Below are 85,687 nucleotides of genomic sequence, written 5' to 3' on the forward strand. Positions count from 1 at the left end.
CGCGGGTCAGGGTGTCGGCGACGACGAAGGCCACCGGGCGCGCGATGCCCTCGACGCTGTCGGCCGGCGGCAGCCAGAACGCGCCGTCGCGCACGCCGTCGATGCTGTTGAGCTGGAAGTTCAGGTGCGACAGCGAGCTGCGCTTGCCTGCGACGTTGATCAGGTCGTTGCTGCGGCCGAGCAGCCGGAAGCGTGTCGGCGACAGCACCTCCAGCACGTCGGCGAGCAGCACCGGCTCGGGCACGTGGCCGCCGCTGACGATGCTCTCGCCGCCATCGCCGCGCAGGCGCACGCCGTCGTAGGTGAGCCATTCGGCGCCGTCGGTGGTGCGGCGCGTCGCGACCTGGCCGGCCTCGGTGCAGCCGTAGATCTCGACCAGCGGCGCCTGCCACGCAGCCTCGGCGCGCGCCGCCATCTGCGGCGACAGCGGCGCGGTGGCCGACAGCACCAGGTCGAGCGGCGGCAGCGCGACGCCGGCATCGAGCAGCGTCTTCAGGTGGAACGGCGTGGTCACCAGCACGCGCGGCCGCGGCAGCTGCGCCAGCACCGCGGCGATGTCGGCCGGCAGCAGCGGCTTCTCGGCGGCGAACGACGCGCCGCCCAGCATCGCGAGCAGCACGGTCGACTCGAAGCCGTACATGTGGTGCGGCGGCACGGTGCCCAGCAGGCTGACGCCGGCGAGGCTGTCGCGGCCGAGGTGGTGGGCGATGCGCGCGGCCTCGGCGCGGATGTTCTCGACCAGCAGGTCCCAGCGCTTGGCATGGCGCGTCGGCTGGCCGGTGGAGCCGGAGGTCAGCACCTGCGCCACCACGGTGTCGGGCGCGAAGCAGGGCGTGTCGGTGATGGTGTCGGCGCGGCCCGGCGCGATGTCGTCGAAACGCAGCGAAGGCAGCGCGTGCGGCCCGGCGCCGGCTTCGAGCAGGCCGTGCGTGCGCGGGAACAGCCCGAGCAGGCGCTCCACCATGTCCGGCGTGTGGTTCGGCGGCATCAGGTTGAACTGGCCGCGCTGCATCGCCGCGCCGAGCGACAACGCGAAGCGGTAGCGGTCGTTGCAGACGGCGAGCACCGCGTCGCCCTCGGGCAGTGCGCGGGCCAGCGCGGCGACATCGGCGAGGTACTGGCGGCGGCTGATCGGCAGGCCGGCGCGCCAGGCGAGCGGCGCGTCGAGCGGCGCGCCGGCGAGCAGCGGCAGTGTCTGCGGCAACGACGGGCCGGCGCTCATCGCGGCGTGTCGGAAGCGGCTGCGCTCGCGCGGTAGGCGCGCACCGCATCGAGGAAGGCGACGCGTTCGAACTCGGGGTGCAGCCGGTAGCGCAGCAGGTACTCGATGGCGAACATCGCGACCAGCGAGACCGGCGTCAGCACGTTGGCGAACAGCGACCAGGCGGCGAGCGGCGCGAAGCCGAACAGCAGGAAGGAGCTGCCGGCGATCGCGACGAAGTAGAGGGTCCAGGCCAGCGTGACGTGGCGGGTGTAGACCACCATCGTCGGCTGCATCGGATCGTGCAGGCGGCGCGCCAGTTGCGTGATGAAGGGTTCGCGCCCGCCGCGCAGCGTGCGGCCGAACCACCAGGCGAGGCCCAGGTGGATGCCGGCATGCTGGGCCAGGTACAGCCACGAGACCGGCAGCCGCGAGCCGTTCAGCAGCACCGCGACGGCGAGCGCCGCCAGCACCAGCGCGACCAGCCGGTTGCCCGCCTGCCACAGGCCCCACAGCGCGGCGCCGACCATCGGGCCGAGCAAGGTGAGCAGCGCCAGCACCGAGCCGGCGTCGCGGCTGACGAGGTGGTGCGCGAGCAGCGCATACGCCCCGAGGCCGACGGCGGCCAGACCCCAGCGGGCATGCGCATTCATGACGTCACTGCGTGCGATGTGCTGCGATGTGGCCGGCCAGGCTGCGCAGCGACGAGAAGATGCGCAGGTTGTCCTCGTCGCCCGAGCGCAGCTGGAAGCCGTAGCGCTTGGACACGACGAGCGCCAGTTCGAGGATGTCGATCGAATCGAGCCCGAGGCCTTCGCCATACAGCGGTGCATCGGGGTCGATGGCGCCGGGGGCGATCTCCAGGTTGAGGGATTCGACCAGGAGCGTGCCGACTTCCGGCAACAGGGGGGTGTCAGCTGAACTCATGCAGTCTCGGGCTACTTGCTACTCGTGCGGAGGATCCTGTGCAGTGGGGTCCGCACAATCAAAGTGCGCGATTTTAGCGGAGCCCGGGTTGCGGCATCCGTCACAGGCCGTACCATCGCCCGACCCTGGCCACCGTCTGCAGCCCATGCCCGACCGCGTCGATCGCGTTCCGCCCGCACGCTCTTCGCCTGAGTCGGTCGACGGCATGGTGCACCTGCCGCACAGTGCGCTGACCGACTACTACCCCGACGGCGACGCCCAGGCCCGCGAGCGCTTCATCCGCACGGCCTTCGACGACACCGCGGGCGACTACAACCGCCTCGAGCGCATCCTCGGCCTGGGCACCGGCTCGTGGTACCGCCGCCAGGCGCTGCTGCGCGCCGGCCTCGCGCCCGGCATGCAGGTGCTCGACCTCGGCATGGGCACCGGGCTGGTGTCGCACGAGATTCTTCACGTGACGAACGAGCCGCAGCGGCTGATCGGCGTCGACCCGAGCCCGGGGATGATGGCGCAGGCCCACCTGCCGCCGCAGGTGCGCTGCCTGGTGGGCCGGGCCGAGGCGCTCCCCGTGCCGGATGCGAGCGTCGATTTCCTGGTGATGGGCTATGCGCTGCGCCACATCGAGGATTTCTCGGTCGCCTGCGCCGAATTCCGCCGCGTGCTGAAGCCGGGCGGGCGGCTGCTGATCCTCGAGATCACCAAGCCGGCCGGGCGCATCGCCACTGCGCTGCTCAAGCTCTACATGCGCGGCGCGCTGCCGCTGCTGGCGCGCTTCGTCTCGAAGGCCGAGGGCACGCCCCGGCTGTGGCGCTACTACTGGGACACGATCGCCGCCTGCGTGGCACCGGCCGAGGTGCTGGCGACACTGCGCGCGGCCGGCCTGCACGATGCGGGCCGCTATGTGGAACTCGGCATCTTCTCGGAATACGGAGCCCGCGGCTGATGAACCTGCCTTCGCATCAATTGACCATGACGGTGCTGATGACGCCCGACATGGCGAACTTCACCGGCAACGTGCACGGGGGCAGCGTCCTGAAGCTGCTCGACCAGGTGGCCTACGCCTGCGCGAGCCGCTATGCGGGACGCTACGTGGTGACGCTGTCGGTCGACCAGGTCACGTTCAGGCAGCCGATCCACGTCGGCGAGCTGGTGACCTTCCTCGCGTCGGTCAACCACACCGGCAACACCTCGATGGAGATCGGCATCAAGGTCATCACCGAGAACATCCGCACGCAGACGGTGCGGCATGCCAACAGCTGCTTCTTCACGATGGTCGCGATGGACGATGAGCGCCGGCCGGCCACGGTGCCGCCGCTGGTGCCGGTGACGCCCGACGAGATCCGCCGCAGCAAGGCGGCCCAGGTGCGGCGCCAGCTGCGCCAGGAGTTCGAGCAGCGCGCCACGTCGATGAAGCCTTGACGTGTCGGATGCGGAGTGCACAAATGCGCTCCTCATCAACGACGGAGGAGAGCGATGAACCTGACGAAACGGGCTGCGGCCGAATTGATTGGAACGTTCTGGCTGGTGCTGGGCGGGTGCGGGAGCGCGGTGCTGGCCGCCGCCTTCCCGAACGTCGGGATCGGCCTGCTGGGGGTGTCGCTCGCGTTCGGGCTGACGGTGCTGACGATGGCCTTCACGATCGGCCACATCTCCGGCTGCCACCTGAACCCGGCGGTGTCGATCGGCCTGGTGGCCGGCGGCCGCTTCAAGGCGTCGGAGCTGCCGGCCTACATCGCGGCGCAGGTGATCGGCGGCGTGCTGGGTGCCGCGGTGCTGTACCTGATCGCGAGCGGCAAGGCCGGCTTCAGCCTGGCCGGCGGGTTGGCGTCGAACGGCTTCGGCGAGCACTCGCCGGGCGGCTATTCGGTGATGGCGGCCTTCGTCTGCGAGGTCGTGATGACCGGCATGTTCCTCGTGATCATCATGGGGGCGACCGACAAGCGCGCGCCGGCCGGCTTCGCGCCGATCGCGATCGGGCTGGCGCTGACGCTGATCCACCTGATCAGCATCCCGGTGACCAACACCTCGGTGAACCCGGCACGCAGCACCGGGCCGGCGTTGCTCGTCGGCGACTGGGCGCTGGCGCAGCTGTGGCTGTTCTGGGTCGCCCCGATCGGCGGCGCGGTGATCGGCGGCGTGCTGTACCGCTGGCTGGGCGGGTCCGACGACAAGGGCTGACATCGTTCTTTACACGCGGGCGGCCAACCCGCGGCCCGGCCGCGGCGTTGCTCCGGGGTGGCGCCGCGTCCGGCGCCCGGAGATGTCGATGAACCCGAAGCTTGCGCTGACGCGGCTCGCGTTGCTGGCCCTGGTGGGCAGCACCTTGTCCGGCTGCATCGTCTACCCACGGCCGTACTACGACCGGTCTTACGGCCCGCCGCCCGGGCCGCCACCCGGCGCAGTCGTCGTCGTGCCACAGGCGCCACCGGCGCCGCGCTATTCGTACAACGACAACGGCCGCGGCCAGGTCACCAACATCGAGGTGCTGCGGCAGTACGACCGGCCGACCGGCGGCGGGGCAGTGCTGGGCGGCATCGTCGGTGCCGCGGTGATCGGCGCGGTGATGGGCGGACGCGGCGCGGGCGTCGTCGCCGGCGCGGTGGGCGGAGCGATCGTCGGCAACGAGATCGAGCGCAACCAGACGCCGGCCTACGACACGTTCCGCATCACGGTGCGGCTGGACAGCGGCGTGTGGCGGCAGTTCGTCGTCACGCAGCCGAACGGCCTGCGCGTGGGCGACGCGGTGCGCGTCGAAGGCCCCCGGATCTTCCCCGGCTGATCTACAATCCCGGCTCCCACGAGCAGAGCAGCAAGGACCGAGGAAGGCACCATGGTCATGACACCACCGCGGACACCGCGAACTACGCCGGTTTCCACAAAGGTTTAGTCGGCCGCGGCTCGTCACGTCTTTACTCGTCATCTTTCTCGAAGCGCGGCTCACCCCCGCGCTTTTTTGTTTTCAGGAGCTCCTTTCATGATTTCAGTCCAGTTGCCCGACGGTTCCCGACGCGAGTTCCCCGGCCCGGTCACGGTGGCCGAAGTGGCGGCGTCGATCGGCACCGGCCTGGCGAAGGCCGCGCTCGCCGGGCGCGTCGGGCAGGGCGATGCTGCACGCGTGGTCGACACCAGCTACCGCATCGAGGCCGACACGGCGCTCGCGATCGTCACCGACAAGGACCCCGCCGGGCTGGACGTCATCCGCCACTCCACCGCCCACCTGCTGGCTTACGCGGTCAAGGAGTTGTTCCCCGAGGCCCAGGTCACGATCGGCCCGGTGATCGAGAACGGCTTCTTCTACGACTTCTCGTACAAGCGCCCGTTCACGCCGGACGACCTGGCGGCGATCGAGGCCAAGATGACCGAACTCGCGAAGAAGGACGAGCGCGTCGAGCGCCGCGTGCTGCCGCGCGACGAGGCGGTGGCGTACTTCAAGAGCCTGGGCGAGCACTACAAGGCCGAGATCATCGCCAGCATCCCGTCGGATGAAGACGTCTCGCTGTACCGCGAAGGCAAGTTCGAGGACCTGTGCCGCGGGCCGCACGTGCCGAGCACCGGCCGGCTGAAGCACTTCAAGCTGATGAAGGTGGCCGGCGCCTACTGGCGCGGCGACCACCGCAACGAGATGCTGCAGCGCATCTACGGCACGGCCTGGGCCACCAAGGACGAGCTGCAGCAGTACCTGCACATGCTCGAAGAGGCCGAGAAGCGCGACCACCGCAAGATCGGCCGCGAACTCGACCTGTTCCACCTCGATGAACATGCCCCCGGCCTGGTGTTCTGGCATGCCAAGGGCTGGTCGGTGTGGCAGCAGGTGGAGCAGTACATGCGCGCCGTCTACCGCGACAACGGCTACCAGGAAGTGAAGGGGCCGCAGATCCTCGACAAGGGGCTGTGGGAGAAGACCGGCCACTGGGGCAACTACCGCGACAACATGTTCGTGACCGAATCGGAAAAGCGCGACTACGCGCTGAAGCCGATGAACTGCCCCGGCCATGTGCTGATCTTCAACTCGCAGATGCGCAGCTACAAGGACCTGCCGATCCGCTACGGCGAGTTCGGCCAGTGCCACCGCAATGAACCGTCGGGCGCGCTGCACGGCATCATGCGGGTGCGCGGCTTCACGCAGGACGACGGCCACATCTTCTGCACCGAAGACCAGATCCTCGAGGAGTGCGTCGCCTACACAGCGCTGCTGCAGAAGGTCTACCAGGACTTCGGCTTCACCGAGATCATCTACAAGGTCGCGACCCGGCCGGAACACCGCGTCGGCTCCGATGCCTTCTGGGACAAGGCCGAGTACGCGGTGATGGAGAGCCTGCGCCGCTCCGGCTGCGAGTTCATCATCTCCCCGGGCGACGGCGCCTTCTACGGCCCGAAGATCGAGTACACGCTGAAAGACGCGCTGGGCCGGCAGTGGCAGTGCGGCACGATGCAGGTCGACTACAACACCGCCGAGCGCCTGGGCGGCGAGTACGTGACCGACACCAGCGGCCGCGCGCACCCGGTGATGCTGCACCGCGCCATCATCGGCAGCTTCGAGCGTTTCATCGGCATGTTGATCGAACACCATGCCGGCGCGCTGCCGGTCTGGCTCGCGCCGGTGCAGGTCGTGGTGGCCAGCATCACCGAGGCGCACGCCGACTACGCCCGGGAAGTCGCGAAAACACTTCAAAAACAAGGAGTTAGGGCAGAGAGTGATTTGCGCAACGAGAAGATCACGTATAAAATCCGCGAGCATTCCTTGCAAAAGGTCCCGTTCATCCTTGTCGTTGGCGAGAAGGAGAAGGCAATCGGGGCCGTTGCGGTGCGTGCCCGCGGCAACCAGGATCTCGGCGTGATGCCCTTGGACGACTTCGCAAAGAAGCTCGCCAGCGACATCGCCAACCGGGCCTGAAGTAAGGCAACTCCTGTCCGCTGGCGTTCATCGACATCCAAAGTTTGGGCTCCGCTGCCTCGGGGTCCGGTGAAAGGTAAGAACCATCGCTACTTTTGCTGACCGTCGCACTCCCAATGTGGAGCGCAAGCACCGCCTCAATCGTGAAATCATGGCGCCAGAGGTGCGGCTCAACGGTGTGGAGAACGAACCGCTCGGGATCGTCAACATCCAGGAGGCCCTGCGCATGGCGGGCGAACTGGACGTCGATCTGGTCGAAATCGCTGCTCAGGCCGATCCGCCGGTCTGCCGGCTGATGGACTACGGCAAGTTCAAATACCAAGAGCAGAAACGGGCAGCGGAAGCGAAGTCCAAACAGAAGGTCATCGAGATCAAGGAAGTCAAGTTCCGTCCGGGCACGGACGAGGGCGACTACCAGATCAAGATGCGCAACCTGCGCCGCTTCATCGAGGAAGACGGCGACAAGGGCAAGGTCACGCTGCGCTACCGCGGCCGCGAGATCACCCACCAGGACATCGGCATGCGCCTGCTGGAGCGCATTCGCGACGAACTGGCCGATGTGGCCGTCGTCGAGAACATGCCGAAGCTCGAAGGGCGCCAGATGATCATGGTGCTGGGTCCGAAGAAGCGTTGAAGTTTTGAGAGTTCAGCGCGCCGGTCTGGTCACCGGCGCGTTGCAAGAAGCCCCTCCAGGCCAACAAGACCGCAAGCTCTTTGCGGGCGCCTGGTGGAGCAACTAAAAAGGAGCAGTCATGCCCAAAATGAAGACCAAGAAGAGCGCTGCGAAGCGTTTCCGCGTTCGTCCGGGTGGCACCGTCAAGCGGGGCCAGGCGTTCAAGCGCCACATCCTCACGAAGAAGTCCACGAAGAACAAGCGCCACCTGCGTGGCTCTGTCGGCGTGCACGAAACCAACATGGGTCACATGGCTCAGATGCTGCCCTTTGCCGGGCTGTGATCTGCCACTGCTGATCTCACGGTTTCAGAAACACTTCTAGAAGGAGAAATCCATGCCTCGCGTCAAACGTGGTGTAACAGCCCGCGCTCGTCACAAGAAAATTCTCGCACTCGCCAAGGGTTACCGCGGCCGTCGCAAGAATGTATTCCGCATCGCCAAGGAAGCGGTCATGCGCGCTGGGCAATATGCCTATCGCGATCGCCGCACCAAGAAGCGTGTGTTCCGCCAGCTCTGGATCGCGCGTATCAATGCCGCGGCCCGTGGCCTGGGCATCACCTACAGCAAGTTCATGAACGGCATGAAGAAGGCGTCGATCGAGATCGACCGCAAGGTTCTTGCCGACATGGCAGTCAACGATCCTGCCGCTTTCGGCAGCATCGTGGAGAAGGTGAAGGCCCAGCTCGCTTGATGTCGTGATCGTGCCGGTTCGCACACCCGCTGTGCTGCCGGTGCCACGCAAGTCCCCGCAGGCTGCTCGCAGCCGTCGGGGCAAGCTCTCCAAGGCCGACCTCGTGTGCGGCCTTTTTTGTTTCTTGAACCGACCATCCTCCCTCTACCGATGAACGACCTCGATCAACTGGTGCAGGCGGCGCACGCCGATTTCGCGCAGGCGACTGCACCTGCCGATCTGGAGAACGCGAAGGCCCGCTACCTCGGCAAGGCCGGCCGCGTGACCGAGCTGCTGAAGTCGCTGGCCGGTCTCGCGGGCGACGAGAAGAAGTCGCGCGGTGCCGAGATCAACGCCGCAAAGCAGGGCATCGAGGCCGCGCTGAACGCCCGCCGCCAGGCGCTGGCCGATGCCGAACTGCAGGCGCAGCTGAAGGCCGAGTCACTCGACGTGACGCTGCCCGGGCGCAAGCGCGGTGTCGGCAGCGTGCACCCGATCACGCGCACGATGGAGCGCATCGAGGCGATCTTCGGTTCGATGGGTTTCGACGTGGCCGACGGCCCCGAGATCGAGACCGACTGGTACAGCTTCACCGCGCTGAACAACCCCGAGAACCATCCGGCGCGTTCGATGCAGGACACCTTCTACGTCGACATGAAGGACGACGAAGGCCGCTGGCTGAACCTGCGCCCGCACACCTCGCCGATGCAGGTGCGCCATGCCCGCGCGCATGCCGCGAAGTACGCCGGCCAGCCGCACATGCCCGACATCCGCGTGATCGCGCCGGGCCGCACCTTCCGCGTCGACAGCGATGCCACCCACTCGCCGATGTTCCACCAGGTCGAAGGCCTGTGGATCGGCGAGAACGTCAGCTTCAAGGACCTGAAGGCGATGTACCTGGATTTCATCCAGGCCTTCTTCGAGACCAGCGAGCTCGCGCTGCGCTTTCGCCCGAGCTATTTCCCGTTCACCGAGCCGAGCGCCGAGATCGACATCATGTTCGAGCGCGGGCCGCTGAAGGGCCGCTGGCTCGAGGTCTCCGGCTCCGGCCAGGTGCACCCGCAGGTGGTGCGCAACATGGGGCTCGACCCGGAGCGCTACGTCGGCTTCGCCTTCGGTTCGGGCATCGACCGCCTGGCGATGCTGCGCTACGGCGTCAGCGACCTGCGCCTGTTCTTCGACGGCGACCTGCGTTTCCTCAGCCAGTTCAAGTAACCAGCGGAAGACCCATCAATGCAATTCCCCGAGTCGTGGTTGCGTGAGTTCTGCAATCCGCCCCTTGAGACGGCGGCCCTGGCCGAGCTGCTGACGATGTCCGGCATGGAGGTCGAAGAGCTGCGCCCGGTGGCTCCCCCCTTCAGCCGCGTGGTCGTCGGGCGGGTGGTGTCGCTGGAGCGCCATCCGAATGCCGATCGCCTGAACGTCTGCCAAGTCGACGTCGGCAGCGGCACGCTGCTGAGCATCGTCTGCGGTGCGCCGAACGTGGCGGCCGGCCTGAAGGTGCCGTGCGCGCTGGTCGGCGCAGTGCTGCCTCCCGGCGAGGATGGAAAACCCTTCGAGATCAAGCTCGGCCAGCTGCGCGGCGTCGAGAGCCAGGGCATGCTGTGCTCGGCCCGCGAGCTGAAGCTGTCCGAGGACCACGGCGGGCTGCTGATCCTGGCCGAAGACGCGCCGATCGGCGAAGACATCCGCAAGCACCTGTCGCTCGACGACACCTTGTTCACGCTGAAGCTGACGCCGAACCTCGGGCACTGCCTGAGCGTGTTCGGCGTCGCGCGCGAGGTCTCCGCGCTGACCGGCGCGCCGCTGAAGGCGCCGACCATCACGCCGGTGCCGGTGAAGCACCGCGACACGCTGCCGGTCAAGATCGAGGCGCCGGACCTGTGCGGCCGCTTCTCCGGCCGCATCGTGCGCAAGGTCGACACCACCGCGAAGACGCCGGCCTGGATGGTCGACCGCCTGGCGCGCTGCGGCCAGCGTTCGGTGACCGCGCTGGTCGATATCTCGAACTACGTGATGTTCGAGCTGGGCCGGCCGTCGCACATCTTCGACCTCGACAAGATCCACCACGGCCTGACCGTGCGCTGGGGCAAGCCGGGCGAACAACTGAAGCTGCTGAACGGCAACACGATCGAGGTCGACGCCGCCGTCGGCGTGATCGCCGATGCCGAGGCGGTCGAGTCGCTGGCCGGCATCATGGGCGGCGATGCGACCTCGGTGTCCGATGCCACGCGCAACGTGTATGTCGAGGCGGCGTTCTGGTGGCCCGAGGCGGTGTCAGGCCGTTCGCGCCGCTTCAATTTCACGACCGATGCCGGGCACCGCTTCGAGCGCGGCGTCGACCCGGCGCAGACGGTCGAGCACATCGAGCGCATCACGCAGCTGATCCTCGAGATCTGCGGCGGCGAGGCCGGCCCGATGGACGACCAGGCCCTCGCGCTGCCGGCGCGCAAGCCGGTCACGCTACGCGTCGCGCGTGCCGCGAAGGTGATCGGCATGCCGCTGACGCAAGCGCAATGCGTCGGCGTGATGGAGAGGCTCGGCCTGCCGTTCACGCAGGCCGAGGGCACGATCACCGTGACGCCGCCGAGCTGGCGCTTCGACCTGCTGATCGAGGAAGACCTGATCGAGGAAGTGATCCGCGTGCTCGGCTACACGACGCTGCCGTCGACGCCGCCGCTGGCAGCGATCGCGGCCAGCGTGCGCAGCGAATCGAAGCGCGGACCGCATGCCGTGCGCCACCTGCTGGCCGGCCTGGACTACCAGGAGACCATCAACTTCAGCTTCGTCGAAGAACGCTGGGAGCATGAGCTGGCCGGCAATGCCGACCCGATCCGCGTGCTGAACCCGATCGCGAGCCCGCTGTCGGTGATGCGCTCCAGCCTGATCGGCGGGCTGGTCAACGTGCTGCGTTTCAACCTGGCGCGCAAGACCTCGCGCGTGCGGGTGTTCGAATTCGGCCGCGTGTTCCGCCGCGATGCGACGGTCGCCAACGGCGCCGTCAGCGTGGCCGGCGTCGCGCAGCCGCTGCGGGTCGCGGGGCTGGCCTACGGTGGCGTCGATGCGCTGCAGTGGGCAGCGAAGGAGCGCCAGGTCGACTTCTTCGACGTGAAGGGCGACATCGAATCGCTGCTCGCGCCGCTGGCCGTCAGCTTCACCGCCAGCGAGCATCCGGCGCTGCACCCCGGGCGCTCGGCGCGCATCGAGGTCGACGGCCAGGCCATCGGCTTCGTCGGCGAGCTGCACCCGAAGTGGCGCCAGTCGTACGAGTTGCCGCAGGCGCCGGTGGTGTTCGAACTCGACGCGTCGGCCTTGCTGCAGCGCCTGCTGCCGCAGTTCCAGCCGATCCCGAAACAGCAGTCGGCCTGGCGCGACATCGCCGTCATCGCCGGCGAGCAGGTCACGCATGAGGCGCTGATGAGCACGATCGCCGGTGTCGACCCGGGGCTGATCCGCTCGGCGCGGCTGTTCGACATCTACAAGCCGGCGACGCCGTCGGCCGACATGGCCGCCGGCGAGCGCAGCCTGGCGATCCGGCTCGAGCTGCTGGACGACACCGCGACGCTCACCGACGAGCGCATCGAAGCCGGCGTGCACCGGGTGCTGGACAGCCTGAAGGCCCGCCTCGGCGTGCGCCTTCGCGGCTGAGCGGAGGCCGCGATGGACGACCACAACGACGACAAATCCCCCGCCCGCGTGCTGCTGCCGACGCTCGAGACGCCGACGCTGACCAAGGCCGAACTGGCCGAGCTGCTGTTCGAGCGGCTGGGCCTGAACAAGCGCGAATCCAAGGACATGGTCGAGGCTTTTTTCGACATCATCCACGGCACGCTCGTGAAGGGCGAGGACGTGAAGCTGTCGGGATTCGGTAATTTCAACATCCGGCGCAAGGCGCCGCGACCGGGGCGCAACCCCCGAACCGGGGAATCGATACCGATCAAGGCCCGGAACGTTGTAACTTTTCACGCAAGTCACAAACTGAAAGGAGTTGTGCAGGGCGACATACCTGCGGGAGACGACTTCGAGTAAAGTCTTAGCTTTCTCTCTCGAACTCCTTGATTTCAATGGAGAAAGCGCTTCCCGCCATCCCTGCCAAACGCTACTTCACCATTGGTGAGGTGAGTGATTTGTGCGGCGTGAAGCCGTACGTGCTGCGCTATTGGGAACAGGAGTTCACGCAGCTCAAGCCGATGAAGCGCCGGGGCAACCGGCGCTACTACCAGCACCACGAGGTGTTGCTGATCCGGCGCATCCGCGAGCTGCTGTACGAGCAGGGCTTCACGATCAGCGGGGCCCGCAACCGGCTCACCGAGCTGGTCCATTCGCGGTCATCCTCATCATCGTCGCCGGCTCCGATGGCCGACGCCGGACACGATGCGGAGCTCGACGGCGAACTCGACGCAATGGGGTCCGACTCCGAACTGTCGATCGACGGCGAGCCGGAAGACGCGCCCATTCCGCAACCGGTCGTGATCATCGACGAGGTGTCGCTGACGCAGATGCGCGAAGAGCTGATCTCGATCCGCCATCTGCTGGTTGCGTGAGGGCTGGTTGCCTGAGCTGAATCGCCGGTTTTCCACGCTATACTGCGCGGCTTACGTCGGGGTGTAGCGCAGCCTGGTAGCGCACTTGCATGGGGTGCAAGGGGTCGCGAGTTCGAATCCCGCCACCCCGACCATAGAGATCGAAGCCATACCGGTTGGCCCCACCAACCAGCACGAAGAGAAGCCCGTTGAGGTCCAACGTGAGGTCCAGCACCTCAGGTTTGACTTTCGCGGGCTTTGTGCTTTTCAGATCCGTCCACGCGAACGAACACCCGCTGCAGCAGCACGCCGTGTTCCCTGCGCCCCGGTGCACCGCTCAGCCCGAACTGGCGGATCGCGCCGATGACGCTCACCGCTTCGATCAAGCTCGACGTCTCGATCAAGCGGTAGACGCGGTGCTCGCTGTCCTCGACGCCGAAGATCATCTGCACGCCGTCAGGTCGGCTCGCCACGTCGATGGTGTCGAGGGCGTTCATCAGGGCTTCGTCTTCCACGGGATGGTGGCCATCGATGATCAGGCGGCTGCGCATGGTGCATGGGTCGTACTGCTGAGGACGCGGGAGATGTTCGGGCCATGCCACCGCGTCGACCATCGGCGCCTTCCGACCTTCGCGTAGGAACAGATCCCTTTGCAGCGCGAGGTCGATGACATGCGATGACATGCGGCCGCCGCGCGGATAGATTGAGGGTCGCCATGCCCGCCTCCATCCACACGCTGTCGACCAAGCCTCCCGCACATCCCGCTGCGCCGCTCGGCGCGAGCGTGCCCCTGCCACCGAGCAAGACGGTGCTGCTGCTGGTCGACTTCATCAACCCGCTCGAATTTCCGCAGGCCCGCCAGCTCGAAGCAGCGGCCGTCCGTGCGGCAAAAGCTGCCGCAAGCTTGAAGGCCCGGCTCGCCCGCGCCGGCGTGACGACGATCTACGCGAACGACAACTACGGGCATTGGCAGTCCGACTTTCGCGAGCTGCTCGCGCATTGCATCGAATCGGGCGGCGTGGCGGGATGGATGGCGCAGGCATTGGCCCCGTCATCGCGCGATCTGGTGATCCTGAAACCCCGGCACTCCGCGTTCTTCGCCACGCCGCTGGAGTTGCTGCTCGGCCAGATGCGCACCAAGCACCTGGTGATCGCCGGTCTCGCCGCGGACATCTGCGTCCAGCTCACCGCGATGGATGCCAACCTGCGTGGCTTCGAGCTGTGGGTTCCGAGCGACTGCACCGCAGCCGAGACCTCCAGCGGGTGCGCCGCGAGCCTCGGCTACATGAAGCGGGTGCTGAAGGCGCGCACCGCGAAATCCAGCGCAGAGCTGCCGGCCGGCTGGTGAGCCCACCGGCTTCGGGAACACGGCTTGCCGCATCGGGTCGGGCGTCGCAGCCGCGACGCGAGGCCAGGAGAACGCGTTGAAAGCTCTCACGTACCACGGCTCGAACGACGTGCGGATCGGACCTGCACATCTACCGCGGCAAGATCCAACGACCAACCCCGGGCGCGGCGCCATCCTCAACAAGAAGAGCACGCGGCCGGGGGCGGGCCTGATCGGCTACAGCCACCTGTATGGCGGCTATCCCGGCGGGCAGGCCGAGTACGTGCGGGTGCCGCGCGCCAATGTCGGACCGCTGGTCATTCCCGATTCGACGCTGACCGACGAGCAGTTGCTGTTCCCGTCGGACATCCTGCCCACCGGCTACCAGGCGGTGGACCCGGCGGCCTTCATCGTCGACCGCACCAATTTCCGAGGCCTCGCCGCGCCAGGCGATCGCCGCCACGCGCCGCGGCGGCATCGTCAGCGTTCCGGGCGTCTATGCCGGCTTCATCCACGGCTTCCTGTTCGGTGATGCGTTCGAGAAGGGCCTGACCTTCAAGGGCGGCCAGACCCATGCGCAGCGCTTCATGCCGGAGTTGCTCGACCGCATTGCCAAGGGCGAGCTGCGGCCGGACACGATCATCAGGCACCGGATGCCGCTGAGCGAAGCCGCGGCCGGCTACCAGGTCTTCAACGAGAAGCGCGAAGCCTGCCGCAAGGTGGTGCTCTTGCCGGGCTGAGCTGCGCCGACGGCCCAGTCCAGCACGGTGGCGGGTTCGTCGATCGGGGGCTCGTTGTTCGGCAGGCCGGGACAAGGTACGCCGATTGCCCCGGTTGCTCGTCCATGGCACCCAGGGAGAAAAAATGATGCCTGCACTCGCGCGGCTGTTCACGCCGCTGGTCTCGCTCACCTGTCTCGTCGCGGCCGTGCCGTGCTCGCTGGCAGCCGATCCGCCTCCGCCCGACACCACCTACCGACCCTTGCCGACCTTGCCGTTTTCTGCAGTCAAGTCCGCCGACGAGGCGCAGAAGCCGGCGGTGATGCAACGTCAGGCGGCCTTGCTGAACCAGCGCTACGACCTGGCGAATCGCCCGATGCCGGGCGTGATGATGTCCGGCGGCCGCCGTGCGGTGCAGGACGGCGTGCGCGTGCGACTGTCGCCCGGCCAGAGCTGGGATGGCCTGGGCCGCCTGACCCCGGCCGAGTTGCGCGATCGCAATCTGCTGCCCGACGGCTTCAAGCCGCTGCCGCACGTGAAGCAGGCCACCGGTGGCCAGGTGTTCCCGACGCGCCAGATCGACGAGATCGCACGCCTGGAGCAACGCGACCTGCGGCGCTTCGACGTCGACTTCGACCTGCCCGACCACCTGACGCCGGAGTTCCCGTCGCCGATCTTCCTGACCACGCACCCCGAGCTGGGCGATGTCTCGCGCGGCCAGGTGCTGGCGTTGACGAACTACTACGACATCCTGCTGGGCATCGTCACGCCGGTGCAGATGGAAGGCATGCGGCTGCTGCTGACGCCGTTTCCGCAGGAGGAGTTCAACCAGACCGAGGACCGCAAGGTTGCCGCACCCAGCCGCGGCGTGACCTGCATGGACTGCCACGTCAACTTCAACACCAATGCCGCGTTCCACCTGACGCCGGATCTTCGCCCGCAGGCGGCACGCTTCCGGCTCGACAGCACCAGCCTGCGCGGCCTGTTCAACCAGCAGATCCACGGCTCCAAGCGTTCGCTGCGCTCGGTCGAGGACTTCACCGAATTCGAGCAGCGCACCGCCTACTTCAACGGCGACCACGTCAGCGCCGCGCGCAAGGGGGTGAACCTGCCCGACCGCGCGAGCCAGGTCGCGATGATGGCGCAGATGCAGAACATCGTCGACTTCCCGCCGGCGCCCAAGCTCGATCCGGCGGGGCGGCTGGACCCGGCGCACGCGACGCAGAAGGAGTTGGCGGGCGAGAAGCTGTTCACCGGCAAGGCGCGCTGCGCCGAGTGCCATGTGCCGGCCACCGCGTTCATGGACCAGCAGATGCACGACCTGAAGCTGGAGCGCTTCTACCGCACCGGCGTCGCCGCCAACGACCTCGTGCCGGTGCCCGATGGCCCGATCAAGACCTTCACGCTGCGCGGCATCAAGGACACGCCGCCGTATTTGCACGACGGGCGGTTGCTGACGCTGGCGGACACCGTCGAGTTCTTCAACCTGGTGCTGGGGCTGAAGCTGAGCCAGCCCGAGAAGGACGCGCTCGTCAGCTACATGCTGGCGCTGTGACGCTGGCCGACGCCTGAGAAGCGCGTCATTGGCTCGCGGCGGAAGCCGCCGGTGCCGCCACCTCGGCCGCTGCCGGCGCGCTCGCCGACATCGTCGTCGGCGCCCCGTGCTGCTCGTCCATCGCCTTCGCGGTGGCCGCCATGCCGGTCGGCAGCAGCGGCACGATCAGCAGGGCGACGATGTTGATGATCTTGATCAGCGGGTTCACCGCCGGCCCGGCCGTGTCCTTGTACGGGTCGCCGACGGTGTCGCCGGTGACGGCCGCCTTGTGCGCCTCGGAGCCCTTGCCGCCATGGTGGCCGTCCTCGATGTACTTCTTCGCGTTGTCCCAGGCGCCGCCGCCGGTGCACATCGAGATCGCGACGAACAGCCCGGTGACGATGGTGCCCATCAGCAGCCCGCCGAGCGCGGCCGGGCCGAGCAGCATGCCGACCGCGATCGGCACGACCACCGGCAGCAGGCTCGGGATGATCATTTCCTTGATGGCCGCGGTGGTCAGCATGTCGACCGCCTTGCCGTATTCAGGCTTGCCGCTGCCGTCCATGATGCCCTTGATGTCGCGGAACTGGCGGCGCACTTCCTCGACCACCGCGCCGGCGGCACGGCCCACCGCCTCCATCGCCATCGCGCCGAACAGGTACGGGATCAGCCCGCCGATGAACAGCCCGACGATCACGCGCGGCTCCGACAGGTCGAAGCTGACCGTCATGCCGCGCGCCGTCAGCGCATGCGTGTAGTCGGCGAACAGCACCAGCGCCGCCAGGCCGGCCGAGCCGATCGCATAGCCCTTGGTGACGGCCTTGGTCGTGTTGCCGACCGCGTCGAGCGGGTCGGTGACGTCGCGCACGCTGTCGGGCAGCCCGGCCATCTCGGCGATGCCGCCGGCGTTGTCGGTGATCGGCCCGTAGGCGTCGAGCGCGACGATGATGCCGGCCATGCTGAGCATCGCGGTCGCGGCGATCGCGATGCCGTACAGCCCGGCGAGCTGGTACGACGCCAGGATCGCGATGCACACGAAGATCACCGGCCAGGCGGTCGAGCGCATCGACACGCCCAGACCCGCGATGATGTTGGTGCCGTGCCCGGTGGTCGAGGCCTGCGCGACGTGCTGCACCGGCTTGTAGTTGGTGCCGGTGTAGTACTCGGTGATCCACACCATCGCGGCGGTCAGCACCAGGCCGACCACGCAGGCGCCGAACAGCCGCATCTGCGTGCCGGCGCCGAGCGCGTCGTCGGGCATCGCGTAGCGCGTGATGAAGAAGAAGCCGACCAGCGAGATCAGCCCGGCGACGATCAGGCCCTTGTACAGCGCCGGCATCACGTTCTTCATGCCGGGCGTCGCCTTCACGACGCTGCAGCCGATGATCGACGAGATGATCGAGAAGCCGCCCAGCACCAGCGGGTAGATCACCGCCTGCATCGAGGCCTGCGTGACCGTCAGCGCGCCGAGCGCCATCGTCGCGATCAGCGTGACGGCATAGGTCTCGAACAGGTCGGCGGCCATGCCGGCGCAGTCGCCGACGTTGTCGCCCACGTTGTCGGCGATCACCGCCGGGTTGCGCGGGTCGTCCTCGGGGATGCCGGCCTCGACCTTGCCGACCAGGTCGGCGCCGACGTCGGCGCCCTTCGTGAAGATGCCGCCGCCCAGCCGCGCGAAGATCGAGATCAGCGACGCGCCGAACGCGAAGCCGAGCAGCGGCTTCAGCGTGGCCGACAGGTTCTCGGGTGCCACCGAGGCCTGGCCGCTGATCACCATGAAGAACAGCGTGACGCCCAGCAGCCCGAGGCCGACCACCAGCATTCCGGTGATCGCGCCACCCTTGAAGGCGACGTCGAGCGCCGGCGCCATGCCCTGCGTGGCGGCCTGTGCGGTGCGCACGTTGGCCTTCACCGACACGTTCATGCCGATGAAGCCGCAGGCGCCCGACAGCACCGCGCCGAGCACGAAGCCGACGGCGGTGGTGAGGGGCAGGACGATGGCGATCAGGATCGCGAGCACCACGCCCACGATGGCGATGGTCTTGTATTGGCGGGCCAGGTAGGCGGCAGCGCCTTGCTGGATCGCCGCCGCGATCTCCTGCATGCGGGGGTTGCCCGCGTCGCGGCTCAGGATCCAGCTTCGTTGCACGAAGCCATACACCACTGCGGCAATCCCGCAGGCCAGCGCAAAGTACAGCGCCAAGTTCGTGGACATCAGGTCTCCTTCCTCGTTCGTTCGTTGATGATCGGAATCGAGAGTCGTGCCCGACTGCACAGGGGCGCACGAGGCCGCGCGAGCCCTGACGGGTCTGCGGCGCATGCTACGGGATGACCCGCCTTGAAGGCAACGAAACCCGTCATGGTGTTTTCCAGCGGACAGGGGCGCAGCTAAAATCCGGGTTATCCCTCGCGATCCCTGACTCTTATCCAGAGAACCTCATGAGCCTGCACAAAGTCCCCCCCGGCGCCAAGGCGCCCGAGCAGTTCAACGTGATCATCGAGATCCCGATGAACGCCGACCCGATCAAGTACGAGGTCGACAAGGAAAGCGGCGTGCTGTTCGTCGACCGCTTCATGACGACCGCGATGCACTACCCCTGCAACTACGGCTACGTGCCGCAGACGCTGTCCGACGACGGCGACCCGGTCGACGTGCTCGTGATCACGCCGTTCCCGCTGTCGCCCGGCGTGGTCGTCACCTGCCGCCCGATCGGCGTGCTGAAGATGGAAGACGAGGCCGGCGGCGACAGCAAGCTGCTCGCGGTGCCGATCGACAAGGTGCTGCCGATCTACACCCATTGGCAGAAGCCCGAAGACATCAACCAGATGCGCCTGAAGGCGATCCAGCACTTCTTCGAGCACTACAAGGACCTCGAGGCCGGCAAGTGGGTCAAGGTCACCGGCTGGGAAGGCCCGGAATCGGCCAAGGCCGAGATCACCAGCGGGCTGGCCGCGTACAAGAAGGCCGAGGCCGAGAAGGCCTGAGTCACGCGACATCACGGGCCGTCACGAACGGACACCGAGCAGAAGGGGAGCCGCGTGCTCCCCTTTGTCATGGTGGAACCTTGCAGCAGGGCCGCGCTCTACACTGCCCGCTTCGCTTCGATCACCCGCCCCATGCTGAAACGCTTCCTGCCTGTCGTTCTCATCGCCGCTGGTGCCTTGTTGGTGCAGACGGCTTCCGCGCAGGCCCTGCCTGGCGGCATCGCCAAGGTCCAGGTCGTCGAGGGCATCACCGAGTACCGCCTGCCCAACGGCCTGCAGCTGCTGCTGATCCCCGATGATTCCAAGCCGACGACCACGGTCAACATGACCTACCACGTCGGCTCGCGGATGGAGAATTACGGCGAGACCGGCATGGCCCACCTGCTGGAGCACCTGCTGTTCAAGGGCTCGCCGAAGCACCGCACCGTGTGGGCCGAGTTCACCAAGCGCGGGCTGGCCGCCAACGGCAGCACCTGGTTCGATCGCACCAACTACTTCGCGAGCTTCTCGGCCAACGACGAGAACCTGAAGTGGTACCTCGACTGGCAGGCCGATGCGATGGTCAACAGCTTCATCGCGCGCCGCGACCTCGACACCGAGATGACCGTGGTGCGCAACGAGATGGAGATGGGCGAGAACAGCCCCGACCGCATCCTGCTGCAGAAGACCGTCGCCACGATGTACGAGTGGCACAACTACGGCAAGGACACCATCGGCGCGCGCGCCGATGTCGAGAACGTCGACATCCCGCGCCTGCAGGCCTTCTACCGCCAGTACTACCAGCCCGACAACGCGACGCTGATCGTCTCGGGCAAGTTCGAGCCGGCCAAGGTGCTGCGCTGGGTCGGCGACGCCTTCGGCAAGATCCGCAAGCCCACCCGCAAGCTGCCGGTGCAGTACACGCTCGACCCGGCGCAGGATGGCGAGCGCAGCGTCACGCTGCGCCGCTCGGGCGGCACGCCGCAGATCTTCGCGGCCTACCACGTGCCGCCGGCCGCACACCCCGACTACCCGGCGATCGAGGTGCTCGACCTGGTGATGGGCGACACCCCCTCCGGCCGCCTGCACAAGCGCCTGACCGAGAAGCAGCTGGCTGCCAGCACCTTCGGCTTCGCGCAGGCGCTGGCCGAGCCGGGCTTCACGCTGTTCGGCGCGCAGCTGGCGCCGGGCCAGGCGGTCGAGCCGGCGCGCGAGGCGCTGCTCGCCACCGTCGAATCGACCGCCACCGAGCCGATCACCGACGAGGAATTCAAGCGTGCCCAGGGCAAGTGGCTGAAGGCCTGGGAACAGGCCTTCACGAACCCCGAGACGGTCGGCGTCTCGCTCAGCGAATCGGTGGCCCAGGGTGACTGGCGTTTGTTCTTCCTGCTGCGCGACCGCGTGCGCGACCTGAAGCTGGCCGACGTGCAGCGCGTCGCCGACCAGCGCTTCATCGCATCGAACCGCACGCTGGGCATCTACCTGCCGACCGACAAGCCCCAGCGCGCACCGGCGCCTGCCAAGGTCGACGTGGTGGCCGAGCTGAAGGGCTTCCAGCCGCAGCAGGCGCAGGCCAACGCCGAAGCCTTCGACAGCGCGCCGGCCAACATCGACCAGCGCACGCAACGCTTCCAGGTCGGCGGCATCAAGGCGGCGCTGCTGCCCAAGGCCTCGCGCGGCGGCACCGTGCATGCCACGCTGACGCTGCACTTCGGCACCGACAAGAGCCTGTTCGGCCTGAATGACGTGCCCGACATGACGGCCGCGCTGATCGACAAGGGCACCGCGACGCTGACCCGCCAGCAGGTGCAGGACCGGCTCGACGAGCTGAAGACCGAGATGGGCATCAGCGGCGGGCCGGGGCGCGTGAGCGTCGGCCTGCTGTCGCGCCGCGAGACCTTGCCGCAGGCGATCGCGCTGGTCGCCGACCTGCTGCGCAACGCCAGCCTGCCGGCCGACGCGCTCGACGAGCTGAAGCGCCAGACGCTCGCCGCGATCGAGCAGCAGCGCAAGGAGCCCGAGAGCGTGGTCGACAACGCGCTCGGCCGCATCGGCAACCCGTACCCGCGTGGCGACGTGCGCTACGTGCGCAGCTTCGACGAGATGGTGGCGGACGTCGGCGGCCTGAAGCGCGAGCAGCTGCAGGCCTTCCACCAGCGCTTCTACAGCGCGGCGCATGGCGAGTTCGGCGCGGCCGGCGACATGGACGTGCCGGCCGTCAAGGTGGCGCTGCAGGCCGCGTTCGGCAACTGGCAGAACAGCGAGCCGTATGCGCGCGTGCTGCAGCCGCTGGTGCCGATCCCGCCGCAGCGCGTGGTGCTGCCGACGCCCGACAAGCAGAACGCGACGATGCTGGTGCGCCTGGGCGTGCCGCTGCAGGACAGCGATGCCGACTACCCGCCGCTGATGATGGCGAACTACCTGCTCGGCTCGGGCGGCAGCTCGCGCCTGTGGAAGCGCATCCGCGAGAGCGACGGCCTGTCGTACGACGTGCGCAGCCGCGTCAGCTGGAACAACCAGGAGCCGCATTCCGAATGGCAGGCCAGCGCGATCTTCGCGCCGCAGAACCAGCCGAAGGTCGAGGCCGCCTTCAAGGAAGAAGTGGCGCGCGCGCTGAAGGACGGCTTCACTGCGCAGGAGCTGGCCGAGGGCCAGCGCGGGCTGCTGGCCTTCCGCCGGCTGTCGCGCGCGCAGGACGGCAACCTGGCCGGCGCGCTCGCCAGCAACGAGGAACTGGGCCGCACGTTCGCGGTGTCGGCGCGCGTCGACGATGCCTTGTCCAAGCTGACGCTGGAGCAGGTGAACGCCGCGCTGCGCACCTATGTGAAGCCGGACGCCTTCGTCAGCGGCTTCGCGGGCGACTTCAAGCCCTGATCAATCGCTTGATGACACGGGCGCCTGCTTGAACGGCAGGCGCTCGTTCAGTTCATCGAGGTAGCCCTCGACCGCCGAGCCCTCTCGGGCGAGGAAATCGCCGACCGCCTCGGCGAACTGCGGATGCGCGAGCCAATGTGCCGACCAGGTCTGCACCGGCAGCAGGCCGCGGGCCATCTTGTGCTCGCCCTGCGCGCCGCCTTCGAAGCGGCGGAAACCGTGCTCGATGCACCAGGCGAGCGGCTGGTAGTAGCAGGCCTCGAAGTGCAGGCAGGAGATGTGCTCGGTCGCGCCCCAGTAGCGGCCGTACGCAACCCCGCGCGCCGCATCGACGCCGATCAGCGACACCGCGATGCGCTCACCGTCTTTCCACGCGACGAACAGCACCCAGTTCTCGGGCATCGTGCGCGCCATGCGGGCGAAGAAGTCGCGCGTGAGGTAGGGTGTGGAGTGGTGGGCGCGGTAGGTGAGGACGTAGCAGCGGTAGAAGAAGTCCCACAGGTCCTCGTCGATCTCGCGGCCCGCGTGGGTCGTGAAGCTGACGCCGGCCTCGGCGACGCGGCGGCGTTCCTGCTGGATCTTCTTGCGCTTCTCGCGCTGCAGGCTGGCGAGGAAATCGGCGAAGCCGTCATACGGCTGCGGCTCGCGGTTGACCCAGTGGAACTGCACCGTGCTGCGCATCATCCAGCCCATGTCGCGCGCGGCCTGCTGGTCGCGTTCGTCGAGGAACAGCAGGTGGGCGGACGACAGCTTCGCATCGTGCGCGATCTGCATCATCGCGGACAGCAGCGCGCGCCGCGCGCCGTCGTCGCGCGCCATCAGCCGCGGGCCGGGCACCGGCGTGAACGGCACCGCACCCAGCAGCTTCGGGTAGTAGCGCAGGCCGTGGCGCTGGTAGGCGTCGGCCCAGGCCCAATCGAACACGTACTCGCCGTATGAATGGTCCTTCAGGTACAGCGGGCAGGCGGCAGCCAGCGTGCTGCCTTTGCCGGCGCCGTCGTCGATCAGCAGGAACTGCGGCATCCAGCCGGTCTCGGCCACCGCGCTGGCCGACGCGTGCAGCGCCGCGAGGTACTCGTGGCGCATGAACGGCGCGGCCGAGGGCTGCGCATCGAGCAGCGCGTTCCACTGCGCGGCATCGATCTCGCCGGGGTCGCCGACGACCCGGATGACATAATCTTTGGAGCTCTTTTCCGCAGGCATATTCGCTGGTCTATGGCATCAAACACAAGGGTTCGCGTCGCACTGGCGCAGATCAACGCCACGGTCGGCGACCTGGCCGGCAACGCACGCCAGATCATCGACAGCGCGCGGCGTGCGCACGAGCAGGGCGCCAGGGTGGTGCTGACGCCCGAACTGAGCCTGTGCGGCTACCCACCCGAAGACCTGCTGCTGCGGCCGGCGTTCATGCAGGCCTGTGCGCAGGCCCTGGCCGAGTGCGCGGCGGCGTTGGCGCCGCTCGAAGGTCTGCATGTGGTGGTCGGGCATCCGCATCAATGGGGTGAGCACGGCGATGTTAGGTCGAAGTCGATGGCCGTGCAGCAGCGCTTCAATGCGGCCTCGGTGCTGGCCGGGGGACGCGTCATCGCCACCTACTGCAAGCGAGAGCTGCCCAACTACCAGGTGTTCGACGAACGCCGTTATTTCGCGTCGGGGCGCGATGCCGGGCTCGAGGCCGTCGTGTTCGAGGTCGACGGGCTGCGCTTCGGCATTAACATCTGCGAGGACGCCTGGTTCGAGGAACCGGCGCAGCAGGCGAAGGCCGCCGGTGCCGACGTGCTGTGCGTGCTGAACGCGTCGCCGTTCCACCTCGGCAAGCTCGAGGAGCGCGAAGAACGCATGGCCGCGCTGGTGCGCAGCACCGGGATGCCGCTGCTGTACTCGCACCTGAACGGCGGGCAGGACGAGGTGGTGTTCGACGGCGCGTCGTTCGCGCTCGATGCGCAGGGCCTTGTCGCGGCGCGCGCGCCGATGTTCGAGGAGGCGCTGACGCTGGTGGATTTCGACGCCGGCCGGCCCACCGGTCCGATCGCGCCGGTGCCCACGCTGGAAGCGCAGGCCTGGGCCGCACTCGTCACCGGCGTGCGCGACTACGTCGGCAAGAACGGATTCCCCGGCGTGCTGATCGGGCTGAGCGGCGGCATCGATTCGGCGCTGGTGCTGGCGGTCGCGGTCGATGCGCTCGGCGCCGACAAGGTGCGCGCGGTGATGATGCCGTCGCCGTACACCGCCGACATCTCGTGGATCGACGCGCGCGACATGGCCGAGCGGCTGTCGGTGCGCTACGACGAGATCTCGATCGTGCCGATGTTCGAGGCCTTCCGCGCCAGCCTCGCCGCCGAGTTCGCCGGCCGCGCCGAGGATGCGACCGAAGAGAACATCCAGGCGCGCGTGCGCGGCACGCTGCTGATGGCCTTGTCGAACAAGTTCGGCAGCATCGTGCTGACCACCGGCAACAAGAGCGAGATGGCGACCGGCTACTGCACGCTGTACGGCGACATGGCGGGCGGCTTCGCGGTGATCAAGGACGTGGCGAAGACGCTGGTCTACCGGCTCGCGAACTGGAAGAACGCGCAGGGCCGCGAGGTGATCCCCCAGCGCATCATCACGCGACCGCCGTCGGCCGAGCTGCGCCCGGACCAGAAGGATCAGGACAGCCTGCCGCCCTACGAGGTGCTCGACGCGATCCTGCAGCGCTACATGGAAGACGACCAGTCGATCGAGCAGATCGTCGCGGCCGGGTTCGATGCGGCCGACGTCGAGCGGGTCACGCGGCTGATCAAGATCAACGAATACAAGCGCCGCCAGTCGCCGGTGGGCATCCGCGTCACCCACCGCGCGTTCGGGCGCGATTGGCGTTACCCCATCACATCGAGGTTCCGCGCTTAAACTACGTCGATCCCATCCATCCGGAGACCGCCATGAAACAGATCACCGCGATCGTGAAGCCGTTCAAGCTCGAGGAAGTCCGCGAAGCCTTGGCCGATGTCGGCGTGACCGGCCTGACGGTGACCGAGGTCAAGGGCTTCGGCCGCCAGAAGGGGCACACCGAGCTGTACCGGGGTGCCGAGTACGTCGTCGACTTCCTGCCGAAGGTGAAGGTCGAGGTGGTGGTCAAGGATGGCGATGTCGATCGCTGCATCGACGCGATCGTCAAGGCCGCCAAGACCGGCAAGATCGGCGACGGCAAGATCTTCGTGACGGCGGTCGAGCAGGTGGTGCGCATCCGCACCGGCGAGACGGACGAAGCGGCCGTCTGACGCACTCTTGCACCGGAATGGGGCCCGCCGCGAGCGGGCCTTTTTCATGGCGGCGTCAGATCGAGCGGTAATCGTCGGGCTGGTGCGCGCCGCCCGCGAGCGTTGCCAGCTGGGTCAGCAGCGCCTCGGCATCGTCCGAAACGTTCAGCAGTTCGTGCTGCGCCGTCGACAGGAAGCCGGCGTCGATGGTCTTGGCCAGGAAGGCCAGCAGCTCGTCGTAGTAGCCCGCGACATTGAGCAGGCCGATCGGCTGGTCGTGGTAGCCGAGCTGGCGCCAGGTCCAGACCTCGAACAGCTCCTCGAAGGTGCCGATGCCGCCCGGCAGCGCGAGGAACGCGCTGGCGCGCTCGGCCATCATCTTCTTGCGTTCGTGCATCGTGTCGACCACGTGCAGCTCGGTCAGGCCGGGGTGGCCGAGCTCGCGCGACATCAGCGCATGCGGGATCACGCCGACCACCGTGCTGCCGGCCGCCAGCGTGGCATCGGCCACCACGCCCATCAGCCCGGCCCGGCCGCCGCCGTACACCAGGCGCCAGCCGCGCTCGCCGATCAGCGTGCCGACGCGGCGGGCCGCAGCTTCATGGGCCGGGTCAGTGCCGCTGCGCGAGCCGCAGTAGACGCAGACCGAGAAAGGTGTCGTCGGGGAAACGGCGCTCATGGCATGAAGCGGTGCCACAGCGCGGCCAGCCAGATGCAGCCGCACAGCATCAGCGACAGGAACACCGCCGCGCTGGCCAGGTCCTTGGCGCGCTTCGAGAGGTCGTGCAGCTCGAACGAGACCCGGTCGACCACCGCCTCGATGCCGGAATTCAGCAGCTCGACGATCAGCACCAGCAGCACCGAGCCGGCCAGCAGCGCGGTCTCGATCCAGGTGCGGCCGAGCCACAGCGCCGCGGGCAGCAGGAACACGGCAAGCCAGGTCTCCTGGCGGAAGGCGCTTTCGCCGTGGTAGGCCGTTTTCAGGCCTTCGATGGAGTAGCCGGTGGCGCGGATCACGCGTTCCAGACCGGTGCGTCCTTTGTAGGGATTCGTCATGGGCCGCGATTGTGCCCTGAGCCGATGACGGCCCGACGCGCGCTCAGGCCGGGCTGGCGGGTGGCGAGGCGGGTGGAGTGGGTGGAGCGTCGACCAGGCGGGTGCCGCACAGCGCGTCATGCCAGAACTGGCGCTGCGGGTGCAGCAGCGCGAGCAGCGCGTAGGCGACGATGCCGACGCCGAGCGCGGCGAACATCTCCTTGCCGGCCCAGCCGTTCAGGCGGGCGAGCGCCCAGGCCGGCGCGATCCAGATCCAGCTCGCGAAGTAGCGGGCGAGCGCATGCCACTGCGTCAGCGGCCGCCCGTCGGCCGCGACGACCCGGATGCGCCAGGTCTGCATCGGCAGCGTCTGGCCGCGGCGCGACCAGAACCAGGTGAAGTACAGGCCGTAGATGATGAAGGCGATGTAGCGCAGCTCGACGCCATGCTCACGGCCGGTGACGGCGACGAAGATGGCGCCGATCGCGCCGGGGATCAGGCCGATGCCGAACAGGATCAGCCCTTCGTAGACGAAGCAGGCCATGCGGCGCTTCAGGCTGGGCGCGCGCAGCGGCGCTGCGGCCAGCGCCGGTGTGGAACTCATCGCTGCGGCTTGCCGGCGGCCGGGGCCGACGCCGGAACCGAGCGGGTCGCGGCGGCCTGCGGGCCGCGCTTCGGCAGCAAGGTGGCGCTGTCGACGAGCCCGGGGGCCGTGGCGATCTTCGGCAGGCCGGTCTGCTGGTGGGCCGGCGGGGTGGGGCGCTTCGAGATCAGGTTGGTCGTCGCGCCCGGCTGCGCCTGCGCCACCGTAGGCGCCACGGCCTTCGGGCGGGCGGCGTACGCGGTGTTCGGAACGATGCTCGATTTCGCTTCGGAAGCGTCGCCGTCAGGCTCCTTGCCGGCTTTCGGGGCAGGCGCCTTGTGCTCGGCGCGCTCGGCCAGCTGCTTGCGCTGGTCGGGTGGCAGGGCCTTGTAGGCCTCCCACTGCGACTTGCGGTCCTGCGGCGCGACCTGCTGGGCTTCCTTGAAGTTCAGCCGGGCCTCGGCGCGCTCCTTCGGCGTCAGCTTGGCCCACTCGGCCATGCGCGACTGCACGCGCGCCTGCTCGGCCGGCGGCAGCGAGCCGAAACGCTCCGAGATCTCGATCCACTTGCGGCGGCGCGGGGCGTCGATGCTGTTCCAGTCACGCTGCAGTGGGCTCAGCGCGTGCTGTTGCGCCGGTGTCAGCGCCGACCAGGCGGGGCCGGCTCCATTCCCGGCGGGCGTTTGCTGCGACCACGCCAGGCCCGCACAGGCCAGCAGCGCGCCCGCCAGCAGCGGCACGAAGCGGCGGCGCAGCGCGGGTGCGGCGGGGTCCTTGTCGAGGCGTCGAGTCACGAGCGCCTCGTTCAGTCGCGGGGAGTCTTGAGGAATTCCACGAAGCCGGGGTCGCTGTAGGCGTCCGGCGGCACGTCGTCGGACAGCAAGCTGGCGTCGATTTCAGCGGCAGCCGAAATCTGCGTGCTGCTGTGCCAGCGCTGGATCAGGATCAGGCCGGCAGCCAGCACCACCAGCGGCAGCACCGAGGCGATCTTGACGCCCCAGCCGCCCAGCAGCGCGAGCGACGGGCCGGAGCGGGAGACAGCACCCGCCGTCTCGGCGGCCAGCTTCGTGCGGGCACGGGCCAGCGCCTGCTCGCGCGCAAAGCGCAGGCGTTCGGAAATGTCGGGCGAAACTGCCTGAGATTGCTCGGTCAGGCGGGCGGACAGGCGGAGGGCGAAGCGCGTCTGGAGGGCGTCCAGCTCGGCGGCGGAGCGCGGTGGGGTGGGCAGTGCAGTGGTATGGCTGTTCATAGTTCGATTCCCTTCGACTTGAGGGCGTTGGCCAGAGCATGCACGGCACGCGAGCAATGGGTCTTCACGCTTCCTTCCGAGCACCCCATCACGGCGGCCGTCTCGGCGACATCGAGTTCCTCCCAGTAACGCAGCAGAAAGGCTTCCCGTTGACGTGTCGGAAGCTGGGCCACCTGCGCCTCGATGGCTAGCAGGATCTGAGCCCGGGAAACCGAATCGGCAGCGCTTTCAGTGGCGGGGGAGTCGCCCTGAAGCGCCAGAGTTTCCAGCAAATCGAAATCCCCGTCGTCGCTCGCGGATTCGAACTCGGAGAAATTGCGCACCACTGCATTGCGCACCTTCTGGCGCCGGAACCAGTCCATGGTGGCGTTCGACAGGATGCGCTGGAACACCAGCGGCAGTTCCGCGGCCGGGCGGTCGAAGTATTTCTCGGCCAGCCGGATCATCGAATCCTGGACGATGTCGAGCGCCGCATCGTCATCCCGCACGGCATACACCACGCGCTTGAAGGCACGCTTCTCGACGCTCTTGAGGAAATCGGAAAGTTCTTTTTCAGATGCCAAGGGGGATGCGCCTCGGGCCAGCCAGCCTGTCAAAACGGGGCGGATTATCTCACCGTCACCCGGTCAGGCGTCCCTTTCGCAGGAGATCGCTGCAAACCGGTGCCATAATCTCCCGTTGCACAACATTTGGTCTTGACTCAGCTGCCCGACCCCGGGCGCTGCAGTTTTTGATTGCGCAGGTACCACACCCGCCTCACGAGGGCGAGGGAAGGTGCACCGATGGTTTTTCGTCAGAGAAATTCACAAAGGTTCAACATGGACATGTCTGCCGCGGAAATCAAGCGTGCCGCTTCGGCACAACCGCACCCTTCTTCTCCCTCCGTCGAGCCGAACGGCTCCGAAATCCTCGTCCGCTGCCTGCAGGCCGAGAACGTCAAGTTCCTCTGGGGCTACCCCGGCGGCGCCGTCCTCTACATCTACGACGCGCTGTACAAGCAGGACACCATCGAGCACGTGCTGGTCCGCCATGAACAGGCGGCGATCCATGCCGCCGACGGCTATGCCCGCGCCACCGGCAATGTCGGCGTCGCGCTGGTCACGTCGGGCCCGGGCGTCACGAATGCCGTCACCGGCATCGCGACCGCCTACATGGATTCGATCCCGATGGTGATCATCACCGGGCAGGTCCCGACGGCGGCGATCGGCCTCGACGCCTTCCAGGAATGCGACACCGTCGGCATCACCCGCCCGATCGTCAAGCACAACTTCCTCGTGAAAGACGTGCGCGACCTCGCGACGACGCTCAAGAAGGCCTTCCACATCGCCCGCACCGGCCGGCCCGGCCCGGTCGTGGTCGACATCCCGAAGGACGTGTCGCAGAAGACGACCCCGTTTCACTACCCGCAGAGCGTCGAGATGCGCTCGTACAACCCGGTCCGCAAGGGCCATGGCGGGCAGATCCGCAAGGCGGTGCAGCTGCTGCTGGCCGCCAAGCGGCCGTACATCTACACCGGCGGCGGAGTGGTGCTGGGCAATGCGTCGGCCGAGCTGCGCGAGCTGGTCAACCTGCTCGGCTACCCGTGCACCAACACGCTGATGGGACTGGGCGCGTTCCCGGCCAGCGACCCGAAGTTCCTCGGCATGCTCGGCATGCACGGCACCTACGAAGCCAACATGACGATGCAGAACTGCGACGTCCTGCTGGCGGTCGGCGCGCGCTTCGATGACCGCGTGATCGGCAACCCGAAGCACTTCGCGTCCGTCGAGCGCAAGATCGTCCACATCGACATCGACCCCTCGTCGATCTCGAAGCGCGTCAAGGTCGACATCCCGATCGTCGGCGACGTGAAGGACGTGCTGCAGGAGCTGATCGCCCAGATCCGCGAGGCGCAGGCCCGCCCCGACGTGCAGGCGCTGTCGGCCTGGTGGGGCCAGATCAACGAATGGCGCAAGCGCGAGTGCCTGTCGTACAAGAACAGCACCGAGGTCATCAAGCCGCAGGCCGTCGTCGAGAAGCTCTGGGAACTGACGAAGGACCGCGACACCTACATCACCTCCGACGTCGGCCAGCACCAGATGTGGGCCGCGCAGTTCTACCGCTTCGACGAGCCGCGCCGCTGGATCAATTCCGGCGGGCTGGGCACGATGGGCGTCGGGCTGCCGTACGCGATGGGCATCAAGCTCGCGAAGCCCGATGCCGACGTGTTCTGCATCACCGGCGAGGGCTCGATCCAGATGTGCATCCAGGAGCTGTCGACCTGCCTGCAGTACAAGACGCCGGTCAAGATCGTCTCGCTGAACAACCGCTACCTGGGCATGGTGCGGCAGTGGCAGGAGCTCGACTACGGCGGCCGCTACTCGCACAGCTACATGGACGCGCTGCCCAACTTCGTCAAGCTGGCCGAGGCCTACGGCCATGTCGGCCTGCTGGTCGAGAAGCCGTCGGATGTCGAGCCCGCGCTGCGCGAGGCGATCAAGCTGAAGGACCGCACGGTGTTCCTCGACATTCGCACCGATCCGACCGAGAACGTCTGGCCGATGGTCCAGGCCGGCAAGGGCATCAGCGAGATGCGACTGGGGTCCGAAGACCTGTGACGCGCTGAACATCGGCCAGGGCGGCGCGTCACCGCGCGCCGTCGACCGCCGGTGGAATGCACGATCGCCGCTTCGGCAATTCGAGGTTCAACCTTCCATCATCGACACAGCGTGGCCAAGGCCCGTCGGTTACCGCCGCCGGTCTGAAGAGCGCGCTCCAACGACCATGAAACACATCATCGCCTTGCTGCTCGAGAACGAACCGGGCGCGCTGTCGCGCGTCGTCGCGCTGTTCTCGGCCCGCGGATACAACATCGAGAGCCTGACCGTCGCGCCCACCGAGGATGCCTCGCTGTCGCGCATGACCATCGTGACGACCGGCTCCGACGAGGTGATCGAGCAGATCACCAAGCACCTGAACCGGCTCATCGAGGTGGTCAAGGTCGTCGACCTGACCGAAGGCGCCTTCACCGAACGCGAGCTGATGCTCATCAAGGTGCGCGCCGTCGGCAAGGAACGCGAAGAGATGAAGCGCATGGCCGACATCTTCCGCGGCCGCATCATCGACGTCACCGAGAAGAGCTACACCATAGAACTCACCGGCGATGCGTCCAAGCTCGATGCCTTCATCGAAGCGATCGACCGCAGCGCCATCCTCGAAACCGTGCGCACCGGCACCAGCGGGATCGGTCGCGGCGAGCGCATCCTGCGCGTCTGATCGTCTCGATCAATCCACTCACCCCGCAAGACTGACCTGTTTTTTCTGGAGAAGACCATGAAGGTTTATTACGACAAGGATGCTGACCTGAGCCTGGTGAAGGGCAAGAACGTCACGATCATCGGCTACGGCTCGCAGGGCCATGCGCACGCGCAGAACCTGAACGACAGCGGCGTCAAGGTCACCGTCGGCCTGCGCAAGGGCGGGGCCTCGTGGTCCAAGGCCGAGAAGGCGGGCCTGAAGGTCGCCGAGATCGCCGATGCGGTGAAGGCCGCCGACGTCGTCATGATCCTGCTGCCCGACGAGCAGATCGCGTCGGTCTACAAGAACGAGGTCGAGCCGAACATCAAGCAGGGCGCATCGCTTGCGTTCGCGCACGGCTTCAACGTGCACTACGGCCAGGTCGTGCCGCGCGCCGACCTCGACGTGTGGATGGTCGCGCCGAAGGCGCCGGGCCACACCGTGCGCTCGACCTACACCCAGGGTGGCGGCGTGCCGCACCTGATCGCCGTCTATGCCGACAAGACCGGCAAGGCGCGTGACCTGGCGCTGTCGTACGCGGCGGCCAACGGCGGCGGCAAGGCCGGCGTGATCGAGACCAACTTCCGCGAAGAGACCGAGACCGACCTGTTCGGCGAGCAGGCCGTGCTGTGCGGTGGCGCCGTCGAGCTGATCAAGGCCGGGTTCGAGACGCTGACCGAAGCCGGCTACGCGCCGGAGATGGCCTACTTCGAGTGCCTGCACGAACTGAAGCTGATTGTCGACCTGATCTATGAAGGCGGCATCGCCAACATGAACTACTCGATCTCGAACAACGCCGAGTACGGCGAGTACGTGACCGGGCCGAAGATCGTGACGGACGAAACCCGCCAGGCCATGCGCCAGGCGCTGAAGGACATCCAGACCGGCGAGTACGCGAAGAGCTTCATCCTCGAGAACCGCGCCGGTGCCCCGACGCTGCTGTCGCGCCGCCGCCTGACGGCCGAGCACCCGATCGAGGTTGTCGGCGAGCAGCTGCGCGCGATGATGCCGTGGATCAAGAAGAACCGCCTGGTCGACCAGTCGAAGAACTGAGCGGGCCGCCCACGCGGCTCACCGTCGAAAGGGCTGCACGCTGCAACGCGTGCGGCCCTTTTTCACGAGTGGGCTGCGGTATCCTTCACGCGATGAACATTTCCTCTTGGCCGCCGTTGCGGCCTGGCCCATGAGCGACGACGTGCACGACGGCGACCAACCCCTGCCCGACGCCGATGACCTGCCCGTGCGGCGGCGTCGCAAGGGCATCTACATCCTGCCGAACCTGTTCACGCTGGCGGCGCTGTTCGGCGGCTTCTATGCCATCGTGATGGCGATGAACGGGCAGTTCGAGCAATCGGCCATCGGCATCTTCTGCGCGATGGTGCTCGACAGCCTCGATGGCCGCGTGGCCCGCATGACCAACACGCAGACCGCCTTCGGCGAGCAGATGGACAGCCTGTCGGACATGGTGTCGTTCGGCGCGGCACCGGCGCTGATCGTCTACGAATGGGCGCTGAAAGACCTCGGCAAGCCGGGCTGGCTCGCGGCCTTCGTCTACTGCTCGTGCGCGGCGTTGCGCCTCGCGCGCTTCAACACCAACCTGAAGGTGGTCGACAAGCGGTTCTTCCAGGGCCTTCCGAGCCCGGCCGCGGCGGCGCTGGTGATGGGCTTCATCTGGCTGATGAACGACCAGGGTTTCGTGGTCGACGAGGAGGGCGCGTGGCTCATCTGGACGGCGTTCGGCTTCACGCTGTATGCCGGCCTGACGATGGTGACCAACGTGCCGTTCTACAGCTTCAAGGACGTGAGCTTCAAGCGCTCGGTGCCGTTCATCGTGATCGTCGCGATCGCGCTCGGCATCTCGCTGTTCACCTGGCACCCGCCGCTGGTGTTCTTCGGGCTGTTCGTCATCTACGGCGTCTCGGGCTATGGCGTCTACGTCTGGAAGCGGATGAAGGGCAAGCCGGTCAGCGTGATCGCCACGTCGATGGACGAGCCGGACGAAGAAGGCCTGCACCGCTGATCTTGGCCGTGCTACATTCGCGACCCATGACGTTCCGCACCACGATCACGCTAGCGCTATCCCTAGGAGGTCCTCGGGTGCGCTGATCGTTCACGTCCAACGTTTTCGTCTCAACGGCCCGATTGCAACCTGCAGCGGGCCGTTTTGCTTTTTGGAGTGCAGGTTGCGCCACACGACTCTCAAGGGATCGCCATGCTGAAGCAACCGCACACTAAGTACCGCGCATTCAAACCCGTCGCCTTGCCCGACCGCCGCTGGCCGGATGCCGTGCTGGCGCACGCGCCGATCTGGCTCAGCACCGACCTGCGCGACGGCAACCAGGCGCTGATCGAGCCGATGGATGCGCAACGCAAGCTGCGCATGTTCGAGATGCTGCTGCGCATCGGCTTCAAGGAGATCGAGGTCGGCTTCCCGTCGGCTTCGCAGACGGACTTCGATTTCGTGCGGCTGCTGATCGAGCAGGGCCACATCCCCGACGACGTGACGATCCAGGTGCTGACGCCGGCCCGCGAGCCGCTGATCCGCCGCACCTTCGAATCGCTGCAGGGCGCGCGCCGTGCCATCGTCCACCTCTACAACGCGACGGCGCCGGGCATGCGCCGCGTGGTGCTCGGCCTCGACGAGGACGGCGTCGTCGAACTCGCGAGCAGCCATGCGCGGATCTTCAACGAATGCGCCGCGGCCCAGCCGGACATCGACTGGCGCTTCGAGTACTCGCCCGAGACCTTTTCGGACACCGAGTTGCCGTTCGCCAAGCGCGTCGTCGACGCGGTGACCGCCGTGTGGCAGCCCACGCCGCAGCGCAAGTGCATCGTCAACCTGCCCACCACCATCGAGCGCTGCACGCCGAACGTGTTCGCCGACATGATCGAGTGGATGCACCGCCACCTCGAGCGGCGCGAGTCGATCGTGCTGTCGGTGCACCCGCACAACGACCGTGGCACCGGCACCGCGACCGGCGAACTGGCGCTGATGGCCGGTGCCGAGCGCATCGAAGGCTGCCTGTTCGGCAACGGTGAGCGCACCGGCAACGTCGACCTCGTCAACATCGCGCTGAACCTGTACACGCAGGGCATCTCGCCCGGCCTCGACTTCTCCGACATCGACGAGGTGCGCCGCTGCGTCGAGCACTGCAACCAGCTGCCGGTGCACCCGCGGCACCCGTATGCCGGCGACCTGGTCTACACCTCGTTCTCCGGTTCGCACCAGGACGCGATCAAGAAGGCCTTCGCGCAGCGTCAGCCGACCGACCTGTGGGACATGCCCTACCTGCCGATCGACCCGGCCGATCTCGGGCGCAGCTACGACGCGGTGATCCGCGTCAACAGCCAGTCGGGCAAGGGTGGGGTGTCGTACCTGCTCGAGACCGAGTACGGCGTCGAGTTGCCGCGCCGCCTGCAGATCGAGTTCAGCGGCGTGGTCCAGCGCGTCATGGACGACAGCGGCAAGGAACAGACGGCGGCCGACCTGTGGGCCGTCTTCCGGGGCGAGTACGGCATCGACGACGATCCCGCGGCGCGTTCGAACGCGCCCGCGATCACCGCGCTGGCGGATGGCTCGGTTCACTTGCGCGGATCGGTCCGCCTGGGCGACCGTGAACTCGCGCTCGACGCCGATGGCGCGGGGCCGATCGACGCGTTCGTCAACGCGCTGAACCGGCACCTGGCCGCGACGGTGCGGGTGCTCGACTACCACGAGCATGCGATCGCCAGCGGGGCCGATGCGCGCGCGGCCGCGTACCTCGAGCTGCGGGTCGGCGATGCGGTGACGCTGTTCGGTGTCGGCATCGATGCCAACATCGTGTCCGCCTCGCTGAAGGCCATCGTGTCCGGGCTGCAGCGCGCGCTGCGCCGCGGCGAACTGGCGTTCAAGGCCGCCGAGCTCGCCTAAGATCCGACCCAGGATCGACCAGATCACCAGAACTGAGGAGTCACCCATGACCGACAAACTGATCATCTTCGACACCACCTTGCGCGATGGCGAGCAATCGCCCGGCGCCTCGATGACCAAGGACGAGAAACTCCGCATCGCCCGGCAACTCGAGCGCTTGAAGGTCGATGTGATCGAGGCCGGCTTCGCGGCGGCGTCGAATGGCGACTTCGAAGCGGTGAAGGCGATCGCCCATGCGGTGAAGGACAGCACCATCTGCTCGCTGGCGCGCGCGAACGACCGCGACATCGCGCGCGCCGCCGAGGCGCTGAAGGGCGGCAACTCGACGCGCATCCACCTGTTCCTCGCGACCAGTGCGCTGCACATGGAGAAGAAGCTGCGCATGACGCCGGACCAGGTGTTCGAGCAGGCGCGGCTGTCGACGCGCTTTGCGCGCAACCTGAGCGGCGATGTCGAGTTCTCGCCGGAAGACGGCTACCGCTCCGACCCCGACTTCCTGTGCCGCGTGCTCGAGGCGGTGATCGCCGAAGGCGCGACGACGATCAACATCCCCGACACCGTCGGCTATGCGATCCCCGAGCTGTACGGCAACTTCATCCTCGACCTGCGCCAGCGCATTCCGAACGCCGACAAGGCGGTGTGGTCGGTGCATTGCCACAACGACCTCGGCATGGCGGTCGCCAACTCGCTGGCGGGCGTCAAGATCGGCGGCGCGCGGCAGATCGAATGCACCATCAACGGCCTGGGTGAGCGGGCCGGCAACTGCTCGCTCGAAGAGGTCGTGATGGCGGTGAAGACGCGGCGCGACTACTTCAACCTCGACATCGGCATCGATGCGACGCAGATCGTGCCGGCTTCCCGGCTGGTGTCGCAGACGACCGGCTTCGTCGTGCAGCCGAACAAGGCGGTGGTCGGCGCCAATGCCTTCGCGCATGCGTCCGGCATCCACCAGGACGGCGTGCTGAAGGCGCGCGACACCTACGAGATCATGCGCGCCGAAGACGTGGGCTGGGCGGCCAACAAGATCGTGCTGGGCAAGCTGTCAGGGCGCAATGCCTTCAAGCAGCGCCTGCAGGAGCTCGGCATCTCGATGGAGTCCGAGGCCGACATCAATGCCGCGTTCGCGAAGTTCAAGGAACTGGCCGACCGCAAGAGCGACATCTTCGACGAGGACATCCTCGCGCTGGTGATGGACGAGGCGGTGATGGCCGAGAGCGAGCATTACCGGCTGCTCGCGCTGTCGCAGCACTCCGAGATGGGCGAGCGGCCGCACGCCTCGGTCGCCTTCTCGGCCGGCGGCGTCGAGCACCACGCCGAGAGCGACGGCAACGGCCCGGTCGATGCCAGTTTGAAGGCCATCGAATCCAAGCTGCAAAGTGGCGCCGAAATGCTGCTCTATTCGGTCAATGCCATCACCTCGGGAAGCACAGAATCTCAAGGTGAGGTGACGGTTCGACTGCAGCATGGTGGCCGCGTCGTCAACGGAGTCGGGTCTGATCCGGACATCGTGGTGGCTTCGGCCAAGGCCTATCTCGCGGCCATGAACAAGTTGCACAGCAAGAGCGAACGCGTCGCTGCCCAGGGATGAGCTGATCTGATGACTTTGTCACAGACCTGACAAACCCTAAGGTACAGAAGGAGAAAGGGCGCGTAAGTTTTTGATCTTGCGCGCTTTTTTTCTTTCACCTACACTCGCGACAGCGGCTGTCAAGGGGTTGTTGTGGCAAAAATGATGCAAGTTTCGGTATCGGCGATGATTCGCGGTCTGGTCACGTTGATCACTGCAGTTGCACTGCCGTTGGCCGCAGTAGCCGCCGATGGAACCGTCAAACCCACCAAGCGCAAGGTTGCCGCCGGCGCCAAGGCCACCCCGGTCAAGAGCAAGAGCGCGGCCCGCAGCAAGCGGCTTCGCACCGTCGCCTTCGTGCCGGCCCGCCCGTCGTTCGGTCAGATCGCCGGCTTGCACAGCACGCTCGATCCGCTGGAACTGAAGTCCAGCGTGGCCCTGGTGATGGACCAGGACACCAACGAGATCCTGTTCAGCAAGAACCCCGGTGCCGTGCTGCCGATCGCCTCGCTGACCAAGCTGATGACGGCGGTCGTCGTCACCGATGCCCAGCTGCCGCTGGAAGAAACCCTGACGATCACGCAAGACGATGTCGACACCGAGAAGGGCAGCCGCTCGCGCCTGACGGTCGGCACCCAGCTGACGCGTGAAGAGATGCTGCACCTGGCGCTGATGTCGTCCGAGAATCGCGCCGCGCACGCGCTGGGCCGCCACTATCCGGGCGGGCTCGATGCCTTCGTTGCCGCGATGAACCGCAAGGCGATCGAACTCGGCATGGGCGATACCCACTACGTCGAGCCGACGGGCTTGTCCAGCCGCAACCAGTCGAGCGCGCACGACCTGGCCCTGCTCGTGAAAGAGGCGGGCTCGCGTCCGCTGATCAGCGAGCTGTCGACCTCGCCGGAATACCAGGTGATGGTCGGTCGGCGCATGCAGGCCTTCCACACCACCAACGGCCTGGTGCGCAGTCCCGAGTGGGACATCAACGTGCAGAAGACCGGCTACATCTCCGAAGCCGGTCGCTGCCTGGTGATGCAGGCCAAGCTGGCCGGTCGCAAGCTGATCATGGTGTTCCTGGATTCGGCCGGCAAGTATTCGCGGATCGGCGATGCAGAGCGCGTTCGCCGCTGGGTGAACCAACTGGCACCGGTTCCGGCGGTGGTGGCACCGGCCATGGAACCGGCCACCACGGTGGTCCACGAGCTGCCGAAGCTGACGTCCTGAACGCCGCTTTCCTGCACGATGAAAAAAGAGCCCGGTCATCCCGGGCTCTTTGCATTTCAGCTGCGGTGCCCGAGCGCTGACGAGATCTGCGACGCGGTCGCCTTCAGCCGCTCCAGCCAAGCTTCTTCCAGCCGGTCCGCAGGCGCCGAGATCGACAGCCCCGCGACCAGCTTGCCCTGGTCGTCCAGGATGCCGGCGGCCATGCAGCGCACGCCCAGTTCCAGTTCCTCGTCGTCGCGCGCCGTGCCGTATTGCAGCACCTTCGACAGTTCGCGCTCCAGCGTGCTGACCTCGGTGATGCTGTTGCGCGTGTGGCCGGCCAGTCCGGTGCGGGTCGCATAGGCCCGCACGCGTTGCGGATCGTCGTGCGCGAGGAACAGCTTGCCGACCGAGGTCAGGTGCAGCGGTGCCCGCCCGCCGACGGCACGAACCACCTGCATGCCCGAGCGTTCGCTGTAGGTTCGCTCGATATAAACGATTTCATCGCCCTGGCGCATCGACAGATTCACCGGCTGGTGCGTCAGCTTGTGCAGTTCGCGCATCGGGCCGAGCGCGGCATCGCGCACGTCCAGGCGGGCCTTCACCAGGTTTCCCAGCTCCAGCAGGCGCATGCCCAGGCGGTAGCTGCCGGCTTCGGGCCGGTCGACATAGCGGCCGACCGTCAGGTCGTTGAGGATGCGGTGGGCGGTCGACGGATGCAGCCCCGTCTGCTCGCTGATCAGCTTCAGCGAGATCGGATCCTGGTGGGATGCCAGCAGGTCCAGCAGCGAAAACATGCGCTCCAGCACCTGGATCGCCGGGGTCTGGCCCTCTTTGCTTTTCATCGCGGCACTCTCATTCAGTTGTTCGTCATTTTGCATGGCGAAAACTGACTTGACCAGCACCGTGCGCCGGTGCGCGCCTCAGCGCCCCTTCCAATGCGTGCGTGCCGCGATCCACAGCTTGCGGATCGGCGTCAGCGACACGCGCTGGTGCAGCACCTGGAAATCGCCGGCCTCGATCTCCCGCAGCAGGGTGCGGTAGATGTTGGCCATCATCAGCCCGGGCTTCTGCGCGACCCGATCGGTCTCGGGCAGCAGCGCGAAGGCCTCGTCGTAGCAGCGGTGCGCCCGCTCGGCCTGGAAGCGCATCAGCGCGGTGAAGCGTTCGCTGTAGCCCCAGGGCGCCGTGCGTTTCAGCAGCTCATGGGCTTTCACGTCGAACTGCTGCAGTTCGGAGATCGGCAGGTAGATGCGCCCGCGGCGTGCATCGTCGCCCACGTCACGGATGATGTTGGTCAGCTGCATCGCGAGGCCCAGCTTGTGGGCGTACTGCAGCGTCTGGTTGGTGCTGCGGCCGAAGATGCTGGCTGCAACCTCGCCGACGATGCTTGCCACCAGGTGGCAGTAGCGCTGCAGCCCGGGGTAGTCGAGGTAGCGCGATTGCTCCAGATCCATCTGGCAACCGTCGATCACCGCGTTGAGGTGCTCGGCGCGGATGCCGAACTCGGCGGTGTGCGGCATCAGGGCCTGCATCACCGGATGGGCGGCCTGGCCGGCGAAGGCGGTGGCCACCTCCTTGCGCCACCATGCGAGCTTGGTGGCGGCGACGCCCGGGTCCTGCACCTCGTCGACGACATCGTCCACCTCACGGCAGAAGGCGTAAAACGCGGTGATCGCCGCGCGGCGTGGCGGCGGCAGGAACAGGAAGGCGTAGTAGAAACTCGAGCCGCTTTTGGCGGCCTTGTCCTGCACGTATTGCTGGGGCGTCATCGTCGGTCGTGATCAATTCAGCGCGCATTGTCGCTGGGTCCGCTCCAGGCGCTTGTGACGTGTCGAAAGATGCCAGCGACGGTTTGACACCTGGGATTCACCCGAATACATTACTGACCGGTCAGTCAGTTGTACGGTAACCGACGTACCCTAACTGACGTCAGCCCCCGATTCCAATTCTCCCGCCCCGTTCACCGCTTCGAAGAGGATTCCGATGCGATCCACGCTGTTCATTGCCTTGGCCGGTGCGGCCGTCCTGGCTGCCTGCTCCAAGACCGAACCCGCCGCCGAGCCGGTGCGTGCCGTGCGCACCCTGACCGTTGCCAGCGGCGCCGCGGGTGGCACCCGCGAGTACGCGGCCGAAATCAAGGCACGCACCGAATCGAAGCTGGGCTTCCGGGTGGGCGGCAAGATCACGCGCCGCTCGGCCAACGTGGGCGACACCGTCAAGGCCGGCCAGGTGCTGGCGCAGCTCGACCCGCAGGACTTGAAGCTGGCACAGGAGTCGGCGCGCGCAGGGCTCGCCGCGGCGCAGACCAACCTCGAACTCGCGAACGCCGACTACAAGCGCTACAAGGACCTGCGCGACCAGGGCTTCATCAGCTCGGCCGAGCTGGAGCGCCGCGACACCGCGCTGAAGTCTGCCCAGGCGCAGTTCGACCAGGCGCGCGCGCAGGCCGGCGTGCAGGGCAACCAGGCCGCCTACGCGGCGCTGGTGGCCGATGCGAACGGCGTGATCACCGGCGTGGACGCCGAACCCGGCATGGTGGTCGCGGCCGGCACGCCGGTCGTGCGCCTTGCGCAAGACGGCCCGCGCGACGTGGTGTTCTCGGTGCCCGAGGACCATGTCGGCGACCTGCGCGCACTGGCCCGCAAGCCCGGCGCGCTGAAGGTGCGCCTGTGGGGCAGCACCGATGCGGTGTCGGCGTCGATCCGCGAGGTGGCCGCTGCCGCCGATGCCGCGACGCGGACCTTCCAGGTCAAGGCTGACATCGGCGAGCTGCCGGCCCGCCTGGGCCAGACCGCCACCGTGCTGATCGAGTTGCCGCAGCAATCGGGCGTCGTGCGCCTGCCGCTGTCGGCCGTCACCGAGCTGCAGGGCCGCACCTCGGTGTGGCTGGTCGACAAGAACGCCCAGGGCGTGCTCAGCGTCAAGGCGCAAGCGATCCAGGTGGCGGGTGCCGACGGCAACACCGTGGTGGTGGCCAGCGGCCTCGCGCCCGGCCAGGTGGTGGTCACGGCCGGCGTGCACGTGCTGTCGCCCGGCCAGCAGGTGAAGATGTACATCGAGCCGACCGCGCAGAACGGCAACCCGGCTGCAATGGCGCCTGCCAGCGCGGCGTCCCGCTAAGCGCCCGAGGCACCGCATGAGCCCCCAAGACCACCACGACGCCCCGCACGACGACGTGCCGACCTCGCGTTTCAACATCTCCCGCTGGGCGCTGGAGCACCAGCCGCTGACGCGCTACCTGATGGTGGTGCTGATGGTGCTGGGCTTCGCCGCCTACTTCCAGCTCGGCCAGGACGAAGACCCGCCGTTCACCTTCCGCGCGATGGTGGTGCAGGCCTACTGGCCCGGCGCGACGGCGCAGCAGATGGCCGAGCAGGTCACCGACAAGATCGAGAAGACGCTGCAGGAAGCGCCGTACGCCGACAAGATCCGCAGCTACACCAAGCCGGGCGAGTCGCTGACGATCTTCAACATCAAGGACAACTCGCCGCCGAAGGAAGTCAACAACGTCTGGTACCAGACGCGCAAGAAGATCGGCGACATGCGCTCGACGCTGCCGTCCGGCGTGATCGGCCCGGTGTTCAACGACGAGTTCGGCGACGTCTACGGCTCGATCTTCGCGCTGTCGGCCGACGGGTTCACGTATGAAGAACTGCGCCAGCGTGCCGAAGAGGTGCGCCAGAAGCTGCTGAAGCTGCCCGACGTGGCCAAGGTGCAGGTGTTCGGCGCACAGCCGGAGAAGATCTTCATCGAGATCTCGCAGAAGCGCCTCGCGTCGCTGGGGCTGGATTTCAACCAGGTCATCACGCAGATCGGCGCGCAGAACGCGGTCGAAGGCGCCGGCGTGCTGAACGCCGGCAGCGACAACCTGCAGGTGCGCGTGGGCGGCCAGTTCAACTCGGTCGACGAGCTCGCGGCCTTCCCGATCCGCGCCACCAACGCCAGCACCGGCGCGGCCAGCACGCTGCGCCTGTCCGACATCGCGACCATCAAGCGCGACTACGTCGACCCGCCCGCCGTCAAGGTGCGCCACCAGGGCCACGAGGTCATCGCGCTGGGCATCTCGATGAACAAGGGCGGCGACATCATCGAGCTCGGCAAGGTGCTGAGGGGCCGGGTGTCGCAGATCCAGAAGGAGCTGCCGATCGGCATCGAGCTGTCGCAGATCCAGGACCAGCCGTCGGCGGTGACCACTTCGGTGGGCGAGTTCGTGCACGTGCTGATCGAGGCCGTGATCGTGGTGCTGGCCGTCAGCTTCATCAGCCTGGGCCTGCACACCCGGCCGCTGCGCATCGACGTGTGGCCGGGCCTGGTGGTGGGCATCACGATCCCGCTGGTGCTCGCGATCACCTTCGTCACGATGTTCTACTGGGGCGTCGGGCTGCACAAGATCTCGCTGGGCTCGCTGATCATCGCGCTCGGGCTGCTGGTCGACGACGCGATCATTTCGGTCGAAATGATGGTGCGCAAGCTCGAAGAGGGCTACGACAAGATGCGCGCCGCGACCTTCGCCTACGACGTGACCGCGATGCCGATGCTGACCGGCACGCTGATCACCGCGACCGGCTTCCTGCCGATCGGCCTGGCCAAGTCGACGGTGGGCGAGTACACCTTCGCGATCTTCGCGGTGACCACCGCGGCGCTGCTGATCTCGTGGGTGGTGTCGGTCTACTTCGTGCCGTACCTCGGCGCCAAGCTGCTGCACGTGCGCAGCAAGATGCATGGCGGCGAAGAGCACCACGAGTTGTTCGACACGCCGTTCTACGCGCGCTTCCGGCGCGCGGTGAACTGGTGCGTGCAGCACCGCTGGATCACGATCGGCATCACGATCGGCATCTTCGTGCTCGGTCTGATGGGCATGGGCAAGGTGCAGCAGCAGTTCTTCCCCGATTCGAGCCGGCCGGAGATCCTGGTCGACCTGTGGCTGCCCGAAGGCGCCACCATCCAGTCGAGCGAGGCCCTGGCCAAGCGCTTCGAGGCCCGCATGCTGAAGGAGCCGGGCATCGTCGACGTGTCGATCTGGGTCGGCAGCGGCGTGCCGCGCTTCTACCTGCCGCTCGACCAGATCTTTCCGCAGAGCAACGTCAGCCAGGTCATCCTGATCCCGAAGGACCTGGCCACGCGCAACGACCTGCGCCGCAAGCTGCCGACGCTGCTGGCCGACGAGTTCCCCGATGCGCGCGGCCGCGTCAAGCTGCTGCCCAACGGCCCGCCGGTGCCGTACCCGGTGCAGTTCCGCGTGATGGGACCGGATGCGGCGCAGGCCCGCGCCTGGGCCGACAAGGCCAAGGACATCCTGCGCACCAACACCAACATGCGCGGCGTCAACGACAACTGGAACGAGTCGGTCAAGGTGCTGCGCCTGGAAGTCGACCAGGACAAGGCGCGTGCGCTCGGCGTGACGAGCCAGGCCATCGCCACCGCGTCGCGCACCATCCTGTCGGGCAACACCGTCGGGCAGTACCGCGAGGCCGACCGGCTGGTCGACATCGTCGTGCGCCAGCCGCTGGACGAGCGCAATGCCATCACCGACATCGGCAACGCCTACCTGCCGACCGCGAGCGGCCGCTCGATCCCGCTGACGCAGATCGCCAAGATCGGCTTCACCTGGGAGCCCGGCGTGCTGTGGCGCGAGGGCCGCGACTATGCGGTGACGGTGCAGGGCGACGTGGTGCAGGGCATCCAGGGCCCGACCGTGACGATGCAGATCTGGCCCGAACTCGACAAGCTGCAGAAGACCATGCCCGACGGCTACCGCATCGAGATCGCCGGCGAGGTGGAGGAGAGCAGCAAGGGCACCGGCTCGATCGCCGCCGGCGCGCCGCTGATGCTGTTCATCATGTTCACGCTGCTGATGCTGCAGCTGCACAGCGTCAGCCGCTCGATCCTGGTGTTCCTGACGGCGCCGCTGGGCATCGCCGGGGTGTCGGGGGCCTTGCTGCTGCTGAACCGGCCGTTCGGCTTCGTCGCGCTGCTGGGCGTGATCGCGCTGGCCGGCATGATCATGCGCAACTCGGTGATCCTGATCGACCAGATCGAGCAGGACCGCTCGCGCGGCGTGCCGGCCTGGGAGGCGATCGTCGAATCGGCGGTGCGGCGCTTCCGCCCGATCGTGCTGACGGCGGCGGCCGCGGTGCTCGCGATGATTCCGTTGTCGCGCAGCGTGTTCTGGGGGCCGATGGCGGTCGCCATCATGGGCGGGCTGATCGTCGCGACGGCGCTGACGCTGCTGGCTTTGCCGGCGATGTATGCGGCCTGGTTCCGCGTCAAACCGGCGGAAGTCGAAAGAGCGGCCGCAAGCAGCTAAACTACGCGGTTTACCGAATCGCCTAAAAGGGGAAGCTTCGGCTTCCCCTTGCTTTTATTGCAACACCGTGCGCGGGTGGCGAAATTGGTAGACGCACCAGGTTTAGGTCCTGACGCCAGCGATGGTGTGGGGGTTCGAGTCCCCCCCCGCGCACCAGCTAACGAAACCAGAGAGTCCAGACAATCATGGCTGTCACTGTAGAAACCCTCGAGAAACTCGAACGCCGCATCACGCTCACGCTGGCGGCCGACACGATCAACAACGAGGTCGAATCGCGCCTGAAGCGCCTGTCCCGCACGGTCAAGGCCGACGGGTTCCGCCCCGGCAAGGTTCCGATGAGCGTGGTGTCCCAGCGCTACGGCTACTCGGTGCAGTACGAAGTCATGAACGACAAGGTCGGGCAGGCGTTCGCACAGGCCACCGCCGAAGCCAAGCTGCGCGTCGCCGGTGCCCCGCGCATCAGCGAGAAGGAAACCGCGCCCGAAGGCCAGATGGCCTTCGACGCCGTCTTCGAGGTGTACCCCGAGGTCAAGCTCGGCGACCTGTCGGCGGCCGAGGTCGAGCGCGTCAGCACCGAAGTGACCGATGCCGCGATCGACAAGACGCTGGACATCCTGCGCAAGCAGCGCCGCACCTTCACGCAGCGCCCGCAGGGCGAGGCTGCCGCCGAAGGCGACCGCGTGACGATCGACTTCGAAGGCAAGATCGACGGCGTGCCGTTCGACGGCGGCAAGGCCGAGGGTTTCCAGTTCCTGATCGGTGAAGGCCAGATGCTCGAGGCCTTCGAGAAGGCGGTGCGCGGCATGAAGACCGGCGACTCGAAGACCTTCCCGCTGCAGTTCCCCGAGGACTACCAGGGCAAGGACGTCGCCGGCAAGGAAGCCGACTTCCTGGTCACGCTGAACAAGGTCGAGGCGCAGAACCTGCCCGAGGTCAACGACGCGCTGGCCAAGTCGCTGGGCATCAAGGAAGGCACGGTCGACGCGCTGCGCGCCGACATCAAGCGCAACCTCGAGCGCGAGGTCAAGTTCCGCGTGCTGGCCCGCAACAAGTCGTCGGTGATGGACGCGCTGGTCAAGAGCGCCGAGCTCGACCTGCCGACCTCGCTGGTCAACGGCGAAGTCGAGCGCATGACCGAAGGCGCCCGTGCCGACCTGAAGAAGCGTGGCATCAAGGACGCCGACACCGCGCCGATCCCGGCCGAGATCTTCCAGCCGCAGGCCGAGCGCCGCGTGCGCCTGGGCCTGGTCGTCGCCGAACTGGTTCGCTCGAACAACCTGCAGGCCAAGCCCGACCAGTTGCAGGCGCACATCGAAGAGATGGCGCAGAGCTACGAGAAGCCGGCTGAAGTGGTGCGCTGGTACCTGGGCAGCCGCGAGCGCATGGCCGAGGTCGAGGGCGTGGTCATCGAGAACAACGTCACCGACTTCGTGCTGGGCAAGGCGAAGGTCACCGACAAGGTGCTGCCGTTCGACGAACTGATGGCCGGCTGATCTCGTCAGCCGTCATGCGAAGGGCGCCGGGCTGAAAGGCCTGGGCGCCCTTTCTCTTTTCGCCCTTTTCTCTTTTCTTTGAACGCGGACTTGTCGCGACATAATCAAACCCAATCTCCGTGGGACTATCACGAACCTCCTCAAGGACGCAAGGACGATCATGAGCGCGCTGGAAACACAAAGTCTGGGCATGGTGCCCATCGTCATCGAGCAGTCGGGCCGCGGGGAACGGGCCTACGACATCTACAGCCGCCTGCTGCGCGAGCGGGTCATCTTCCTGGTGGGGCCGGTCAATGACCAGACGGCCAACCTGGTCGTGGCGCAGCTGCTGTTCCTCGAAAGCGAGAACCCCGACAAGGACATCTCGCTGTACATCAACTCGCCGGGCGGTTCGGTCAGCGCGGGCATGTCGATCTTCGACACGATGCAGTTCATCAAGCCCGACGTGTCCACGCTGTGCATGGGCATCGCCGCCAGCATGGGCTCGTTCCTGCTGATGGCCGGCGCCAAGGGCAAGCGCTTCGCGCTGCCGAATTCGCGCGTGATGATCCACCAGCCGTCGGGCGGCGCGCAGGGCCAGGCCACCGACATCGAGATCCATGCACGCGAGATCCTGAAGACCCGCGAGCAGCTGAACCGGATCTATGCTGAGCGCACCGGGCAGTCGATCGAGAAGATCCGTGCCGACATGGAGCGCGATTTCTTCCTCGATCCGACCGAAGCCAAGGACTACGGCCTGGTCGACCAGGTGCTGACGCAGCGGACCCCGCCCGCCGCCACCTGAGCTGACAGATCGGTGACCGGCCTCGGGTAAAACCGGGGTTGAAACCGCATGAAACCTTGGAACGGGGCCCATTTGGGCCCCTTTTCCACGGCCTGGGCCCGAATTCTTTTGCTCTATCATTGACTCAGCCTTCCTAACGCACAGCGCATCCATCCATGGCCGACAAAAAAGGCTCCTCCAGCGAGAAAGTCCTGTACTGCTCCTTCTGCGGCAAGAGCCAGCATGAGGTGAAGAAACTGATCGCCGGTCCGTCGGTCTTCATCTGTGACGAGTGCATCGAGCTTTGCAACGACATCATTCGCGATGAAGTGCCGGCCGACACCGCCGAGGCCCGCGCCACCAAGTCCGACCTGCCGGTGCCCAGCGAGATCAAGGCGAGCCTCGATCAATACGTGATCGGGCAAGACACCGCCAAGCGCACGCTGTCGGTGGCCGTGTACAACCACTACAAGCGGCTCAAGCACATGGCCTCGTCCAAGGACGACGTCGAGCTGAGCAAGAGCAACATCCTGCTGATCGGCCCCACCGGCTCGGGCAAGACGCTGCTGGCCCAGACGCTCGCGCGCCTGCTCAACGTGCCGTTCGTGATCGCCGACGCGACCACGCTGACCGAAGCCGGCTACGTCGGCGAAGACGTCGAGAACATCATCCAGAAGCTGCTGCAGAACTGCAACTACGACGTCGAGAAGGCGCAGCGCGGCATCGTCTACATCGACGAGATCGACAAGATCTCGCGCAAGGCCGACAACCCGTCGATCACGCGCGACGTGTCGGGCGAGGGCGTGCAGCAGGCGTTGCTGAAGCTCGTCGAGGGCACGATGGCCTCGGTGCCGCCGCAAGGCGGCCGCAAGCACCCGAACCAGGACTTCCTGCAGATCGACACGACGAACATCCTGTTCATCTGCGGCGGCGCCTTCGATGGCCTCGAGAAGGTCATCCAGAACCGCTCCGAGAAATCGGGCATCGGTTTCGGTGCGACGGTGCACACCAAATCGGAACGCCGCGTGTCCGAGGTGTTCCGCGAGGTCGAGCCCGAAGACCTGATCAAGTTCGGCCTGATCCCCGAACTGGTCGGCCGCCTGCCGGTGGTCGCCACGCTCGGCGAGCTGACCGACGACGCGCTGGTGCAGATCCTGACCGAGCCGAAGAACGCGCTGCTCAAGCAGTACCAGAAGCTGTTCGCGATGGACGGCGTCGAGCTTGAAGTGCGGCCTTCGGCGCTCGCGGCCATCGCCCGCAAGGCGCTGGCGCGCCGCACCGGCGCACGCGGCCTGCGCTCGATCATGGAGCAGTCGCTGATCGACACGATGTTCGAATTGCCGACGCTCGACGGCGTCGCGAAGGTGGTGCTCGACGAGCACACGATCGAGGAGGACGTGAAGCCCTTGCTGGTTTACCGAGAGCAGAAGGCCAGCGCCTGAACAGGGCCTTCGCCACGACAACGGATCCTGATGTTTGCCGGTGCATCACACTGCGCCGGCTCCTTGCAAACGAATGCTTGAGCCCTAGATGGGCTTGAGAAAGAGAGGTTCCAATGTCCGGACATCCCGTCTTGCCCGCTGAGCCCATCACGATGCCGCTGCTGCCGCTGCGGGATGTGGTGGTGTTTCCCCACATGGTGATTCCGCTGTTCGTCGGGCGCCCGAAGTCGATCAAGGCACTCGAAGCCGCGATGGAAGCCGGCCGGCAGATCATGCTCGTCGCGCAGCGCGCGGCCGGCAAGGACGAGCCCAAGCCCGACGACATGTTCGAAGTGGGCTGCGTCTCGAGCATCCTGCAGATGCTGAAGCTGCCCGACGGCACGGTGAAGGTGCTGGTCGAAGGCATCCAGCGCGCCAACACGCATTCGATCAGCGACAACGGCGAGCACTTCATGGCCGAAGTGACGCCGGTGCCGCCCGAGACCGAGGCCAAGCCCGAGGTCGAGGCGCTGCGCCGCGCGGTGACGCAGCAGTTCGACCAATACGTCAAGCTCAACAAGAAGATCCCGCCGGAGATCCTGACCTCCATCGCGGGCATCGACGATGCCGGCCGCCTGGCCGACACGATCGCGGCGCACCTGCCGCTGAAGCTCGAGAACAAGCAGTCGGTGCTCGACCTGTTCGCAGTCGACAAGCGGCTCGAGAAGCTGCTCGAGCAACTCGAACACGAAGTCGACATCCTGCAGGTCGAGAAGCGCATCCGCGGGCGCGTGAAGCGCCAGATGGAAAAGAGCCAGCGCGAGTACTACCTGAACGAGCAGGTCAAGGCGATCCAGAAGGAACTCGGTGACGGCGAAGAAGGCGCCGACATGGAGGAACTGGAAAAGAAGATCACTGCGGCGAAGATGCCCAAGGAGGCCCGCAAGAAGGTCGATGCCGAGCTGAAGAAGCTCAAGCTGATGTCGCCGATGTCCGCCGAGGCGACGGTCGTGCGCAACTACATCGACACGCTGATCAACCTGCCGTGGACCAAGAAGACCAAGATCAAGCACGACCTGCCGAATGCAGAGGCCGTGCTGAACGAGGACCACTACGGCCTCGAGAAGGTCAAGGACCGCATCCTTGAATATCTCGCGGTGCAACAGCGCGTCGACAAGGTCAAGGCGCCGATCCTGTGCCTGGTCGGCCCCCCGGGCGTCGGCAAGACCTCGCTCGGCCAGAGCGTGGCGCGCGCCACCGGGCGCAAGTTCGTCCGCATGGCGCTGGGCGGCATGCGTGACGAGGCCGAGATCCGCGGGCACCGCCGCACCTACATCGGCTCGATGCCGGGCAAGGTGCTGCAGAGCCTGTCGAAGGTCGGCACGCGCAACCCGCTGTTCCTGCTCGACGAGATCGACAAGCTGGGCATGGACTTCCGTGGCGACCCGTCGAGCGCATTGCTCGAGGTGCTCGACCCCGAGCAGAACCACACCTTCAGCGACCACTACGTCGAGGTCGATTTCGACCTGAGCGACGTGATGTTCATCGCCACGTCGAACTCGATGAACATTCCGCCGGCGCTGCTGGACCGGATGGAAGTGATCCGCCTGGCGGGTTACACCGAGGACGAGAAGGTCAACATCGCCCAACGCTACCTGCTGCCGAAGCAACGCAAGAACAACGGCGTGCAGGACGAGGAGATGGACGTCACCGAATCGGCGATCCGCGGGATCATCCGCTACTACACGCGTGAAGCCGGCGTGCGTTCGCTCGAGCGCGAGGTGTCCAAGATCTGCCGCAAGGTGGTGAAGAGCATCCAGCTGAAGAAGCAGGTCGGCAAGATGGTCGTCAGCGAAGAGAACCTGAACGACTTCCTGGGCGTGCGCCGCTTCAACTACGGCCAGGCCGAGAAGCGCAACCAAGTCGGCCAGGTGGTCGGCCTCGCGTGGACGGAAGTGGGCGGCGATCTGCTGACCATCGAGACCGCCGTGATGCCGGGCAAGGGCAACATCATCCGCACCGGCTCGCTCGGCGACGTGATGAAGGAGTCGGTCGAGGCTGCACGTTCGGTGGTGCGCAGCCGCGCACGCCGCCTGGGCATCAAGGACGAGATGTTCGAGAAGCGCGACATCCACATCCACGTGCCGGATGGTGCGACGCCCAAGGACGGCCCGAGCGCGGGTGCTGCGATGACGACGGCATTCGTGTCGGCGCTGACCAACATCCCCGTGCGAGCCGACGTGGCGATGACGGGCGAGATCACGCTGCGTGGCGAGGTCACGGCCATCGGGGGCCTGAAGGAGAAGTTGCTCGCGGCGCACCGGGGCGGCATCAAGACGGTGCTGATCCCGGAGGAGAACGCGAAGGATCTTCAGGACATTCCGGAGAACGTGAAGAACCATCTCGAGATCGTGCCGGTGAAGTGGATCGACCAGGTGCTTGAGATCGCGCTTGAGTCGGTGCCGCAACCGCTGGCCGATGAAGAGGTGCCGAAGGTCGACGGCAAGACCGAAGCTGCGGCAACGACGCCTGCAGCACCGGCCACGGCGCCTGCGACCGACGCGCTGAAGCACTGAAAAAAGTCTGAAAAAAATCGGCCGCTCTTGCGAAGCGGCCGATTTTGAACATATACTGTGAGTCTTGGTTGATACAGCAAAGCAAGTGCAGCGATGCAGATGCAAAGCAAGTTGATCAAGTGGTCGAAAGATCAGGCCGAAAGGTCAGGCAAAGCGGGAGTAGCTCAGTTGGTAGAGCGCAACCTTGCCAAGGTTGAGGTCGCGAGTTCGAGCCTCGTCTCCCGCTCCAAATTCAAAGGGAAGCTTTCGAGCTTCCCTTTTTGCCAAGATGGCCCGAACGCTGGTCTTTAAGCACAAAGGGTCTTCGAGGCAAGGCAAGTTAACGGGGCGCGGTAGCAAAGCGGTTATGCACCGGATTGCAAATCCGTGTAGGTCGGTTCGACTCCGGCCCGCGCCTCCAGCAAAGACGGCCGGATCCATGGCCAGAACGCCTCGCACTGCGAGGCGTTTTTGTTTCTCTGAACGCCAACGCCGATGGAAATGTCCACCTTTGAGGCGCTCAAACTCGCGGCCGTGGGGATCACGCACCTGTTCTCGGATGCGTTGCACATTCACGTGGGGCTGTTGGTGCTGTTTGTCGCTGCCATGGTCACCAGGAAGCCATTGAGTTCGCTGGTTCCCTGGTCGGTAGTCCTGGTCGTGCTCGCGTTCGGCGAAGTCATGAACATGCAGCAAGACCTTCGGAACCTGGGCTACTGGCGCTGGCAGCAAAGCCTGCACGGCCTCGTCAATGCGCTCGTCTGGCCGACCGTGTTCCTGTTCGTGGCGCGATCCCGTTCGCCGTTGCTTCCTCGCGGCTGAAGCGAGGTCCCGTGTCGGCGCGGCGCGCGCCGGCAACGACACCGGCCGTGTGCAATCAGCACATCAGAATGTTGGAAGCGCGATATCAGATTCCCACCGCGCTGCTCGTCTCCAGCAGGTGCCGCATCGCCGATCGCATCAGCGGATCGTCGCTGTCGGCGAGCGTGCTGGCTTCCAGGTGCCAGATCGGGTCGCCGAGCAGGTAGGTGCACAAGGCCTTCAGGTCGGGGCAGCAATCGTCCGGCAGCGTGTTCAGGAAGTGCAGCGCATCGCGCGGCTCGTTGCGCAGGATCGGGATGAAGGCGCCGATGGCCAGCGCCGACGGCGCGACGTTCGACAGGTCGCGCAGCTGGAACCACAGCGCTTCCGCGCGGCCGAGTTCCTGGCGCACGATCGCGGCGGTCATCTCCTCGACCAGGTGGGCAATATCGTCTTTGGTGTGCGGGCTCATGACGGGCTTTCGGAAAGGTGCCGGACGCGGCCGCAGCGCGGCCTGTCCAGCAGGTCGATCTTCGTCAAGGGGGGCGGCGGGATTCAGTCTCCCCCCGGCGCCATCGATTTCAGGCGCTGGATGATGGCGGCTGCGGCACCGGCCGGGCCGGCTTGCTGGCCGCCCTGGGCTTGTTCGCCACCACCACCGCCGCCCACCAGGCTGCCGAGGGCTTGCAGGCCGGGGGCCTTGCTGAGGGCTTGCGTGGCCATGGGAAGGACGCGGGTCAGTGCGGCACCGATTGCGGGAATGGGCATGTGGAATCCTTTCGGTTGGGACGCGGTCGGGGTGACCGCGCTGAAAGGAAGTCTCGTCGGCGCCGGGCCGGCGTCGCGGCCCCGATGCGAAGCGCGCGATGCCGGGGCGAAGTGTCGCCCCGACATGCCGAGACTCAGGGCCTGATCTGGTCGATCTGCACCGCCACGCCGGTGGTGCCCGGCTTCACCACCGGCCCCTGGCCGATCAGGTCGCCGGCCGACGGCGTCGCGCTGCCGTTGCGCGACACCCGCACCTCGATGCGCACCTCGGGCACGCTCGACAGCTTGAACTCCGGGCTCATCGCGGTCGAGTCGTCGAGCACGAAATCCATCGGCAGGTCGGACACCAGGCCGCGCTTCACGGCCAGCGGCATGCGCGGGCCCTGCGGCGCGCGGGCGAACACGAACACCGTGTCGCCCGGCTGGACCTTCGATGCGAGGGCAGGGGACAACGTCACGCGCCCGCTGACCGACGTTGCGGCCCCAGCCGAAGACTTGGTGGCGGCAGAGGTCGACGGCGACGACGCGCGGGCAGTGGCGGCGACGGGCGCCGAAGCGGACCCTGCGGCAGCCCCGGCCGTGCCGCCGCGGATCTCGGCCAGCGTCTGCACGATGAACTTCGCGTAGTCCGACTCCGGCGGCAGCATCGGCAGCAGCTGCTGCCACTGCGCCGCAGCGGTCTTCATGTCCTGCCGCTGGTAGGCCGCCGTCGCCGACATCGACAGCGCCATCGCGTTGTTCGGGTCGACGGCCAGCGCCTGCTGCACCAGCTTCAGCGGCTTGCCCTGCAGGTCGCCGTTCGCGACCGTCGCGAGCACGTCGGCGTACTCGGTCAGCATCACCGGGTCGCGGTCCAGCAGCTCGGAACCGACGTGCCCGAAGGCCTTCGCCGAATCGGCCGGCCGGCCCATCGCGCGGTATGAGCGGGCCAGCACCATCCAGGCCTTCGAATCGTTCGGGTTCTTCGCGACGCGCGCCTCGATCGTGGCGATCATCTGCTCGATCTGCTGCTGCGTCACGTCGCCGCGCTGTGCGGGCGGCGGCGGCGGGTTCAGCGCGGCCGGGTTGCCACGCCAGGCGTACAGGCCCGCGGCCAGCACCGGCAGCGCAAGCGCGAGCGCCACCACCGTGCTGCGCCCCGACGCCCGGGGTGCGATCAGCGGCTCGGCCACGCCGGCATCGGCCAGCAGGCGCTTCTGCAGCTCGCCGCGCGCCTGTTCATGGTCGGCCGACCCGATGGTGCCGGCCGCGAGGTCGCGGTCGAGCTCGGCCAGCTGGTCGCGGTAGACGGCGGTGTTGGCGTCGCGCGCGGTCGATTCGGCGGCCTGGGCGGCGCGCCGCCACGGTCGCAGCAGCACGAGCAGGGTGGCGGCGACAAGCAGTGCCGCGGCGATCAGGAAGGTTGCCATCTCAGGTGCGTGTTGTTGTTGTTGTGGGGTCGCTGTTCAGCAGCGCCGTGGCGCGCTGTTGCTCCTCGGCGGTCAGCGCGACGGCATCGGGTGCGGTGCGGCGGCGCAGGAAGGTGACCAGCGCCACCAGCCCGCCGCCCAGCAGCACGAAGGGGCCGAGCCACAGCAGGTACGTGGTCGGCTTCATCGGCGGCCGGTAGCGCACGAAATCGCCATAGCGGCTGACCAGGAAGTCCATCACCTCCTGGTCGGTCTTGCCCTGGCGGATCAGCGTGCGGATCTCGCGGCGCAGGTCTTCGGCCAGGTCGGCCCGCGAGCCGGCCAGCGACTCGTTCTGGCACACCAGGCAGCGCAGTTCCTCGGCGATGCCGACCAGCCGCGCCTCGACCACCGGGTCCTGGGCCAGCGGCGGTGCGTCGGCGGCGTGCGCGCTGCAGGCGAACGCAATGGCCAGTGCGGCTCCCACGATCACGCGCCTCATGTGCCGAGTTCCTTGAGCATCGGGATCACTTTCGAACGCAGCACGTCGTTGGTCAGCGGGCCGATCTGCTTGAAGCGGATCGTGCCGGTCTTGTCGATCAGGTAGGTCTCGGGCACGCCGTAGACGCCGTAGTCGATGCCGACGCGGCCATCGGCATCGACGGCCGTCGCGACGTACGGGTTCCCGAACTCGCTCAGCCAGCGCCGGGCCTCGTCGCCCTTGTCCTTGTAGTTCAGGCCGACCACCGGCACCAGGTTCAGCTTCGCGAAGTTGACCAGCACCGGGTGCTCCTCGCGGCACGGGCCGCACCAGGTGGCCCACACGTTGAGCATCCACACCTTGCCGCGCATCTCCTGCGGGGTGAACTTCGCGGCGTCGCCGGACGCATCCAGACGCGGCAGCGAGAACATCGGCGCCGGCTTGCCGATCAACGGCGACGGCACCTCGTGCGGGTCGTGGTTGAGGCCGACCGCGAGGAACAGCGCCAGCACCGCGAACAGCCCCAGCGGGATCAGGAAGTATTTCTTCATGCCGCCACTCCGGTGGCGCCCGACAGCGGCAGGCTGACGCGCTGCTTCAGCTTGAGCCGGTAGCGCTTGTCGCTGGCGGCCAGCGCACCGCCGGCGGCCATCAGCAGGCAGCCGAGCCAGATCCACACGACGAAGGGCTTGTAGTACACCCGCACGCTCCAGGCCGCGGCCTTGCCGCCAGTGCCGGCTTCCAGCGGCTCGCCCAGCGAGACGTACAGGTCGCGCGTCAGGCCGCTGTCGATCGCGGTCTCGGTCATCGGCATCTGCGACGACAGGTAGTTGCGCTTCTCGGGGTTCAGCTTGCTCAGCACCTGGCCGTCGCGAGAGAGTTCGACGTCACCGCGCTGCGCGATGTAGTTGGGGCCGCGCACCTCGTTCACGCCCAGCAGCTTGACGGTGTAGCCGCCGAGCGCGACGGTCTGGCCGACTTCCATGCGCACGTCCTTCTCGACCTCGTAGCCCTTCACCATCGTGACGCCGACGACGAAGGTCGCGATGCCGATGTGCGCCAGGTGCATGCCCCAGTACGCGCGCTGCGGCCAACCCGATTTCAGGCGGGCGCGGATCTGGAACGCACTGCTCGCGACGATCCACACCGCCAGCAGCAGGCCGAGCGCGACCAGCGGCGACCAGCTGCCGACGAGCATCGGCAGCAGCGCGCCCAGCACGACGGCGATGCCGGCGGCCATCCACAGGCGCTGCGAGATGTCGCGCGCATCGGCGTGCTTCCAGTTCGCGACCGGGCCGATCGCGATCAGGAACAGCAGCGGCACCATGATCGGCACGAACACCGAATTGAAGTAGGGCGGTCCGACCGACAGCTTGCCGAGGCCGAGCCCATCGATGATCAGCGGGTACAGCGTGCCCAGCAGCACCGAGCCGGCGGCGACCATCAGCAGCACGTTGTTGATCAGCAGCAGCGTCTCGCGCGACATCAGCGCGAACGCGCCGCCCAAGCCGACCTTGGGCGCGCGGTACGCGAACAGGCTGAGCGAGCCGCCGATCACCGCGCTCAGGAACAGCAGGATGAAGATGCCGCGCTTCGGGTCGGTCGCGAAGGCGTGCACCGAGGTCAGCACGCCGGAGCGGACCAGGAAGGTGCCGAGCAGCGACAGCGAGAACGCGCAGATCGCGAGCAGCACGGTCCAGTTCTTGAAGCTGCCGCGTTTCTCGGTGACGGCCAGCGAGTGGATGAGCGCGGTGCCGACGAGCCACGGCATAAATGACGCGTTCTCGACCGGGTCCCAGAACCACCAGCCGCCCCAGCCGAGTTCGTAGTAGGCCCAGTACGAGCCGAGCGCGATGCCCAGCGTCAGGAAGGTCCAGGCGACGTTGGTCCACGGGCGCGACCAGCGCGCCCAGGCGGCGTCGAGCGTGCCGGCCAGCAGCGCGGCGATCGCGAAGGCGAACGCCACCGAGAAGCCGACGTAGCCCATGTAGAGCATCGGCGGGTGCACGATGAGGCCCGGGTCCTGCAGCAGCGGGTTCAGGTCCTGGCCTTCGGCGGCGGCGGGGATCAGCCGGTCGAACGGGTTGGACGTGAGCAGCATGAACGCGAGGAAGCCGGCGGCGACGAGGCCGAGCACGCCGATCACGCGCGCGACCATCGGCAGCGGCAACTGGCGCGACAGCAGGCTGACGGCGAGCGTCCAGCCGTTGAGCATCAGCAGCCACAGCAGCAGCGAGCCTTCATGGCCGCCCCAGACGGCGGCCGCGCGGTAGGCGGTGGGCAGTTGGGAGTTGGAGTGGTCGGCGACGTACTGCACCGAGAAGTCGTTGGCGATGAAGGCCTGCATCAGGCAGGCGAACGCGAACGCGACGAGCAGGAACTGCGTCTGTGCGGCGGGCCGCGCGAGCGAGGTCCATGCGGGCTTGTTGCGGTGTGCGCCGACGATCGGCAGCACGCCTTGCACGACCGAGACGAGGAAGGCGAGGATCAGCGCGAGGTGGCCGAGTTCGGGAGTCATTTGAGTGTGTTCCTCATCTTCTTGGCTTCCTCGACCGCGTGGGCGGCCTCGGGTGGCATGTAGTTCTCGTCGTGCTTGGCCAGCACTTCGGTGGCGACGAAGGCCCCATCACCATCGAGCTTGCCTTGCACGACGGCGCCCTTGCCCTCCTGGAACAGGTCGGGAAGGATGCCGGTGTAGCGGATGGCCACGTCTTTCTCGGTGTCGGTGATCATGAAGCTGACGGTCATCTGGTCGCGCTTCAGGGTGCCCTGGCGCACCATGCCGCCGACGCGGAAGGCCCGGTCCTTCGGCGCTTCGCCCGACACCACCTGCGAGGGCGTGAAGAAGAACGCGACGTTGCTGTTCAGCGCGTTCAGCACGAGCGCGGCGGCGACGCCGAGGCTCGCTACGGCACCGATGATGATCGCGAGTCGTTTGTGGCGGGGTTTCATTTTGTCGGTCACTTCTTTTGTCTTGGTGCGCGTGCGGGGCGGCGGGCGGTATGCGCTGGGGGCTCAGCTCATGCCTCGTGCTGATCCTTGAGCGATCGCAACAGTTCCACGCGTTGCTGGCGCAACAGCAAACTCTCGACAAGCATCGCCAGCGCACAGGCCCCGAAGCTGCCCCAGACGTAGAAGGCGTAGCCGCCCATCGCGAAGAAATCACCCACGCTGTTCCACTGCATCATGCTTTCTCCAGCGTCTGCCGCACCCAGTCGGCATGACGTTCACGTTCGAGGATGATGTTGCGCACCCGCGCAAGCGCCACCGCGATCGAATACATCCAGAAGGCCAGCGCCATCAGCAGCATGCCCCACAGCATCGTCATGGCCATCGACGGCGACTTCGTCATCGAGATCGTCGCGCCCTGGTGCAGCGTGTTCCACCACTTCACCGAGAAGTAGATGATCGGCACGTTCACCACGCCCACCAGCGCCAGCACCGCGCCGGCACGGTCAGCACGCTTCGGGTCTTCGATCGCAGCCTGCAGCGCGAGGAAGCCGAGGTACAGGAAGAACAGGATCAGCTCCGACGTGAGCCGCGCGTCCCACACCCACCACGTGCCCCACATCGGCTTGCCCCACAGCGAGCCGGTCACCAGCGACAGCAGCGCGAAGATCGCACCCGTCGGCGCCAGCGCCGAGGCCATCATCGACGACACCCGCGTGTTGAACGCCAGGCCGATGCCGGCCCAGAAGGCCATCGCGCAGTAGATGACCATCGACATCCAGCTCGCCGGCACGTGCACGAAGATGATCCGGTAACCCTCGCCCTGCGTCGCGTCGGTCGGCGCGACGAAGAAGCCGATCCACAGGCCGGCGAGGGTCAGCAGCGCGGCAAGGCCCGCAAACCACGGCTGCAGCTTGCCGGCGAGCGGGTAGAAGGTGGCGGGCGATGCGTAGCGCATCCACGGGCTGGCTGATTGCTTGTCCATCATTCGATTGAGATGCGAAGGGCCGCGGTGGTGGCCCAGGGTGCGAAGAATACGGCGAGCGCGAGCAGCGCCCCGAGGATCGACAACTGCGCCGACGAACCCAGCCCGGCACTCTGCGCCTCGACCGCGCCGGCGCCGAAGATCAGCGTCGGCACGTACAGCGGAAGCACCAACAGCGCCAGCAGCGTGCCGCCGCCGCGCACGCCGAGCGTCAACGCGGCGCCGATCGCGCCGATCAGGCTCAGCACCGGCGTGCCCAGCAGCAGCGCGAGCATCAGCACCTGCAGCTCGCCGGGGTTCAGGTTGAACTGCAGCCCGAGCAGCGGCGCCAGCAGCACCAGCGGCAGGCCGCACAGCAGCCAGTGCGCTGCGATCTTGCCAGCAACCAACAGCGCGAACGGGCGTGGCGACAAGGCCATCTGCTCCAGCGTGCCGTCGGCATGGTCGCTCGCGAACAGCCGCGGCAGCCCGAGCAGCGTCGCCAGCAAGGCCGCGACCCACAGCACGCCCGGCCCGATGCGGCGCAGCATCGCCGGCTCCGGCCCGATGCCGAGCGGGAACAGGCTCACGACGACCACGAAGAAGAAGAGGGCAGTGACGACCTCGCTGCGCCGGCGGGCGGCCAGCAGCAGGTCACGGCGCAACGCGACGAGAAGCGTGTTCATGCCGAGAGGCTCATGGTCTCGCCGGCCGGCAGCGGCGCAGGCTGGTGGCTGGTCAGGATCGCGAGGCCCCCTTGCGCCAGGTGCGCGCCGATCAGCTCGCCCATCAGCTCGACCGCATCGGTGTCCAGCGCGGCGAACGGCTCGTCCAGCACCCACAGCGTGGCCGGGCGCACCAGCAGCCGCGCCAGCAGCACGCGGCGCTTCTGGCCGGCCGACAGCACGCGCGTCGGCAGGTGGCCGCGCCCGCGCAGGCCGATGCGGCGCAGCGCCTCGCCGGCCTGGGCGTCGTCCAGCGCCACGCCGTCGATCGCGCAGGCCTGGCGCAGGTTCTCGAACGGCGTCAGCTCGTCCTTCACGGCCGCCTGGTGGCCGAGGTACAGGCAGGCGCGGCGGAAGTCTTCGCCGGCGGCACGGATCGGGACGTCGTTCCAGCGCACCTCACCGTCGTCCGGCGGGTTCAGCCCGACCAGCGTGCGCAGCAGCGTCGTCTTGCCGGCGCCGTTGAGGCCGCCCACCTGCAGCCAGCGGCCGGGCGCGAGCGACAGGCTCAGGTCGGCGAACAAGGTCCGGTCGCCGCGCGAGCAGCGAAGGTGATGGGCACTGAGCATGGGGTGGGGAACGACGGATGCGGGGAGAGAGGGGGATGGAGGTCGGATCAGTGATGGGTCCAGGCCCAGCCCGGGAGTATCGGTGCCCCCGCGAAACCTCACATCAGGGACAGCACGATCTGCGCCATCGCCGCTGCAGGCCCAGGCCGGCCGCATCCGGTTGCCTTCGTTCACATCTGATTCAGAACTGGTCTGGACGAGCAAAAAGAGTCACCGTTTCTTCTGGAACAGGATGTAAGGTCCCCTCCGTTTGCCAACTATTGACACATTTTCAGGGGTTTTCGGGACGAAGATCCGCTCCGCCATGCAGGCACGTGACCTGCGTAGGACATGGATCAAGAGACGGTCGAACGATTCCGAGGGAATGAAGTGCAGTTGATTCCGGAGGGCCTCGTGTCCAGCAAGCCAGTCAGGTTGACAAGCACCGCCAAACACGCCGAATCGGCCGTGCGGGGCGGTGGCTGGCTGCGCCGCGAGGAAGTCATCATGGCCACCTCGGTCTCGGTCGAGCTGTGGAGCGACGACCGGGCCGCCGGCGAAGCCGCAATTGCTGCCGTGATGGCCGACATGCAGCGCATCGACTGGACCATGAGCCCGGTCAAGGCGTCGTCCGAGCTGTCGCGCATCAACCGCGAAGCCGCCGCGCACCCGGTGGCGCTCAGCAACGAGCTGTACGGCCTGCTGGAGCGCGCACTGCATTTCTCGAAGCTCTCCGACGGCGCGTTCGACATCACCTTCGCCAGCGCCGGCCAGCTCTACGACTACCGCGAGCAGCGCGCACCGACCGAGGCCGAGCTGGCCACGGCCCGCGCCGCGATCGGCTGGCAGCAACTGCTGCTGGATCCGCAACACAAGACCGTCCGCTTCGGCCACCCCGGCATGCGCATCGACCTGGGCGGCTTCGCCAAGGGCCATGCGGTGGACCGGGCGGCCGCGATCCTGCGCGGCCACGGCATCCACCACGCGGTGGTGGCGGCCGGCGGCGACAGCTACGTGCTCGGCGACCGGCGCGGGCGCCCCTGGAACATCGCGGTGCGCGACCCGCGCCGCCCCGGCGAGGTCGTCGCGGTGCTGCCGCTGGAAGACGTCGCGATGTCGACCTCGGGCGACTACGAGCGCTTCTTCGAGCGCGACGGCGTCCGTTACCACCATGTGATCGACCCGAAGACGGGGCGGTCCGCGCACGGCCTGCGCAGCGTGACCATCCTCGCCGAGGACGGGGTCACCAGCGAAGGCCTGTCGAAGAGTGTGTTCGTGAAAGGCCTTGCAGAGGGCATGCGGCTCGTCGAGTCGCAGGAGGGCGTCGATGCGATCGTGATCGACGCGGACGGTGTTCTGCATTACTCCTCCGGCTTGCTGGGCGCCGCCCCGCAGTCCGGCAACCCAGGCCGGCAGTGACACGACCGGCCACATCGGAGGCGAGAAGATGAAGTACCCCACAGCAACCCAGGTCCCCGCGAGCGATCGCAGGCCGGTCCGAGGCAGCCTCCGGTTCGCGGGAGCGGCCTTGGTCGCGACCGTGGCCGCCGTGCTCGCCGCCTGCAGCGGCAGCAGCGATTCCACGGTGGAAGGCGACGTGCCGCTCGCGTACACGCAGCGCGTCAACACGATGGGCATGAACCCGACCAACGGCGCGCCGTACGCCCAGGGCGGCGACCTGATGATCCGCGAGAAATCCTCGCCGAGCGCGCCCGAGCACAACATCACGAAGGACATCACCCAGGGCCACGGCGACGTGTCCGACCCCGAGGTGTCGTTCGACGGCAAGAAGATCGTCTTCGCGCTGAAGTGCGAGATCTCCAACACCTCGATGATCGACGGCGCCAAGGCCTGTACCGGGCGCTGGAACATCTGGGAATACGACATGACGAAGGGCGGCATGACCGGCGGGAGCTTCAAGCGCCTGACCAGCTCGACCGACGGTGACGACGTCGACCCGGCCTACCTGCCGGCGAACAAGGGCTTCGTCTTCACGTCGAACCGCCAGGGCACCTCGTTCTTCAACCAGGGCGTCGGCGGCAACCGCTTCGCGCTGGACGAGTACGAGCGCGAGCGCGTGTTCAACCTGCACACGATGGACGCCGCCGGCGGCAACATCACGCAGATCTCGGTCAACCAGAGCCATGACCGCAACCCGGTCGTGCGACCCAACGGCGACATCATGTTCTCGCGCTGGGACCACGTCGGCATGCGCAACCACTTCAAGGTGTTCCGCGTGAAGCCCGACGGCACCGACATGTTCGTGCTGTACGGCGCGCACAGCGACGGCAACAGCTTCCTGCACCCGCGCGACATGGACCCGAAGGGCGCGTACAAGGGTTTCCTCGCGTCCGACCTGATGCCGCTGTCGCGCACCCACGAAGGCGGCGGCCTCGTGCTGGTCGACGCAGCCAACTACTCCGAGCAGAACACCCCCGCCAACCCGGGCGTCGCGGCGACCGGTGGCCAGTACTACCCGACGGCCGAGACGCTGAGCATCGGCGGCGGCCTGTCGCAGTTCGGCCGCGTCACGACGCCGTTCCCGCTGTGGGACGGCACCGACCGCGTGCTTCTCGCCTACCGCCCGTGCGAGGTGACCAAGGACGGCAAGGTGGTGCCCTGCGCCACGCTGACCGATGCCGAGAAGGCGCGCCTGGCCGATGACAACCGGATGGAAAGCGAAGCCGCTGCCGACGGCGTCAAGGACAACGTGCCGCCGCCGTACGCCATCTACATGTTCGACCCGCATAACCCGAACAAGGGCATGCAGCCGGTCGCGCCGCCGCCCGCGGGCTTCATGAACACCGACCCGGTGCCGCTGCAGTCGCGCGCCGAGCCGAACGCCACCGACCCGACGCCGGTCGACGCGGTGCTGGCCTCCCAGAAGCTCGGCCTGCTCGAAGTGCGCAGCGTCTACGACACCGACGGCCTCGGCCGCATGGGTGACCCGGTGATCGCGGCAGCCGACCTGTCGGCCACCTGCGCCACCGCGATCGCGAAGACCACGCCGACCGACCCGCAGGACACGCGCGCCAAGGTCGCCGACATCGTCAAGATGAAGGACCCGGCCAACCCGGCCTACGGCTGTGCACCGGCGCGCTTCATCCGCGCATTCCGCGCCGTGGCGCCGAGCCAGGGCATGGGCGTGCGGGCCGCGATCGGCGAGACCGATTTCGAGCCGCAGCAGATCCTCGGCTACGCGCCGATCGAGCCGGACGGTTCGTTCAAGCTGCAGGTCCCGGCCGACACCCCGATCGGGCTGGCCGTGGTCGATGCCGAAGGCCGCGCCTTCCAGACCCACACCAACTGGATCCAGGTCCGCCCGGGCGAACGCCGCACCTGCGACGGCTGCCACAGCCCGCGCCGCGGCGGCGCGCTGAACGCCGGTGCGGTCGCCAACACGATCCCGTCGGGCTGGGTCGACGCCCTCGCGAGCGCCCACCAGTCGGGTGAGACGATGGCCGGCACCCGCACGCGGCTCGACCCGAACCTGCTGAAGCTGATGGCCGACATGGTGTCGACCGACGTCTGGGCCGACCCGGCCAAGGCCGGCGTGACCGCGCGCAACTCGATCAGCATCAAGTACAAGAACAACACCGATCCGAAGGACGACCTGCTGACCGCCGCCCCGACCGACGGCGTCATCAACTACCCGGACCACATCCAGCCGATGTGGACGGTCAGCCGCGGCACCAACGGCGCCGGCACCTGCGTGACCTGCCACGCCGACCCGACCAAGCTGGACCTCAGCGCGACGATCGCCGGCACCGGCCGCAACGCGTCGTACGAGCGCCTGCTGATCGGCGACCCGGTCATCGGCGACAACGGCCTGCCGAAGACCCACCTCGAGGAGGGCGTGCCGATGATCGACCGCGAGCCGGCAATGGTCGACACGATGGCGAGCGAAGGCGATGCGCTGGGCATGGGCCGCAAGAGCCGCCTGCTGGAGATCCTGTCGGGCGCGACGCTGATGGCCAGCGCCGATGCACGCACGCTGTACCCGACGCCTCCCGCCGGTGCCCCGGACCACTCGACGCTGCTCACCAAGGGCGAGAAGCGCCTGCTGGCCGAATGGATCGACCTCGGCAGCAAGTACTACAACGACCTGTCCGCGGGCGGCGTGAAGAACATCGGGCTGCTCACCCAGGCTTCGTTCGAAGCCGAGGTCTACCCGATCCTGCGCAGCACCTGCGCGGCCGGCTGCCACCAGGGCATCGGCAGCGACGAGATCGCCGCCGGCAAGGCGTTCCGCGAGAACCGCCTCGTGTTGCTGGGTGACGCAGAGGGCGATTTCAATGTCACACTGACGATGATCAACGACGCCTGCCATCCCGAGAACAGTTCGCTGCTGAAGCGGCCCTCGACGATCCCGCACCCGGCGGGCGCCGCGAGCTCGCCGACCGCGGTGCTGCCGGCCGGCAGCGCGAACTACACGACGATCGCCAACTGGATCAAGAAGGGCTGTACCACCCCATGACGCAAGCGTCTCCCGAGGCACCTGCGCGCGCACCCTGGCGGGTGCCGCTGCGCGCGGCGGGTGCCTGCCTCGCCGCAGCCTGGCTCGCCAGCTGCGGCGGTGGCGGCAACCCGCTGGGCAACCCGTCGACGATCAACAACCCGAGCGGGGCGACCGGCCAGCGCCTGTCGTACGCCTACTTCCAGAAGTGCATCAACCCGATCTTCCTGGCGGCGCTGCCGATCACGCACAACGGTACGACGATCGTCAACACCTGCGCCGGCTCGGGCTGCCATGACACCGTGGCCGGCACCGGCGGCGCCTTCCGCATCGCGACCGGCGCCACCCCGCTCGACGTGACCGACCCGGCCAACACGCCGGACGCGATCCGCGACACCGACATGTACAAGAACTTCTACTCCGCGCAGGGCGAGGTGGTGGGAGGCTCGACCACGCAGAGCCGGCTGCTCGCGAAGCCGCTGCTGATCAACGTGCTGCACGGCGGCGGGCAGATCTTCGCGAACGACCAGGACCCCAACGTCAAGCTGATCGAGTACTGGATCACCCACCCGTCGCCGTCGGGCCAGGATGAGTTCAGCACCGCGACCTACAACATGTTCACGCCGGCAGACCCGAACACGGGGACCTGCAATACAAATTGACAACCAGGCCAGCATGACCCTCGCTCTCTCGCCCGAGTCGCACCCACGCCGCTTCAACGCCCGCCTTCGCCAAGCCCTCCAAGGGCTTGCGCTCGCCTGTGCGTTGGGCACGGTGGTGTTGCCGGCCGCGGCGGCCGACACGCCGCCGGAGCGCCTGCAGGTCAGCGACCCCTACATCGAGATGCACACCGGCGCGGGCCGCGGCTACCCGGTGTTCCACATCGCCGAGAAGGGCGAGTGGATCGAGGTGCTGCTGCGCCACACCGACTGGTTCAAGGTGCGCACCGACAAGGGCAAGGAAGGCTGGGTCACGCGGGCGCAGCTCGAGACCACGCTGACCGAGGCCGGCGGCACCAAGACCTTCCGCGACGTGCTGCTCGACGACTACCTGAACCGCCGCGTCGAGTTCGGCGCCGGCTGGGGCCGCTTCAAGGGCGAGCCGATGCTGAAGATGTGGACCGGCTACCGCCTGTCGGACACGCTGACGCTCGAAGGCACGCTCGGCCAGGTGCAGGGCCGCTTCTCCGGCAGCGACTTCTGGCATGCCAACCTGATGGTCGAGCCGTGGTCCGACAAGCGGCTGTCGCCGTTCTTCTCGGTCGGCTTCGGCAAGTTCAAGAACGTGCCGAACTCGACGCTGGTCGACGCGGTCGACACCAAGGCCAAGCTGGCCAATGCCGGCATCGGCGTGCGCTACCACCTGACCGACCGCTTCGTGATGCGGGCCGACTGGACGCTCTACACCGCGTTCATCGACGACACCCGCACGACCGAATACCGTGCCGGCACGGTCGGTTTCTCCTTCTTCTTCAATTGATGGATCGCGAGCCTTCCATGCGCGCACAACGCCTTGCCCCCTCGCCACTGTTGTCAACGCTGCTGGTGGCCGCCTGCCTCGCCGCACCGCTCGCGGCGCGGGCCCAGAACCAGCAGCAGGTCGTCGAACCCGGCAACGAGCAGGTGATCGTGCCGCAGGTCGACCGCCGGCCGGTCAAGGTGCCGAAGATCCCGTCGAACGACTTCGAGTTCGGCCTGTTCGGCGGCACCTACAGCACGCAGAACTTCGGCGCCAACGCCGTCTCGGGCCTGCGCGTGGGCTACCACATCACCGAGGACTACTTCGTCGAGGCCGTCTACGGCCAGACCAAGGTCAGCGACGAATCGTTCCGCCAGATCCTGCCCGGCGGCGTGCTGTCCGGCGACAGCCAGAAGCTGCGCTACTACAACGTCTCGATCGGCGTGAACGTGCTGCCCGGCGAGATCTTCTTCGGCCGCAACACCGCCAAGGCCTCGGCGCTGTACCTGATCGGCGGCGTCGGCAGCACCAAGTTCAACGACCAGCGCAAGCAGACCTTCAACGTCGGGCTCGGCACGCGCCTGTTCCTGAAGGACTGGCTGGCGCTGCAGGTCGACATGCGCGACCACATCTTCACGCTCGACCTGCTGGGCAAGCGCCAGAACACGCAGAACCTCGAGTTGACCGGCGGCGTCACCTTCTTCTTCTGATCGAGACATCTTCATGAGTTCTTCCTCCTCCTTCACCAGATTCCTGCGGGCCGCGGCCGCGCTGCTGCTCAGCAGCGGGCTCATCGTGGCACCGGCCCAGGCCGCCGCGCCGATGACCCCGGCGCCCGACTTCACGCTGAAGAGCCTCGAAGGCAAGAACCTGCGCCTGAAGGAACAGCGCGGCCAGGTCGTGCTGGTGAACTTCTGGGCCACCTGGTGCGCACCGTGCCGCCAGGAGATGCCCAAGCTGAACGCGCTGTACGACAAGTACAAGGGCTCGGGCTTCGTGCTGCTGGGCGTCAACGTCGACGACGACGCGCGCAATGCCGCCAGCGTCGCCGCCAAGCTGGGCGTCAAGTTCCCGGTGCTGTTCGACACCGACAAGAACGTCAGCAAGCTGTACGAGCTGAACAGCATGCCGTCGACCGTGCTGATCGACCGCGACGGCCGCGTGCGCTTCCTGCACCGCGGCTATCAGGATGGCTACGAGAACCTCTACGACAAGCAGATCCGCGACCTGCTGAAGGAATGACCATGGGCTGCCAACGCAGAGCACTTGCTGCCGCTGTTGCCTTCGCCGTGCTGGGCCTGGCCGGCTGCGCCGCGCCCGAGCCGTGGGTGAAGCCGTACGAGCGCGAGCGCCTGGCCGATCCGATCATGCGGCTGTCGCGCGATGCGCTCGCCGACAAGCACCGCGAGCACATCTACGACGTGCGCGAGAGCGGACGCGGCGCGACCGGCGTGCAAGGAGGCGGCTGTGGTTGCAACTAGCGCCTGCTGGATGCGCCGGCTGCGCCGTGCGCTGGCACGCCGCCCGCACCACCTGATGCGTGCGGGCCGGGCGCTGGGCATGGTCGTCGGGGGCGTTGCCGCAGCCGGCACGGCCTACGCCGTCGACCTGCCCGAAGACCGCGCCGACGCGATGTACCACTTCTACGACGGCGGCGGCACACGCGCCGACGGCCCGGCGCTGCTGATCCGCAAGAAGGTCGCCGACCGGCTGTCGATCAGCGGCTCGTACTTCATCGACTCGGTCAGCAATGCGTCGATCGACGTCGTGACCACCGCGAGCCCCTACAAGGAAAAGCGCACCGAATACAGCCTCGGCGCCGACTACGTCTACCGCGACGCGCAGGTCTCGGTCTCGGGCACCACCAGCGACGAGCCCGACTACAAGGCCAACTCGTTCAGCGTGGACGTCTCGCAGGAGGTGTTCGGCGGCATGACGACGATCAGCCTCGGCGCATCGCGCGGCTCCGACAAGGTCGGCTCGCGCTACGAGGGCATGTTCGACACCGCGCAGCACTGGCGCTACCGCTTCGGCGTCACGCAGATCCTGACGCCGCGCTGGCTGATGAGCGCGAACCTGGAGGCCATCTCCGACAACGGCTACCTCGGCAACCCGTACCGGGTGGCGCAGGTGTTCGGCACGCTGGTGCAGGAGCGCTACCCGCGCACCCGTTCGAGCCGCGCACTGAAGTTGCGCGCGGTCGGCGACATCGGGCAGGGCGAGCAACGCGCCGCGCTGCGCGCCGAGTACCGCTACTTCTGGGACAACTGGGAGATCAAGGCGCACACGCTCGAGCTGGGCTACACCCGCTACTTCGACGCGCAGTGGCTGGGCGAGGCCTTCGTGCGCTACAACACGCAGAAGCAGGCGCTGTTCTACGCCGACAACGCGCAGAGCGAGACGCGCTACGTGTCGCGCAACAAGCAGCTGAGCGACTTCAACGACGTCAGCATCGGTGCGAAGGCGACCTACAGCGCCGGCAAGATCGCCGACAAATTCGACGTCAGGTGGAATGCGCAGTACCAGTTCATGCGCTTTCGCTACAAGAACTTCACCGACATCCGCACCCACAGCCTGTATTCGTTCGACGCGAACGTCCTCGAGCTGTTCGTCTCGGCCACCTTTTGAGAAAGACCGCGCCCATGTTCAAACGTAGTCGAAGCCTGCTGGCGGCAGGATGCCTGGCGGGACTGCTGTGCGGCCATGCTTTTGCGGCCGACCCTGCGCCGGTCGACGCTGCGGCCTCTGCGCCCGTCTCGGCTGCCGTGCCGGCGGCCGCCGCCAGCGCGCCTGAAGCCGCGGTTGCCCCGGCCACCGCGGCCTCGGCCGCCAGCCTCGACAGCCGCATCCAGGACCTGAAGGGCGACGTGATCCGACTGAACCGCGACCTGCTGGTGCTGGAGGAGGAGCTGCTGTTCCCCGCCAACACGCAGGTGGCGGTGTTCGTGTCGATGGACGTGGGCAAGATGTTCGAGCTCGGCTCGGTGCAGGTGAAGCTCGACGACAAGGTCGTCGCGAACTACCTCTACACCCCGCTCGAGGTGACGGCCCTGCACCGCGGCGGCGTGCAGCGCGTGTTCCTCGGCAACCTGAAGGCCGGCGAGCACCAGATCGTCGCGGTGTTCACCGGCGGCGGCCCGCACTTCCGCGACTACAAGCGCGGCGCGACCGTCAAGTTCGACAAGACCACCGACCCGAAGTACATCGAGCTGCAGATCAAGGACAACACCGGCAAGCTGCAGCCGGAGTTCGAAGTCAAGGTCTGGCAGTAAGCCGCCATGCGCCTTCGGAACCTTCCCGCACACCTGTTGCGCCTGGCCGCCGTGCCGGTGGCCGCGGCCTGCCTGCTCGCGGGCACGGCGCGGGCCGCCGAGCCGCTGCCGCCGCACCTGGTGCAAGACCCGTACTACGGCGAGACGCTGTACCAGTTCTACCAGGGCCGCTATTTCTCGTCGATCACCGGGCTGATGGTGTCGCAGCATTTCGGCCGCGTCTCGCACCACACCGATGAAGCCGAGATCCTGCGCGGCGGCCTGCTGCTGTCGTACGGCCTGCACCGCGAGGCCGGCGAGATCTTCGCGCAGCTGATCGAGAAGGGCGCGTCGCCGGCGGTGCGCGACCGCGCGTGGTTCTACCTCGCAAAGATCCGCTACCAGCGCGGCTTCCTGCCGGAAGCTGAAGAGGCGCTGGGCCGCATCGAGAAGAACCTGCCGCCCGAGCTCGAGGAAGAGCGCGGCCTGCTGAGCGCCAACGTACTGATGGCGCGCAACGATTTCGCCGGCGCCGCGGCGCAGCTGGAGGCGATGGCGAAGGCGCCCGACCCGGGCAAGATGCCCGGCGGCGCGAACGCGACCCGCTATGCGCGCTTCAACCTCGGCGTCGCGCTGATCCGCAGCGGCCAGGCCGACGACGTCGAGCGCGGCAACCAGCTGCTCGACCAGCTCGGCCAGGCGCCCGCGCCCGACGAGGAAACCCGCAGCCTGCGCGACAAGGCCAACGTCGCGCTCGGCTTCGCCGCGCTGCAGGACAACAAGCCCGAGGCGGCGACGATCTTCCTCGAACGCGTGCGCCTGAACGGCCTGCAGGCCAACAAGGCGCTGCTCGGCTTCGGCTGGGCCCAGGCCGCGCTGAAGCAGCCGAAGCGGGCGCTGGTGCCTTGGCAGGAACTGGCGCTGCGCGACCCGGGCGACTCGGCCGTGCTCGAAGCGCTGATCGCGGTGCCTTACGCCTATGCCGAAGCCGGTGCGAGCGGCCAGTCGCTCGACCGCTACAACGAAGCGATCGCGTCGTTCGAGCGCGAGAACGCGAACCTCGACCAGTCGATCACCGCGATCCGCGCCGGCAAGCTGCTCGACGGCCTGCTCGAGCGCAACCCCGGCGAAGAGATGGGCTGGTTCTGGAACATCGGCGAGCTGCCCGAGATGCCGCACGCCAACCACCTGGCGCCGCTGCTCGCGCAGCATTCGTTCCAGGAGGCCTTCAAGAACTGGCGCGACCTGCAGTTCCTGCGCAGCAACCTGCTGCAGTGGCAGGACAGCCTGGCCGTGTTCGGCGACATGCTCGCGAACCGCCGCCAGGCCTATGCCGAGCGGCTGCCGAAGGTGCGCGCGAAGTCGGCCGAAGGCGGGCTGGAGGCGCTGCAGAAGCGGCTCGACGAGATCACGAACGAGCTGGCCCGCATCGAGACCGAGGGCGATGCCGCGGCGCTGGCCGACGAGAAGCAGTTCGCGCTGCAGGCGCGCGTCGACCGCATCCGCGCGACGCTCGACCAGGCCGGCGACCTGCCCGAGGCGGTGGCGGCGCGCGAGCGCTTCCGGCTGGCCTCCGGCGCGCTGACCTGGCAGCTCGCGCAGAGCTACCCGCAGAACCTCTGGGATGCCCGCAAGAACGCGCGCACCACCACCGAGGCGCTGGCCGACACCCGCCGCGTCGACGCGGCGCTCGCGCAGGCCCAGCAGGACGAGCCGGCGAAGTTCGAAGCGTTCGCCGCGCGCATCGCCGAACTCGGCAAGGCCATCGAGGCATTGCTGCCGCGCGTCGCCGCGCTGAGCACCGAGCAGCAGCAGTTCGTGCAGGAGCTGGCCGTGGCCGAGCTCGTGCAGCAGAAGGAACGCCTGGTCGACTACACCACGCAGGCCCGTTTCGCCGTCGCACAGCTGTACGACCGCGCCGCGAGCCAGGCCAACAAGCAACTGGAACCCGCCAATGCGCCGCCCAAGCCATAGTCTGGCGCTGCTGATGCTGCTCGGGCTTGCCGCCTGCGCCGGCAAGAAGACGCTGCCCGGCGATGACCAGCCGACCCTGAAGTCGATGTCCGGCCGCGAGATCACCGTGGCCGAAGACAACGGCGTGAAGGCCGACGAGAACCAGGCCATCGCCGCCTACACCGAGTTCCTGAAGGCCGCGCCGAAGGCCACGCAGCGCGCCGAGGCGATGCGCCGGCTCGGCGACCTGGAGATGGACGGTGCCGACAACCGCCTGGCCGCCGGCCAGCAGACGCCGAACGGCACGCCCGACTACAAGGCCGCGACCGCGCGCTACCAGGAGTTCCTGAAGACCTACCCGCAGGACGAGAGCAACGACCGCGTGCTGTACCAGCTGGCGCGGGCGCAGGAGCAGGGCGGCGATCTCGAGCTGGCGCTGAAGACGCTGGACGACCTGGTCGCGAAATACCCGAAGACGATCTATCGCGACGAGGCGCAGTTCCGCCGCGGCGAGCTGCTGTTCTCGACGCGCGACTACGTGAAGGCCGAGGTGGCCTATGCGACGGTGCTGCAGGGCGATTCGTCGAATCCGTTCCGCGACCGCGCGCTGTACATGCAGGGCTGGTCGCTGTTCAAGCAGGGCCGGCTCGACGATGCGCTGCACCCGTTCTTCGGCGTGCTCGACCTGAAGCTCGGCGGCCGCAAGGATGAAGGCGAACTCGAATCGCTGCCCGGCCTGACTCGCGGCGACCGCGAACTGGTGGAAGACACCTTCCGCGTGGCCAGCCTGAGCCTCGAGAACCTGCAGGGCGCCGAGAGCATCCCCGCCTACATGACGACGCCGGAGCGCCGCGCGTACGAGTGGCGCGTCTACCAGCAGCTCGGCGAGCTGTACCTGCGGCAGGACCGGCCGAAGGACGCCGCCGACACCTTCAGCGCGTTCGCGCGCCGCGACCCGCTGCACGGCCAGTCGCCGCTGATGCAGGCGCGCGTGATCGCGATCTACCAGCAGAACGGCTTCGGCGCGATGGCGCTCGACGCGAAGAAAGAATACGTCGAGCGCTACGGCGTCGACAGCGAATTCAGCCGGCAGAACTCGGCGGCCTGGCAGGAGAACGCGCAGCCGCTGGTCAAGACGAATCTCGCCGAGCTGGCGCAGCACTACCACTCGCAGGCGCAGAAGAGCAAGTCGACCGCCGACTATCAAGAGGCGGTGAAGTGGTACCGCAGCTACCTCACGTCGTTCCCGAAGGACCCGGAGGCGCCGCAGAACAACTTCCTGCTGGCCGAGCTGCTGTACGAGGACGGGCGCTTCAAGGAAGCCGCCCCCGAGTACGAGAAAACCGCCTACGGCTACCCGCTGCACGCGAAGAGCGCCGACGCCGGCTATGCCGCGCTGCTGAGCTACGCCGCGCAGGAGAAGAAGGCGGCGCCGGCCGAGCTGCCGGCGCTGCAGAAGGAAAGCGTCGAGAGCGCGCTGCGCTTTGCGAACGCCAACCCGGCCGACAAGCGCAGCGGGCCGGTGCTGACGAACGCGGCCGAGAAGCTGTTTGCGCTGGGCGACCAGGCGCGCGCGGCGACCGTCGCGCGGCAGGTGCTGGCGCTGCAGCCGCCGGCCGAGCCGGCGAACCGGCGCGTGGCCTGGACCGTGATCGCGCACAGCTCGTTCGAGCGCGGCGACTACGAGCAGGCCGAGCAGGCCTACGGCGAGGTGCTGGCATTGGCGCCCGAGAAAGATCCGGCGCGCAAGGACCTGGTCGAGCGCCAGGCGGCGTCGATCTACAAGCAGGGCGAGCAGGCGCGCAGCAAGGGCCAACTGGTCGAGGCGGTGAAGCACTTCTCGCGCGTGGCCACGGTGGCACCGCAGTCGAGCGTGGCGGCACCGGCGCAGTACGACGCGGCGGCCGCGATGATCGGGCTGAAGGACTGGGACGGCGCGAGCCGCACGCTGGAAGACTTCCGCAAGCGCTACCCGAACCATCCGCTGCAGGCCGACGTCGGCAGCAAGCTCGCGCTGGCCTACACCGAGCGCGGCCAGTGGGCGCTGGCGGCAGGCGAGTACGAGCGCTTCGCGGTGACCAACAAGGACCCGGCGCTGGCGCGCGATGCGCTGTGGCAATCGGCCGAGATGTACGAGAAGGCCGGCTCGCGTGCGAACGCCGGCAAGGCCTACGAGCGCTACCTGAAGCAGGGCGGCATGTCGTTCGAGGCGTCGGTCGAGGCGCGTTATCGCCTCGCGAAGATCGCGAAGGACGACGGCAATGCTGCGCGCGAGTTCACCTGGATGAAGGAGATCTACCAGGTCGACCAGGCGGGTGGCGCGGCGCGCACGAACCGCACGCGCTACCTCGGCGCGACCGCGGCGCTCGCGATGGCGGCGCCGGTGGCCGACAGCTACCGCAAGGTGCAGCTGGTCGAGCCGCTGGCCGCGGCGCTGAAGAACAAGAAGGCGCGGCTGGAGGAATCGCTGAAGGCCTACACGGTGGCGGCCGACTATGGCGTGGCCGACGTGACGACCGCGGCGACCTACCAGATCGCGTCGCTCTACCAGGACTTCGGCAAGGCGCTGGTCAATTCGCAGCGCCCGAAGAAGCTGTCGAAGCTCGAACTGGAGCAGTACAACGTGATGCTGGAAGAGCAGGCCTACCCGTTCGAGGAGAAGGCCACCGAGCTGCACGAGCTGAACGCGCGGCGCACGACGAACGGCATCTACGACCAGTGGGTCAAGAGCAGCTTCAAGGCGCTCGGCGAGATCCGGCCGTTGCGGTATGGCAAGACGGAACGCAGCGAAGGAGTCGTCGATGCGATTCGCTGAGCGCTACCTGACCCTCGCGATGCTGCTGGCCCTCGCCGGCTGCTCGACGATCCAGCAGCCGCTGCAGGCCCTGCGCGACGCCGTGATGCCGGCCAAGGCCGCCTCCGCACCCGCGGCTTCGGCCTCGGCCCCCGCCAAGGCTGCCTCGGCCCCCGCCCCGGTCATCGCCCGCCCCGACCCCGAAGCCCCGGTCGCGCCCGCGCTGCAACGCAGCTACGACGACGCCCGACGTGCCTTGCGTGCCGGCAAGATGGACGAAGCCGAACGCGGCTTCAAGGCCATCGCGCAGGCCAACCCGGACCTCGGCGGCCCGCATGCCAACCTCGGCGTGATCTACCGCCAGGCCAACAAGCTGCCCGAATCCGCCGGCGAGCTGGAGCAGGCGGTGCGCCTGAACCCGAAGCAGCCGCTGTACTTCAACCAGCTCGGCATCACCTACCGCCAGCAAGGCCAGTTCACGAAGGCCAAGGACGCCTACGAGCGCGCGATCTCGCTCGACGCGGGCTATGCCGCGCCGCTGCTGAACCTCGGCATCCTGTACGACCTGTATCTGTGGGATGTTGCACAGGCCGGCGACCTGTATGGCCGGTATCTTGCGTTGACTCCGGGTGGCGATGCCACGGTGACCAAATGGGTCGCAGATCTGAAAAATCGTAAGCAGCCTGCCGCGGCGCCCGTGCCGGCAGCGGCTGCGAGCCGGAAGGAAAAACCATGAAGTCCCGAGATCCCTTGCGCGTGCCGCTGACGGTGGCCGTGGTGTTCGCGATGTTGATCGCCGCCGGCCTCGCGCCGGCCTGGGCGCAGGACCGCGCCGACATCAAGGGTTCGCAGATCATCGGCAACCGCGAGCTGCCGAAGGTGCTGTACATCGTGCCCTGGAAGAAGCCGCTGGTCGGCGACCAGAGCGGCCGCCCGGCCGTCAGCGTGCTCGACGAGGCGCTCGCGCCGATCGACCGCGACGTGTTCCGCCGCCAGGTCCGCTATGACACGCTCACGCAGCCGCCGGCTGCTGCCACACCCACCGCAGCCGCCAAGTGACCCCACCGCCGGCCTGCCGTTTTTTGTCGAATCACAGAGAAGTTTCCATCGGAGATCAGAGATGAATGCATTCAACACAGCAGTGAAGTTTTTCCAGGATTGCGGCCTCTTCATCTATCCGAGCCTGTTGATCATGTCGATCGGCCTGGCGATCGGGATCGAGCGCTACATCGTGCTGAACAAGGCGCGCAGCGAGAACCGCAAGCTGTGGTCGCAGGTGCTGCCGATGCTGCAGGGCGGGCGCTTCAAGGAAGTGCAGAACGTCACCGCGAATTCCGACGCCGCCATCGGCAAGATCGTCAACTATGGGCTGACCCGCATGCAGAGCCCGGGCCGCCGTGAAGACTTCGACGCCGCGATGGAAGAGGGCATGATGGAAATCGTGCCGCGTCTCGAGAAGCGCACCCACTACATCGCGACCTTCGCGAACGTGATCACGCTGGTCGGCCTGCTGGGCACGATCATGGGCCTGATCAAGGGCTTCACCGCGGTCGCGCAGGTCAACCCGGCCGAGAAGGCCGAGATGCTGTCGGCCTCGATCTCGATCGCGATGAACAACACCGCGTTCGCGCTGATGGTCGCGATCCCGTTCCTGCTGCTGCACTCGTTCCTGCAGGCCAAGACCGCCGAAATCGTCGACGGCCTCGAGGCCGCCAAGATCAGCTTCCTGAACCTGGTGCAGCGCCTGAAGGCCGAGCAGAGCACCGGAGGCCGTTGATCATGGCTGCCCGTCGTCGCCTGCGCAAGGAAACGGCCCACCTGGAGATCACCGCGTTCATCAACCTGATCGTGGTGCTGGTGCCGTTCCTGCTGTCGACCGCTGTGTTCACGCGGCTGTCGGTGATCGACCTGTCGTTGCCGGCCAAGAACTCCGGCGTGGAGCAAGTCAAGGACAAGAACCTGCAACTGGAGGTGGTGATGCGCCCCGATGCACTGGAGGTCGGGGACCGCATCGGCGGCCTGATCGCGCGCATCCCGAACACCGCCAAGGGCTATGACACCGTGGCGCTGTCGACGCTGATCCAAGGCCTGAAGGCGCAGTTTCCGGACAAGACGGAAGCCAGCGTGCTGGCCGAGCCCAACTCCTCGTACGACGCGCTCGTGCAGGTGATGGATGCGGTGCGCGTGGTCGCCACGCCCAAGGGCGCGGTGGTGGTGCACACCGAAATGTTCCCCAACATCTCGATCGGCGATGCGCCGGTCGTCAAGCGATAGGGGCGGGGACCATGGCATTGATGACACCGCTGCAGAAGCGGGCCGAGCGCCGAGCGCGCAACCAGACGGGGCTCGACATGAACCTCGTCTCGCTGATCGACGTGTTCACGATCCTGATCTTCTTCCTGCTGTCGAACGCGACCGGCGTCGAACTGCTGCCGAGCCCGAAGGCGGTGCAGCTGCCGCAGTCGACGGCCGAGAAGGAACCGAAGCAGAACGTGGTGCTGGTGGTGAGCGGCACCGAGATCATCGTCGAGGGCCGCAAGATCGCGAACGTGGCCGATGTGATGAAGCTGCAGGGCGACCTGATCGCGCCGCTGAAGGAAGAGCTCGACATCCAGGCCGGCCGAGAGATGATCCGCGAGGCCAACAAGGACAAGGGCAAGGCGCTGACGATCATGGGCGACAAGGACATCCCGTACCAGCTGCTGCGCAAGATCATGTACACCGCGGCGCGCGCGAGCTTCACCGACATGTCGTTCGCGGTGCGGCAGAAGGCGGGCGCATGACAGCCGCCGCCGTTTCGTTCAATCCGCGGGTGATGCCGTGGGCCGGCGTGCCCGAGGATGACGCGCGCTTTCGCCGCATCATCCAGCGCACGGTGGGCGTGTGCCTGCTGATCTTCCTGATCGTGCCGTGGCTTCCGGTGCGGCAACCCGACCGCACGGCGCCGGCCGAGCTGCCGCCGCGGCTGGCCAAGCTGGTGCTGGAGACGCCTCCGCCACCGCCGCCGCCGCCGAAGGTGCAGGAGAAGCCGAAGGATGCGGCCGAGGCGGCCGTGCCGCAGGCCAAGCCCGACCAGGCCAAGCCGATCCCGGCCAAGCCCGATCCGGTGAAGATGAAGCAGCCGATCCCCGAGGCTCGCGTGCCGCAGGCCAACAAGCCGCCGGGCGAGATCGAGGGCGCGCGCCGCAAGGCGGCCGGCGTCGGCCTGCTCGCGATGAAGGACCAGCTGCAGGAGCTGAGCGGTGCGCCGATGGCGGTGCAGCTGAAGCCGGACATCAAGCAGGGGCCGGGCGTGGGTTCGGGCGTCGGCGTGGGGGTTGGCGCGGGCACCGAGGCCGGCTTGCCGGACCGGGCGATGATCACGTCGAACGCGACCGGCGGCAGCGGCGGCATCAACACCGCGGGCTACAGCCGCAACACCGGTGGCGGCGGGCTGGCGGGTCGCTCGACCACGCTGGTGGCCGGCGTGGCCGGTGGCGGGGGCGGCGGCGGCAAGGGTTCCGCGGCCGGCAGCGGCACGGGCAACGGCACCGGGGCGGGTGGCACGGTGCAGCGCGGCAACAGCGGCAAGGCGGCGYGCTCGATCGAGGAGATCCGCCTGGTGTTCGAGCGCAACAAGGGTGCGATCTACGCGATCTACAACCGCGCGCTGCGCGAGGATCCGGGCCTGCAGGGCAAGGTGGTGCTGAGCCTGAAGATCTCGCCGAGCGGCCAGCTGGTGGACTGCCGGATCGTGTCGAGCGAGCTGAAGTCGCCAGAGCTGGAGTCGAAGCTGCTGGCGCGGATCAAGCAGTTCGAGTTCGGGGCGCGCGATGTCGACCAGATCGACATCACGTACCCGCTGGATTTCCTGCCGTCGTAGTCAGTGCCGGGTGGCCGCCGCGTGATCGATCGCGCGGCGCGCTTCCAGCTCGGCGTTCAGCGCCTTCTCCAGTGGGGCGCGAACCAGCCCGGCATGCTCGTAGCGTATGTTTTCATACAGCTCCGACGCGGCCGGGCAGTCTTCCAGGATCAACTGCAGCGCCTTGCCCGGCTCGACGCGTTCGAGCGCGCGGCTCAGCTGCTGCACGACGGTGCGGTACTGGTGGGCATCGATCTCGGCCGGGCTCGCTTCCATGCGCTGCACCAGGCGCGCCAGCGCATGCACGACATCGAGGTCGCTGACACTGCGTTGCGATTGGGTGGGGGTTTTCATGCGTTTCCTTCCGGGAGGGGCGGCACCAGGCCGCCCCGTTCGCAGGAGGTGGGGATGTCTTGGCGGCTTGCAAGGCATCGCGCGCGGGAACGCGCGCCATCAGCACCTCAGGGCAGGATTCAGCATGGCCCGGACGCTGAAACGCCCTATCAATGCGAACAGTTCCTCAGGAATGTTGTTGATTCCCTGGATGCAGGATTTCATGGTTCTGAGTTCTTCGGACAACAGTTCTTGGAGCGATAGTTCTTCAGGCAATAATTCTTCTGGCTGCATTTGCAGCAGCTTCAGCAGCATGCTTTTCAATTCAGTAGATTCCTTTGCCTTGCGAATGATTATCGGCAGCGATGTTGCCTCAAAAAGCATGACTGATCGCTGGGTTTGCATCGCCTCCTTCATATTGAACACTCTTGTCAGGTGTTTCATTATAATTTTGGTGCTTTTTGTTTTCATGCCGTGGAAGATGTCGATGGATATATTTTCAAGGCTCCTCATGTCGAAGGTCGGTCCCATCTCATAAATGAAATTCCTGGCATCAACCAAGGTGATTTCGTTGCCGAACAGGGTCAACTCCGTGAGGCGGCTGGAGTTTGAGCATGAAGAATCCCCAGGTGCCACGAGTTCCAGAGATCTGTCGGAGAAATGAATTTCGGCCACCAAATCGCAGTGATCCAGGTGCAGGACTCTGATGTTCTCGTTTTTCCAGATGACTTCCAGAAATTCACTGAACAGGGTTTCGTCCTGCCAGCAGCGGGACTTTTGGTGTCTGAGATCGAGTTTGTTCAAGACGTTGTGCTGCAACAGCTTGATGACACTTTGAAGATGACGCTTCTGCATGAGGTAGCGTTTTCCACTCGGCTCTATCTTGTAGAAGCCATCCATGTTCAATTCGGTCAAGCCAGATTTTCCTTCAAGGGCTTCGAATATGACAGTCATGTTGGCACTTCCCACGTTTCGAAGATTCAACTTGGTCGGACGGCAGGACGAATCATTCAGGGCTTGAGAAAGATGGCTGGCCTGATCGCCATCAAGTACCATTCCCTCCAGATTTATTTCCTCGTGCTTGTTGATGGCTCTGATGACATCGGACACGTCTGTGTTGGTGAGGATGTCCCGCCACGAACCCGGAGCCCCATCGAATAAAGGATCCAAAATCAAGCTGTTCGACTCGATCCCGGCGCGCTTGGCTTTAGGGCAAATACCTTGCATCTCATCACTCCTGGTTGGCAGAGCCCATGAGTGACTGTCCACGTCAATCCGTTCCTTCAGCTCGGCGGATGCTCATCAGCACTTCGTCCGAGCGACTGGCCGGCGGTCGCCCCGACTCCGGCCGCGTCCACGAATGCACGCGCGACCGGTTTGCCGGCCTCGCGCGCCGCTTCTTCGGCAAGCTGTTCAGCTGAGGTCCGCTCAGCGGCCGAAGCCGAAGATCCACGCCAGCTTCTGCAGCGGGCTGCGTCCCAGGCGAACCATCGACAACGTCGGGTACGAGCTGCGAGCCTTCAGTGCGCGGTGTTGCCTCGCCAGGGAAGACTGGTGGGAACCCGGGGAACGGGGGGCGAGTTGCATGGCGGACTCCGTGGTGAGGGGCAGGTGTTCACAGCATCGTGCGGACGACCGCGCGGCACCATCCTCCGTTCGCGCGGTGGCGGCTCGCTCTTTGGGGGGTGGTTCGGGGCATGGTTACTTGTCGAACACCGGCTCGTAGTGCTTGCGGCCCTCGTCGAGGAAGAGTCGCACGGTCGACATCGGCACGCCGTCCGCCCCTTCCGCCTTGAAGCTGTAGTTGTCCTCGTTGGCGGGCGTCGTGGCGGCGGTGTGCGCGACGATGCGCAGGCCCGGAAACGTCTGTGCCATCAGCGCCGGCATGTAGTCGCAGGCGCCGTCCTTGTACGAGAAGTTCTCGGCCACCTCGGCCACGTGGGTGAGCTGGTCAGGCGTCAGCGTGTGCGACTGATCGGCCAGGCGCGTGCCGACCGCGGCGCGGTACTGCTCGGTGCTGACGGGCTTCTTGCCCTCGCGCAGCTCGCCGAGGACGGCACCGTACAGCATCGGAACGTTGTCCACGCCGAGGTTGGCCATCTGGAAGTTGCTGATCATCTCGGCCGCGATGTGCTGGCGGATGGCCTGCGGGGTCAGGTCTTTCTCCGCGATGCCCATCTGCCGCGCGATCTGCGGTCCCGCCTGGTGGATCATCGAGTAGAAGAAGCAGTTGCCATCGGCGCGGGCCGTGCCACGCTCCAGGCTCGCGAAGTGGGGCACGACCGGGTCCACGTCGTTGTGCCTGCCCGCCAGCTGGCCGGCCGGCGGAACCGCGATCGGGCGCGGGCCGTCGAACCTCGGCCCCGACATCGACTGCCGGCGTACCGGCCGGGGCGTCTGCAGCGGGGACTGCCCGGGCGCCGCACCGAGCCCGTCGAAACGCGCCGGTGCCGAGTCGGCTCGACGCCATGGGGGTGTCCCCTGGGGCCTGCTGAACGGCAGCTCACCGGACGCCACCCGCTTCGGATCGATGCCGGCCGTCAGCACCCGCCCGAGGTCCTCCACCGACAATTTCTGGCGCGGCCCGTTGAAGCCCGGCTTGCCCGCCGCATTCAATTGTGCGATGTCGACACGTGGCCGCTCGCCGGCGGGTTGGCCTTGCGGCCAGGCGGCGCCCGTGCGCAGGGGCGGGAACTTCGGCGGCTGGAAGCGCAATGGAGGCTGTCCAGGGAAGCTGCCCTGGGGTCGCGGTCCCAACGGCTGCTGCAACGGCGGGCGACCCAGCATGCCCGGCCTGCGCGCGGCGCTGTCGAGCAGGCTCTGGGCGCCACGCCGTGCGCTGCCCATCAGTTTCATGAGGTTCATGCCGCCACTGTCGCGCCGACACGCTGGCGACCCGGCGGCCGAAGCGAAGGCACGACGGAGATCGCGAAGTCCGGCACCGATCCTGCAGCAAGGGTCTTGAGCGTTCGTCGATGCGAGATGGCTGTTCCGCAGCATGACGAACACGTCGCGAACTCACGCGAATTGCCACTCTTGCCACAGGACGTTTCCATGTCCAGCGACTCTTTCGATACCAACTCCCTCCTGCTGCCGATAGCTCGGCACCGCGCTTCACTTGCGGTTGCAATTGCGTTCGCCGCTGTCGTCGCCGCTTGCGGTGGCAACGAAAGTGGAAACGGTTCCTCTTCCGGCGATCCGGTGGGGGGATCGCCGAATGCGCCGGCTCCGGCTCCGTCGCCGTCGCCGTCGCCCGCTCCGGCGCCGTCCCCCAGTCCTGCGCCCGCGCCGTCTCCAGCGCCGAGCCCGGCTCCGTCGCCAGCGCCCGCACCCAGCCCCGCGCCGGCTCCAGCGCCTGCACCGGCCCCCGCCCCCGGCCCGATGTCCACCCGCGACGCGGTGCGCCTCGCCGACCAGACGACCTTCGGCCCGACCGAAGCGCTGGTCACCTCGATCAAGGCCAAGGGCGCGACCGCCTGGGTCACCGAGCAGTTCGCGCTGAAGACCTCGCGCTACACCAGCGGCAAGGGCGCCGGCGAGTACCACCAGTACGTCGACCGCCCGGATTTCTGCACACCGGCGATGGAGCCGAACTGCTTCCGCGACTACATCTCGACCGATCCGCTGATGTGGGACTTCTACCGCAACGCGGTGAGCCAGCCCGACCAGCTGCGCCAGCGCGTGACCTTCGCGTTCCAGCAGATCTTTCCGCTGAACAACGCCGAGGTGCTGGGCACCTATGGCTTCCGCAACTACTACAACGCGATGCTCGACGGCGCCTTCGGCAACTACCGCGACATGCTGAAGAAGATCACGCTGTCGCCGCTGATGGGCGACTTCCTGAACAACGCCAACAACGACAAGGGCGCGCCGAACGAGAACTACGCGCGCGAACTGCTGCAGCTGTTCAGCATCGGCACCTGCGAGCTGAACCTCGACGGCAGCCTGAAGGGCGGCAAGTGCCAGCCGACCTACAACAACGAGACGGTGCGCGCCTATGCCTACGCATTGACCGGCTGGACCTACCCGCCGGGCGGCGCGCACTCGAACGGCTGCTGGCCGTCGGGCGCGAACTGCCGCTACTACAACGGCGACATGGTGCCGATCGAGAAGTACCACGACACGCAGGCGCGCAGCCTGCTCTCGAACGTCAAGCTGGTCGCCGGGCACAAGGCGCCGGCCGCGCTGGAGTCGGTGCTCGACAGCGTGATGGCCCACCCGAACGTCGCACCGTTCATCGGCCGGCAGCTGATCCAGCACCTGGTCAGCAGCAACCCGTCGCCGGCCTACGTCACTCGCGTCGCGACGGCCTTCAACAACGGCAAGTACGCGAGCTTCGGCAGCGGCGTGCGCGGCGACCTGACGGCCACCGTGGCGGCCGTGCTGCTCGATGCCGAAGCGCGCGGCGACAGCGTGCCCGCGCAGGGCGGCAAGCTGCGCGAGCCGGTGCTGATGTTCACCGGCGTGCTGCGCGGGCTGAACGGCACGACCGACGGCGAACCCTTCAACTGGTACTGGGGCGGCAACCTGCAGCAGCGGGTGTTCAACGCGCCGTCGATCTTCAGCGACTACCCGCCCGACTACCCGGTGGCCGGCACCAGTGGCCTGGTCGGCCCGGCCTTCGGCATCCACAACGCCAACACCGCGCTGGCGCGCATGAACTACCTGCTGTACCTGATCGACTGGGGCGGCAGCAGTGCCGATGCGTCGATCCCCGGCGCCACCGGCACCAAGGTGAACCTGGCGTCGTTCACCGATTCGGCGGACGACGCCGGCGCGCTGGTCGACCGCATCTCGATGGTGGCGCTCGGTCGCCTGCTGCCGAGCACGCCGCGCGCGTCGGTCGTCAAGGCCGTCGAGCGCTGGACGCAGGCCACCGACGGCAACAACTGGAAGACCAGCCGCGTGAAGCGCGCGGCCTACCTGGTCTACGCCTCTCCCGACTATCAAATTCAACGCTAAGGCAGCCCGACATGATCGACCCGATGATCCTGATGAATCGTCGCCGCTGGCTCGCGCGTTCGAGCCTCGGCCTGGCCGGCGCGCTCGGCGTGGGCACGCTGGGCAACCTGCTGCTGGGTGCCAAGCCGGCCTACGCCGCCGACTACAAGGCGCTGCTGTGCATCTTCCTGTACGGCGGCAACGACGGCCTGAACACCGTCGTGCCGACCGATGCGGCGCGCTACAACCAGTACGCCGCCGTGCGAGGCAAGCTGGCGATCCCGAGCAACCGCCTGGTGCCGCTGGCCGGCATGACCTACGGGCTGCACCCGGCGCTGGCCGGCCTGCAGGCCGCGGCCGATGACGGCCACATCGCACCGGTGTTCAACGTCGGCCCGCTGATCAAGCCGCTGACCAAGGCCGAGTTCCGCGCCGCGTCGTCCAGCGTCGGCGTGCTGCCCGATTCGCTGTACTCGCACTCCGACCAGCAGTACCTGTGGGAGAACGGCACCGGCGATTCGCTCGAGCCGACCGGCTGGGGCGGCCGCGCGTCCGATGCGCTGGCCACCGTGAACCCGGTGATCTCGCTGAACGGCACGCCGCGTTTCGGCATCTCGCGCACCCACACGCCGCTGGTGCTGCCGAACACGCCGGGCGACACCTTCGGCGCCTTCGAGATGCAGCCGGACGACCTGAAGGTCGCATGGAAGGCCGAACGCAAGGCGGCCATCGACGCGATGTACCGCGAGCAGCAGGAGCTCGCACTGGCGAATGCCTACACGGCGATCCAGCGCGATGCCTTCAACGTGTCGGACCGGCTCTCGGGCCTCGTGAAGATCGTGCCGGGCGGCGCCGGCGCAACAGCCGCGATCGACACCGCGTTTGCGCCGCTGATCTCGGGCGGCAAGATCTCCACCGGCCTCGGCCGCCAGCTGTACCAGATCGCGAAGCTGGTGTCGGGCAACGCGACGGTGCAGGGCAACCGGCAGATCTTCTTCGCGCAGATGAGCGCGTTCGACACGCACGGCAACCAGGCCGTCGACGGCAGCCCGGCCGATGGCCAGCACGCGCAGCTGCTGAAGGAGCTGGGCGATGCGCTGGGGGCGTTCTACCGCGCGATGAAGGCGCTGGGCCTGGGCGAGTCGGTGACCGCCTTCACGCAGAGCGACTTCGGCCGTACCTTCGTGCCGAACAACAGCATGGGCACCGACCACGCGTGGGGCAACCACCACCTCGTCGTCGGCGGCGCGGTGAAGGGCGGGCGCGGTTACGGCAGCTACCCCGACCTGACGCTCGGCGGGCCGAACGACGTCGGCGTCGACACCTGGGAGCAGCAGGGCCGCTGGATCCCGACCTCGTCGGTCGACCAGTACGCGGCGACGATGCTCGGTTGGTTCGGCGCGAGCGATGCGCAACTGCGCACGGTGCTGCCGAACCTCGCGAACTTCGGGACGGCGACGAAGCTGGGGTTCGTCTAGGCGGCGACCACGCCGTCGCGCCCGTACAGCCGCGTCAGCAGCGCGAGCTCCTGCGCGTGGGCCGGCATCACCTGGTCCCAGCTGAAGCGCCATTCCCAGTAGCCTGATGGCTTGCCGGGGAAGTTCATCCGATCGGCGCCCGGCAGCCGCAGCACGTCCTGCATCGGGTGCACGGCCGTGTCGGCCACTGACGCGCAGGCGGTGCGGATCAGCTCCCATGCGATGTCGCTGCCGTCGGTCGGCAGGTAGGCCGACGCATGGCGCCGCTGCGCCTCGGTGGCGGTGGCCCACCAGCCGAGGCTGGTGTCGTTGTCGTGCGTGCCGCTGTAGACGACGGTGTCCGGCTCGTGGTTGTGCGGCAGGAACGGGTTGGCGCTGTCGCCGCCGAACGCGAAGTGCAGGATGCGCATGCCCGGCAGCGAGAACTTGCGGCGCAGCGCCTCGACATCGGGCGTCACGACGCCCAGGTCTTCCGCGATGATCGGCAGCGTGCCGAGCGCCTCGGCGATGGCGTCGAACAAGGCCTCGCCGGGCCCCGGCCGCCAGTGCCCGAGGATCGCGGTCTCCTCGCTCGCGGGAATCTCCCAGTAGCTCGCGAAGCCGCGGAAGTGGTCGATGCGCACGATGTCGACCAGCTCGAAGGTGCGGCGGATGCGTTCGACCCACCAGGCATAGCCCTCGGCCGCATGCGCGCTCCAGCGGTACAGCGGGTTGCCCCAGCGCTGGCCGGTCTCGCTGAAGAAGTCGGGCGGCACGCCGGCCACCACGGTCGGCCGGCCCTGCGCATCGAGCTCGAACAGGTCCGGTCGCGCCCACACCTCGGCGCTCTGGTAGGCGATGAAGATCGGCGCATCGCCGATCACCTGCACGCCGCGGCTGGTCGCATGGTCTTTCAGGCGCTCCCACTGCACGAAGAAGCGCCACTGGCAGAACTTCCAGAAGGCGATGCGCTCGGCATGCTGCACGCGCGCTGCCGCGAGCGCCGCCGGCTCGCGCTGCGCGAGGCCGCCGGCCCAGTCGCACCACGGCGCCCAGTCGTGGTGGTCGGCCAGCGCCATGAAGAGCGTGTAGTCGTCGATCCAGCTCGCATGCTCGGCGCAGAAGGCCTGCAGCTCGTGCGCCTGCTGCGGCGTGACGGTCGCGGCGAAGCGCCGCGCGGCGCGTGCGAGCCGGTCCATGCGGTAGGGCCAGACCGCCGCGAAGTTCAAGCGGTGCGGCTCGATGCCGTCGGGCGGCAGCAATTCGTCGGCCGTCAGCCAGCCGTGCTGGGCGAGCTCGGCGAGGTCGATCAGCAGCACGTTGCCGGCGAACGCCGAGCTGCTCATGTACGGCGAGTTGCCCGGTCCGATGCCGCCGAGCGGCAGCATCTGCCACAGCCGCTGGCGCGCGGTCGCGAGCCAGTCGACGAAGTGGTAGGCCGACGGTCCGAAATCGCCGCTGCCGTGCGGGCCGGGCAGCGAGGTGGGGTGCAGCAGCACGCCGCTGGCGCGGGGGAATCGCATGGGTCGCCTCGTGTGGATCAGGGGGTGAGGTCTTGCGCCAGCAGCACGAGGCTGTGCGCGGCCAGTGGCCACGGAGTGTGCGCCACCGCGCCGGCCTCGGGGGCGGCCGGCGCGCTGGCCGCGGTGTCGAGCAGCACGCGCCAGC

General features: G+C 67.3%; 82 protein-coding genes, 4 tRNA genes and 1 pseudogene. 57 read left to right on the top strand and 30 right to left on the bottom strand.

Annotated elements, in window-relative coordinates:
• The 3 genes from ACXJLU_RS08335 to ACXJLU_RS08345 form a co-directional block, all read right to left on the bottom strand.
• On the bottom strand, positions 1-1,222 hold a 1,222-nt coding region (locus tag ACXJLU_RS08335), incomplete at its 3' end, for an AMP-binding protein (RefSeq protein ID WP_457329970.1).
• A complete protein-coding gene (locus ACXJLU_RS08340; RefSeq protein WP_457329971.1) occupies positions 1,219-1,854 on the bottom strand; it encodes a COG4648 family protein in 636 nt (211 codons plus the stop codon). The genes ACXJLU_RS08340 and ACXJLU_RS08335, both read right to left, overlap by 4 nt.
• Positions 1,855-1,858: 4 nt before the next feature.
• Positions 1,859-2,128: a phosphopantetheine-binding protein gene (locus ACXJLU_RS08345; RefSeq protein WP_457329972.1), complete on the bottom strand. Its 270-nt coding sequence runs from the start codon at positions 2,126-2,128 to the stop codon at positions 1,859-1,861.
• Positions 2,129-2,273: 145 nt separating this feature from the next.
• Between ACXJLU_RS08345 and ACXJLU_RS08350 the strand changes: the two genes are divergently transcribed.
• The 13 genes from ACXJLU_RS08350 (at position 2,274) to ACXJLU_RS08410 (ending at position 13,044) form a co-directional block, all read left to right on the top strand.
• Positions 2,274-3,071 (top strand): class I SAM-dependent methyltransferase, encoded by a 798-nt coding sequence (locus tag ACXJLU_RS08350; protein WP_457329973.1) that lies wholly within the window; start codon positions 2,274-2,276, stop codon positions 3,069-3,071.
• Entirely contained in the window at positions 3,071-3,547 is a 477-nt protein-coding gene (locus tag ACXJLU_RS08355) for an acyl-CoA thioesterase (protein ID WP_073463899.1), read from the top strand. Before ACXJLU_RS08350 ends, ACXJLU_RS08355 begins: the two co-directional genes overlap by 1 nt.
• A gap of 54 nt (positions 3,548-3,601) precedes the next feature.
• Positions 3,602-4,306 carry an aquaporin Z gene (aqpZ, locus tag ACXJLU_RS08360; protein WP_457329974.1) on the top strand — a complete coding sequence of 235 codons (705 nt, stop codon included), beginning with the start codon at positions 3,602-3,604 and terminating at the stop codon, positions 4,304-4,306.
• A gap of 88 nt (positions 4,307-4,394) precedes the next feature.
• Positions 4,395-4,907 carry a glycine zipper 2TM domain-containing protein gene (locus ACXJLU_RS08365; protein WP_457329975.1) on the top strand — a complete coding sequence of 171 codons (513 nt, stop codon included), beginning with the start codon at positions 4,395-4,397 and terminating at the stop codon, positions 4,905-4,907.
• Between the two features lie 195 nt (positions 4,908-5,102).
• Positions 5,103-7,022, top strand: a complete 1,920-nt coding sequence (thrS, locus tag ACXJLU_RS08370; RefSeq protein ID WP_457329976.1) for a threonine--tRNA ligase — start codon at positions 5,103-5,105, stop codon at positions 7,020-7,022.
• A gap of 118 nt (positions 7,023-7,140) precedes the next feature.
• A complete protein-coding gene (gene infC / locus ACXJLU_RS08375) occupies positions 7,141-7,656 on the top strand; it encodes a translation initiation factor IF-3 (protein WP_255358641.1) in 516 nt (171 codons plus the stop codon).
• Positions 7,657-7,774: 118 nt separating this feature from the next.
• Complete coding sequence (gene rpmI, locus ACXJLU_RS08380; RefSeq protein ID WP_056808404.1) at positions 7,775-7,978, top strand: 50S ribosomal protein L35; 204 nt, start codon at positions 7,775-7,777, stop codon at positions 7,976-7,978.
• A gap of 52 nt (positions 7,979-8,030) precedes the next feature.
• Positions 8,031-8,387, top strand: a complete 357-nt coding sequence (gene rplT, locus ACXJLU_RS08385; RefSeq protein ID WP_047511792.1) for a 50S ribosomal protein L20 — start codon at positions 8,031-8,033, stop codon at positions 8,385-8,387.
• A 150-nt stretch (positions 8,388-8,537) separates the two neighbouring features.
• Positions 8,538-9,581 carry a phenylalanine--tRNA ligase subunit alpha gene (gene pheS / locus ACXJLU_RS08390; RefSeq protein ID WP_457329977.1) on the top strand — a complete coding sequence of 348 codons (1,044 nt, stop codon included), beginning with the start codon at positions 8,538-8,540 and terminating at the stop codon, positions 9,579-9,581.
• A gap of 18 nt (positions 9,582-9,599) precedes the next feature.
• Positions 9,600-12,014, top strand: a complete 2,415-nt coding sequence (gene pheT / locus ACXJLU_RS08395; protein ID WP_457329978.1) for a phenylalanine--tRNA ligase subunit beta — start codon at positions 9,600-9,602, stop codon at positions 12,012-12,014.
• A gap of 12 nt (positions 12,015-12,026) precedes the next feature.
• Complete coding sequence (locus tag ACXJLU_RS08400; RefSeq protein WP_047511799.1) at positions 12,027-12,395, top strand: integration host factor subunit alpha; 369 nt, start codon at positions 12,027-12,029, stop codon at positions 12,393-12,395.
• Between the two features lie 35 nt (positions 12,396-12,430).
• A complete protein-coding gene (locus ACXJLU_RS08405; protein ID WP_457329979.1) occupies positions 12,431-12,910 on the top strand; it encodes a MerR family transcriptional regulator in 480 nt (159 codons plus the stop codon).
• 57 nt (positions 12,911-12,967) lie between these two features.
• Positions 12,968-13,044, top strand: a tRNA-Pro gene (locus ACXJLU_RS08410).
• Positions 13,045-13,125: 81 nt separating this feature from the next.
• On the opposite strand, the gene ACXJLU_RS08415 is transcribed toward ACXJLU_RS08410, so the two are convergent.
• Positions 13,126-13,572: a hypothetical protein gene (locus ACXJLU_RS08415; RefSeq protein WP_457329980.1), complete on the bottom strand. Its 447-nt coding sequence runs from the start codon at positions 13,570-13,572 to the stop codon at positions 13,126-13,128.
• A 125-nt stretch (positions 13,573-13,697) separates the two neighbouring features.
• Between ACXJLU_RS08415 and ACXJLU_RS08420 the strand changes: the two genes are divergently transcribed.
• The 3 genes and pseudogenes from ACXJLU_RS08420 to ACXJLU_RS08430 all read left to right on the top strand — a co-directional run bounded on the left by ACXJLU_RS08420 (position 13,698) and on the right by ACXJLU_RS08430 (position 16,490).
• Positions 13,698-14,237, top strand: a complete 540-nt coding sequence (locus ACXJLU_RS08420) for a cysteine hydrolase family protein (RefSeq protein ID WP_457329981.1) — start codon at positions 13,698-13,700, stop codon at positions 14,235-14,237.
• 148 nt (positions 14,238-14,385) lie between these two features.
• Positions 14,386-14,956: pseudogene (locus ACXJLU_RS08425) on the top strand (MDR/zinc-dependent alcohol dehydrogenase-like family protein); the annotation flags it as partial.
• A 124-nt stretch (positions 14,957-15,080) separates the two neighbouring features.
• Positions 15,081-16,490 carry a hypothetical protein gene (locus ACXJLU_RS08430; RefSeq protein WP_457329982.1) on the top strand — a complete coding sequence of 470 codons (1,410 nt, stop codon included), beginning with the start codon at positions 15,081-15,083 and terminating at the stop codon, positions 16,488-16,490.
• A gap of 25 nt (positions 16,491-16,515) precedes the next feature.
• Here ACXJLU_RS08430 and ACXJLU_RS08435 read toward each other — a convergent pair whose 3' ends face one another.
• Positions 16,516-18,684, bottom strand: coding sequence for a sodium-translocating pyrophosphatase (locus tag ACXJLU_RS08435; RefSeq protein WP_457329983.1), 2,169 nt, complete (start codon positions 18,682-18,684; stop codon positions 16,516-16,518).
• Positions 18,685-18,908: 224 nt separating this feature from the next.
• Between ACXJLU_RS08435 and ppa the strand changes: the two genes are divergently transcribed.
• Both ppa and ACXJLU_RS08445 read left to right on the top strand, forming a co-directional pair.
• Entirely contained in the window at positions 18,909-19,454 is a 546-nt protein-coding gene (gene ppa / locus ACXJLU_RS08440; RefSeq protein WP_073463931.1) for an inorganic diphosphatase, read from the top strand.
• A gap of 132 nt (positions 19,455-19,586) precedes the next feature.
• Positions 19,587-22,307: a M16 family metallopeptidase gene (locus tag ACXJLU_RS08445; RefSeq protein WP_457329984.1), complete on the top strand. Its 2,721-nt coding sequence runs from the start codon at positions 19,587-19,589 to the stop codon at positions 22,305-22,307.
• Here the strand turns inward: ACXJLU_RS08445 and ACXJLU_RS08450 are convergent, their stop codons facing one another.
• Positions 22,308-23,510 carry a GNAT family N-acetyltransferase gene (locus ACXJLU_RS08450; protein WP_457329985.1) on the bottom strand — a complete coding sequence of 401 codons (1,203 nt, stop codon included), beginning with the start codon at positions 23,508-23,510 and terminating at the stop codon, positions 22,308-22,310.
• 12 nt (positions 23,511-23,522) lie between these two features.
• On the opposite strand from ACXJLU_RS08450, the gene ACXJLU_RS08455 reads away from it, so the two are divergent.
• Together ACXJLU_RS08455 and ACXJLU_RS08460 are read left to right on the top strand one after the other, a co-directional pair.
• Entirely contained in the window at positions 23,523-25,196 is a 1,674-nt protein-coding gene (locus tag ACXJLU_RS08455) for an NAD+ synthase (RefSeq protein ID WP_457329986.1), read from the top strand.
• Between the two features lie 32 nt (positions 25,197-25,228).
• On the top strand, positions 25,229-25,567 hold the full coding sequence (locus ACXJLU_RS08460) for a P-II family nitrogen regulator (protein ID WP_047511820.1): 339 nt from the start codon (positions 25,229-25,231) through the stop codon (positions 25,565-25,567).
• A 55-nt stretch (positions 25,568-25,622) separates the two neighbouring features.
• On the opposite strand, the gene ACXJLU_RS08465 is transcribed toward ACXJLU_RS08460, so the two are convergent.
• The 6 genes from ACXJLU_RS08465 to ACXJLU_RS08490 are packed head-to-tail and all read right to left on the bottom strand — an operon-like array spanning position 25,623 to position 28,976.
• Positions 25,623-26,225 carry an LOG family protein gene (locus ACXJLU_RS08465; RefSeq protein WP_457329987.1) on the bottom strand — a complete coding sequence of 201 codons (603 nt, stop codon included), beginning with the start codon at positions 26,223-26,225 and terminating at the stop codon, positions 25,623-25,625.
• Positions 26,222-26,602 (bottom strand): diacylglycerol kinase, encoded by a 381-nt coding sequence (locus ACXJLU_RS08470; protein WP_457329988.1) that lies wholly within the window; start codon positions 26,600-26,602, stop codon positions 26,222-26,224. The genes ACXJLU_RS08465 and ACXJLU_RS08470 overlap by 4 nt, the downstream gene beginning before the upstream one ends.
• A 43-nt stretch (positions 26,603-26,645) precedes the next feature.
• Positions 26,646-27,185 carry an RDD family protein gene (locus ACXJLU_RS08475; protein WP_457329989.1) on the bottom strand — a complete coding sequence of 180 codons (540 nt, stop codon included), beginning with the start codon at positions 27,183-27,185 and terminating at the stop codon, positions 26,646-26,648.
• Complete coding sequence (locus tag ACXJLU_RS08480) at positions 27,182-27,958, bottom strand: DUF3106 domain-containing protein (RefSeq protein ID WP_457329990.1); 777 nt, start codon at positions 27,956-27,958, stop codon at positions 27,182-27,184. Before ACXJLU_RS08480 ends, ACXJLU_RS08475 begins: the two co-directional genes overlap by 4 nt.
• An 11-nt stretch (positions 27,959-27,969) precedes the next feature.
• Positions 27,970-28,413, bottom strand: coding sequence for a DUF3619 family protein (locus tag ACXJLU_RS08485; RefSeq protein WP_457329991.1), 444 nt, complete (start codon positions 28,411-28,413; stop codon positions 27,970-27,972).
• The gene (locus tag ACXJLU_RS08490; RefSeq protein WP_457329992.1) at positions 28,410-28,976 is read right to left on the bottom strand and encodes an RNA polymerase sigma factor; all 567 of its coding nucleotides are present in this window, start codon (positions 28,974-28,976) and stop codon (positions 28,410-28,412) included. Before ACXJLU_RS08490 ends, ACXJLU_RS08485 begins: the two co-directional genes overlap by 4 nt.
• Positions 28,977-29,231: 255 nt before the next feature.
• On the opposite strand from ACXJLU_RS08490, the gene ACXJLU_RS08495 reads away from it, so the two are divergent.
• The 7 genes from ACXJLU_RS08495 to pbpG all read left to right on the top strand — a co-directional run bounded on the left by ACXJLU_RS08495 (position 29,232) and on the right by pbpG (position 38,390).
• A complete protein-coding gene (locus tag ACXJLU_RS08495) occupies positions 29,232-31,010 on the top strand; it encodes an acetolactate synthase 3 catalytic subunit (protein ID WP_457329993.1) in 1,779 nt (592 codons plus the stop codon).
• Positions 31,011-31,176: 166 nt separating this feature from the next.
• On the top strand, positions 31,177-31,668 hold the full coding sequence (gene ilvN / locus ACXJLU_RS08500; protein ID WP_047511839.1) for an acetolactate synthase small subunit: 492 nt from the start codon (positions 31,177-31,179) through the stop codon (positions 31,666-31,668).
• A 57-nt stretch (positions 31,669-31,725) separates the two neighbouring features.
• On the top strand, positions 31,726-32,742 hold the full coding sequence (gene ilvC, locus ACXJLU_RS08505) for a ketol-acid reductoisomerase (RefSeq protein WP_073463939.1): 1,017 nt from the start codon (positions 31,726-31,728) through the stop codon (positions 32,740-32,742).
• A gap of 142 nt (positions 32,743-32,884) precedes the next feature.
• Entirely contained in the window at positions 32,885-33,709 is an 825-nt protein-coding gene (pssA, locus tag ACXJLU_RS08510; RefSeq protein ID WP_457330035.1) for a CDP-diacylglycerol--serine O-phosphatidyltransferase, read from the top strand.
• Between the two features lie 192 nt (positions 33,710-33,901).
• On the top strand, positions 33,902-35,599 hold the full coding sequence (leuA, locus tag ACXJLU_RS08515) for a 2-isopropylmalate synthase (protein WP_457329994.1): 1,698 nt from the start codon (positions 33,902-33,904) through the stop codon (positions 35,597-35,599).
• Positions 35,600-35,645: 46 nt separating this feature from the next.
• Positions 35,646-37,187 carry a 2-isopropylmalate synthase gene (locus ACXJLU_RS08520; protein ID WP_457329995.1) on the top strand — a complete coding sequence of 514 codons (1,542 nt, stop codon included), beginning with the start codon at positions 35,646-35,648 and terminating at the stop codon, positions 37,185-37,187.
• 141 nt (positions 37,188-37,328) lie between these two features.
• Positions 37,329-38,390: a D-alanyl-D-alanine endopeptidase gene (gene pbpG / locus ACXJLU_RS08525; RefSeq protein WP_457329996.1), complete on the top strand. Its 1,062-nt coding sequence runs from the start codon at positions 37,329-37,331 to the stop codon at positions 38,388-38,390.
• 56 nt (positions 38,391-38,446) lie between these two features.
• Here the strand turns inward: pbpG and ACXJLU_RS08530 are convergent, their stop codons facing one another.
• Positions 38,447-39,214: an IclR family transcriptional regulator gene (locus tag ACXJLU_RS08530; protein WP_073464113.1), complete on the bottom strand. Its 768-nt coding sequence runs from the start codon at positions 39,212-39,214 to the stop codon at positions 38,447-38,449.
• A gap of 78 nt (positions 39,215-39,292) precedes the next feature.
• The gene (gene hpnD, locus ACXJLU_RS08535; protein WP_457329997.1) at positions 39,293-40,141 is read right to left on the bottom strand and encodes a presqualene diphosphate synthase HpnD; all 849 of its coding nucleotides are present in this window, start codon (positions 40,139-40,141) and stop codon (positions 39,293-39,295) included.
• A gap of 214 nt (positions 40,142-40,355) precedes the next feature.
• Here hpnD and ACXJLU_RS08540 point away from each other — a divergent pair, with 214 nt between their 5' ends.
• The 10 genes from ACXJLU_RS08540 to ACXJLU_RS08585 all read left to right on the top strand — a co-directional run bounded on the left by ACXJLU_RS08540 (position 40,356) and on the right by ACXJLU_RS08585 (position 51,733).
• Positions 40,356-41,492: an efflux RND transporter periplasmic adaptor subunit gene (locus ACXJLU_RS08540; protein ID WP_073463944.1), complete on the top strand. Its 1,137-nt coding sequence runs from the start codon at positions 40,356-40,358 to the stop codon at positions 41,490-41,492.
• 16 nt (positions 41,493-41,508) lie between these two features.
• Complete coding sequence (locus ACXJLU_RS08545; RefSeq protein WP_457329998.1) at positions 41,509-44,679, top strand: efflux RND transporter permease subunit; 3,171 nt, start codon at positions 41,509-41,511, stop codon at positions 44,677-44,679.
• 69 nt (positions 44,680-44,748) lie between these two features.
• Positions 44,749-44,835, top strand: a tRNA-Leu gene (locus tag ACXJLU_RS08550).
• 29 nt (positions 44,836-44,864) lie between these two features.
• Positions 44,865-46,172 carry a trigger factor gene (tig, locus tag ACXJLU_RS08555; RefSeq protein ID WP_457329999.1) on the top strand — a complete coding sequence of 436 codons (1,308 nt, stop codon included), beginning with the start codon at positions 44,865-44,867 and terminating at the stop codon, positions 46,170-46,172.
• Positions 46,173-46,332: 160 nt separating this feature from the next.
• Positions 46,333-46,956, top strand: a complete 624-nt coding sequence (gene clpP / locus ACXJLU_RS08560) for an ATP-dependent Clp endopeptidase proteolytic subunit ClpP (RefSeq protein WP_073463947.1) — start codon at positions 46,333-46,335, stop codon at positions 46,954-46,956.
• A gap of 155 nt (positions 46,957-47,111) precedes the next feature.
• Positions 47,112-48,377 carry an ATP-dependent Clp protease ATP-binding subunit ClpX gene (gene clpX / locus ACXJLU_RS08565; protein WP_073463948.1) on the top strand — a complete coding sequence of 422 codons (1,266 nt, stop codon included), beginning with the start codon at positions 47,112-47,114 and terminating at the stop codon, positions 48,375-48,377.
• A gap of 113 nt (positions 48,378-48,490) precedes the next feature.
• Positions 48,491-50,932, top strand: a complete 2,442-nt coding sequence (gene lon, locus ACXJLU_RS08570) for an endopeptidase La (protein WP_457330000.1) — start codon at positions 48,491-48,493, stop codon at positions 50,930-50,932.
• A gap of 153 nt (positions 50,933-51,085) precedes the next feature.
• A tRNA-Gly gene (locus ACXJLU_RS08575) sits at positions 51,086-51,161 on the top strand.
• A 97-nt stretch (positions 51,162-51,258) separates the two neighbouring features.
• Positions 51,259-51,332: transfer RNA gene (locus ACXJLU_RS08580), tRNA-Cys, on the top strand.
• Positions 51,333-51,406: 74 nt separating this feature from the next.
• Positions 51,407-51,733 (top strand): hypothetical protein, encoded by a 327-nt coding sequence (locus ACXJLU_RS08585; RefSeq protein WP_457330001.1) that lies wholly within the window; start codon positions 51,407-51,409, stop codon positions 51,731-51,733.
• An 85-nt stretch (positions 51,734-51,818) separates the two neighbouring features.
• On the opposite strand, the gene ACXJLU_RS08590 is transcribed toward ACXJLU_RS08585, so the two are convergent.
• The 11 genes from ACXJLU_RS08590 to ccmA all read right to left on the bottom strand — a co-directional run bounded on the left by ACXJLU_RS08590 (position 51,819) and on the right by ccmA (position 59,556).
• Positions 51,819-52,184, bottom strand: coding sequence for an HrpB1 family type III secretion system apparatus protein (locus ACXJLU_RS08590; protein ID WP_457330002.1), 366 nt, complete (start codon positions 52,182-52,184; stop codon positions 51,819-51,821).
• An 83-nt stretch (positions 52,185-52,267) separates the two neighbouring features.
• On the bottom strand, positions 52,268-52,480 hold the full coding sequence (locus tag ACXJLU_RS08595; protein WP_457330003.1) for a hypothetical protein: 213 nt from the start codon (positions 52,478-52,480) through the stop codon (positions 52,268-52,270).
• 134 nt (positions 52,481-52,614) lie between these two features.
• A complete protein-coding gene (gene ccmI / locus ACXJLU_RS08600; RefSeq protein WP_457330004.1) occupies positions 52,615-53,889 on the bottom strand; it encodes a c-type cytochrome biogenesis protein CcmI in 1,275 nt (424 codons plus the stop codon).
• A gap of 1 nt (position 53,890) precedes the next feature.
• Complete coding sequence (locus ACXJLU_RS08605; protein WP_457330005.1) at positions 53,891-54,370, bottom strand: cytochrome c-type biogenesis protein; 480 nt, start codon at positions 54,368-54,370, stop codon at positions 53,891-53,893.
• Positions 54,367-54,900, bottom strand: coding sequence for a DsbE family thiol:disulfide interchange protein (locus ACXJLU_RS08610; protein WP_457330006.1), 534 nt, complete (start codon positions 54,898-54,900; stop codon positions 54,367-54,369). Before ACXJLU_RS08610 ends, ACXJLU_RS08605 begins: the two co-directional genes overlap by 4 nt.
• Entirely contained in the window at positions 54,897-56,867 is a 1,971-nt protein-coding gene (locus tag ACXJLU_RS08615; RefSeq protein ID WP_457330007.1) for a heme lyase CcmF/NrfE family subunit, read from the bottom strand. Before ACXJLU_RS08615 ends, ACXJLU_RS08610 begins: the two co-directional genes overlap by 4 nt.
• Complete coding sequence (gene ccmE, locus ACXJLU_RS08620) at positions 56,864-57,301, bottom strand: cytochrome c maturation protein CcmE (RefSeq protein ID WP_457330008.1); 438 nt, start codon at positions 57,299-57,301, stop codon at positions 56,864-56,866. The genes ACXJLU_RS08615 and ccmE overlap by 4 nt, the downstream gene beginning before the upstream one ends.
• Positions 57,302-57,369: 68 nt before the next feature.
• Positions 57,370-57,537, bottom strand: a complete 168-nt coding sequence (ccmD, locus tag ACXJLU_RS08625; protein ID WP_457330009.1) for a heme exporter protein CcmD — start codon at positions 57,535-57,537, stop codon at positions 57,370-57,372.
• A complete protein-coding gene (locus tag ACXJLU_RS08630) occupies positions 57,534-58,283 on the bottom strand; it encodes a heme ABC transporter permease (RefSeq protein WP_457330010.1) in 750 nt (249 codons plus the stop codon). Before ACXJLU_RS08630 ends, ccmD begins: the two co-directional genes overlap by 4 nt.
• On the bottom strand, positions 58,283-58,948 hold the full coding sequence (ccmB, locus tag ACXJLU_RS08635) for a heme exporter protein CcmB (RefSeq protein WP_457330011.1): 666 nt from the start codon (positions 58,946-58,948) through the stop codon (positions 58,283-58,285). Before ccmB ends, ACXJLU_RS08630 begins: the two co-directional genes overlap by 1 nt.
• On the bottom strand, positions 58,945-59,556 hold the full coding sequence (gene ccmA / locus ACXJLU_RS08640) for a cytochrome c biogenesis heme-transporting ATPase CcmA (RefSeq protein WP_457330012.1): 612 nt from the start codon (positions 59,554-59,556) through the stop codon (positions 58,945-58,947). The genes ccmB and ccmA overlap by 4 nt, the downstream gene beginning before the upstream one ends.
• 393 nt (positions 59,557-59,949) lie before the next feature.
• Here ccmA and ACXJLU_RS08645 point away from each other — a divergent pair, with 393 nt between their 5' ends.
• The 17 genes from ACXJLU_RS08645 (at position 59,950) to ACXJLU_RS08725 (ending at position 77,309) form a co-directional block, all read left to right on the top strand.
• Positions 59,950-60,954, top strand: coding sequence for an FAD:protein FMN transferase (locus ACXJLU_RS08645; RefSeq protein WP_457330013.1), 1,005 nt, complete (start codon positions 59,950-59,952; stop codon positions 60,952-60,954).
• A 109-nt stretch (positions 60,955-61,063) separates the two neighbouring features.
• Positions 61,064-64,012 (top strand): HzsA-related protein, encoded by a 2,949-nt coding sequence (locus tag ACXJLU_RS08650; protein ID WP_457330014.1) that lies wholly within the window; start codon positions 61,064-61,066, stop codon positions 64,010-64,012.
• On the top strand, positions 64,009-64,653 hold the full coding sequence (locus tag ACXJLU_RS08655; RefSeq protein WP_457330015.1) for a hypothetical protein: 645 nt from the start codon (positions 64,009-64,011) through the stop codon (positions 64,651-64,653). The genes ACXJLU_RS08650 and ACXJLU_RS08655 overlap by 4 nt, the downstream gene beginning before the upstream one ends.
• A gap of 13 nt (positions 64,654-64,666) precedes the next feature.
• Positions 64,667-65,470 carry an SH3 domain-containing protein gene (locus ACXJLU_RS08660; protein WP_457330016.1) on the top strand — a complete coding sequence of 268 codons (804 nt, stop codon included), beginning with the start codon at positions 64,667-64,669 and terminating at the stop codon, positions 65,468-65,470.
• Positions 65,471-65,487: 17 nt separating this feature from the next.
• Entirely contained in the window at positions 65,488-66,159 is a 672-nt protein-coding gene (locus tag ACXJLU_RS08665) for an outer membrane beta-barrel domain-containing protein (protein ID WP_457330017.1), read from the top strand.
• A gap of 13 nt (positions 66,160-66,172) precedes the next feature.
• On the top strand, positions 66,173-66,691 hold the full coding sequence (locus ACXJLU_RS08670) for a TlpA family protein disulfide reductase (protein ID WP_457330018.1): 519 nt from the start codon (positions 66,173-66,175) through the stop codon (positions 66,689-66,691).
• Between the two features lie 2 nt (positions 66,692-66,693).
• Entirely contained in the window at positions 66,694-66,930 is a 237-nt protein-coding gene (locus ACXJLU_RS08675; protein WP_073463970.1) for a DUF4266 domain-containing protein, read from the top strand.
• The gene (locus ACXJLU_RS08680) at positions 66,917-68,077 is read left to right on the top strand and encodes a DUF3570 domain-containing protein (RefSeq protein WP_457330019.1); all 1,161 of its coding nucleotides are present in this window, start codon (positions 66,917-66,919) and stop codon (positions 68,075-68,077) included. Before ACXJLU_RS08675 ends, ACXJLU_RS08680 begins: the two co-directional genes overlap by 14 nt.
• A 14-nt stretch (positions 68,078-68,091) precedes the next feature.
• Positions 68,092-68,721: an AraC family transcriptional regulator gene (locus ACXJLU_RS08685; RefSeq protein WP_457330020.1), complete on the top strand. Its 630-nt coding sequence runs from the start codon at positions 68,092-68,094 to the stop codon at positions 68,719-68,721.
• A gap of 6 nt (positions 68,722-68,727) precedes the next feature.
• Positions 68,728-70,674: a tetratricopeptide repeat protein gene (locus ACXJLU_RS08690; RefSeq protein WP_457330021.1), complete on the top strand. Its 1,947-nt coding sequence runs from the start codon at positions 68,728-68,730 to the stop codon at positions 70,672-70,674.
• Positions 70,655-73,468, top strand: a complete 2,814-nt coding sequence (locus ACXJLU_RS08695) for a tetratricopeptide repeat protein (protein ID WP_457330022.1) — start codon at positions 70,655-70,657, stop codon at positions 73,466-73,468. Before ACXJLU_RS08690 ends, ACXJLU_RS08695 begins: the two co-directional genes overlap by 20 nt.
• On the top strand, positions 73,455-74,183 hold the full coding sequence (locus tag ACXJLU_RS08700; protein WP_457330023.1) for a tetratricopeptide repeat protein: 729 nt from the start codon (positions 73,455-73,457) through the stop codon (positions 74,181-74,183). Before ACXJLU_RS08695 ends, ACXJLU_RS08700 begins: the two co-directional genes overlap by 14 nt.
• Positions 74,180-74,506 carry a hypothetical protein gene (locus ACXJLU_RS08705; RefSeq protein WP_457330024.1) on the top strand — a complete coding sequence of 109 codons (327 nt, stop codon included), beginning with the start codon at positions 74,180-74,182 and terminating at the stop codon, positions 74,504-74,506. Before ACXJLU_RS08700 ends, ACXJLU_RS08705 begins: the two co-directional genes overlap by 4 nt.
• Positions 74,507-74,567: 61 nt before the next feature.
• Positions 74,568-75,224 carry a MotA/TolQ/ExbB proton channel family protein gene (locus ACXJLU_RS08710; RefSeq protein WP_073463975.1) on the top strand — a complete coding sequence of 219 codons (657 nt, stop codon included), beginning with the start codon at positions 74,568-74,570 and terminating at the stop codon, positions 75,222-75,224.
• 2 nt (positions 75,225-75,226) lie between these two features.
• Complete coding sequence (locus tag ACXJLU_RS08715; protein ID WP_073463976.1) at positions 75,227-75,721, top strand: ExbD/TolR family protein; 495 nt, start codon at positions 75,227-75,229, stop codon at positions 75,719-75,721.
• An 11-nt stretch (positions 75,722-75,732) separates the two neighbouring features.
• Positions 75,733-76,230, top strand: a complete 498-nt coding sequence (locus ACXJLU_RS08720; protein WP_457330025.1) for an ExbD/TolR family protein — start codon at positions 75,733-75,735, stop codon at positions 76,228-76,230.
• Entirely contained in the window at positions 76,227-77,309 is a 1,083-nt protein-coding gene (locus ACXJLU_RS08725; RefSeq protein ID WP_457330026.1) for an AgmX/PglI C-terminal domain-containing protein, read from the top strand. Before ACXJLU_RS08720 ends, ACXJLU_RS08725 begins: the two co-directional genes overlap by 4 nt.
• Here ACXJLU_RS08725 and ACXJLU_RS08730 read toward each other — a convergent pair whose 3' ends face one another.
• Positions 77,310-77,642 (bottom strand): hypothetical protein, encoded by a 333-nt coding sequence (locus ACXJLU_RS08730; protein ID WP_457330027.1) that lies wholly within the window; start codon positions 77,640-77,642, stop codon positions 77,310-77,312.
• A 99-nt stretch (positions 77,643-77,741) separates the two neighbouring features.
• On the bottom strand, positions 77,742-78,848 hold the full coding sequence (locus tag ACXJLU_RS08735; RefSeq protein ID WP_457330028.1) for a leucine-rich repeat domain-containing protein: 1,107 nt from the start codon (positions 78,846-78,848) through the stop codon (positions 77,742-77,744).
• 68 nt (positions 78,849-78,916) lie between these two features.
• Here ACXJLU_RS08735 and ACXJLU_RS08740 point away from each other — a divergent pair, with 68 nt between their 5' ends.
• Positions 78,917-79,042, top strand: coding sequence for a hypothetical protein (locus tag ACXJLU_RS08740; RefSeq protein ID WP_457330029.1), 126 nt, complete (start codon positions 78,917-78,919; stop codon positions 79,040-79,042).
• A gap of 7 nt (positions 79,043-79,049) precedes the next feature.
• Here the strand turns inward: ACXJLU_RS08740 and ACXJLU_RS08745 are convergent, their stop codons facing one another.
• Positions 79,050-79,208, bottom strand: a complete 159-nt coding sequence (locus tag ACXJLU_RS08745; RefSeq protein ID WP_457330030.1) for a hypothetical protein — start codon at positions 79,206-79,208, stop codon at positions 79,050-79,052.
• Between the two features lie 114 nt (positions 79,209-79,322).
• Positions 79,323-80,486, bottom strand: a complete 1,164-nt coding sequence (locus tag ACXJLU_RS08750; protein WP_457330031.1) for an OTU domain-containing protein — start codon at positions 80,484-80,486, stop codon at positions 79,323-79,325.
• Positions 80,487-81,002: 516 nt separating this feature from the next.
• Here ACXJLU_RS08750 and ACXJLU_RS08755 point away from each other — a divergent pair.
• Positions 81,003-82,583: a DUF1800 domain-containing protein gene (locus ACXJLU_RS08755; RefSeq protein WP_457330032.1), complete on the top strand. Its 1,581-nt coding sequence runs from the start codon at positions 81,003-81,005 to the stop codon at positions 82,581-82,583.
• A gap of 11 nt (positions 82,584-82,594) precedes the next feature.
• A complete protein-coding gene (locus tag ACXJLU_RS08760; RefSeq protein WP_457330033.1) occupies positions 82,595-84,040 on the top strand; it encodes a DUF1501 domain-containing protein in 1,446 nt (481 codons plus the stop codon).
• Here the strand turns inward: ACXJLU_RS08760 and malQ are convergent.
• Positions 84,037-85,542, bottom strand: a complete 1,506-nt coding sequence (gene malQ / locus ACXJLU_RS08765; protein WP_457330034.1) for a 4-alpha-glucanotransferase — start codon at positions 85,540-85,542, stop codon at positions 84,037-84,039. The genes ACXJLU_RS08760 and malQ overlap by 4 nt on opposite strands.
• Positions 85,543-85,687: the final 145 nt, after the last annotated feature.

This window comes from Rhizobacter sp. P5_C2 (assembly GCF_054049715.1).

Excerpts from the sequence above, each read along its gene's own strand:
- ACXJLU_RS08340 (WP_457329971.1), bottom strand. The coding sequence starts at position 1,854 with ATGAATGCGCATGCCCGCTGGGGTCTGGCCGCCGTCGGCCTCGGGGCG.
- ACXJLU_RS08345 (WP_457329972.1), bottom strand. The coding sequence starts at position 2,128 with ATGAGTTCAGCTGACACCCCCCTGTTGCCGGAAGTCGGCACGCTCCTG.
- ACXJLU_RS08350 (WP_457329973.1), top strand. The coding sequence starts at position 2,274 with ATGCCCGACCGCGTCGATCGCGTTCCGCCCGCACGCTCTTCGCCTGAG.
- ACXJLU_RS08355 (WP_073463899.1), top strand. The coding sequence starts at position 3,071 with ATGAACCTGCCTTCGCATCAATTGACCATGACGGTGCTGATGACGCCC.
- aqpZ (WP_457329974.1), top strand. The coding sequence starts at position 3,602 with ATGAACCTGACGAAACGGGCTGCGGCCGAATTGATTGGAACGTTCTGG.
- ACXJLU_RS08365 (WP_457329975.1), top strand. The coding sequence starts at position 4,395 with ATGAACCCGAAGCTTGCGCTGACGCGGCTCGCGTTGCTGGCCCTGGTG.
- thrS (WP_457329976.1), top strand. The coding sequence starts at position 5,103 with ATGATTTCAGTCCAGTTGCCCGACGGTTCCCGACGCGAGTTCCCCGGC.
- rpmI (WP_056808404.1), top strand. The coding sequence starts at position 7,775 with ATGCCCAAAATGAAGACCAAGAAGAGCGCTGCGAAGCGTTTCCGCGTT.
- rplT (WP_047511792.1), top strand. The coding sequence starts at position 8,031 with ATGCCTCGCGTCAAACGTGGTGTAACAGCCCGCGCTCGTCACAAGAAA.
- pheS (WP_457329977.1), top strand. The coding sequence starts at position 8,538 with ATGAACGACCTCGATCAACTGGTGCAGGCGGCGCACGCCGATTTCGCG.
- pheT (WP_457329978.1), top strand. The coding sequence starts at position 9,600 with ATGCAATTCCCCGAGTCGTGGTTGCGTGAGTTCTGCAATCCGCCCCTT.
- ACXJLU_RS08400 (WP_047511799.1), top strand. The coding sequence starts at position 12,027 with ATGGACGACCACAACGACGACAAATCCCCCGCCCGCGTGCTGCTGCCG.
- ACXJLU_RS08405 (WP_457329979.1), top strand. The coding sequence starts at position 12,431 with ATGGAGAAAGCGCTTCCCGCCATCCCTGCCAAACGCTACTTCACCATT.
- ACXJLU_RS08415 (WP_457329980.1), bottom strand. The coding sequence starts at position 13,572 with ATGTCATCGCATGTCATCGACCTCGCGCTGCAAAGGGATCTGTTCCTA.
- ACXJLU_RS08430 (WP_457329982.1), top strand. The coding sequence starts at position 15,081 with ATGATGCCTGCACTCGCGCGGCTGTTCACGCCGCTGGTCTCGCTCACC.
- ACXJLU_RS08435 (WP_457329983.1), bottom strand. The coding sequence starts at position 18,684 with ATGTCCACGAACTTGGCGCTGTACTTTGCGCTGGCCTGCGGGATTGCC.
- ppa (WP_073463931.1), top strand. The coding sequence starts at position 18,909 with ATGAGCCTGCACAAAGTCCCCCCCGGCGCCAAGGCGCCCGAGCAGTTC.
- ACXJLU_RS08445 (WP_457329984.1), top strand. The coding sequence starts at position 19,587 with ATGCTGAAACGCTTCCTGCCTGTCGTTCTCATCGCCGCTGGTGCCTTG.
- ACXJLU_RS08450 (WP_457329985.1), bottom strand. The coding sequence starts at position 23,510 with ATGCCTGCGGAAAAGAGCTCCAAAGATTATGTCATCCGGGTCGTCGGC.
- ACXJLU_RS08455 (WP_457329986.1), top strand. The coding sequence starts at position 23,523 with ATGGCATCAAACACAAGGGTTCGCGTCGCACTGGCGCAGATCAACGCC.
- ACXJLU_RS08460 (WP_047511820.1), top strand. The coding sequence starts at position 25,229 with ATGAAACAGATCACCGCGATCGTGAAGCCGTTCAAGCTCGAGGAAGTC.
- ACXJLU_RS08465 (WP_457329987.1), bottom strand. The coding sequence starts at position 26,225 with ATGAGCGCCGTTTCCCCGACGACACCTTTCTCGGTCTGCGTCTACTGC.
- ACXJLU_RS08470 (WP_457329988.1), bottom strand. The coding sequence starts at position 26,602 with ATGACGAATCCCTACAAAGGACGCACCGGTCTGGAACGCGTGATCCGC.
- ACXJLU_RS08475 (WP_457329989.1), bottom strand. The coding sequence starts at position 27,185 with ATGAGTTCCACACCGGCGCTGGCCGCAGCGCCGCTGCGCGCGCCCAGC.
- ACXJLU_RS08485 (WP_457329991.1), bottom strand. The coding sequence starts at position 28,413 with ATGAACAGCCATACCACTGCACTGCCCACCCCACCGCGCTCCGCCGCC.
- ACXJLU_RS08495 (WP_457329993.1), top strand. The coding sequence starts at position 29,232 with ATGGACATGTCTGCCGCGGAAATCAAGCGTGCCGCTTCGGCACAACCG.
- ilvN (WP_047511839.1), top strand. The coding sequence starts at position 31,177 with ATGAAACACATCATCGCCTTGCTGCTCGAGAACGAACCGGGCGCGCTG.
- ilvC (WP_073463939.1), top strand. The coding sequence starts at position 31,726 with ATGAAGGTTTATTACGACAAGGATGCTGACCTGAGCCTGGTGAAGGGC.
- leuA (WP_457329994.1), top strand. The coding sequence starts at position 33,902 with ATGCTGAAGCAACCGCACACTAAGTACCGCGCATTCAAACCCGTCGCC.
- ACXJLU_RS08520 (WP_457329995.1), top strand. The coding sequence starts at position 35,646 with ATGACCGACAAACTGATCATCTTCGACACCACCTTGCGCGATGGCGAG.
- pbpG (WP_457329996.1), top strand. The coding sequence starts at position 37,329 with ATGATGCAAGTTTCGGTATCGGCGATGATTCGCGGTCTGGTCACGTTG.
- ACXJLU_RS08530 (WP_073464113.1), bottom strand. The coding sequence starts at position 39,214 with ATGAAAAGCAAAGAGGGCCAGACCCCGGCGATCCAGGTGCTGGAGCGC.
- hpnD (WP_457329997.1), bottom strand. The coding sequence starts at position 40,141 with ATGACGCCCCAGCAATACGTGCAGGACAAGGCCGCCAAAAGCGGCTCG.
- ACXJLU_RS08540 (WP_073463944.1), top strand. The coding sequence starts at position 40,356 with ATGCGATCCACGCTGTTCATTGCCTTGGCCGGTGCGGCCGTCCTGGCT.
- ACXJLU_RS08545 (WP_457329998.1), top strand. The coding sequence starts at position 41,509 with ATGAGCCCCCAAGACCACCACGACGCCCCGCACGACGACGTGCCGACC.
- tig (WP_457329999.1), top strand. The coding sequence starts at position 44,865 with ATGGCTGTCACTGTAGAAACCCTCGAGAAACTCGAACGCCGCATCACG.
- clpP (WP_073463947.1), top strand. The coding sequence starts at position 46,333 with ATGAGCGCGCTGGAAACACAAAGTCTGGGCATGGTGCCCATCGTCATC.
- clpX (WP_073463948.1), top strand. The coding sequence starts at position 47,112 with ATGGCCGACAAAAAAGGCTCCTCCAGCGAGAAAGTCCTGTACTGCTCC.
- lon (WP_457330000.1), top strand. The coding sequence starts at position 48,491 with ATGTCCGGACATCCCGTCTTGCCCGCTGAGCCCATCACGATGCCGCTG.
- ACXJLU_RS08585 (WP_457330001.1), top strand. The coding sequence starts at position 51,407 with ATGGAAATGTCCACCTTTGAGGCGCTCAAACTCGCGGCCGTGGGGATC.
- ACXJLU_RS08590 (WP_457330002.1), bottom strand. The coding sequence starts at position 52,184 with ATGAGCCCGCACACCAAAGACGATATTGCCCACCTGGTCGAGGAGATG.
- ACXJLU_RS08595 (WP_457330003.1), bottom strand. The coding sequence starts at position 52,480 with ATGCCCATTCCCGCAATCGGTGCCGCACTGACCCGCGTCCTTCCCATG.
- ccmI (WP_457330004.1), bottom strand. The coding sequence starts at position 53,889 with ATGGCAACCTTCCTGATCGCCGCGGCACTGCTTGTCGCCGCCACCCTG.
- ACXJLU_RS08605 (WP_457330005.1), bottom strand. The coding sequence starts at position 54,370 with ATGAGGCGCGTGATCGTGGGAGCCGCACTGGCCATTGCGTTCGCCTGC.
- ACXJLU_RS08610 (WP_457330006.1), bottom strand. The coding sequence starts at position 54,900 with ATGAAGAAATACTTCCTGATCCCGCTGGGGCTGTTCGCGGTGCTGGCG.
- ACXJLU_RS08615 (WP_457330007.1), bottom strand. The coding sequence starts at position 56,867 with ATGACTCCCGAACTCGGCCACCTCGCGCTGATCCTCGCCTTCCTCGTC.
- ccmE (WP_457330008.1), bottom strand. The coding sequence starts at position 57,301 with ATGAAACCCCGCCACAAACGACTCGCGATCATCATCGGTGCCGTAGCG.
- ccmD (WP_457330009.1), bottom strand. The coding sequence starts at position 57,537 with ATGATGCAGTGGAACAGCGTGGGTGATTTCTTCGCGATGGGCGGCTAC.
- ACXJLU_RS08630 (WP_457330010.1), bottom strand. The coding sequence starts at position 58,283 with ATGGACAAGCAATCAGCCAGCCCGTGGATGCGCTACGCATCGCCCGCC.
- ccmB (WP_457330011.1), bottom strand. The coding sequence starts at position 58,948 with ATGAACACGCTTCTCGTCGCGTTGCGCCGTGACCTGCTGCTGGCCGCC.
- ccmA (WP_457330012.1), bottom strand. The coding sequence starts at position 59,556 with ATGCTCAGTGCCCATCACCTTCGCTGCTCGCGCGGCGACCGGACCTTG.
- ACXJLU_RS08655 (WP_457330015.1), top strand. The coding sequence starts at position 64,009 with ATGACGCAAGCGTCTCCCGAGGCACCTGCGCGCGCACCCTGGCGGGTG.
- ACXJLU_RS08660 (WP_457330016.1), top strand. The coding sequence starts at position 64,667 with ATGACCCTCGCTCTCTCGCCCGAGTCGCACCCACGCCGCTTCAACGCC.
- ACXJLU_RS08665 (WP_457330017.1), top strand. The coding sequence starts at position 65,488 with ATGCGCGCACAACGCCTTGCCCCCTCGCCACTGTTGTCAACGCTGCTG.
- ACXJLU_RS08670 (WP_457330018.1), top strand. The coding sequence starts at position 66,173 with ATGAGTTCTTCCTCCTCCTTCACCAGATTCCTGCGGGCCGCGGCCGCG.
- ACXJLU_RS08675 (WP_073463970.1), top strand. The coding sequence starts at position 66,694 with ATGGGCTGCCAACGCAGAGCACTTGCTGCCGCTGTTGCCTTCGCCGTG.
- ACXJLU_RS08685 (WP_457330020.1), top strand. The coding sequence starts at position 68,092 with ATGTTCAAACGTAGTCGAAGCCTGCTGGCGGCAGGATGCCTGGCGGGA.
- ACXJLU_RS08690 (WP_457330021.1), top strand. The coding sequence starts at position 68,728 with ATGCGCCTTCGGAACCTTCCCGCACACCTGTTGCGCCTGGCCGCCGTG.
- ACXJLU_RS08695 (WP_457330022.1), top strand. The coding sequence starts at position 70,655 with ATGCGCCGCCCAAGCCATAGTCTGGCGCTGCTGATGCTGCTCGGGCTT.
- ACXJLU_RS08700 (WP_457330023.1), top strand. The coding sequence starts at position 73,455 with ATGCGATTCGCTGAGCGCTACCTGACCCTCGCGATGCTGCTGGCCCTC.
- ACXJLU_RS08705 (WP_457330024.1), top strand. The coding sequence starts at position 74,180 with ATGAAGTCCCGAGATCCCTTGCGCGTGCCGCTGACGGTGGCCGTGGTG.
- ACXJLU_RS08710 (WP_073463975.1), top strand. The coding sequence starts at position 74,568 with ATGAATGCATTCAACACAGCAGTGAAGTTTTTCCAGGATTGCGGCCTC.
- ACXJLU_RS08715 (WP_073463976.1), top strand. The coding sequence starts at position 75,227 with ATGGCTGCCCGTCGTCGCCTGCGCAAGGAAACGGCCCACCTGGAGATC.
- ACXJLU_RS08720 (WP_457330025.1), top strand. The coding sequence starts at position 75,733 with ATGGCATTGATGACACCGCTGCAGAAGCGGGCCGAGCGCCGAGCGCGC.
- ACXJLU_RS08730 (WP_457330027.1), bottom strand. The coding sequence starts at position 77,642 with ATGAAAACCCCCACCCAATCGCAACGCAGTGTCAGCGACCTCGATGTC.
- ACXJLU_RS08735 (WP_457330028.1), bottom strand. The coding sequence starts at position 78,848 with ATGCAAGGTATTTGCCCTAAAGCCAAGCGCGCCGGGATCGAGTCGAAC.
- ACXJLU_RS08740 (WP_457330029.1), top strand. The coding sequence starts at position 78,917 with ATGCTCATCAGCACTTCGTCCGAGCGACTGGCCGGCGGTCGCCCCGAC.
- ACXJLU_RS08745 (WP_457330030.1), bottom strand. The coding sequence starts at position 79,208 with ATGCAACTCGCCCCCCGTTCCCCGGGTTCCCACCAGTCTTCCCTGGCG.
- ACXJLU_RS08750 (WP_457330031.1), bottom strand. The coding sequence starts at position 80,486 with ATGAACCTCATGAAACTGATGGGCAGCGCACGGCGTGGCGCCCAGAGC.
- ACXJLU_RS08755 (WP_457330032.1), top strand. The coding sequence starts at position 81,003 with ATGTCCACCCGCGACGCGGTGCGCCTCGCCGACCAGACGACCTTCGGC.
- ACXJLU_RS08760 (WP_457330033.1), top strand. The coding sequence starts at position 82,595 with ATGATCGACCCGATGATCCTGATGAATCGTCGCCGCTGGCTCGCGCGT.
- malQ (WP_457330034.1), bottom strand. The coding sequence starts at position 85,542 with ATGCGATTCCCCCGCGCCAGCGGCGTGCTGCTGCACCCCACCTCGCTG.